The sequence below is a fragment of the Paenirhizobium cremeum genome (assembly GCF_047553425.1).
Taxonomy (GTDB): Bacteria; Pseudomonadota; Alphaproteobacteria; order Rhizobiales; family Rhizobiaceae; genus Allorhizobium; species Allorhizobium cremeum.
The window spans coordinates 676,720-785,060 of sequence record NZ_CP180217.1; the positions used below are offsets into that span (position 1 = coordinate 676,720).

A 108,341-nucleotide genomic window follows, 5' to 3' on the forward strand; every position below is an offset into this window, starting at 1 on the left:
AGCGGCGGCGGAAGTGACCGCTCAAGGCGCCGAGCAACGACCAGAACAGGAGACTGGTCAGCGTTGCCACCACGACGAAACGATGCGACATCGCTTCCGGCGCAAGCGCCTGCTCGCCTTCCGGCGGCACGGGTGCGCCGATGACATGCGGCAGCGCGATCAGCACGATCGCCAGAGCCGCGGCCCATGGCCTGCGCTGGAAGAACAAGAGGGCAAGGCCGGCCGCCGTCGATGCCGCGGTGCCGATCCACCAGACTTGACGCTCGAAGAGCGGTGCGGCCGGTGTGCCCGGAAGCTCCGGATGAAGGCCGAAACCCGGCGCCAGCATGAACGCGACGAAGCCGCAAAGACCCCAGATCAGGCCGCGCCGCCAGTCGCTTTCCGTGCCGGAAATCTGCATCAGGCCGTTCAGAACCAGGGCGAAGCCGATGGCCGTCAGCACATTGGCGACGAAGGTGTAGGCATTGCGCTCGAAGCCGTCGGCGGGTGCCCAGGCATCCGCGTCGTGATGATGGTCGTCCGCCTGCGTGGCCGCGGCTGCGGTGTTGCCGTGGTCATGGCCTTCCTCGGCCGCGCCGGCGGCGTGGCTGTGACCGTCTGCGGCGCCGCCGGTCTCGAAGACCTCTGCGGCCAGGATAAGCGGGGTCGTACCGAGAAACTGCGCAAGCGTCACGGCGGTCCCGACGATCAGCCCGACCAGCACCGAAGTGAAGACGAGCGAACGAAAAACTGACATGGAATCCCCCTCAAGGCATGTCGCGCAAAAGCGCGTCGCGGTTTTGCGGCGGTGACATGCGATAAAACAAAGACTGAAAGCGCGTGGAGCGAACCTAAAAGATCGCGATGCGGCTCAGTGGCAGGGGAAGGCGTTGGCGTGACGGGCATCATGCGCGGCATTGTGCACCACCTCCATCGGCGAGAAGCCGACGAAACCGACGATGAAGAGGCCGAAGAAGACGCTGAGAAGTGCCGGCGCGAAGCGGCTGACGCTGGACGAAGCGGATGAAGTGATGGTGGTCGCGGACATGTTTCCCTCCGAACGATGACGATGATGCCCGACGATCGAAGGGTGGAAAACGGGGCGAGGGTCGGTCGGAAAGATTGTCCGGAGACCATGCCCTGTCTTCCGGACACCCCGTCCGGCAGGCGACAACAGGCGATGGCAGGTCTCCTGGCTTGCGGGTCATGACCCCTGAACTGCCTTCCCGGATTGCTCCAGTGGCCTTGTCGTTCAGGCGTTCGCCGCTCACAGTTGCGGGGGCAGCCACGAATCGAGCCCCGTCAGGGTCGTCCCTATCGTGTTCCCTATTAATCCCCGAAGCGCCGCTTCTGGGGAACCATCGCCGCCAGTATCGGGGGCATGGGCTGCCGTGTCAATCGCGAGGCATGTTTCGCCCGTGAAAAAGGGTGGGACGGTCCCGTCGTCGTCAGTGCCGGAGCGGCGGATTCTCCGACCACTTCTGCAGCGTCGTCTTGATGAGGATGAGCGCCGCCCGATGGGCGTCGTCACGCTCCCGCGGATCGACGATCGCCGAGAGTCGCTTTTCGAATGCGGTCACGGTCTCGTTGACCCAGCGATGCAGGGCCGGATCGGGATAGCTGTCGAGCAGCGAGCGCAAAGCGCTTTCCATCCGCCGTCTTTCGATGCTCATGTTGCCTCCGATCATGTGACGCGGGTCACTCTGTCCGGCGAGGCTTGCGCGATGCTGGAGTTCGCGGTGGCATGGGCCCGCTGGTTTGTGCCCGGTCGCTCGAGCCGATGCGCAATGATCGAGTATGATCGGGCGCTCTACAGGCAGCGCAACCGCATCGAGCGCATGTTTGGTCGTCTCAAGATCGACCGGGCCATTGCCACCCGCAATGACCGGCTGGCCAACGGCTTCCTCGGCCGGTCCATCTCGCCACCGCCGGATACCGGCTCAAATGTGTCCCTCGCGCCTTAGCTTGCATCGTATCGGACACGAGCGTCCCGGATGTTCTCCAGATTGCTGCTCGCCCACCTTACGAGAGCCATCACCGGTGCAAGAAGCGTTCGTCCGACCTCTGTCAATTCATAGTCCACGCGCGGTGGGATAGTGGGAAACAATGTCCGCTTCACCAAGCCGTCACGTTCCAGTCCGCGCAAGTTGATCGTCAGCATGCGTTGCGAGATGCCGTCGATCCGACGCCGCAATTCATTGAACCGGACCGGTCCATCCTTGAGCGTTGCGATGATGTAAAGCGTCCACTTGTCGCCCACGAGATCGAGGATTTCTCGAACCATCCGACAGTCGTCACCTTGGGTGGGGGCAGGAAAATCAGTGATACTGAGTGTCATCGGAGTGCCTTCTTGCGCGAGCCTTAGTGGTCATCTTAATAGTGTTGGTAACAAGAATTTACCACCCTGTCCCCATCGGAGCAACCATGGCCAACATCCTCCTCGTTATCTCGAGCCCTCGTAGCCCCGAGAGCCTGTCCACCCGCTTCGCGGCTGAGATCGCCGAAGGCTTGAAGGTTCGCCTGGGCGGCACCCTTTTCACTCGCGATCTCGCGGCCAACCCACTGCCGCATATCGCGCAGGCCTATATTCAGGGCCGCGTCGCGGCCCCCGAGGCGCGCACGCCCGCGCAGGTTAAGGCGGTCGACCTTGCCCAAGAGCTCGTCGACGAGGTGAAGGTCGCTGACGTGATCGTCCTGGGTTCGGGCATGATTAATTTCGGTCTGTCGTCGCAGTTGAAGGCCTGGTTCGATCACGTCACTTGGCCGCGCGTGACCTTTGGTTATAACGAAGCCGGCAGGCCGCAGGGATTGCTGACCGGCAAGAAGGTCTATGTCGTCACGGCCGCAGGCGGCGTCTTCTCTGAAGGCGACTGGGCCCCCTTTGATTTCCAGACCGACTATCTGCGCCACCTCCTGGGCTTCATCGGTCTGACCGAAATCGAAATCGTCCGTGTGGAAGGCACTGTCTTCGGGCCCGAGGCGGCCAAGGCCGCCATCGCCGCCACCGAAGCCCAGGTTCGCGAGGTCTTGGAAAAGGCCGCCTGACGGTGGGTCGGACGACTGCTCAGGCTGTCAGCGCAAACATGCATGTCTACAGCCAGAGCAGTTGGCCCTCAGGTCAAAAAACACGAGGAAGATGAGATGAAGATTGCTCTCTTTGGAGGGACCGGACCAACCGGAAGACACATTATCGAAGAGGCGCTCCGGCAAGGATATGAGCTGTCCGTCTACACGCGGGACGCCGGAAAGCTCGCGGCCTTCGATGGCAAGATCGAAGTCGTCGTCGGCGACCTCAACAATCGCGAAGCGATCAAGGCATGCGTGACGGGCGCAGATGCAGTCATCAGCGCGCTCGGCCCCAACAGTCTGAAATCGCGTGACAAGCGGCCGATCATGCGCGGCGTTGGCACGATCATCTCTGTCATGGAAGAGCTGAACGTCCGTCGCCTCATTCAAATCTCGACCGCCGCCTATCGTGATCCGAAGGACGGTTTCGACGTCAGGTCGCAAGCATTCGTCATGCTGTTCAAGCTGATCGTTCGCAACGCCTATGACGACATCAAGGCGACCGCTGAACTGGTGAGCAACTCACGTCTCGATTGGACGCTGGTTCGGATTCCCAACCTCAAGGACGGGTCCGCAACAGGCAAAGTGGACGTCGGCTGGTACGGCAAGACGAAGCTCGGCATGAAGCTGTCCCGCGGGAACCTTGCGAAATTCCTGGTCGATCAGGTCACGGCCGGAGAGTTCGTGCGCGCTGCGCCGGGGATAGCCGACCGAGGCTGACGGCAGATAGCTCATCAGGCTTGTTTGACGGACACGCGCGTTGCGACTGCCGCCGGCGCAGCACTCGATCCGGCATGGCGCCCGTAACTTCCCAAACCCGCATCGAGAGAGAGGATAAATCTATGCCATCCGAGGGATTTACGACGGCCGATGTGCCGGACCAGTCAGGCAAGTGCTTCATCGTCACGGGAGCCAGTACGGGCATAGGTTTCGAAGTGGCGAGCGCGCTGGCGGCGCGACGTGCACGAGTGCTGCTCGCGTGCCGTGACGAAGCGAAGGCGAGAGCCGCGACACATTTCAAAGCAGGCCCATGCTCGATCAAATCCGTCCGCACGGCCTGGTCAATGCTTGCAGTGTCTGCGTGCTAGACGGGGCTCACTTCACCGCCGGTATCGCCTTCAGGTAGGTCGCGATCGCCTCGCGGTCGTCAGCCGAAATCTCGGTCATGTTCTTCTGCACCTCGACCATGGAGCCGCCGACGCTGTCGAAGTCAGGCGTGAAGCCGGTTTCCAGATAGCCGACGATGTCGCCCTCCGACCATGTGGCGATGCTTGGCGAGCCGGGGGTGATGTTGGGGATCTTGCCTTCGCCTTCCGGGTTCGGGCCGCCGGCCAGCCAAGCGCCGGCCTTGAAGCCGCCGAGAGCGTCGCGTGGCGTATGGCACTCGCCGCAATGGCCGGGCCCCTCGACCAGATACTGGCCGCGCCTCAGCCTGTCGTCGGGACCGGCAAAGGTGACCCGCGGCGCATCGCTGAAATAGAGGAATTTCCAGCCGCCCAGCACGAGGCGGACGTTGAACGGGAAAGGCAGCTCATGCGCCGGCGCGACCGCTTCGCTGGCCGGCAGGGTCTTCAGGAAGCCGAAGAGGTCGTTGACGTCCTTCGGCGTCATGCGGGCGTAGGAACCATAGGGAAAGGACGGGTAGAGATGCTCGCCGTTTCGGCCGACGCCGCGCGTCATCGCATCGCCGAATTCGGCGAGCGTCCAGCCGCCGATGCCCGCGGTGGCGCTGCTGGAGATATTGGGCGCGTGGAAGGTGCCGAACGGGCTCTTCAGCGGCGCGCCGCCGGAAAGAACGAGCCGCGCATCCCCTTCCGCCCCGGGTGCCGCGTGACAGCTCGTGCAGCCGCCGGCGAAGAAGATCTCGCGCCCGTTGGCAAGGTCCGGCTCGCCGAGATTGGTCCACCGCGCAGGGTCCTGCCGCTTGGGCGCGGTGATGTAGACGAAGGCGGCGGCTCCCGCCGCGCCGAGCGCAATCAGGATGCCCAGTCCCTTCAGCCATTTCGATGCCATAGCACCCTCCGCATTTCGCGGCCCGCCGTTGGTGGCGCGCCTGTCATGAATTGTCTCGAAAGGCGGGCAGAGGGCGCCGGCCCGCTGGCGCGGGGCCCGGACGCCGCCAACCCGCCAGACGCTTATTTCTTCAGGCGGTAGGTCTGATGACAGTCGCCGCAGGTGCCGCCAACGGCCTTCATCACGGCGCCCACTCCGGCCTGGTCGGTCGGCATGGCGGCGAGCTGGGCGTCGGCCGCCGTTGCGAGCGCTGCCGACTTGGCCTTGAAGTCATCCATGTTTTCCCAGATCTTCGGGCTGGCTTCGGTGTCGAGGCCGACTTCCGAACCGGCGGGGAAATGGTCGGGGAACGCCTTGGCCACTTCCGACATGGTGGTGAGCGAAGCCTTCACGACCTCCGCGTCGAACGGCTTTTCACCCTTGGCGATGGCGCCGATGGCGCCCATTGCGCCGCCGACCTTCTTCATCATCTCCTGCCGTACGACCTGCGGTTCGTCGGCGGCGATCGCAGCGCTCATTCCGAGCCCGGCGACGACGGCGGCGGCCATGACAAGTTTCAGCTTCATCGATTTCTCCATTGATATCGGGGCCGGACGCGCCGGCGGTTCTGGGGCGGGCGGATGATTGCAAAATTCGCAAGGCGGAATGAAGTCACATTCCGGTGATTCCGGGAAATATGTCAAAGATTTGATTTTTATCCAGAAATATCCCCGGAAACCTGTCGGTCCGACATCAGGCCGTGGGCCAGCGTGAATGCGGCGGCAACGATCAGCAAGGCTCCGGCGGCGCGTCCGATCCAGATCGTCATCGCCGGCTGTCCGGCCAGGGCGTGGCGGGCACGGTCGCCCGCCAGCGCCACCGCGCCGTAGACCAGGCCCTGCACCGCCATCGTCATCAGCCCCAGCACGAGCCCCTGCGCAAGGATCGGCCCATAGGTGGGTTTCAGGAATTGCGGATAGACGGCGATGACGAAGAGATAGGCCTTCGGGTTGAGCAGGCAGGTCGTCATCGCCCGCCGGAAGGTGGCGGCGAGCGTCGACCGCCCCGTTCCGTCGACCGTGCCGATGGTGATCGCGCTCTTTGCCAGAGAAAGGCCGATCCACATCATGTAGAGCGCGCCGGCGACGACGAGGGGCAGGAAGAGGCGCGGCGCATAGGCGACGAGAATGCCGGTGCCGAGCGTGCCGTAGAGCGTATGCACCGCGCCGCCCGTCATCATGCCGGCGGTCGCCGTGAGGCCCGCCTTGCGCCCTCCGGCGAGCGAACTTGCCAGAACGAAGATCATATCCATGCCCGGCACGATGATGATGCCGAAGATCAGCAGAAGAAAAAGCCAGAGTGCCTGTGCGTAGTCCATGTCAGTATCTCCAGGGAAGGGAACCTGCCGAAAACGGATTTTCCTCCGTTTCCAGACGCTTGGGGTTTCCTTAAGGAGAGCCAACTGACATCATTGTGTCAGTTGGCTTCGGCAAGGACTTCAGAAAAATGCGAAAGGCCTCGCGTCTCTTCGAGATCATCCAGATCCTGCGGCTCGCCCGGCATGCGGTCACGGCGGCAGAGATCGCCGAGCGGCTGGAGGTGACGCCGCGCTCGATCTACCGGGATATCGTCGCGCTGCAGGCCATGCGCGTGCCGATCGAGGGCGAACGCGGGCTGGGCTATATCCTGCGGCCTGGCTTCGATCTGCCGCCGCTGATGTTGACCGTCGAGGAAACGGAGGCGATCGTGCTTGGCCTGGCGCTTCTGGAGCGGACCGGCGATACCGGGCTGAAGACGGCGGCGCGCGCCGTCAACGACAAGATCGCCGCCGCCGTGCCGGAGCCGTTGCGGCGAAGCCTCCAGGCGCCGGTGCTCAGGGCCTGGGGCAGCGTTGCCGCCGAACCGCCGGCGCTCGATCTTGCCGAGGTTCGCGGCGCGATCCGGGACGAACGGTCGCTCGACATCGTCTATCGCGATGCCGAGGGCCGGCTGACGGAGCGCCGCGTGAGGCCGATCGCGCTCGTCTATTATTCTGACGTCGTCAATCTCGTCGGCTGGTGCGAACTGCGCGCGGCGATCCGCAATTTTCGGGCGGACCGCGTCGTCGGCTGCTCGCCGGCCGAGGCGTTCTTCCGGGGTGAGGGTGACGCGCTGAGGCGCCGCTGGAGCGAGGGATGGGCCGTGGCGGGATGACGTCTTTTTGAGTGCCGTTCGCCGGATTTCGTGCTTTCTTAACGGCGAGATCCTAACGTGACGCATCCAAACGGGGAGCTGGGCATGATGACGTCGGAGGCGCAGACGACGTGGCGGGAGGCAGGGCGGCACTGGCCGCTCGCGGCGGTGATTTCGCTTGCCGGGCTGGTGCTCCTCGCCCTGCTGCTGGGCATTGGCGTCGGTCTCGTCGATCCCTCTGCCGATGTCTTTGCCGGGCGCAACCATGCGAATATCTGGCTGGGGTCCTCGCTGCTCTTGTCCGGCGATGCGATGGAACTCTTTCGTGGGCAGGAGATCTATTCCTCCCATGTCCTTTCGGTGTTCGGGCTGGAAGCCGGCTGGCAGTACTGGAGCTATCTGCCCCATGCGCTGCCGATATTCGCGCCCTTTTCCCTGCTGCCCTATCTGCCTTCGGCGCTGGTCTTTCTCCTGTCGACACTCGCGCTTTACGGTCACGCCGTCAGCCTGCAGGACCGTGACTTTCCGGCATTTTCCGCCATCCTGCTGCTGCCCTTCCTGCTGGCCAACATCCTGGCGGCGGACAGCGGCTTTCTCACCGCTGCGCTGATGCTTTACGGCCTTGGCCTGCGCGGCAGCCATCCGGTGCTCGCGGGCATTGCCATCGGCGTCCTCACCATCAAGCCGCAGCTCGGCCTGCTCCTGCCGATCCTGCTGATCTTCGAGGGCAACTGGCGCACCTTCCTGGCCGCGCTGGCCATCGCGCTCGTTATGGTGGCGCTGTCGCTTGCGATCGTCGGGATCAACGGCTGGATCGGCTATGCCACCTTCAACGCGCCCTATCAGATCTATCTGATGAACAATCTCGGCGGCTTCTTTCCCAATCTGGTGCCCTCGGTCTTCGGCTCCATGCGCAGCCTGGGTTTTCCTGCGGATGTCGCCCGGCTGATCCATCTGCCGGTGGCGTTGGCCGCCATCGCCGCCTTCATCTGGAGCCTGATGCGGCTTGAAGCGCCGCTTGCCCGATCCCGCAGCCTTCTCTATGCCACCTTCCTGATTTCTCCCTACACGCAGAGCCATGACCTGGGAGCGCTTGCCGCCCTGGCCGCGCTCGCGGTTCGGCCGGAACCGTCGCTTCCCGGCGGTCTTGCCGTGCTGCGCGTCGTGTTCTCGGCGCTGGCGACCTTCGTGCCGCTGGTAACCCTGCTGCTCGGATTGAAGGGAATGCCGCTCGCGCCGCTGGTGCTGGTATTCGCCTATGGCGTGACGCTCGCCACGGACAGGATTGTCGAAAGCCGCGCCACCCGGCCTGAGCCGCAGATGAATTAGCCGATGGCAGCCTGAAGCCCCGCCACAGGCGATAGGGGCAGCAACCGGTTCTCCTCCCGGCCGAAGCCGTGGATTTCCAGCCGGTCGCCGAACAGTTCGACCACAGAGAACGCATTTTCGTCCGGCGTGTCGACCATGCCTTTCATGTTGACGAAATGCGTGCCGTTGAGGGCGCCGTAGTTGCCGGCATGATTGTGGCCGCAGAAATAGGCGGCAGCGGCGGGCGAGCCCGCAATCAGCCCCGCCACGTCTTCCGCTCCCCACAGATTGTGGTCGCTGGCGGGAAAGAGCGGATAGTGCCCCATCACGATGGCGGTTTCGCCGGCCGCTGCCGCAAGCTTCAACCGCTCGTCCAGCCAGGCGATCTGGTCGTTGCCCATGCCGGCATTCCATGTCTGGGCGTTCTTGGCCCCTGCCGCCTGCAGGGCGGCAAGCCGGGCTTCGGCCGCCTGCCGGCGCGGATCGCCCGGCGGTGGCGCAAACAGCGAAATCTCGTTGCCGTCGGTCAGGATCACGCGCACGCCCTTGCAGACGAAATCATGGTAGGGCGCGGGCATGCCGAGCTTGCCGTGAATCTCGGCAAGCCGCTCGGGCGCGACGGAGAAATCGTGATTCCCCGGCAGGAAAAACGCCCGGTGGCGAAGGCCGCCATAGACGTCCAGAGCCTTGTCGAAATTCTCGAAACCCCGGTCGATCACATCGCCGAGCGTGACCACGAAATCGAGGTCCTCGGCATTCAGTCGGGCGATTGCCGCCTCGAGTTTGTCGAGGCTTTTCGCGTAGTGGCGGTTGAGCGCCATGTTGGGCTCGATGGGCGCATATTGCGGATCGGCGATCAGGCCGAAGCGGAGACGGGGGAGGAGATTGTCGGAGGGCATATTCGGACACGTCATGAGAACCAGGGGCGGGCATAGGCCGCCGACGTGACAGTCGTGTGACATTGTCGCGCGCCATCGGTTCCCGCGTTTGCCCCCACGGTCTCTCGCCTGCCGTCGCTAACGCGCCTTCCTTGCCGGCAGTCCATATGATTTCCGGTGGACGATGGCGCAAAATTCCCTATGAAGGCACCAGACGCATTTCAGGCCCGGCTCGGCCTCGGGCAAAGAGGTTCATCGTCCATGATCGTCCGCGACCGTCCCGGCCTCGTCTCGCTCTTCTTCATCCTGCGCGGTTCGGTTCTGCCGATGATCTTCCCGCAGGTGCTGTTCGTTCTGGCGCTGTCGACGCTGGTGGTCCTGGCCCATCGTTTCATGCCGGAGCAGGTTCCCGGTTTCAACAGCGCGCCGTTGGCGCTGGTCGGCATCGCCCTGTCGGTGTTTCTCGGCTTCCGCAACAATGCCTGCTACGACCGCTGGTGGGAGGCGCGCAAGGACTGGGGGTTGCTGGTGATCGCCGCCCGAAGCCTCGCCCGGCAATCCCTGATCCTCGATGGCCGGGCGATCGACGGAGAGCCGGCTCCCCGTCGCCGCCTGCTCCAGCTCGCGATCGCCTTTTCCTATGCGCTGCTCATCCATTTGCGGCCGGGCGGAGATCACGGCCGCATTCTCCTGCGCCTGCCGAAGGAACGACATGTCGCCTTTCTCGAAAGCCGCAACCGGCCGGATTTTCTCCTGCGCGAGATGGGGGCGCTCACGGCGCGGCTGAAGGCCGCCGGCGCACTGAGCGACATCGAGTATTCGGTGCTGGAAGGCAGCATCCGCGACATGTCTTCGGTGCTTTCGGCCTGCGAGCGCATCCGTTTCACGCCGGTGCCCTTCGGCTATACGCTGCTTCTGCATCGCACGGCCTACATCTTCTGCTTCCTCCTGCCCTTCGGCTTCGCCGATGCGCTCGGTTGGCTGACGCCCTTCGCGACGGCGCTTGTCGCCTACACCTTCTTCGGCCTCGATGCCCTGGGCAACGAGCTGGAAGAGCCCTTCGGCGACCTTCCCAACGATCTGCCGATCGGTGCCATCGCCGAAACCATCGAGATCAATCTGCGCGAGGCGCTGGGCGAACGTGACCTGCCGCCGCTGCCGGAGCCGAAGAATTTCATCCTGATGTAATGCGGGTTTCGCCGTATTCGCTGTCGGACAGGCGTTTCTAGAAGTCCTGACGTTTATTGTTTTTCAACGGGTTGCTGCTAAACCGGATCGTGTCTGGAAGATCCGATGCGATCAATGCTGGCATGAAGGCTGGGCCGGACGTCTTGCGCCTTCAAACAAGCAGATCAAGCATTGGCCGACAGAAAAATGACAACATCGGACAACAGCCGGAACTCCCGTTACGCGAATTCCCGTTACGCGGATGACAGCGAAGGCAAAGCGGCTGCCCTTCCTGCGGCCTCGATGCGCGAGGAGATGGCGGCAGCCTTCCGCCCCATCATCCGCGGCTTCCTCATTCCCTCCGCCATCTATTACGGGCTCATCACGCTCTTCCATTTTATCGGGCAGGACAGCGAGCATTTCCGGGCGCTGGGCGTGCTTTCCTTCGTCACCAGCGTCATAAGCCTTTACTTTCATCAGAAATGGCTGGTGCGCGACGGCGGCTATCTGCGGCTCGAAATCACCAATCTGGTGATGAACCTGCTGATCTATCTCAACACCGTCTCGGCGCTGCTGATGGATTTCGTTCCCGCCAAGCTCGTCTATTTCGTGCTGGCGACCCTCCTCTTTGCGACATCCGGCATCAGCGTGCGGGTCATCCTCTTTTCGTCCGTCCTGTCCGTCGGAACCATGCTCTGGTTCGCCGGCCGCGGCGGGCCGGATGTGTTCTTGAGCTATGCCCTGATCGGTCTCGCCGGCACGTTTGCCGCCCTCGGCATGGCGCTCTTGATGCGCGACGCCATTCTCCGCTCGGTAAGGGCGAGGGTTGTCGCCGACCGGCTGAGGGAGCGCGCCGAGCAGCAGGCCGATTTCGACGCCCTGACCGGCCTGCCAAACCGGCGCCATTTCTTCTCTGTCCTCGAAAGCCATATGTCCGGTCCGGCGCATTCGGGAACCCCGGTCCATGTGGGAATCATCGATCTCGATGGCTTCAAACCGGTCAACGACCTGCACGGGCATGCGATCGGAGACGAATTGCTGTCGGAGGTCGGGCGGCGCATCCATCTCGCATGCCCGTCCGGCTATGTGGTCGCCCGCCTTGGCGGAGACGAGTTCGCGGTGGCTATCCCCAGGACGCTGACCCTTGACGGATTGCATTCGCTCGGCCGCGATATCTGCGATGCGCTGCGCAAGCCTTTCGTGATCTCCGGGATCGGCGTTTCCATCTCCGGCTCGATCGGTTTTGCCCATTATCCCACCAATGGCGAAACGGTTCGCCAGATCTACGAGCGTGCCGATCATGCGCTGGCTTGCGCCAAGCGCGACAATCGCGGCGGCGTGGTGATCTTCTCCGCCGATCATGAGGCGGAGATGAACGATCTCGGACGCATCGACCAGACATTGCGCGGCAGCGATCTTGTCCGCGAGCTCTTCGTGCTCTTTCAGCCGCAATACGACCTGATGCGCGAGCGGATCGTCGGTTTCGAGGCGCTCGCCCGGTGGGAGAGCGAAAAGCTCGGCAATGTCAGCCCCGGTCTGTTCATTGCCGCGGCCGAGCGTTCCGGCCTGATCGAGCGCATGACCAGCATCCTTTTGAAAAAGTCGCTCGATGCCGCCGTGCAATGGCCGGAGGCTCTCAGGCTTTCCTTCAATCTTTCCGCCGTCGATCTCGTTTCGCCACGCTCCATCGCCAATATTGCCCGCATCGTGCGGGAAAGCGGCATCGCGCCGGGAAGGCTGACTTTCGAGATTACCGAGACCTCGATGACGACGGATTTCGAGCGTGCGCGCGTTTCGCTCGGCGTTCTTGCCGGCATGGGCTGTCATATCGCTCTCGACGATTTCGGCTCCGGCTATTCGAGCTTTGCCTATATCCACCGCTTTCCCCTGCACCGGATCAAGATGGACCGCTGCTTCGTCGCCGGGCTGAAGGAAGATGAGGCCGTCAGCCGCAACATCATTCGCGCGATCGCCGATCTGGCCGCCAATCTCGGGGTCGAATGCCTGGCGGAGGGCGTGGAGACGGAAGCCGAACTGCGGGCCGTCCAGGCGGCCGGCATCCGCTACGTTCAGGGTTATTTCTACGGCCGCCCGATGGCGCAGGCCGACATCGCCGAGCGTCTGGCCGCACAGCAGAATGCCGGACCGTTGCAGGAGGCGGCGTCGTAAGCCGAGGTCGCGCTCTGCATTTTAGAGCCTCTCCGGCGAAAACGAGGTCGCCTTCAATGCTCTATCTCTTTGTTTCTATGTAATTCCAGACGCAAGACCGCTTCACATTTTTGCTGGAATGACTCCCGGTCGATCAGTCCTCGTCGAATGTGACGGCTTTCAGCTTGTCGATGCCGAGCACCTGCAGCGTCAGCTTTTCATAGAAGGGTTCGGCCTGTCCGCTCCTGATCTTGTGCAGGAAATACTTCTCGAAGCCCACCTTGGCGGCATGCACCCATTTCCCTTGCGAAGACCAGTTGACGTTGCGCGGCGGGATCTGTGGCTGCGCCACGAAAGCAATGCCGCCATCGCCGAAATCGGCCAGGCAGACGGCGTTCCATGTACCCTGGGCCTTCGGCTCTTCGCCGCGCACCAGCGCCGAGATGTTCTTGGCCGTCGCCGTCACCATGCTCTCGATCATGAAGCCGGTTTTCGGCACGCCGACCGGAACCGGCGTCTTGCCGGTGGGGGCGATCGCCACGCAGACGCCGATTGCGAAGATATTCGGATACCGGCCGTTCTGCTGGTGTTTGTCGACGAGGATGAAGCCGCGCGGATTGGTCAGTCCCTCGATGTCGCGCACGGCCTCGACGCCGCGGAATGCCGGCAGCATCATGGTGTAGGCAGAGGCAACGTCATGCGCCACCTTGACGGAGCCGTCGTCATTCATCTCCTCGACGGTCACCTTGTCGGAGCCGACTTCCTTCACCCGGGCATTGGTGATCCACTTGATGTGCTTGGAGCGCAGCGCGCTTTCGAGCAGGCCCTTGGTGTCGCCGACGCCGTCGAGGCCCAGATGGCCGATATAGGGCTCGGACGTGACGAAGGTCATCGGAACGCGGTCGCGGACCTTCGCATCGCGCAGCGCTTTTTCCAGAATGAAGGCGAATTCGTAGGCCGGTCCGAAGCATGAAGCGCCCTGGACCGCGCCGATCACCACCGGGCCGGGTTTCCTGAGCAGCTTCTCGAATGCTGCCTTGGCGTCGAGCGCGTGGTCGATATGGCAAACCGAATGACTGTTGGCGGCGGGGCCGAAGCCGGGGATCTCGTCGAAAGCAAGTTCCGGACCGGTGGCGATCACCAGATAGTCGTAATCGACGAAGGCGCCATCGGAAAGTTCGACGCGGTTTTCCGCCGCGTGCAGGCGTCTGGCGCCCTGCGGATAGAGCGTGATGTCGCGCTTGCGGCAGGCGGGCTCCAGATCGACCTCGATGCTGTCGCGGTCGCGCCAGCCGACAGCGACCCATGGATTGGACGGAACGAAGGAATATTTCGCTCCTTTGTTGATGATCGAAATCCTGTCGCTGCGTGACAGTGCCTCCCTCAGTTCATAGGCCATGATGGTGCCGCCCAGCCCGGCACCCAGAATGACGACATGCGCCATGAAGCAACCTCCCGTTTGCTTGATGTTCAAAAAATCATATATATGAATATTTGAAGATATTATTTGCGATTTATCAATTTTCGCAAAAAACTTCGCGGGTGTGGGAGGAGATTTCGGGCGGTCGCTCAGTCCGGAAGGTTCGGCTGGATCCGGTTTTGCGGCAGAAGCTCGCTGGCGACGGTGATGGCGATGAGCGAAAGCGGCACGGCGAGCATGGCTCCGATGGCGCCCCACAGCCAGGTCCAGAAGATGATGGCGACGAAGACGGCGAAGGAGTTTATCTCCAGCCGGCGCCCCATGACCGCTGGCGTCACCAGGTTCTCCATGACCATATGAACGGCAAAGAAGGCAGCGGCTGGGGCGAGCCCGACGACGAGGCTGTCATGGGCGATGACCCCGGCGATTGCGAGCGCCATCGTCATCGCGGTGACGCCGAGAAAGGGCACGAAGCTCGACAGGAAGGCGAAGAAGCCCCAGAGCACGGGCATGTCGAGGCCGCCCGCCCAGGCGATGATCGTCATGGAGACGCCGACGACGGCATAGAGCAGCGAGGCGGTGGCGAAATAGAAGCCGAGCGCCTGCTCGATGGCGTTGAAGGTACGGATGGCTGCAAGCCGCCGCGCGCGGTCGCGGAAGGCGATGATGAGGGTCTTGCGGATGGCATGCCTGCTGCCGAGAAAAAGCACCAGCGCCGCAAAGAAGATCAGCGTCTGCACGATGGCCGGCGTCACCCTGGTGGCGACGGTCGATAAAACGGTGCTGCTGTTTTCGATCAGCGCTTCCATGGACATCGATCCGGAACGGAAGCTGGCGCTGTTGATGTGCAGCCACTTTATGCGCTGGAGATAGGGCAGTATCCGTTCGATCGCCTGCTCGACCATGGCTGGCGCGTTTGCGGCGAGTTCGCCAAGCGGGCCGATCAGCGTGTTGGCGATGAAGAAGATCAGCGCCGCAAACCCTGTCGTCAGAATGAGCGCCGACAGCATCGGCGGGACGCCGAGCGCTCCCAGCCGGTCCGCCGCAAGCCCGAGGATCAGGCCGACCACCACCGCAAGGGTGATTGGGATCAGCACGCTCGCCGCGAGATGGATCGCGGTGACCGCAAGGATCACGAAGATGCCGATGACGGACCAGATCAGCGCCAGATCGAGGGCCGTCTTGCGCACCCGCACCCGGCGCACCGGCCGCCGCCTTGCCGCTCCGGCATGGGATGTCCTTGCCCCCATCGCCTCGTGGTTTCTGCCGGTTCCGTTCGGCCCCTCGTTCATGATTGAAAGCCCCCGAGTGATGCTGCCTGACAACGCGAAAACGGCAGGAGTGTTCCGCCAGCGGAAAGCCCTGCGGGAAAGCGGGTCCGCTGCCTTCGACGTCGCCCGGATGACGGCAGGGACAAACGCTTGCGAAGGGGCGATCTCGGACCGTTATTCATGACGTTTGAAGCGCCGTCCTGGTTGATCCCGGCGCTGGCCGGGCGCGAATTCCTGCACTATTCCAAAATGATGGGAGGATTTATGGCATTTTTGACGTTCGTCGGTCCAGTGCCGACATGATGGCGATCGCCGGGCCCCGTCCCTCAATAGGCTCGGGTAAAGCCGCCGTCATGCATGATGTTCACGCCGGTCATGTGATCCGAGAAGGAGGAAAGCAGGCCCGCGACCGCCACGGCCACTTCGGCGGGCTCGCCGTATTTGCCGAGCGGAATATTCGAGGTTTCCTCCGCCAGCCGTTCCGCAAGCGTCACGCCGGCGGCCTCGGCGCGCTTCTCCAGCCCCGCCTTGTACCATGGCGACAGCGTTCCCCCGAGCGAGAGCGTGTTGACGTGGATGCCGCGGCCTCCGAGCGCGAAGGCGAGCGTCTTGGCTTCGCCGAGCCAAGCGCAGCGCAGGACGTTGGAGGTGGCGTAATGCCCGAGAACCTGGGCGGAACTGATGCCGGAAATGAGGACAATCTTTGCCCGCCGTCCATTCGCAGGGTCGGGTGACATCCTGGCAATGGCCGCCTTCAGCAGTTCCAGCGGTCCGATAAAGCAGTTCTGGAAAAGCTCCGTCCAGGCGGAACTCGCCGGCATCGGATCGTTGGTGCTGTGGGCCTGCGGCGGCATCAAAACGACGCCGTCGAGCGTGATGCTCCGCCGGGCCATCTCGTCGGCGAAGGCGGTGATGGAGGCGATGTCGGTCATGTCGACCGCGATAGTCTGGTGAAGTCCGCGGTCGTAGCCGGCCAGTCCGGCGGCCAGCGCATCCAGCTTTTCAGTGTTCCTTGCGGTGAGCACAAGACCGTAACCGAGTTCCGCCAGATGGCGGGAAACCGCCGTTCCGATCCCGCCGCTCGCGCCGGTCACCAGTATCACCTTCCCCGTAACCGCCGGCATCCGTGCCTCCGTCGCTTGAGCCTTGAGGATCGGACAACATTAGCACTCACCGGCGGGTCGGATAATCAGGCGTTCGGGTGAGCCCCCGCACCCGTCGGAATAAGTATGCAGGTCATGCCGGCTCTCGGTCGGTGAGTGCCGGCCCGTCGTCTCAGGCCCCGGTGACCCGCCAGATCACGTCGCCCACATCGTCAGCCACCAGCAGCGAGCCGTCCGGGCCGATGGTGACGCCGACCGGGCGGCCATAGGAATATTTCTCGTCGGGCGCCAGGAAGTCGGTGAGGATGTCCCGTGGCGGGCCGGAGGGCTTGCCGTTTTCGAAGGGCACGAAGATCACCTTGTAGCCGGCGAGCGTCGACCGGTTCCAAGAGCCGTGCTGGCCGATCACCATGCCGTCGGGGAAGCCGGGCAGGGTGCCTGCCGGCAGCCAGCAGAGACCGAGCGAGGCTGTGTGTCCGCCCAGCGCATAGTCCGGCCGGATGGCGCTGGCGACCAGCCCCGGATTCTGCAGCACGCGGTCGTCGACCGTCTGGCCCCAGTAGCAATAGGGCCAGCCATAGAAACCGCCGTCCTTCACCGAGGTCAGGTAGTCGGGCGGCGTCTCGTCGCCCAGACCGTCGCGTTCGTTGACCACGGTCCAGAGATCGCCGGTGGTCGGCTCGAAGGCGAGACCGACCGGATTGCGAAGCCCTCCGGCGAAAATCCTGTTCCGTCCGGTCTCCAGATCCAGTTCGTAGATGCAGGCGCGGCCTTCCTCGGCCTCGAAACCGTTTTCCGCGATATTGCTGAGCGAGCCGACGCCGACATAGAGCTTCTTGCCGTCCTGGCTTGCAAGAATGCTGCGGGTCCAGTGCCCTGCCGGCTTGAAATCGGCGAGCCGGCGGCCCTGCGCGGCGATATGGGTCGTTCCCTCGCTATAGGGATAGGCGACCACGCCGTCGGTATTGCCGACATAGAAGGTGCCGTGCAGCATCGCCATGCCGAAGGGATGGTTGAGACCCTCCATGAAGGTGTGGCGTTCCTCGGCCACGCCGTCGCCGTCTGCATCGCGCAGCAGCGTGATGCGGTTGGGGCTTTTGCCGACGGCGGCCGCGCGCTTCATCGTCGAATACATGGCGTAATCGAAGGGCGTCCTGATCCTGCCGCCATCGACGCCGAGCGCCTCCGCCGTCAGCACATCGCCGTTCGGCAGCACGTGGAGCCAGCGCGGATGCTTCAGTCCCTTGGCGAAGGCATTGACCTTCAGGCCGGGGGCTGCCGTCGGCGTGTGGCCGTCGGTCCAGCCGCGCGCAGTCGGCATCTTCAGCGTCGGGATGCGCTGCGCCTTCGCCTCGGGAATGATCGGCGCGCCGCCGATGGCCGGTTTCTCCGGGCCCTGGCCGAAGCGCCGCATCAGGATCATCGCCGCGCCGATCATGGCGACGATGCGCGCGAAAATTGCCGACATGTCTTGGTCTCCCCCGTCTGATTTTCTCGACGCACCTTAAAGCATGTTGCGCGAAAGTATGCAGCGGTTTTGCGATAACAACATGCGACATGACAATGGGCTAAAGGCGGGAAGCGAATCTGAAAGATCGCCCCGCGCTTCAGACAAAGCTCTCCCGTATTGGAACTGACGATCGCCCATTTCAACGCAGTTCGTCGGCAAGCTCCGGATGTCGGTTACTATACGGGCTGGATGGATGGCTGCCGTCCCCGATAGACGAAGGCCGGAGGTTCTGCGAGGCCATCCTCCTCGGCTGCCGCCGCAAGGGCTGCGTGAAGCGGGGAATGCATGCAGACTGGGTCGGTTGCGCGCGCATCGCCGGCAAGCGCCATCGCCTGGCAGCGGCAGCCGCCGTGGTCGATGTGTTTGCGAGCGCAGCTTCGGCAGGGCTCCCGCATCCAGCCGTCGCCGCGAAAGGCGTTGAAGGCGGCCCCTTCGTACCAGATATCGGCAAGTCCACGCTCCCGTACATTGTCGAAGGCGAGCCCCTTGATGGTTTCCGCCGCATGGCAGGGGAGAACCCGGCCCGACGGCGTGACGTTCAGCCCGCTCGATCCCCAGCCGCCCATGCAGGCCTTCGGATAACTGGAATGATGGTCGGCCGGTACGTAATCGATCACCAGCACGCCTTCATGCCGGCGGCGGGCTTCCGCCACGAAGGCGTTTGCGGTTTCCACCTGTGCGCGGGTCGGCATAAGGGCCTGCCGGTTGCGTTCGGCCCAGCCGTGGAATTGCACTGTGGCGATTTCGATGCGGCGCGCGCCGAGTTCGATGGCAAGCGCCACCATGGGGTCGAGTTCGTGCATGTTCTGCTTGTGGCAGACGGCATTGACGGTGAGCGGAATGCCCACGCTTCGCGTCCAGCCGGCGACCGCAATCTTGCGCGCATAGCCGCCCGCGTAGCCGCCGACGATATCGGCCTTCTCCGGCGTTGCGCCCTGCAGCGAGAGCTGCAAATGGTCGAGACCGGCATCGGCAAGTTCTGTAATGCGCGCTTCGGTCAGCCCGATGCCTGAGGTGATGAGATTGGTGTAGAGGCCGAAGCCCGCTGCCGCACGCGTGAGATCGACGAGGTCGCGGCGCGAGGCGGGCTCTCCGCCGGAAAGATGCAGGTGCAGCACACCGAGATCGGCGGCCTGCCGGAAGACCTCGATCCACTCGGCGGTCGAAAGCTCCTCCGTGGCGCGAGTGAGTTCGAGCGGGTTGGAGCAGTAGGGACAGGCGAGCGGACAGCGATGGGTCAGTTCCGCCAGCATGGCGATTGGCGGTGCGGGCCTTTGCGCAACGAAGCGGGCTGGACTTGAGTGCTCGTTCATGACGCAAGCTCCAGCAGCCGCCGGTTGGAAAACTCCCGGATGAAAGCGATGATATCGGCGAGCACGGCCTCTTTCGGCGCATCGAACTGCCGGGAAAAATCCCCGGCGATGTCCTCGAGGCTGCGCTTGCCGTCGAGCGCCCTGACGATGGAAACCGCGATCTCGTCCAGGGCTAGCGCCCGTTCGGGGGCAAGCAGCACGGTCTGACCGCGAACGGGATCTTCCCGCAGCTTCACGCCGCGCGCGAGCTTCGCGACGGTGGCGCCATCGACGGTGACGGCCGGAGCGCTGGGGGCGTCGGTTCCGTTCATTCAGCCGCCCCCTGCAAGGGCCGGTCGTCGACTTCGCCGGTCACGCCCTCGCGCCCGTCCCAGCCGCCGGGCGGAATGCGCGCCGGCGCGACGTAAGCCGAATGCAGTGTGTCGAGTTGCGACCAGAGCACATCGGTCTTGAAGGTCAGCGCCGCCGCTGCTGCGTCCTGCTTCTCCAGGCTGTCGGCGTGGTCGAGCACATAGGCAAGCCCGAAGGCGACGTCCTGCGGCGCCTCGTTCAGCCGCTGGCGGAAGTAGGAGAGGGCGGCATCCCCGGCAAAGGCATAGTGTTTCAGCAGTCCGGCGATGCGGTTCTCGTGGATCGCGGGGGCGAAAAGTTCGGTGAGCGACGAGGCAACGGCCTCCAGCAACGTCTTTTCCCGGACGAAATGCACATAGGCATCGACGGCGAATCGTATGCCCGGCAGAACGCCGCGGGCAGAGGCGACATAGTCGGGATCGAGACCCACGGCTTCCGCCAGCCTCAGCCACCGCCGGATGCCGCCGCCCTCCGCCAAGCCTCCGTCATGATCCTCGATGCGGCTGCGCCAGATACGCCGGAGCCGGGGATTTTCGCAGCGCGAGAGGAGTGCCGCGTCCTTCATCGGGATGCGGCTCTGGTAGTAATAGCGGTTGATGACCCAGGCGCGCACTTGCGTCATCGAACACGCGCCGCCATGCAGCATCTGGTGAAAGGGGTGCTTGTCGTGATAGCGCGCCGTGCCGATGGCCCTGAGACGCGCCTCGAAGGCGGCTTTTTCAGGCGACGTCGATATCTGCGGGGATGTGGATGTCTGCAAGGCTCACCTCCATGCCGTCTTGGCCGATCTCGAAGCCTGCGGCTTCGACCTGCCGCCGCTCCGGTCCGGCCTGCCAGATCGGGTTGGTATTGTTGATGTGCACGTAGATTTTCCGCGCGATCGAAAGTGTGGAAAGGGCTGCAAGGCTGCCGCCGGGACCGCTGATCGGCATGTGTCCCATGCGCCGCCCGGTCTTGTGGCCGACGCCGGCTGAAATCATCTCGTCGTCGCTAAAGACGGTGCCGTCGAAGAAGACGAGGTCGGCTCCCATGAGGCGGGCGCCAAGCGCCGGCGTCATCGCCCCGCAGCCGGGAATGTAAAAGGCCCGCCGTTCGCCGATCAGGAACTCCACCCCAACCGTGTCCTCGCTCTCCTGCCCGAGCCTGAGGCCTTCTGCTTCGAGATAGAGCGGAGCCTTGCCGGGGACCGGAAACAGCCGTATCCGCATCCCCGGAAGGGGAGAAAAGACGGTGTCGAGCCCGATGGTCTTCCGCTCCACGAGGGCAGGGTCCAGAACCTCGAAGACCGGGTTTTGCCGCAGCGTTTCCATCAGCGTCGCTGTGGCAAACAGCGTGAACGGCTGCTTTTCCCGAAGCGTCAGGAGGCCGGTGACATGGTCGATATCGCCATTGGTGACGATGACGCTACGGATCGGGCTGCCGCGCAGGCCGCGCGGATGCAGGCAGGCGTTTTTCTCGATCTGTGCCCGGATGTCCGGCGAGGCGTTGAAAATCGCCCAGTTTTCGCCATCGGCGCTGACCGCCAGCGACGATTGGCTCTGCGGTGTCATGCCCGAGACCGGATCGCGCGCCGCCATGCAGTTGGGACAGCCGCAATTCCATTGCGGCAACCCGCCGCCGGCGGCCGCGCCGAGCACGAGGAAACGAAGCTTGCTCATCGCCCCGTGCCCGTCGCGCGATCAGAACAGGACGGGTTCGTCACCGTCCGCCGGGGCGTAGCGGTTGATTTCCATACCGCAGCTGACTTCGATGAATTTCGGCGCAGTCCATTTCATGGCAGTTCCTCCCGAAGTTGGTGGGTCTCTGCTTGCTGTCCTCCACCTTGTGTGGATGCCGCCTCCCGTGGGCGGGAAACGCGGACTGGACACTCCTCCAAGCAAGGTCGATCCTAGGAAGCGGAGGCGGTGGGCGGCAATACGGAGAAACGTATCGGTTTTGGTGAAGAACCGGTGCAGGCTGCAAACCTGTTGCAGCCAGCTTTTGGGCGCAGCGCCATCGAATGTGGAAGGCGAGACGGTGCGGCATTCCTAATCCTCCCCTTTGTGGGGAGGGTGCCCGGCAGGCGGGAGGGGTTTTGATGCGGAGTGCCCCTATGCCTTCCGATGTAAATGCCATGGCTTTCGGGGAGGGAGGCTTTCGATGGGGACGAGACTTTTGAAAACGCTGCTTGTCATGCTCGCCGGTCTGGTCGGCGGCTATCTGGCAGCACTCGGTGTGGGACTTGCGGCCTTCGATGTCTTCGAGGTGTCGCAGTTTGAGGGTGCCAACGCCATGGGACTGCTGTTCTTCATCTGCCCCGTGGCGGCGGTGGTCGGCGCTCTGGTGGCGGGCATCTGGTACTGGATCGTTTCCGGCAGACGCAATCCGCAAACGAGAGCCGCGCCGGGAACGAAGGCCGGTATCGCATGGTTGGCCGCAGCCGCGGTCGGCGGATGGCTTGCGGGTCTGATGCTGCAATGGTTGCTCGCCGGCCGCTCCTACGAAACCTATGTCGTGGCGCTCGCCGTCTCGCTTTCGCCTTGGCTTGGGGCCATGGGGCTTGCCGCCGCCGCATGGTGGATGCAGCGGCGGGATTGAGGCAGCGGAAGCCGGGGTAATCACGGCGAGGACGGAACCATAGCCAGCGCCTCGATCTCCACCAGCCATTCGGGCATGGCGAGGGTTTCCACCCCGACCCATGTGCTGGCGGTGACCGGCCAGCGCTCGGCGAACACCTCTCGCCCCACCTCGAATATGGGGCCGATCAGCTCCGGCCTGTGGCCCACGACATGGATGCGCATCTGCAGGATGTGCTCCGGTCCGGCGCCGATTGCAGCAAGCGCGTGCCGGATATTGGCGAAGCACTGGCGAGCCTGCCCGGCATGATCGCCGGGCGCGACGAGGTTTCCATTCTGATCGAGCGCCACCTGTCCGGAGATCGCCGCAAGCCTTGACGCGGGCGGCGCAATGGCGATCTGGGCGATGTGACCGACGAAGGATTGCGTGAGGCTCTGCGGGTCGAGCCTTTCGATCGGCATCATCTCACGCTGCCGCATAGAGGTACCCGTCGGGCCGGATCGTCATTGCCACCGGCTGGCCCATGGGGAGATCGGCGGGCGGGACGCTCTTCATCTTCGCGGAGATAGTCGTGACATTCTCCTCCCGCAGCCAACCCGGACGTGCGGCGCGAATGCCTGGCTGAAGGGAAAGATCGAGCCACCGGCCATCCTGCATCAGGCGATAGAGCGTGGTCTCCGAGCCGTCGTCGAGCACGAGTTCGACATCGCCAACCGATGTGCCAGCCTTCGAATGGTCGGTGCCGACGACGTCGGTATCCGTCCGGCCGTAGCGGACGCCGAAGCCGGAAAGCTCCGCCGCCAGCCGCTGATTGACCGCCGGGATTTGCAACAGCCCGTTCAGGGCATCTCTCAGCGCCAGTGTTGCCGGGTTGAATTCGGTCATCAGCGCGACCTGGGCAAGCGTGTTCTTGTACAGGCCTTCACCCACCGGGCGGCGTTCCTCGCCATAGCTGTCCAGCAGCGATGCGGGAGCCTGACCGCGCACCACCATGGCCAGCTTCCAGCCAAGGTTCATGGCGTCCTGAAGTCCGACATTCATGCCCTGACCACCTGCCGGCGCGTGAATATGCGCGGCATCGCCGGCAAGCAGGATGCGGCCGCGTCGGTAGCTGTCGGCAAGGCGCGTTTCGTCCGCGAAGCGCGACATCCAGATCGGATCGCGCGCCCCGAAATCGCTGCCGAGAATGCGCCGGGCGGATTGCGTCACTTCCTCAAGCGTCACCGGCTCGGTGCGGGCCACATGGCTGCGCAGGGGATCGACCAGAACGATGCGGTGATGCTGTCCGTCTCCAAGCGGCGCCACCATGGCGCATCCGTTTTCGTTGACGGTCGATAGGACCGACCGTGCCGGCGGAGCCGCCAGCACGACATCGGCAAGCATCATCGTGTGACGGGCGGGCGCGCCGGAAAACGGGATGCCCGCACTTTCCCGCACGATGCTTCTCGCGCCATCCGCGCCGACCAGATAGGCGCAGGCATGGACCGCCCGATCCATCGAAACGAGTACCTGCCCATCCTGCTCCTCGATCCCGGTAACGCTCTCGCCGCGTAGCACTCTGGCGCCAAGCTCGATGGCGCGTTCCTCAAGCTTTGCCTCCGTATCCGACTGCGGCAGGTAGAGCGTGAAGGGGAAGTGGCTGTCGAAGGTGGAAAAGTCGAGGCGGGTGTCGAGCACGCCGAAATGCCCGCTCGGGATCGGCCGGCCGGCGTCGAGGAAATGCTTTTCCAGGCCCCGAAGAGCGAAAAGCTCGATGCTGCGCCCGTGAATGGTCAGCGCGCGGGATTGCTGGCTGCGCTCCGTTCGCCGCTCGAGGACCAGGACATCGACGCCTGCAAGCCTGAGTTCGCAGGCAAGCCAGAGCCCGACTGGCCCGGCACCGACAATAATGACTTCATGAAAATTCCGCATGGCATATCTCCAATCTAACGTTGTTAGGTTGGTCTAACAATGTTAGGGAGTCAAGTGAGAAAGGAGAAAATCATGGCTGTCGTGAAGGAAGAGGTGATCGCCACTGCGCTGGGCCTGCTCGATGAGAGCGGTTTGGAGGGCCTGACGATGCGCAAGCTCGCGGAAACGCTGAAGATCCAGGCCCCGTCGCTTTATTGGCATTTCGCCAGCAAGGATGCCCTTCTCGACGGAATGGCCGAAGCGCTGCTGGTGCCGGTGGCGGTGGACATGCGGGCGGGCGAAGCGTGGGACGTGCGTCTCGCGGCAATCGCAAACGAGCTGCGCCGTGCGCTGCTGTCACGGCGCGATGCCGCGCGCGTCTTTGCCGGCACCTTTCCCGTCTCCGGAAACGTGCTGCGGGTCGGGTCTCAGGTGATGGAATGTCTGAAGGAGGCGGGCGGCGACGAACGCCTGGCCGCCTGGGGCACGTTCACGCTGCTCTATTACGTGCTCGGCTTTGCGATAGAGGAGCAGGCCTTCACGGAGAAGCAGGGCAAGCAGCAGGCGGCCCATCCGCCGGAATTGCTGGAAGCTTATCCTCTCGCCGTCTCCGCGATGGCGGAAATCACCGGCGACAGCAGCGACGAGCGCTTCGGTTTCGGCCTGCAGATGCAGATTGAAGGCTTCAGGCATGTCGCCGCCCGGCACAGGGCGGCGAAAGAAAGCGATGCCACCGGTAAGGGCGGCACCGCGCTCAGGAAGGGCTGACGGCTCAGGCCCGCTGCGGCAAAAGCGGATAGCCGACCATCACGGCGCGGCCGGCGAGGCCGGCGACGGCTGCCTTCAGCAGATCGCCCGGAATGAAGGCCATCGAGCCGAGGAAGGCCTTCTGAAATCCGAGGCCCGCGCCGAAGGCGAGATAGCCGATGCCGAAGAGATAGAGCACCACGACACCGCCGATGGCGGCCGCCGCGAAGAAGCCGAGCGTCTGCGGCAGCGCCGCCATGGTCGGCCGCGCGAAGCGCTCGGCGAACAGGCCGGTGACATAGGCGGCGGGAACCCAGCCGATCAGGAAGCCGACCGTCGGGCCGGCGAAGACGGCAAGGCCGCCGCGACCGCCCGAGAGCACCGGCAGGCCGATGGCGACCAAGAGGATGACGAGCAGCGGCGCCAGCGCCCCGCGCTTCGCCCCGAGCATGACGCCCGCCAGCATCACGCCGAGCGATTGCAGCGTGATCGGAACAGGAATGAAGCCGAGCGTGATCGGTGGGATAAGGCCGAGTGCCACGATGATCGCGGCAAACAGCGAAACGAGGACGAGGTCACGGGTGTTCATGGTGTCTCCCTTGGTGCATGTCCGCCTGCAATGACGGCGGCGCTTGCGAATTTCCCCCAGCCCTTGCTCATTGGCCGCGAATGCCGCGCGCGTCAATGGCGGCGGCAATGTTGTCGGCATCCTTCAGCGTCGAAATGATGAGCGGCCCGAGGATCGTGGTGATTTTCGGCCGGATGCCGCGCGCCCGGTGCGCCTCGCGGATCGCTTCGTAACGCGTCAGGATCTCCGGCACGAAACGGACCACCAGCCCGACCGAAAGCCCGATATCGGCGGCCTTGACCAGCCCCAACCGCTCCAGCGGCGAGGCGGCGCGGGTAATCGTGTCGATGAAGGCGGAGACCGTGGTGGAGGCCGTGACCGCCGCACCCAGCATCATCAGCGTGGAAAGCCTGAGCGTCGTCACCATGGCCTCTTCGGCGCTGGTCAGCAGCAGATGGAACAGGCCGACCAGCAGGATCGTCGCCAGCACGGGCCGGAGCGGCCTGATCGCCGCGGTGATCGGTTGACCGAGGCTGAAATAAAGCCCGCTCGATAAAACGAGCGCCGGCACCAGAAAGCGCGGATCGCGGGTGAGGAAGATAAGAACGGCAGCAAGCGCCAGTCCGGCGATCTTCGCCGTGGCGGGCAGGCGGTGCAGCGGGCTCTTGCCGGCAACATAGAGGCTCCTCATGACAGCGCAAGCTCCCTGTAGCGGGCAATCGCTGCCTGCGCCGCGCCATCGAAGACAAGCTGCCCCTGATGAAACACCAGCACGCGGCCATAGCCGGAAACGAGGTCGAGATCGTGGCTGATGACGATCGCCTGTTGTGGCAGCGCGTCGATTGCCGCCTGCACCATGGCGCGGTTCTTGAGGTCGAGCTGGTTGGTCGGCTCGTCGAAGATCACCAGTTCAGGCCCGGTGACGACCACGGCGGCAAGGGCCGCGAGCTGCAACTCGCCGCCGGAAAGCTCATGTGGCCGTCGGTCCGCCAGATGGGCGATGCCGAGTTGCGCCAGCACACCGTCGACCGCCCGGGAGAGCGCGTCGCCCTTCACGCCGCGGCTCTTCGGCCCGAAGGCGATATCGTCGCGGATGATCGGCAGGATGATCTGGTTGGCCGGGTTCTGGAAGATGAAACCGGTCTTCGAAAGCACCGCCTTCTCGTCCTTCACCGTGTCCAGCCCGTCGAGCGTCACCCGGCCGGCGAACGGTTTCACCAGCCCGTTGATGAGCCGCGCGAAGGTCGTCTTTCCCGAACCGTTGAGGCCGATCACACCGATGCGCTGTTCCCCAAGCACAAGATCGAGCGGCTGAAGCGCCACATAGGCGCCGTAACGCACCTCGGCCCGGTCGAACGTGATCTGCAAGCGGCTTCCCCCGACTTTCAAGTGCCCCAAATGCAAGTGGACGCCTCTATAGCTCCTGCGGTGGGGAAGGGGAATGGGCCTACGCCACCCTAGGTGACGTAACATGCGTGGGTGCAAGAGACGTTGTGCGGGAATGAGCGATTTGGTTTCGATTGAAGTGTATATTAAAACAGTAGCTTAATCAAAGGTGCCTCTTGGGCACCCAAGAGCGTTACTCCGCCGCTGCGGTAGAGAGCAAACCTATCAGGTCAACGCCCGAACGTGCCAAGATGACCGCGAGAATAATTAGTCCAAGTGTATAGAGGGCATTCGAAAATATCGATGTGCCGACATCCGGCCAGAATTTACCTTTAACAGCGTCGCGTAGAATTCTCGGCTCAGCTTCAGATATGACGTAGTCGGCATATTCAGCCAAGACCTGTTGCGCATTGTTTCTCGCATTTTGAATCTGCGAGGAGGTCCAAGTGGCGTGATAAGCCTTAAGCTCTTCTTCGCTGGGTGCCCTGCCATGGCGCGCTCTAATTTCGGAGGCCCATTCCCGTTTGGCATTTTTATAGATGCCGTAGGCCACAATACCAAGTAAATCTTGGTTGCCAGCTTCTCCGTCGCCGACAAATCTCTCGAAAATTGTATTGTAATCTTTACTTCCGTTTGGAGCGGAGGAAGCCACGACTTCAGCGGTTGTCATCCGTTTTGCTCTTCACGAACGAACCAGATACCTCTTTCAGCTTCCTGTCTGCCGAGGATAGAGCCTCCTCGAAAACACGCGGATTCATCACTTTCGTGGTTGCTCCGTTTTTTGCCATGCGCTCTATAAATACGCCTGTGCGGGCGTCTCGGCCGATTGTGAAATATGTTGACCTAGCGGTTTTCTTGCTCATCGCAATCCCCTGTACTGCCAAAAACGCTCAATGTATGTAGTGAACAAATCAGCAATATCCTATGGCCATATCAGCACGTTAATGTGAAACCTGCAATCGCGCCGTCGTACACAACGCAAATAGCGTTCGGTAATGCAAGCGAGGCCGTGCTGTTTCGGTTTGTTGGCATAACTATCATCACGCATTGAACATATCATGAACATTCGCTAGCTTCTGCTCATGGCGATTCCAATTTCCAATACGCAGGCGCGAAAAATCTTCATGGAGCGGCAGGGGCTTTCCCGGCCGCCGCATCTGGCGCTGGGCAAGGCGGGGCTCTTCGATCTCGTGCACGATCTCGGCTTCGTGCAGATCGACAGCATCGCGACGGTGGAGCGCGCCCATCACCAGATCCTCTTTTCGCGCAATCAGACCTACCGGCCGGAGCATCTGTCCGCCCTGATCGAGAAGGACCGGGCGCTGTTCGAGCACTGGACGCACGACGCCTCGATCATTCCTTCGGCCTTCTTTCCCTATTGGAAGCACCGGTTCAGGCGGCGCGAGGCAAAGATCCTCGAAAACTGGCGCAAATGGCAGGGCGAGGGCTTCGATCAGGCCTTCGAGGAAACCTACGCGCGCATCCGGGAAAACGGTCCGGTCATGGCGCGCGAGGTGAAGGCGGAGGAACACAAGTCCGGCGGCTGGTGGAACTGGCATCCTTCGAAGACGGCGCTCGAATATCTCTGGCACACCGGCAAGCTGGCGATTGCCGGACGGGAGAATTTCCAGAAGATCTACGATCTGTCCGAACGGGTCATCCCCAAGGAACATTTCGAGGCGGAGGTCGATCACGACGCCTTTGTCGACTGGGCCTGTCGAAGCGCCCTGACGCGGCTGGGCTTTGCCACCTCGGGCGAAATCGCCGCCTTCTTCGATCTCGTCAGCCCGCAGGAAGCCAGGCTCTGGGTGGAAAGCCATCGCGACGAACTGGAGGAAGTGGCGATCGAAACGGTCGATGGCGGCAGGCCGCGCGCATCCTTCGCTTTTGCCGAGGGGCTGGAAACGCTGCTCGACGCGCCGGAGCCGCCGGCCCGCATCCGCACGCTCAGCCCCTTCGATCCCCTGATCCGCGACCGTAACCGTACCGAGCGCCTGTTCGGCTTCTTCTACCGCATCGAGATCTTCGTGCCGGAACCGAAGCGGGAATACGGCTACTATGTCTTCCCGCTGCTCGAAGCCGACCGCCTGATCGGCCGCATCGACATGAAGGCCGACCGCAAGACCGGCGTGCTAGATGTGAAACGGCTCTGGCTGGAAAAGGGCGTCAAACCCTCAGCCGGCCGGCTGGAAAAGCTGCAGGCCGAGCTTGCCCGCATCGCCCGCTTCGCCGGGGTGGAAACCGTGGTGCTCAGGGACGGCTGGCTGGGATAAAATTTAAAAAGGGAGGGGACTTGTGTCCGACAATAGCGACTACCGCATCGAAGCCCGCGTGCCCGGCATCGAGGATTACCTGCGTTTGCGCCATGTCTCGGGCCTCAGCCCCTTTTCCCGCGAGGCGGCGGAGAGGGGCCTGCCGAATTCGATCTTCGGCGTCTGCCTGATGCGGGGCGGGGAGGTGGTCGGCATGGGCCGGATCATCGGTGACGGCGGCTGCTTCTTTCAGGTGACCGACATCGCCATCGACCCGGCGCATCAGGGCAGGGGGCTGGCAAAGTGGATCATGCAGGCGCTCTCCGATTTCATCGCGACGCTGCCGAAATCCGCCTATGTCAGCCTGATCGCCGACGTCCCGGCCAACCGCCTCTACGCCCAGTTTGGCTTCGAGGAGACCGCGCCCCGCTCCGTCGGCATGGCGCGCAAGGTGGCGTGAGCCGGGGTCATCTTCGTGCAACTATGCCGGTTGTCGGCGGCGTCGAACCGCATGCCCGGCTCGAAAAACGGCAAGCCGAACCCGCCCTCGTCGTCGGCGTGGAAAGGGCGGTGTTGCGGGACGGCTGTTCGGGGTGAGTGAGGGCCCTTGTGCTCAACCGTTTCGCGCCGAGACGAGACATTCGCGGACTGGATAGGCTAAATGTTGGTCTGTCGCCAACGATCACGGATGCCCTCATGCCGACCTTGGTTGAAATTGTTCCCTCCAACCCGAAATGGGCAAATGACTTTTTGGCGGCCGAAGTCGTTCTGAGAAAGGTCCTCGGTGGATGCGTCGTGGCAGTCGAGCACATCGGCAGCACTGCAGTACCCGGATTGGCCGCAAAGCCGATAATTGACGTGGATGTCATTGTTTCGGGACTCCGTGACATTCCTGATGCAAGCGCCGCTCTCATCGGCGCTGGCTTTCAGCCGCGTGGTAATCGGTATGATGACGATGTTTGGGCCTTCCTTTTGAATCGCTCTTCGCCCCGAATAAGGGTGTACCTCTGCCCGCCCTCTAACCAAACGCATGAAAGGCGAATGCTTTTCCGAAACTACCTTCGCCAACACGACGATGTGGCTTTGGCATACTCCGCCCTGAAACGCCGCCTTGCGGATCAGTTCCCGTATGATGGTGATCGTTATACCTCGGAGAAAAGTGCTTTCATTTCCGAGATAATCTGCGCGGCAGAGAAGGACATGGGATGACCGCTTCGGGCCGCAACCGGACCAGCGGCTTTCCAAAGCGCCATCCCGGCATGGCTGTCTCCCGACTCGAACGGCCATCGCCCCACCCGTCGCGTGCGACGAGGCGCGAACCTGAACCGGATCGGAACAGCATCCGGCTATCCCGATTGCAGACGCTCAAGCTCAGCCCGCGTGAAGCGCGGCGTGATGTGCTGCGGGCAGTTCCAGTCGTACGCCTCCACCGCGATGAGGACGAGGCGTTCCACGCGAGCGGGGTAATCCGGCACGGTCAGCGCCTTCGCCAGAACCGGATCGTCCGCGGCATCGATGATGTGCATGTGGCCGAAGATCTTCAGGCGTTGCTGGTGAGCATAGTCCATCAGGAACAGCGAGACGCGGTCATTCGCGCGCACATTGCCCGTCGTGATGTATTGCCGGTTGCCGCGAAAATCCGCAAAGCCCAGCATCGATGCGTCGACGGTGGCGAGAAAGCCCGGAGGCCCGCCACGGTACTGGACATAGGGCCATCCCGTCTCTGAGACACTGGCGATATAGAAGCCGTCGCGCGCCCGGATGAAGGCCGTTTCCGAAGGACCGAGGGGTTGCCTCGGCCCGGCATCGTCCGCGTGGCCGCGCGCGCCTATCCGTGCCCACTGCGCTGCGCTGCCATAGTGTTCCTGCGCGGCCGCGACGGAGGCCGTTGTGGCGATGCTGAGATATCTCGTGCCCATGCGTTTTTCCTTTCTCAACCGCGCCGGAACGGCCCTCAGTTCTGTAAGGCCCAGTCCGCCACCTGCCAGCGCAGCTGCCCGCGGTCGGCGACGACGCGGCCGAGCCCCGGAAAGGGCATGTGCGTGGCGGCAATCAGCGCGCCTTCCGAGGCGGCGCGAGGAAAGAAGCGGTCGCGCATCGCCTTGGCCGCGACGGGGTCCTGCTCGAACAGGAAGAATACATCGGTCGCTCCAGGATGCACGACCGGAAAGAGCATGTCCGAAACCATGATGAGGCTCTGCCCGCCATCTTCGACCCGCACGCCGATATGGCCGGGTGTATGGCCGGTCAGGTCGACGATGAAGACGCCCGGCACAATCTCGCGTTCGCCGTCGATCGCCTGGAGTTTCGGGTAGAGGCGCACGACCTCCTCCGCCATCTGGAAGCTGGTCTGCAGATAGTCGGCTGCGCCGCTGCGCTTGGCCGGATCGGTCCAATGCTTGACGTCGCGACGATCGATATAGAGTTCGGCCTCGGGGTAATTGTTCTTCCCTCCGAGAACCAGGCCGCCCATGTGGTCCTGATGCATATGTGTCACGATCACCGCGTCGATCTGATCGGGCTGCACGCCAAGCGTACCGAGCGCCTGCGGCAGTGCGCCGGTCTGTCCGATCGAGCCGGCCGCTCCGGCATCGATCAGGATACGGTGTGCGCCATCCTCGATGAGATACTGGTTGAAGAGGAAGCGCACGCCGCTCGGCCGGGCGGTGAACTGCGCAACGGCCGCCTGCTCGACTTCGGCCGCCGTGCGCCCCGGAAAATAGTCGTAGGGCATATCGGCATACCCGTCCGTAAGGGCGGTCACCGTGAAACGGCCAATGCGGATCTGCGCCAGCGGCGTAAAGGTGGCCGGCGTCTTCGCGACCTCGTGCGTTGCGGCAAGGGCGGGCGTGGAAGCGCCACCAATCAAGCCTCCCCCGAGGAGGCTCACCCCGCCGAGGCCCAGAGGAAGGGCGCCGACAAAGGCGCGACGTGAAAGCTGAGACATGACTTCTTCCTCCGGATCATTGGAAATGCGGGAAGCCGGCCGGCGTCCCCTCGACGGAGTGAAGGCTATGACATCCACAACGAACGGGGTATCCTGCCATTTATGGAGCTTTCCTCTCAAATTCCGGAAGGATTGAATGGATCGGTTTGATGCGATGTCGGTGCTGTTGGCGGCGGTGGATGCCGGCAGCCTCTCTGCGGGCGCGCGGCGCCTGAATGCACCGCTCGCCACGGTCAGCCGAAAGGTCGCCGATCTTGAAAACCATCTTGGTACACGATTGGTTCTGCGCACGCGCCGGGGCCTTGCCCTGACGGAGGAGGGGCGTGCCTTTGTTGCCGCGTCGCGTCGCATTCTGGAAGAGTTGAACGCGGCCGAACGGCAGGCCAGCGGCGATTATGGCGCTTTGCGCGGCGGGCTGCATGTGACCGCGCCGATTGTCTTCGGCGAGCGCTATCTGCTGCCGATTGTGCTGGAATTCCTGAAGGAGCAACCTGACATCAACCTGCGGCTGAGCCTGGTCGATCGGCAGGTAAGTTTCTCCGACGAGCATGTCGATGTGGCCCTGCGGATCGGGCATCTGGCAGACAGCGCGCTGATTGCCACGCGCATAGGCTCTGTCCGCCGGGTGATCTGCGCGAGCCCGGACTATCTCGCCCGCCGGGGAGTGCCGCTTCGGCCGGATGACCTCGCCCAGCATGACGGCATAAGCTTCCAGGGCTTCGCAACCGCGCCGGAATGGCGCTACCGCCGGGACGGTGCGGCCTTTGCCGTCGAACCGCGCTCCAAGCTCGCGGTGAACACGACGGAGGCTGCCATTCAGGCCGCACTGGCCGGCATCGGCATCATACGCGTGCTGTCTTACCAGATTTCCGATCAGTTGCGCTCCGGCGCGTTGCAGGAATTGCTGACGGAGTTCGCGCCGGAACCGCTTCCGGTGAACGTTATCCACCGACCCGCCGATCCTCTGCCGCTGAAGGTACGATGCTTCCTTGACTGGATAGGGCCCCGCCTGCGCGCGCGCATGTCCCAGTAGCCCCCCGTTATCCTGGCTGGCCTCGCTTGATGACCGTCAGACGCCGCTTTCGGTCCGCAACGGATCAACAGCAGATACCCCCGGCTTTCCCGCAACGAAATGCCAATTCCCTCGTCACCGTCGTTTCGCCGGCGCCGGAACAGCGGTGTTGCGGGTTGGATGGCTGGGGTGAGGTGAGGATGGCTTGGGGGTGATCGATTTGGGGCTATAGCCATCGGAATGCCGCTGCAGGTTGTTATGAAGCGGGATGGCTTCTATCGGCCAATCCCCTCGATTGTTTTGGCCCCAAGCTTTTTGGTCTCGTCGTTGATGATGCCATATCCGCCCTCTATCGATGCGATCTGCTGCGCAGTCGCGCCCGGCCCTAGGGCCGCGATTTCGCAAAACATCCCTTCGCAGCCTCCGGGCGTCACGATGCCGAGCATCCGCCCCATCCCTTGGCCAATATTGCGCCAGGCATGTTCGACGTTCGGCGGTAAAACCACGACCGAGCCGGGCGGCGCATCGAACACCTGATCGGCGCACCAGAATCGGTAGGTGCTTTGCAAGACCCTGAACATTTCGGTCTCACGGGTGTGCGTATGAGGTGCCGGACCTTCTCCGGGCGGAGTGAACGTTTCCCATACACCGAACGCACTGTCCGTTTCGCTCTTCAATGCATGTATGACCAGCCTGGCGCCAAACGGCGTCATCGCCACACGTTCGCTACCCGGAAGTGAGATTTGAGCGCTCGTGAAGTTCGAAACCATCGGTCTCTCCTTTGGCTGACGGTTTTCGCATCTTGCCCGCCAGGCCTCTTTGGGTCCCAAAGGAATTCCAAAAAATGTCAACCGCCGCCGCCGAATTCAGTCGGGAAGGCCTGCCAGCCTCATCGAATCCACGACCATCTGGAACCGGTCGGCGTAACGATGTCTCAGGCGAACGATATCCGACATCCGCATGGCCGGAGCTTTCGACATAAGGCGAGACAGGACATTTCTCGCTTGCTCGATGCGGCCCAGTTGGACATAGGCGGCAATGAGCATCCAATAGGCTCCAAGCCAGTCTCCGTTCTGTGCGATGCTGCGCAGCGACCAGGAAATCGAATCCTCGAATTCTCCCTGGAACAGGCGGGCAATAGCGACGCCCGCATTGAGCTCATAGTTGTCGAGTGCCCCCGGAGCGATTCTCAAGGCGCGAAGGAAGCCTTGGCGGCCGATTTCCACGTCGCCTGCCATCACGTTTGCAAAGGCACAAAGCGAAAGCACGGTCGAATTGTGGGGGCAGCGCCGTTCCGCCTCTGCCAACATCGCCAGACTTCGTTCCGACTCGCCTGATATGTTGAGGAAGACGAGCGCGCAAATGGCGTCGACCAATGGGTCGCCTGCGCTGTACCGTAGAGCCCGTTCGGCAAGCTGCAACGCTCTTGCGCGCTCCCTTTCCGACATGCCCGATCCGAATGTGTCAAGTCGCTCGTAAGCCCAGGCAGCATGTGCAAGCCCAATTGCAAAGCGGTCGTCGGACTCGGTCGCCTGTTCCAGGAGCCGTATGGCCTCGTTCCGGTCTTCCGCAGAGGTCCCGCGGAAGTAGGGCAATGCCTGAAGATAGAGATCGTAGGCACGGAGGACGGAGGGAGGACTGCGGCGCAGGCGTTCTATCTCCGCCTTTCTGATACCGGGTTCGACGACGCCAGCCACCGCCTCCGCTATCCTGTCTTGAAATTCGAACACTTGGCCGAGTTCACCATCAAATCGCTCGCTCCAGCGTTGCCTGGCTTTTTCTGTCTCGATCAACTGAACGGTAACTCTCAGTCGGTCGCCCTGACGCTGCAGGCTTCCGGAGAGCGCATAACGCACGCCCAACTTCCGGGCTGCGGATCGAAGATCGAGACGTTTTTCGACAAAAGCGTGGGTTGCGCTGCGCGAGAGTACGGAGAAGGTGGTGAACCTCGAAAGGGCGGTAACAATGTCTTCGACAACGCCATCAATGAAATACCGCTCCGATCCGTTGTCCGAGAGGTTTTCGAATGGCAGGACCATAAGCTGCGGGCCGCTGTCGTCGACAGGGGCGGCTGGTTCTTGGCGTCCGGAAAAACGGTAGCCGACGCGCGGTACAGTCTCTATCCACTCCCCGCCCGATGGCGCGCGGCCTAGCGCTTTGCGAAGCGCTGCGATCTGAACCGAAAGATTCGCCTCGCCGACGGTACGCTCTGGCCAGGCAATTTCAATCAACGCTTCCTTGGATACCACGGCGCCATCGGCTTCCAGCAGGGCGACCAGAAGGGCAAAGGCCTTGCTGCCGAGCGGTACGAGTCCGCCCGCACGCATCACCGTGCCGGCGGCGGGATCGACGGAAAAAGTGCCAAACGAGAAAGTCTCCTGGGCCATTTACCCAGGATAGCCGAGTTTGCATCGGCACACATCTCCGAGCCAGACGCCAGGTTCACTGTCGTGATAGCGAAGAGGCCTTCTGGCTTCGGACCGAAACCCCGCGGTGATGCGGAAGCCGCAGTTACGATTGCGGCAACCCGAGACCGTTCGGCAGCGAGATCCAGATGACGGTTTGCGCTTCTGTGGAATGGCGCGACAGATGACCCTTGCCATGCGTGTCTTCCACCAGCACAAAGCTGCCGGCTGGAACGTGGCGCACATCTCCATCGCTCGTTTCATATTCCACCGAGCCATCCAGCCTGACTGTCAGCACGGGCTCCGGCACCGTGTGCCATGAAACTTCGCGCATGCCGGCAGGAATGTGGGTGAGGCGGACACGGGATGCCGGATAACTGGCCGTAACGTCGAACGGCACGGCGTCGGGATGCACCGAAAGCGATGTGGTCGGCAGTTCGATTTCATCGAAGTGCGATTCACCATCCGGGCTTGCATGTATGCGCAGGCACTTCATCGCTGCTGTCTCCTTCGGCGTCGCGAACGGGGGCAAGGCATGCGTATCATGCGGATGCAGGCGACGCTACCGGTCCGGTGTGAAGTTCAGTGGAGCCGACGGGAACCGCGGCCGGCTCCCGGCAAGGGCGGTCATTGTAACGGTCGTGTTGCAAACCCGCGATAGCCTCCCGCGACGGGATCTCTATGTTACTGCCGAGGACCGAATGAGTGTGACATTCAAAGAGCTGAGCGAACGCATTGGTCAAGTGGGAGAGCTTTATGCGCGGGTGCATAACATCACGCGCAGTGCAGATTGGTATCTGCTCAAGCTGACGGAGGAACTTGGCGAGTTGACAGCCGAACATCTGCTGGTTGGCGGCGCAGCGAGACCAAACGCGGATGGTTCAGGAGGCACTCGCGAATCGCTCGAGAATGAAGCGGCCGATCTTTTCGGGCAACTGGTGCTCTATTTGCGGGCAAATGATATCGACATTGTCGCCGCGATCGAGCGGAAGTGGTTGCGGCATCTGGATCACTACGTTGAACTCGACAAGATAGCCTCCGCTTCTCCTTCGAAAGCGACCTGACGTCCTCCCATCACCCCCGCATCGCCCGCTCCAGCGCCGCAAACACCTTCGCATCGCCGGATTGCGCAACATTGAACCGCAGGAACCGCGTTGCCGTCTGCGAGACGCTGAAGGCGTTGCCCGGAGCGAGCACAACGTTGTCCATGAGCGCTCGGCGGGCGACGTCGGCGGCGTCGAGGCCTTCGGGGAGTTCTGACCAGAGAAACATGCCGCCGCGCGGTTCGATCCATGGCTTCAGGCCGAGCGCCTGGAGTTTCCGGCCGGTCTCTCCCATGGCGCGCGACAGGCGGTCGCGCAGCCCGTTCATGTATTTCCGGTAGGTGCCGTCCTTCATCAAGGCGAGCACCAGTTCGGCCGAAAGCGCATTGCCGCCGAAGGATGTGGCGATCTTCAGGTCGATCAGCCGCTCGATGAAGTCCCGCCTTGCGGCGATGAAGCCGCATCGGGCCGCAGCCGTCAGCGTCTTCGAGAAGCTGCCGATATGGATGACCCGCTCGAAGCCGTCGAAGGCCGCAAGCCGCGGCGCCGGCTCCAGCTCGAAATCGGCGAAGATGTCGTCCTCGATGATCGTCAGCCCGGCCTCATCGGCAAACTTCAGGATGCGATGCGCGCTGACTGGCGAAAGCGTCGCGCCGGTCGGGTTGTGAAGCGCCGAATTGGTGATGTAGAGGCGCGGCCGTTGCTCGGTGAGTGCCGCGGCGAAGAGCGCCATGTCGGGGCCACCAGGCGTATAGGGCACACCGACGACCTTGACCCGATGGGCTCTGAGCAGCGCCAGAAAATTGAAATAGCAGGGATCGTCGACCAGCACGGTGTCGCCCGGCTCGACGAGAAGCCGCAGCAACAGGTCGATCGCCTGCGTGCCCGATTCCGTCAGCATGATCTGGTCCGGCGGCACCTCCATGCCATGTTCCGCCATGCGGCGCGACAGGAGATGACGCAGCGGCAGCAGGCCGAGCGGCGTGCCGTAGTCGGTGAGCACCCTGTCGTCCGCCCGCGCGATGTGACGAAGCGAGCGGCGCAGTTCCGCCTGCGGCATCCACGAGGCTGGCAGCCAGCCGCAGCCCGGCTTCAGCACATCTTCGGTCGCCTCGAGCGATTGCCGCGACACCCAGAACGGATCGACCGCCCGGTCGAGCTTCGGACCGATTTCCGCGAGCGTCAGCGGCGGCAGGTGCCCGGCGACATAGAAGCCCGAGCCACGCCTGGACAGGATCAAACCCTCGGCCGCCAGCCGGTCATAGGCCTCGACCACGGTCGAGGTGGAAACCGCCATTGTCTTCGCAAGGCTGCGGATCGAGGGAAGCTTCGCCCCCGGCGAAAGCGTGCGCACGCCGATCCGCTGCCGGACGGTCGCCATGACCTGCCCGACCCGCGTCCGGGTATCCATCTCAATGATTTCAGGCATCCGTACTGCTCACTTGACCATTACAGTTTGTTAAAACTGTAATGCACTGTGCCTGAAAAATCCATCCGCCATCGCCTATCACCTGTCATTGCAGTGAAAGAAGGAAAGACATGATGGACAAGACAACGACGGGCTGGATCAACGGTTTTCTGGGTGTTCTGATCTTCAGCGGCTCGCTGCCGGCGACCCGTGCGGCGGTGGCGGATTTCGATCCGGTGTTTTTGACCGTCGCCCGCGCAGCCATCGCCGGCACGCTGGCGCTTGTTCTGCTTCTGGCTTTTGGCGAAAAGCGTCCGCGGGGCGGGGATCTCGTCTCCCTGGCGGTGGTGGCGCTCGGCGTTGTCGTCGGCTTTCCGCTCCTGACGGCGCTGGCGCTGAAACATGTCACTTCGGCCCATTCCATCGTCTTCATCGGGCTCCTGCCGCTCGCGACCGCGATCTTCGGCGTGCTGCGCGGCGGCGAAAGACCGAAGCCGGCCTTCTGGCTGTTTTCCTGCCTCGGCAGTGCGCTGGTTGCGGGCTTCGCGCTGATGCAGGGCGTTTCCGCCTCGCCGGTGGGGGATCTCCTGATGCTCGCGGCCATCGTCGTCTGCGGGCTCGGCTATGCGGAAGGCGCGAAGCTTTCCCGCGTGCTTGGCGGCTGGCAGGTCATTTCCTGGGCGCTGGTGCTGTCGCTGCCGGTCATGGCTTTGCTCGCCATTCTCACCATGCCGCAGTCCTTTGCCGATGCGGCCCGCCCCGCATGGCTCGGCCTTGCCTACGTCTCGGTCTTCAGCATGCTGGTGGGGTTCATATTCTGGTATCGCGGCCTTGCGCAGGGCGGCATCGCCGCCGTCGGCCAGCTGCAGCTTCTGCAGCCGTTCTTCGGCCTGGCGCTCGCCGCGACCCTGCTGGGCGAGGCGGTAAGCTGGTCCATGGTCACGGTTACCGGGGCCGTCATTCTCTGCGTCGCCGGCGCCAGGCGCTTCGCAAGATAATCCGGCGGGCTCCAGCGAGCTCCGCCGTCAGGCGAACGTTTCCGCCTCCGTGGTGCTGCCGGAGGCGGAAATCCCGTCGTGTCAGACGATCTCGGTTCCGCTGATGCGGATGCCGAAGCCTTCAAGGCCGACATAGTGGCGTTCGCGCGAGGAGAAGAGCCGGATGGACGTCACGCCGAGATCTTTCAGGATCTGCGCGCCGAGGCCGATTTCCAGCCATTCGCTGTCGCGCTGCTGCGCCTCGTTATGGGCCTCGCGGTCGTGCTTGCCGGCCCGCGCCGTAGTCGATACGCCGACGCCGACCGAGCCTTCGCGCAGATAGACGATGACGCCGCGGCCCTTTTCGGCGATCCGCTTCATGATGTCGTCGACCTGGCGGTTCTTGCCGAACACGTCCTTGCCGACATGTTCGAGCTGCAGGCGCACCGGAATGTCGACGCCGTCGCGGATATCGCCGAAGACAATGGCGAGATGCTGCATCGGGTCCCAGGGAAGCGAATAGGCATGCGCCTTGGCCGGCCCGTAGGGGGTCTCGACGACGAAGCTCGATTCGAGCTGGATCAGCGTTTCCTTGCGCTGGCGATAGGCGATGAGATCGGCGACGGAGACGCGCTTGAGGCCGTGTTCCTCGGCGAAGTCGAAGACTTCCGGCCCATGCTTGACGGTGCCGTTGTCGTTGACCAGTTCGCCGATCACGCCGACCGGCGGCAGCCCGGCGAGCCTGCAGAGGTCGACGGCGGCTTCCGTATGACCGGAGCGCATCAGCACGCCGCCTTCGCGGGCGACCAGCGGGAAGACGTGGCCGGGACGCACGAAATCCACCGGCCCGACATTCGGGTTGGCGAGGTTGCGCACGGTCAGCGTACGGTCCTCGGCGGAAATGCCCGTCGTCGTGCCGTGCTTGAAGTCGACGGTCACGGTGAAGGCGGTGGTGTGGGCGCTGTCGTTTTCGGCGACCATGGCCGTGAGGTTCAGCCGCTTGGCGTCTTCCTTGGTCATCGGCGCGCAGACGATGCCGGAGGTGTGGCGCACGATAAAGGCCATCTTCTCGGCGGTGCAGTGCACGGCGGCGACGATCAGGTCGCCTTCGTTCTCGCGGTCGTCGTCATCGGTCACGACGACGATCTCGCCGGCCTCGAAGGCGCGGATGGCGTCGACGACGCGGCTCTGGTCATAGCTCATGGGAATGCCTCACTTCAGGCGGCCGGTCTGGCCGCGGTCTCGCAGATAATGATCGACAATCGTGCAGGCGAGCATCGCCTCGCCGACGGGAACCGCCCGGATTCCGACGCAGGGATCGTGCCGGCCCTTGGTGCGCACCTCGACCTCGTGGCCGTCGGCGTCGATGGATCGGCGTTCGGTCAAGATCGAGGAGGTCGGCTTGATGGCGAAACGGGCGACGATCGGCTCGCCGGTGGAAATGCCGCCGAGAATGCCGCCCGCGTGATTGGAAAGGAACATCGGCCTGCCGTCCGGACCGATCCGCATTTCGTCCGCATTTTCCTCGCCGGTGATCTCGGCCGCGCCGAAGCCGTTGCCGATCTCCACGCCCTTGACGGCGTTGATCGACATGAGGTTCGCGGCGATCTCCTGGTCCAGTTTGCCATAGACAGGCGCACCGATGCCGGCCGGAACGCCTTCGGCAACCACTTCGACCACAGCGCCGACGGAAGAGCCCGCCTTGCGGATCTCGTCGAGATAGCTTTCCCATACGGGGACGATTTCCGGGTCGGGAGCGAAGAACGGGTTTTCGTTCACCTGCGCCCAGTCCCAGTTGGCGCGGTTGATCCTGTGCTTGCCGATCTGCACCAGCGCGCCACGGATCGTGACGCCGGGGATCACCTGCCGCGCAAGGGCGCCTGCCGCGACGCGGGCCGCCGTTTCGCGGGCCGATGAACGGCCGCCGCCGCGATAGTCGCGAATGCCGTATTTGACGTCATAGGTATAGTCGGCATGGCCGGGGCGGTAGCGCCGCGCGATCTCGCCGTAATCCTTGGAGCGCTGGTCGGTGTTCTCGATCATCAGCGACACCGGCGTGCCGGTGGTAATCATCGAGCCGTCCTCCTGCGGCATGACGCCGGAGAGCACCTTGACGATGTCGTCCTCCCGGCGCTGGGTCACGAAACGCGACTGGCCGGGCTTGCGCTTGTCGAGAAAGACCTGAAGGTCTTCCTGGGTGAAGCGGATGCCGGGCGGGCAGCCGTCGACCACGGCGCCGAGGGCGGGACCGTGGCTTTCGCCCCAGGTGGTGACGCGGAAGAGATGGCCGAAGGTGTTGTGCGACATGTCAGACGAACCGGTTTGCGGGAGGCTTGCGCCGTTTCCGGGTGCCTCGGCTTTCACTGCGGCACACTCATAGTGGAAAACCGGCGAAACCGACAAGCCTTTCTTGAAGACGCTGCGTCGCCTTTATGACGCCTTTCGCTGCGGCAGCGCCCGGGCAAAGCGGGTGAATTCGTCGAAGGGCAGAGGCTTGGCGAAGGCGTAGCCCTGGAGGAAGTCGCAGCCGAGCTGGCGCAGCAGCGCCGCATGTTCGTGGCTTTCCACGCCCTCCGCCACCGTCTCCACCCCGAGCGAGCGGGCGATCTCGATGATCGAGCGCACCAGCGCCCGTTCCTGGAGCGAGTTGACGATCGGCATCACCAGCTGCCTGTCGATCTTCAGGCGCTTGGGTTTCAGGCGCAGCAGGCTGACGATCGAGGTGTGGCCCGTGCCGAAATCGTCGATCTCGATATCGATGCCGAGCGCCTTGATCCTCTCGATATTCCTGGTCGCGACATCGTCGCTCTCGTCGAGGAAGATGGATTCCACCAGCTCGAAACAGATCGAGCCGGTCGCGATGGAAAGACCCTCGAGCTGTTCGACCAGCGCGTCGTCATGCAGCCGGCGCGACGAGACGTTGACCGAGATACGCGGCAGCCGGAGGCCGAGCGAGGTCCAGCGCATCTGGTCCTTGAGGGCGGTCTCCAGCACCAGCTGGTCGATGCGCGCCATCACGTTCAGCTCTTCGGCGACCTTCAGGAAGCGGTTCGTTGGCAGCACGCCCTGGTCGGGATGCCTCCATCGCACCAGCGCCTCGGCCCCGGTGAGTTCCATGGAGCCGGCCGCGAATTGCGGCTGGTACCAGACGGTGAATTCATCGTGTTCGAGGCCGGCGAGGATCTCGTCCGCCATGCGCTTGCGGGCGAAGATATTGGCCTGCAGGTCCGGGGTGAAGAATTCGTAGCGGTTCCGGCCCTTTTCCTTGGCCTGATAGAGCGCGATATCGGCGTTGATGAGCACCCGGCCGGCGTCGGGAAACAGGCCCGAGGACTGGGCGATGCCGATCGATACGCCGCAGCGGCAGGAAAACCCCTCGAAGTCGATCGGTTTGCTCATTTCCGCGATGATGGCCTCGCTGAGCTTCGAAAGTTCCTCGGCGGTCGTTTGCCGCTTGGCGAGGATGACGAATTCGTCGCCGCCGATGCGTGCGACGAGGTCGCCGCGCACGACATTGCGCTGGAGCACCCTGGAGGCGTGCACCAGCATGGCGTCGCCGGCCGCATGGCCGAGCGTGTCGTTGATTTCCTTGAAGCGGTCGAGGTCGAGGTGAAGGATCGTGAACCGGCTGCGCTGCCGGCCGGCGCTGCGCGTCAGTTCCTCCAGTTCCACATCGAGCTTGCGGCGGTTGGCGAGCGAGGTGAGCGGGTCGTGCAGCGCGTTGAACTCGATGCGGTTCTTGGCGAGCTCCAGCTCGATGTTGCGCGCGTCGGCCTCCGCCTTGGCGGCCCTCAGCTCTTCCGCGATCTTCGCGTCCGCCGTGACGTCGAAGGCGATGCCGATGATCTTCTTCCGCCCATCCTTGCCGATATGCACCTGCCCGACCGAGCGCACGTAGCGCAGCTCGTTGTTGGGCAAAAGAACCCTTTGAAGATTGTTGAGGGTGATGCCGGAGTTCAGCGCCCGGTTGGTGGCGAGCAATATCGGCTGCCGGTCGTCCTGATGCAGGGCCGAGAGCCATTCATGCTTCGTCACCGGCCGGTTTTTGTTCGGCAGATTGTAGAGCTGGTGCATCCGCTCGTCCCAGATCGCGGTGCCATTAACCGGATCGCCCTCCCAGATACCGCAATTGTAGGAAGCGAGCGCAAGATCGAGTTTCTGCGACAGCTCCGCCAGCTGGTGTTCGCGCGCCGACAGCTCGTCGAGCGCCAGTTCCAGCTCGGCATTCTTGATATCGCTGGTTTCCTTGGCGATCCTCAGCGTCTCGGTGAACATGGCGTCGGCGGTGATGTCGAAGACGATGCCGATCTGCCGGCCGGCGCCGTTCGCTCCGGCGCAATGGGCGCCGACCGAACGCAGGTGGCGGATGCTGCCGTCCGACAGCCCGACGCGGTACTGTATGTCCCAGCTCTGCTGACCGAGCGGCGACATGCTCGCAAAGATCCGCAGCTCGATGGTCTCCCGGTCATCGGCATGGATGACGCGATACCAGTCGTCCAGCCGGTCCTGCCGGGCGATCTCGCCTGCCGCGCAGCCATGCAGGGAGGCCGCCCTTTCGTCCCAGAAGAGCTGGCCTGTCTTCTCCTCCAGCTCCCATATGCCGATGTTCGAGGTGTCCATCGCCAGGTTGAGGCGCTGGGTCACTTCGAACAGGGCCTCCTCGCGGGCCTTCAGCCGGGCTATGTTGCGGTTGCGCTCGCGCAGCAGAAGCAGCGTGACGAGAACCGGCAGGATCATCGCGATCACCGCGGCGAAGATGCCGAGCCTCGCAGGCAACCGGCTTTGATGGGCTGTCTGCCAGCCGTCGCTCGGCGCAGCGAGGATTTCCCAGCTGCCGCCGGGCACGCTCATGCGCTCGCTCACAGGGTCTTTCAGGGAAAGTCCGGGGGAGCCGTAGAGGAATTTTCCGGGGCCATCCGCCGGTATCTCGCGGATGGCGACGTCGAGATGCTCCCCCGTGAGATGGGACGCCGCGGCCGCATCCTTGCCCTTCAGGAGGCCGCTGGCCTCGATCGTCCGACCTGCGTTCATCGACAGCACCACCGAACCGAGGCTGCGGTCGAAACCAAGGGCGGGCACCGGAACGTCGAGCAGGAGCGTTTGGGAATCCTGCAGTTTGATGACCGGCTCGCCGCGGCCTTCGCGCAGGCCGGGTTTGAACTCCACGCTTTCTATATGCGGGGTGCGGGCGGCAAGGTTCGCGGTCATCGCGTCGAACGATGCCTGCGAAATCGTCGGGTCGGCGGCAATCATGTCGGCGAGATGGTTCGCCGCCGCCGTGTCGGCCTCGATACGGGCCTCGATCGACGAATGCATCAGGCGCAGGTCTTCGGCGATATGCTGGCGCGCCGCATCGAGACTGGCGGCTGCCGACCATTTGTCGAGCATGACGCCGGCGCCGATGATGGCCATGCTGAGCAGGGCACCTCCCAGCAGCAGAAAATCCGCTCCGGATTGTTCTCCGTCGCTGCGCGCCATGATCATCTTACTGTAATTCAAGTCCCCGGAGCCCCCGCTGCACGTCGAACGATCCTAGGGGGCGGTAGTTAATTTAGCATTGCGTGGGAAATATTTGCAGCGGTCCGTTCAGGCACTTTCCACACGCTGTAGTTACTTGAAGCGATTGGAATTTCCAGCGTTCCTCGAAAAGTTGTCGGCGGTGCCGGGATAACGATTGCGGCGGCTTGATCGCCGCCTCAATTCCGGTCATCAATCACACCGAAAATGACATCTTTGCGGGCGACTTTTGCCACATTCTGGAGGCTTATTTTGAGACACATTCTGAATCGGTCATTTCTGGTGAAAGTCATTCGCATGCGGGTCATGATTGCAGTTCTTCTGGCGACGGCGAGTTTCCTGTCTCCGCTCAGCGTTCTGGCAGGCAGCTCGGACGTCGAAGCCACCATCAAGTCCGTGAATGTCGAGAACCTCAGCCTCGTTCTCGACGACGGCAAGACCTATTCCCTGCCGGAGGAGTTCAACTTCGACGGGCTGCAGAGCGGCGTGAAGGTGATCGTGTTCTACACCGAAGTGGACGGCAAGCGCGTCGTCGACGATCTGGAAGTGGTGCAGTAAGGCACGAACCCGGGCGAGCGGCGAGGCTTCTACAGCCAGCCGACGGATACGCCGTCCCGGTCGATCTTCAAAATACGATCCTGCGGCACGTTCATGTCGCAGGCCTCGTCCCGGCTCCATTGGCCGATCAGACGGAAAACGCTGCGCACGACGCCGCCATGGGTGACGCAGACTGTGGGGCGCTCCACGGAATTCAGCCAGGCGCCCACCCTCCAGGAGAGAATCTCGTAGCTTTCCGCGGCTTCGCCCGGCGGAATGAAATCCCATTTGTGCAGCCGCCGTTCCTTCACCCGGTCCGGCGTGCGCTGCTTGAGTTCTGCGATGGTCGAGCCTTCCCAGTCGCCGAAGGAAAGTTCCTTCAGCCGTTCGTCGAGACGATAGCCGTGGGGATCGAGGCCCATCGCCGAGCGGACCCGCTCCATGGTTTCCCGGGTGCGGCCGAGCGGCGAGGCGACATAGTCGAAATCGGCCGCCCGCGAGCCGAGTTCGGCCGAAAGCTGACGGCCGTTCTCGCTGGCCTGGGCGCGGCCGAAATCGTTGAGGCCGATATCCTTCTGCCCCTGCAGCCGTCCCTCGGCGTTCCAGTCGGTCTGGCCGTGACGGATCATGTAGATGAGCACGGCCGAAAAACCCCGGTAAGAGACGTCAGTCCTTGGCGACGGAAATGTCCGGTGCGTCGACGGCCTTCATCCCGACCGTGTGATAGCCGGAATCGACATGATGCACTTCACCGGTAACGCCCGTCGAAAGATCCGACAGGAGGTACATGCCGGATTTGCCGACCTCGTCGGTCGTGACGTTGCGCTTCAGCGGCGAGTTGTATTCGTTCCACTTCAGAATGTAGCGGAAGTCGCCGATGCCGGAGGCCGCGAGCGTCTTGATCGGGCCGGCGGAAATGGCGTTGACGCGGATGCCGCGACCGCCCATGTCGACGGCGAGATAGCGCACGGAGGCCTCGAGTGCGGCCTTGGCGACGCCCATGACGTTATAATGCGGCATGACCTTTTCGGCGCCGTAATAGGTCAGCGTCAGGATCGAGCCGCCGTCATTCATCACCTTTTCGGCGCGCGCGGCGACAGCCGTGAACGAGTAGACGGAGATGTCCATGGTCCGCTGGAAGTTGTCGCGGGTGGTCTCGATGTAGCGGCCGGTCAGTTCGTCCTTGTCGGAAAACGCGATGGCATGCACGACGAAATCGATCTTGCCCCACTTGTCCTCGAGCGTCTTGAAGACGGCATCGATACTGGCGAGATCGGTGACGTCGCAGTCGCCGGCCATGAACGCTTCCAATTCCTGGGCAAGCGGTTCGACGCGCTTCTTCAGCGCATCCCCTTGCCAGGTCAAGGCAATTTCGGCTCCCTGGTCGCGGCAGGCTTTCGCGATCCCCCATGCGATGGAACGATTGTTTGCGACGCCCATGATGACGCCGCGCTTGCCTGCCATAAGGCCGGAACCTTGAGCCATGTTTTGCTCCCTGATACTTTCGAGTGATCCTGCCTATGGCATAGCCCGATCCGTGGTTCAAGATTGGACGGGATCATCAACTGTTAGGGGCCGTAACAAAGGGTGTAATTGTTACAAAGGCTTCACAGAAACAGCCCTTCGCGCATGACACGCATCAGGTCCGTCACCTTATCGTCCGGTTTTTCCCAGAGTTTCACGCGCAGTTCGACCAGCAGGGCGCCGCGTCCGCCGGCGTCGTCATGGAGACCCTGGTCGTCGAGACGGATCACCTGATCGGAGTTCGACCAGGCCGGAATGGTGATGTCCACAGGCCCCGACGGGGTCTCCACCTGGGTCTCGCAGCCGAGCACGGCGTTTTCGAGCGTGATCGGCAGGACGGTCCTGATGTCGAAGCCGTCGACCGAGAACTTGTCGTTCTTCTGGACCCGGATGGTTGCGGCAACGTCGCCGCGCGCCATGTTCGGCAGCTTGTGTCCCTGGCCTTTGAGGCGGACGACATGGCCCTCGCTGACGCCGCCTTCCAGCGGCACCCGCAGCTCCCGGCCGTCGGCAACCGTCACCGGAACGGATTTCTGGGCGAGCAGGTCGTCGATGGTGACGCTGACCTCGATGGCGAGTTCCGGCGCCTTTTCCGGCGGCGGCTGCACCCCGCGGATGCGCCGAACGAGCGAGCTGATGAGCTCCACCGGAGCGAAGATCGAAGTCGGCTTCGGAGCGGCGGCTGTGGCCGCATCCGGGGTTTCGCCCTTTTCCGTCTTGTCGGTCTTCTCCGCCTTGCCTTCCGTCTCCCGCTTCAGGGTTTCCGCGGCCGCGGCCGCTTCTGGCGTGTCGCCGAAGATGCGCGATACCATGTCTTCCGGCGTTTCCCCTGCGGGACCGGCTTTGCCCTGCGCGGAGGTCTGTGCTCCGGCAGCGCCGGCCGTCTGGCCCGCCTTGGCCTGCTGTGCGGCCTGAGCTGCGGCCTGGGCCGCCTGCGCCGCAGCCTGCGCTGCCTGGGCGGTCGCCTGGGCCACCTTTTCGGTTCGTGCCTTTTCGGCCTCGGCCTTGGCGAGTTCGGCCATGATCCGCTCGGCATTGGCCTTGGCGACCTTCGCCCGTTCCGCCGCCTCGCGCGCCGCTTCGCGCTGCTGCATGATGGTCTTTTCGCGTTCCAGCGCCTCGACCTTGCTGCGCTGCTGGTCGTAGAGGTTGCGCTTCTTCGGGTCTTTCAGCACCTCGTAGGCGCGGCCGATCTCGGCGAAACGCTGGTTGGCGTTCGGGTCCTCGCGGTTCTGGTCGGGATGGACGGACTTGGCCTTCGTACGCCATGCCGCCTTGATTTCTTCGGCGCCTGCGTCTCGTTTCACGCCGAGTACAGAATACAGATCGCGCATCTAGGCCACCAGTAAACACAAACGGCCGAGCATCCGGTCATATGACGCGCCGGCAACAAAAAACGCACCGCCCCGCCCAACTCATGGCGGTTCCGGCATAATACAGGCGAGACTATCACAAGAAGATGCTAATCAGTGGTTACGCGGGTTTCCGGCAAGCGGTCCGGCCGGGAATATGGTTGCCGAATTATGAACGGCGGTCGAAGCGCATGAGCTGCCACTCGCCGGAGCCGGTGGTGCAGGTCTTGCCGGCGAAGTAGGCGATACCCTCGTAGGAATGGCGCGTGGTGGAAAAGTTGCGGCAGACGACGCCGTTATCCTTTTCCTCCTGGATCGCCGTGACCACGCCGGCGCTGCCGGTCGCGGCATTGGCCCAGGGCAGGGGATTGCCGGCATTCTTGCTGAGATCGGCCGAGGAGACGGCGTTCTGGACGGTGAGCTCGTCGGAATTGCCCGCCGGAGCCCGCTTCGAGGCGACCGTATTGGTGGAGATAGAGCGATCGACGCTGTCGGAACCGAAGAGATCCATGCTGCCGCCGAAACAACCGCAAAGGGGAAGCGTCACTGTCATTACGGCAAGCATTCGCTTCATTGCGATCCTGTTACCCTTTTGGCGCTCGTGGGACTTTGCTATGTCTCTCAATGGGCGTCCTGTCCAGTGATTTGACCCTGGGCCGAGATGATGTCGTTCAGGAGCATTTGAAGCAATATGTCAGAAATGGGGTTAACAACCGGTGACTTCACCGAGGAGTCGGAACCTTTTGCGCTGTTCGCGGCGTGGTTGAAGGACGCGGAAGCCTCGGAAATCAACGATCCCAATGCGGTAGCACTGGCAACCGTCGACGGGGACGGTCTTCCCAATGTCAGGATGGTGCTGCTCAAGGGGTTCGATAACCGGGGGTTTGTTTTCTACACGAATTTCGAGAGCCAGAAGGGACAGGAAATTCTCGGCCAGAAGAAGGCGGCGATGTGCTTTCACTGGAAGTCGCTGCGTCGTCAGGTGCGCCTGCGGGGCGAGGTGGAAGTGGTTTCCGACGAGGAGGCGGATGCCTATTACCGGTCCCGCCCTCTCGGCAGCCGGATCGGTGCCTGGGCTTCCAGGCAGTCCCGCCCGCTCGAAGGCCGTTTCGCGCTTGAAAAGGCGGTTGCGGAATATACCGCGAGGTTCGCCATCGGCGATGTGCCCCGCCCCCCCTACTGGTCCGGTTTCCGCATCAAGCCGCAATCGATCGAGTTCTGGCACGACCGCAAGTTTCGCCTGCATGACCGCATCGAATTCCGCCGCGAGACGCAGGACGCGCCGTGGACCAAGGTTCGCATGTATCCGTGACGCCGGAAGGCGGCCCTTTCGCTTGAGGGTGGTGAGAGGCCCCCGCCCGCCTTGTCCTCAGCCAAGGCCGAAGGGAATGCCGGAGGCCAGCGCCGCGACGTAGCGCGCCCTCTGGTAGAAGCCGTTGAGCGAAATGCGCGGCAATTGCATGGGCGTTTCGAGGCTGCTTTCCCTGAGCGTGCCCGGCCGCGTCGTGACCGCGAGCCGGAAACCGGCCTGCCTGACGGCGGCGGCGGTCCGCGCGTTCACGCTGCGGTGGTCGCCGTAAGGATAGGCGAAGCTCGCCGGCCGCCGGCCGGTGAGTTCTTCGACATAATCCGCGCTGGAAGCGAGTTCCGCGGCAAGCGACGCATCGTCCAGGAAGGCGAGCGCCCGGTGGCTGACGGTGTGCGCGCCGAGGCTGGCCAGCGGGTGGCGGGCGACCGCCTTCAATTCGTCCGGTGTCATGACCAGCCTGTCCGCGAGCGCCCGCGCATCGACACCGGCCGCAAGCGCCGCCGCATCGAGCCGGCTGATCGCCTGGCTTTCCTCCGGGCCGCCGATGGTCGCGCCGATCGTGTCGCAGGCCATGAGTTTCTCGATGCGGTTCGAAACCGTAAAGCTCGTCCGCCCGCCCGCGGCATCGGCAAGCGTGAAGCTTTCCGTGCGGTTGACCAGTTCGTCGAGCGTCTCCCACCACAGCGTATGGCTGCGCTCGGCAAAGCCCTTTGCCACGAAGATGGTGAAGGGAACCCCGTGCCGTTCGAAGACCGGCAGGGCATGTTCTGCATTGTCGCGGAAACCGTCGTCCAGCGTGAAGGCGGCGAAGGGGCGCCCGGCATCTTTCGCGGACAGAAGCGAAGGGATCTCCTCCAGTGCCACGAATCGGTAGCCGTCCGACTTCAGCCGCGCGATGCAGCGGTCGAGAAAATGCGGGCTGATCTCGAGATGGCGGTTCGCTTCGGCAAGGCGTGGCGCATGCGGGCGAACGTGGTGCAGGGTGAAGATCGCCCCCCGGCCTCTTGCCGCGGGCATGGCGCCAAGACGGGAAAGCGCATGCGAGGCTTCCAGCCCGGCCGTGATCGCCGTCTGCCGCAGCATGCTCTTCAGCAACGCCTTCATCGCATTTCCCCGTTTCGCATCGCAGCGAATGTAGGAGCGGGCCGTTAAGCCTTGCTGAACGGCCCGCTGCCTGTTCTCGCGTCCCGATTGTCAGGTTTCCGGCCAGCACCCGCCAGGAAGCATGGCCGGAGTGGCGACCGGGACGCAAGCAACCTCAGGAAGCCGGGCTTGCCGGGCCGGCGAGCCGGACGGCCCGGCGGGCGGCCAGCAGGGCGGGCACCGCCCAGATCAGTGCGAGAGCGAAAGTCAGCGTGAGGATCATGCGCATGGCCTCCGGCGTTTCGGCCGAGGCGAGCCCCGCGCCGTTCGCCCAGAGTCCGGCCATCGCGGCGCCGAGCGCATATCCGGCCGATTGCAGCGTGGGCAGCAGCGCCGAGGTCTTGTCGCGCTCCCGTTCCGGCGTCGTCTCCATCAGCATCTGGCTGAGATAGCCCCAGCTCAGGCCGAAGGCCGCGCCGATGGTGATCTGGGCTGCGGCAAGAAGCCCGGTGCTGCCGGCGGCGATGGCTGTCGCAAGGGCGGCAAAGCCGCAGACCAGCAGCAGAGGGCCGAGCCAGATGGTGGCCCGTCTTGCCCCTTCATGTCTGAGATTGGCGATCCCGATCGCCGTCAGGCTCCAGCTGATCGCCATCAGGGCGCCGAGCGCGCCGGCATGGGTCGGTCCGTAGCCGAAGAGATATTGCAGGCAATAGACGAGATAGACGCCGCTGGTTGCCTGCGAGAGCGGCATCAAAAGCACCACCCAGAGGCCGAGGCCGAGCGTGGACCGAAGTGAGAATGCACCCTTTGGCAGGATGGAATGATCGGCTCTGCGGTCGAAGCGGACGGCGGCGAGGATGAGGAGAAACGAGGCGGCGACGGCGGCCGTCGTGGCAAGCGCCGAGGGCGCAAGTCCCGCGATCAGCATGACGAGAAGGCCTGCCGAAAGCAGGGCGAGGCGCCGGATCGGGAAGCCGCGCGACGTTGCACCTGCCGCGCCGCGCCCGCCCGGCACCATGACCGCCGCGAGCAGCAGGAAAAGCCCGATGATCGGCGCATTGACGAGGAAGGCGACGCGCCAGGAAAAGCTCTCGGTGAGCGAACCGGCAAGCACAGGCCCGCCGAAGGCGGCGACCGCCCAGACGGTCGCCTCCGCGCCGAACACCTTCGGCACCAGCGCCGGCGGAAACATTTCGGGGATCAGGGCGTAGCAGATCGCCGCGATGATCCCCTCGCCAATGCCCTGGAAAACCCGCCCGACGAGGACCGTCTCCATGTTCGATGAAAGGGCCGCCGCAAGCGTGCCGGCAAGGAACACCAGGGCAGCGGCAAACAGCACCTTTCGCGCGCCGTATCTCTGTTTCAGCAGCGCAGCACTCGCGCCGGCGACGATCGAGGCGACGAGATAAAGCGTCAGCGACCACGGCAGCAGCGCCGCGCCGCCGATCTCGCGGACGGCGGTCGGCAGCACGGTGCTGACCAGAAAACCGTTGAAGGCGTAAAGCGCCACGCCGACGCACAGCATGGTGGTGGTGGCGAGATAGCGGGGTGCCAGCAGCTCCGCCCAGCGCCCGGTGATCGCCGGCGGCGTCGCGGCTCCTGCGTTTCGCTTTTCCATGCGGCTTGCCGTCTCCGTTCGTGCATCCATTCCCGGGCCTTTCCTCTCCATGGTGTTCTTCGAGGCGGGATGCTACAACCTCAACCAAAGTTGAGGTAAAGAGCCGGAGTGACAAAAAATGCAGGGCCTGACCGTCGGCGAAATCGCAAGGCGAAGCGGCGTGGCCGTGTCGGCCATTCATTTCTACGAGCGCAAGGGACTGATCGCCTCCCACCGCACGGAGGGCAATCAGCGTCGCTTCGACCGCGCCGTACTGCGCCGCATCGCCCTCATCAAGGTCGCGCAGCAGCTTGGTGTGCCGCTTTCGGAAGTGGCGGAACAGCTTGCCGTGCTCCCCAGGGACCGCGCGCCGAATCACGGCGACTGGCAAAAAATCGCCACGCGCTGGTCGGAGCAACTGAACCATCGCATCCGCATGCTGGAGGCGCTACGCGACAGCCTCGACGGCTGCATCGGCTGCGGCTGCCTCTCCATGACGAAATGCACGGTCATCAATCCCGGCGACCGCCTTGCCGAAGAAGGGCAAGGCGCCGTGGCACTCGCCGAGATGGCCGCGGAGGAGGAGGATTGATCGGAGGGGCGCTCCGGTCGGAGGCGAGATTTCAAGGCAGTTGATTTTCGTCTGCAAGCGGGCCGAGACGGCCTTCGTTCAGGTGTAGGCGCGAAGCCGCCCCACAAGTATCACGCCGGTCCACGCGAGCATTGACACGACTGCTGCCGCACGAGCAGCGACCGGCGTCACCGCGGCTTCGGTCCACTCGTCGACGTGACGGCAGACGCCACAGTGGAATATCGGGATATACCGGTATCAGCACGGCTCCCAGGGTAACCGCGAGCGAGATTCCGATTTTGGTACCAGACGCAAAGCCCGGACTGGCTTGGCGAGGCGTGCAGTCATGCTGTTCATTCTATTCGTCCTTTCGTGAAAACCATCATCGTCATCCGGGAACTGACCGACTGCTGCGTCGCGGCTGCCCTCTTGCTTCAGCCTTCGAATTGCTCCTGGGTGACGTGCTCCATCCAGTCCACGACCTTTCCGTCGAGATGTTCCTGGATAGCGATGTGGCTCATCGCCGTTGTCGGTCCCGCGCCGTGCCAATGTTTTTCGCCAGGCTCGAACCACACGACATCGCCGGGGCGGATTTCCTGTATCGGCCCACCTTCGCGTTGCACGCGTCCCAGACCGCTCAAGACGATAAGGGTCTGGCCAAGCGGATGGGTGTGCCAGGCCGTTCGCGCGCCGGGCTCGAATGTGACCGTTGCGGCGGTACCGCGCCTAGCTTCGTTGGCGGCGAAGAGCGGGTCGATTCTGACCGAACCCGTGAACCAGTCCGACGGACCTTTTCCGGAAGGTTGGCTGCCGAGTGAAATGATATCCATGGCAAATCTCCTTTGTGGGACCGAGCCGACCGCCCGAATGGCGGCCGGCTTAACGGGCATTATGCCGCAAGGTGCTGGTTGAAGAACTGGGCGAGCTTGTCGAAGGGAATGATGTCAGTCTTGTCGTAGAGGTCAACGTGGCTCGCGCCCGGGATCACCATCAGTTCCTTCGGCTCTGCCGCCGCTTCGAAGGCCGTCTTGGCGAAGTAGAGCGAGTGAGCCTTTTCGCCATGAACGAACAGAACCGGACGCGGCGAAATTTCCGCGATGTAGGACAGGATCGGCATGTTCATGAACGAGAGCGGGGTGGTCTGCGTCCAGGCGTTGCCGGAGTTGACGGCGCGCTTGTGGTATCCGCGCGGTGTGCCGTAGTAGTCGTGATAGTCGATCATGAACTGCGGCGAGTCTTCCGTAACGGCTACGTTGTAGGCCGGCTGATAGGCGGGGCTCCCTTTTTCCGCATCCGCCCAGCGCTGGCGGCTCATCTGTTCCAGCGCCTTTGTGCGCTGTTCCAGTGTGACGCTGTCGTTATAGCCTTTCGACATCACGCGGGTCATGTCGTACATCGTGCTGGCAACGACGGCCTTGACGCGCTTGTCGACCGCGACGGCGTTCAGAGCCATGCCGCCCCAGCCGCAGATGCCGATGACACCGATGCGCTCACGATCGACCTCGGGGCGCAGGCCAATGTAATCGACCGCTGCGCTGAAGTCTTCTGTGTTTATGTCCGGCGATGCGACATTGCGCGGCTCACCGCCGCTTTCGCCCGTGTAGGATGCATCGAAAGCGAGTGTGACGAAGCCGCGCTCTGCCATCGTCTGCGCGTAGAGGCCGGAGGACTGCTCCTTGACCGCGCCGAAGGGGCCACCCACGGCGATTGCGGGAAGGCGGAGGTCACCACGGTTCTTCGGTAGGTAGATGTCGCCGGACAAGGTGATGCCATAGCGGTTTTTGAACGTAATCTTCTCGTGGTCGACGGCTTCGCTCCTGGGAAAGGTCTTGTCCCAGTCCGCAGTGTCCTGGGCGATCGCCGGGCCTCCGACGGCGTTCGCGACACCCAGTGCGGCGACTCCGACTCCGGTTAGCTTGAGGAAGGTACGGCGAGCTTCATTATGATCTGACATGTGCTTCTCCTTGCTGATGGTTGCTTGCAGTGTGGTTCGATCCGGACACGAGGGCGCGGGTGCGGAAACGGGAGGTCTCCACATCGGCAATCCGGGTCTTGGGCGTAATCGGCAGCCAGCGGGCTCGAACCTCCGGCTGGCTACCGGAAGGCGCTAGAGGCGCAAGAGCGTCTTGATCGCGCGGCGGTCGTCCATCGCCTTGTAGCCTTCGGCGACGTCCTCCAACGGAAGCTCGAGGTCGAACACCTTGCCGGGATCGATCTTGCGGCTCAGGATCAGGTCGAAGAACTGCGGCAGGTAGCGGCGCACAGGGGCGGGACCGCCGAGCAGGTTCTTCTGGGCGAAGAACAACATCTGCCCGTCAAGCGATACGCCATGCGGAACGCCGACAAAGCCAATGGAGCCGCCCGGCCGAGCCGCGTTGAGCGCCTGCATCATCGATTCCTGCGTGCCGACGCATTCCAGAACCGAGTCAGCGCCGATGCCATCAGTCAGTTCCCGAATCTTGGCGGCACCTTCGTCGCCGCGCTCGGTGACGATGTGTGTCGCGCCATATTCCAGCGCCAATTCCTGCCGGGGCTTGTGTCGGCTCATTGCGATGATCCGCTCGGCACCCAACTGCTTGGCGGCGAGGACACCCATGAGACCGACCGCGCCGTCGCCGACGACAACGGCCGTGCAGCCCGGCTGGACGCGCGCGGCATCCGCGGCATACCAACCCGTGCCCAGCACATCTGAAGCGGCGAGCAGGCTGGGGATCAGGTCTTCGGGCGGCATCTCGGCGGTCGCCACCAGCGTGCCGTCGGCATTCGGGATGCGCGCGATCGGCGCTTGCCCTCCAGACATGAACTGACGATTGACGCAAGACGACGGCCAACCGCCAAGGCAATTGGGGCACTTGCCGCAAGACAGCACGAACGAGCCGACGACGAACTGGCCGGGCTTCACCGTCGACACGGCCGATCCGACCTCGACGACGACACCGCAATATTCGTGACCCATATGGGCGGGCTGGTTTACGGGCTGGAGTCCGCGATAAGGCCAAAGGTCGGAGCCGCAGATGCAGGACGCCGAAAGCTTGATGATCGCGTCCGTCGGCTCGATGATCCTGGGTTCTTCGACTTCGACGCAGCGGACATCGCCGGGGCTGTAGAGAATTGTTGCACGCATGATCGTGTCCTTCCTTTGATTATTCGGCGCGCTCGATGCGCAGGGGAAACTCGCCGCGGGTCAGCATCGGTTCGATCCCGCCGTCGACGCGCCCGAGGCGGATCAAACCGCTGGAATAGCGATACGATGCATAGAAAAGGATGATGTCACCCCAAGGCGCGTAATAGCAGACGTCGCCGGGCTGCTCGTTTCCGAACGGACCGCTGCCGTCCTCCGTCAATTTCCGCGGCAGGTAGGCAATCTTCTCGTTGTTGGAATAGTCCTCGATCTTGAGGTCGAGCGGCAGCATCGATGCGAAGTCCCGTGCGGAGGGATTGTCGTAGAGGGTCGCGTTGACGGTGTGCCTGTCGAAGCGGAAGCGGACTTTCATATCTGTGGGCTCCTGATTGGCGGGGTCGTGGCCCTGCTGGCCGAATGCCAACGGCGGCAACGTGATGGTGGCGAGGCTGCCGACCAACACCGTTCGGCGATGCAATTGAAGCGACGTCATACGGCGTTCCTCCGGGCGTTGCGCATGGCGGCAAGCGCGAGAATGGATGAAGCCGCCAAGATGAGGGTCGCAAGGGCGAACGGACCCCACCATCCGATGATGTCGAACAGATATCCACCGCCCGCGGCTCCAGCCGTGATGCCGAGTTGGATGACGGCGACGCTCAGCCCGCCGCCGGCTTCGGCGTCATCGGAGATGTGCCTGCTGACCCAGGTGCCCCAGCCCACGGGTGCTGCCGTGCCGAAGAACCCCCAGGCAACCAGCAATGCCGCGACGAGTGGAGACGCTGAGCTGAACGCGACCATGCCAATCGCGAGCAGCGCCATGATGGCGGGAATGCCGATCAGGAGGCTGAACAGACGTGTCCGCAGCGCTCTGCCGATGGCAACCGTGCCGAGCACGCCCGCGAGGCCCATCAGCAGAAGCACGAGGGAGATGGCCTTGATCGTGAAGCCTCCCGCGGTTTCGAGATAGGGTCGCAGATAGGTGAACAGTGCGAACTGGCCCATGAACAGGAACATCGTCGAAGCCATGCCGAGAAGGACCTGGCGGCGGGCAAGAAGCCGCAGGACGTTGCCGCCGGACTTCTGATCCTGCGGCGGCATTGGCGGCAGGCTTATCCATTGCCAGACAAGCGCCAGTATCGCGATCGGAACGACCAGGAAGAATGCGCTGCGCCAGCCGACATACGCACCCAGCAGACTGCCGAGCGGCGCGGAGATCGTGGCCGCCAGTGCGTTACCGCCGTTGATCCAGGCGAGCGCTTTCGGGACCTCGTTGTCCGAGACCAGGCGCATGACGATCGATGTCGACATCGACCAGAAGCCGCCGATTGCGATGCCGAGCAGGACCCGGCCAAGCATCAGAATCGGATAATTCGGCGCGAACGCCACGATCGTTCCCGACACGACGAGCAGCGATGTGAAGGCGCTGGCGACGAGGCGGCGGTCGATGCGGCGGGTAAGGTGCGCCATCACCAGACTGGTGAGCACGGCGAACACGCCGGAGACGGAGATCGCCTGTCCGGTTTGTCCCTCGGTAATTGCCAGATCGTGAGCCACGAGCGGAAGCAAGCTCACAGGCATGAACTCCGAGGCGATGAGGACAAACGCGGCCAGAGCCATCGAAAATACCGCACCCCAGGCTCCTGCTATGCGGACTGGCTGTCGATCGCAAGTCAATGCCATTGGTTCGCGCCTTCCTCATCATTGCTTCGTTACAACGGGAAGATACGCGGTGGCCATTCCAAGGATAAGGTGCCATAATCCGAAAGGACTTATCGATTGGCAATATGAATAGGAGCGGGCTGTTGGAGCGGCAGGACCTCAACGACATGTTGTCGTTCATCGCAGTGGCCGAGGAACGGAGCTTCACCAAGGCTGCCGCAAAGCTGGGGACATCACAGTCCACGCTGAGTCATACGATCAAACAGCTGGAAGCACGGTTGGGCGTCAGATTGCTGACGAGGACCACGCGGAGTGTTTCACCGACGGACGCTGGGGACCGATTGCTCAAGGCCTTCGTGCCGCGACTTCGTGAACTTGACGGCGAACTGGAAGACCTGATGTCAGCCCGCGACAAGCCTGCCGGGGCGGTCAGGATCACTCTTTCGGACCACGCACTGGAGACTGTCGTTTGGCCGAAGGTGCGGCCGCTTCTTCTTGATTATCCCGACATCAAGCTTGAGCTCAACATCGACAACGGGTTCCGGGACATTGTCGAAGAACGCTTTGATGCGGGCGTTCGTTTGGGCGAGAGCCTCGACAAGGACATGATTGCCGTGCGCATTGGTCCGGATTGGCGGCTCGTTGCAGTCGGCGCACCCTCCTATTTCGCGAACCGTCCCGTTCCCGAAGTTCCGCAAGACCTGGTGGAGCACGTCTGCATCAACACCCGGCAATCCCGATCGGGCGGTCTCTATGCATGGGAGTTCGAGAAGGACGGCCGCGAACTCCGTGTCCGTGTCGATGGCCAGATCATCCTGAACAGCTCGATCGCCCAAGTCGAGGCAGCCACGGCGGGCTACGGCATCGCCTACGTTCCGGAAAACCTCGTGGAACGTCAGATCGCCCATGGGGAGCTCATTCAGGTTCTCGACGATTGGTGCCCGTTGTTCACGGGCTACTACCTCTACTATCCCAGCCGACGCCAGAACTCGGCTGCGTTCCTGCTGATCATGAACGCTCTACGGTTTCCGGGCCGAGTGACATCGGTGCGAGAATGACATCTATTGGCGCAATCGCCGCCGGCTTGATCGGCCTTGCGTTGCCGGTCCTCCCTGCCGGAGTTGTACCCGTTGAGCCTCGGCGTTCGAGAGCCGCTCTCCCAATTTGTTGGACTCAGTCAAATAAATGCGCAAGGATGGCCACAGGTCGCAACGGGAGTTCACGCCGCATGTCACAGTCACGTCGCATGGAAGGAAAGGTTTGCCTTGTCACCGGCGGAGGGACGGGGATCGGAAGGGCGACGGCCTTGCAGATGGCGCGGGAAGGGGCCGCCGCCGTGGTCATCGCCGCGCGGCGCGAAACGGAGGGCGAAGCGGTCGCCGCCGCCTGCCGGGATCTCGGCGCCGAAGCCCGCTTCGTCAGGACGGACATAAGGAGCGAGTCGGAAGTCGGAAAGATGGTGGCCGATACGGTCTCACGCTTCGGTCGGCTGGACGTCGCCTTCAACAATGCCGGCTTTCAGGAGCGCCGTGCGCCGGTCGAAGAGCAGAGCGATGCGACCTATGCGGACGTCTTCGACACCAATGTGCGCGGAGTCTTTCATTGCCTGCGTCACCAGATTCCCGCCATGCTGAAGACCGGCGGCGGCGCGATCGTCGTCAATGCCTCGGTCAGCGGCATCCGCAACCCCAATCCCGGCTTCGCTCTCTATAATGCGTCCAAGGCGGCGGTGATCGCCATGATGCGCAGCGCCGCAATAGAGAATGCCGCCCGCGGCATCCGCATCAATGCGGTCGCGCCGGGGCGGGTGGTCACGGACATGATGCTGGCGGCCGGCGTCGGCGATGTGGCGGCGGTCGCGGCCGGTCTGCCGCTGAGGCGCATGGGGCAACCGGAGGAACTCGCCGAAGCCGTCGTCTGGCTCGCCTCGGCAGAAGCGTCCTACGTGGTCGGCCATGTGCTTGCCGCCGATGGCGGTTTTCTGGCGGCCTGATCCTTAGCCATTGCACAATCCAGCCTCGGACCATTTACGGCCTGTTAACTCACAACATGAAACTTTTGGTTAACTTTGGTGATAACGTGGCCGCACTGCACAATTGTCGCCTCAATTCTGCTTTAGTCAGGCCTCGCTTCGCGCAACACGAAGTGCTTCGCCGGTTGCCCGGTATTCTGTAAAATCAAGCCGCCTCGGAGGGTTCATGAACAAGCTGTTGATCGCGTTAACTTTTTTCGTTGCGATCGCATCCTCTTCGACCTCTGTACTCGCCGGCAGCGCGCAATTGTTGCTCGATGCCCGCACCGGTGAGATCCTCGCCTCGGAAAATCCGGACGCCCTCAACCACCCGGCATCTCTCACCAAGATGATGACGATCTATCTGACGTTCGATGCGATCCGGCGCGGCAAATTGTCGTGGGACAGCCCGGTTCCCTTCTCGAAATACGCCGCATCGCGCCCACCGACCAAGCTGCGCGTCAAGCCGGGCGACGAGATCACCGTCAAGGAAGCGGTGCTCGGCATGATCGTGCAGTCCGCCAACGACGCCGCCGCCGCCATGGCGGAAAAGCTCGGCGGCACCGAAGAGCGTTTCGCGGCGATGATGACGGCCAAGGCCCGCTCGCTCGGCATGTCGAAGACCGTTTTCGTCAATGCCTCCGGCCTGCCTGACGATCGCCAGATCACCACGGCCCGCGACATGTCCACCCTCGGCATTGCATTGATGCGCGACTTTCCGAAGGAATACGGTCTGTTTGCCACGAAGAGTTTTGCGTTCCGCGGACGCACCATCAATGGCCATAACAACCTGATGTATCGCTACAAGGGCATGGACGGCATCAAGACCGGCTACACCAATGCCTCGGGCTATAATCTTGTCAGCGCCGTCAGCGACGGCGACCGTCGCGTCGTCGGCGTCGTCATGGGCGGCCGCTCCGCTGCAAGCCGCGACCGCCTGATGGAAAAGCTGATTGCCGCCAATATCCGCAAGGCATCGGGCGGCTCGCAGCTTCTCGCCAGCCGCTCCGGCGGTTCCGGCTCCGCACCGGCGGCGACGGTCGAGGTCGCCCGCCTCGACAGCCAGGCCTCCGTTCCGGTCCCCGCACCCCGCGCCGGACAGGATGCGGTCGCTGCCGTGATCGGCATGGCCAATGGCGCAACCCCGGTTCCCGCAAGCCGCTACGGCAGCGCCTATGCCGAATCGACCGAGGTCGCAAGCGCGGCTCTCGCAAGCGATGTCCCGATGATAACGCCGAAGGCGCCCGTCTCGGCCTCGATGGTCCCGACGACGAAGTCGAAGGCCGGCTCCGGCAATGCCGCCGGGCAGGGACAGACGCAGGCACAGACCAAGCCCCTCGGCAAATGGCAGATCCAGATTGCCGCCGCCACCAGCGCCGAGGCCGCGATGGACCTGCTGAGCGATGCCAGGACCAAGGTCGGCGGCGTCCTGACGACGCTCGACACCTATACCGAAGCCGTCACCCGCAACGGCACGACCTTCTACCGCGCCCGCTTCACCGGTTTCGAAAGCAAGGACGAGGCCCGCACCGCCTGCGAAAAGCTGGTCAAGAACCGCTACGATTGCGTGTTGATGCCGGCGCGGGGATAAGCCTTCCGGCCGCGTCTTTCTCCCTTCCGGTTCCTTGACAGGCGACCCCTCCGGGGCTCGTTTGCGTTTGATCTGCTCGACAATCTCGGGGAAATGCATCACAAAGTCAAGAACAAATGGAGAACAAAATGATTCCCGACCTGATGGCGCAGTTCGAGACGGCATCGGCCACCTACGCCGCCGCCCACGGAATGAAGCGGGATGCCGACTGGTTTCTTCTGAAGCTGCTGGAGGAGGCCGGGGAACTGGCGCAGGTCGCCAACCGGCTGAGCGGCCGCAGCCGGGCCAAGGGCATGAGCGAGGCGGAACTGTATCGCCTGCTGGAGGACGAGACCGCCGATCTCCTCGGTCATATCCTGCTCTTCGCCCACCATCACGGCATCGCGCTCGACGATGCAATCGAGCGCAAGTGGCGGTTCCGGCCGAATGTTTGACGAGGTGCGGTGACGCTTGCGGGGTCAGCCGTTTCGTGACGTCTTGGGAGGACGTCCTCCCTTTGTGCCGTTGGCGCGGGCTGCAGCTGATTTTGCCGGGCTTACCGTTCGCCCCGCCCGGGCCGCCATGAAGGACGCCGTACCGAAAAGACCTGCCATCAGGCCGTCGAGTGCCAGGTCCGTGTCCAATCCTTCCCAGTGAAGCGCGGTTCCGCCGCCGAGGATCTCGACCCTGGAAATCTCCTGCTCGCAGGCATCGGCGAGACCCTGGGCAAGTCGCGCGGGGAAGGCGAACACGCAATCATTGGTCAGGTCCACGACAATCCGCCCGCTTTCGCGGTCATAACGTGCGCTGCGTGCACGAGGCGATGTGGCCCGCAAGGCTCGGCCGCGTTCCAGCGCGTCGTCGATTTCCTTGTCCGTGAGGTCAGCCATGAATTTCTTGCCACCGTTTCAGAAAATGGGATTGCTGCTCCGTAACGATCTTCATCGCGCGGCGAACGTCGTTGCGCTTTACGCCATCTGCCCAGATCAGTTCGACCCCGCCATTCGGTCCGGCAAGATTGATCTTCATCTCACCATCGCAGAACACATGAACATGTGCCGGTTCGTGGTCGTTCTGAAAAATAACGAAACGAAAGCCGTCCGAGCGGAAGATGGTGACCATAAATAACCTATCGCGATAGGTTTTTCAATGAGGTCTTCCTGCCGCCTTTCCCGTTCACGCCCGCGTGCCGCCCACGGTCACCTGGTCCATCCTCAGATGCGGCTGGCCGACGCCGACCGGTACCCATTGGCCGCCCTTGCCACAATTGCCGATGCCCTTGTCGAGCATCATGTCGTTGCCGACCATGGAAATGCGCTTCATCGCTTCCGGCCCGTTGCCGATCAGCATGGCGCCCTTGACCGGCGCGCCGATCTTGCCGTTCTCGATCAGATAGGCCTCGGTGCAGCCGAAGACGAACTTGCCGGAGGTGATGTCGACCTGACCGCCGCCGAAGGAGACGGCATAGATGCCGTTCTTGACGGAGGAGATGATCTCTTCCGGCGTCTTGTCGCCGGAAAGCATGTAGGTATTGGTCATGCGCGGCATCGGCTGGTGGGCATAGCCCTGCCGGCGGCCGTTGCCGGTCGCCTTCATGCCCATCAGCCGGGCGTTCTGCCGATCCTGCATGTAGCCGACGAGACGGCCGTTCTCGATCAGCACGTTATAGCCGGAAGGCGTGCCCTCGTCGTCGACGGTGATCGAGCCGCGGCGCGCGTCGATGGTGCCGTCGTCGACGACGGTGACGCCGGGGGCGGCCACCATTTCGCCCATCAGTCCGGCAAAGGCAGAGGTCTTCTTGCGGTTGAAGTCGCCTTCAAGGCCGTGGCCGACGGCCTCGTGCAGCATCACGCCCGGCCAGCCGGCGCCAAGCACCACGTCCATGGTGCCCGCGGGCGCCTCGATCGCCTCGAGATTGACGAGCGCCTGCCTCAGCGCCTCGTCCGCGCCGTGACGCCAGCTTTCCTCGGTCAGGAAATCGCCGAATGCCATGCGCCCGCCGGTGCCGAACGAGCCGGACTCCTGCCGGTCGCCCGAACCCGCCACCACGGAAATGTTGATCCGCGTCATCGGGCGGATGTCGCGCACCCGGTGACCATCGGCACGCAGGATCTCGACCACCTGCCAGCTTGCGGCGATCGAGGCGGTGACCTGCCGGACCTTGTCGTCCTTGGCGCGCAGATAGGCGTCGATCTCCGAGAGAAGCTTCACCTTTTCCTCGAAGGTCGGCGCGCCAATCGGATTGTCCTCGCCGTAGAGCTTGCGGTTGGTGCCCTGCGGCGCCGCAGCATAGGAACCGCCATAGCCCCGGGTAACGGCGCCGACGGCGTCTGCCGCGCGCTCCAGCGCCGAAAGAGAAAGTTCGCCCGCATGGGCGTAGCCGACAGCCTCGCCGGCCACCGCGCGCAGGCCAAAACCCTGGTCGGTGTTGAAGGAGCCGCCCTTCAGCCTGCCATTGTCGAAGGTCAGCGATTCCGCCTGGGCGTGTTCGACGAAGAGCTCGCCGTCGTCCGCCCCTTCGAGCGCCTTGGCGACGCTGCGGCGCAGCGTGTCCTCGTCGCAGTCGAAGAGGCTGAGAAGGTCCTGGGTCATCGTCATGTCTCCTTGGGGCGTCTTTCTCCCGATGTAGGCGCATCGGCGGCCAACGGCAAGGCGCAAGCGAAAGCCCGAGGGACCGGCGACTTCCAGTCCGGGATTGAAGCGATGCCGGCCGGATCAGGGCAGGGCGTCGTAACCTTCGGCAAAGCCGGTAAGCTCGATCGGAATGCCGACCCGATCCTGGTCCGCCGATTCGCGCAGCGCGAACACCGCATTCTTGCCGGCGCGCAGGATCTTCATCAGCTCGTCGTCGATTTCCACCTCGACATAGCAGCCCTCGGAGAAGCAGCGGGTGAAATAGGCACGGCCGATATTGTTGTGATCGACATAGAGTTCCATGCCGTCCTTCAGGAGCACGCCGAGCGGCGCCAGAATGCGCAGCACCTTCGCCTTGCGGTCGGCGGTCTTCAGCACCACGACGGAAAGGCCGACTTCCGGCCGGTCGTCGGCGATGACGTTCTGCATCAGCGCGCACTGCTCACCGGTCGCACCGGCGGGCGTATCGCAGATGACCGACCATGCGCCGTGATTGGAGCGGATCGTGCCGGGCGGCTGCTGCTGGCCATAAGCCGGCATCGAAAAGGCGGCGATCGCGATGGCGCTTGCGGTCAAACCCGACCGGAAAAGTCTCGGAAGACCCATGGGTACCTCTGGAAATCGAATCATCCCGGACATTCTTGTCGCCCGGGCGGGGAAAATGAAAGCCCCGACCCGTCTTTTCCAGCCGAGTGAGGCATAATTGGGACCGGAACCGCCGGCTGGCCCCGGCTTTTGCCCGGGATGACGGCGATCGGTGTCGCATTGCAGCGAGCGGGAGCGTTTTGGATTTGACGATGCGCAAAAATGCCGCGCCGACTATTGGTCGAACGTATTGCGATTGTGGCCGATCTGTGGTTTGAAACATTGAGGATAGCATAGATTTTGCGTTTTGATTTGATGTGGATCAAACGCTTCTGGGAGAGGTAATCGTGATGAAGAGAGCTTACGCAGCCCTGGCTGCGCTGGTCTGTCTGCTTTTTGCGTCCGGCAGTTTTGCCGATCAGCCGCAGCCCTGGCAGGCGACCCTGCAGCCCGCGGCAACGCCGATCATGGAGCAGATTCGCTGGTTCGAGCAATATACCCTCTGGTTCATCGTACCGATCACGCTTTTCGTTCTTCTCCTGCTGGTGATCGTGGTGGTGAAGTTCCGCGCCGGCGCCAATCCGGTGCCGTCCAAGACCAGTCACAACACGGTGATCGAGATCGTCTGGACCGTCGGGCCGGTTCTCGTGCTGCTGTTTTTCGCGATCCCCTCGTTCAATCTCCTGTCGGCCCAGCTGACCCAGCCGGAGAATCCGGATCTCACCGTCAAGGCGACCGCCACCCAGTGGCAGTGGAATTATGAATACCAGGGCGAAAAGGAAGTGGCCTTCGACAGCTATATGCTGAAGGAAGAAGACCGCGCCGCCGCCGGCAAGGAAGACAAGTCCGTCTATCCGCGCCTTCTGGCCGTCGACAACGAAATGGTGATCCCGGTCGGCAAGACCGTGCGCCTGCTCGTCACCGCCGCCCCGACGGATGTCATCCATTCCTTCGCAATGCCATCTTTCGGCGTGAAGATCGATGCCGTGCCGGGTCGTCTCAATGAAACCTGGTTCAGGGCCGATCGCGAAGGCCTGTTCTACGGCCAGTGTTCGGAACTCTGCGGCAAGGACCATGCGTTCATGCCGATCGCGATCCGCGTCGTCTCGGAAGAGAAGTACGCAGCCTGGCTCGATGCGGCCGGCTCGGATCTGGCTGGCGCCAACAAGGCGCTGATGGCCGCTGTCGACGGGCCGGCTAAGTCCGTCCAGCTCGCCGAAAACGTTTCGAACTAATTGGAGGAGTGAGGACAATGGCTGGAACTATTGCTCACGACGATCACGCCCATGATGCCCACGATCATCATGACCACAAGATGAGCTTCTTTGACCGCTGGGTGCGTTCGACCAACCACAAGGATATCGGTACGCTCTACCTGATCTTCGCGATCGTCGCCGGCATCATCGGCGGTGCGCTGTCGATCGCCATGCGCGCCGAACTGCAGGAGCCGGGCATCCAGATCTTCCACGGTCTGGCTTCCATGGTCTACGGCTTCGAGGGCGATGCTGCCATCGACGGCGGCAAGCACATGTTCAACGTCTTCACCACGGCGCACGCGCTCATCATGATCTTCTTCATGGTCATGCCGGCGCTGATCGGCGGCTTCGCCAACTGGATGATCCCGATCATGATCGGCGCTCCGGACATGGCTTTCCCGCGCCTCAACAACATTTCCTTCTGGCTGATCGTTCCGGCCTTCCTGCTGCTGCTGCTTTCGATGTTCGTCGAGGGACCGGCAGGCGCCTATGGCGTCGGCGGCGGCTGGACCATGTATCCGCCGCTTGCGACCTCCGGCCAGCCCGGCCCGGCGGTGGACCTTGCGATCTTTGCGCTCCACGTTTCCGGTGCGTCCTCGATCCTCGGCGCGATCAACTTCATCACCACCATTCTCAACATGCGCGCTCCGGGCATGACGCTGCACAAGATGCCGCTCTTCGCCTGGGCCGTTCTGGTCACCGCCTTCCTGCTGCTGCTGTCGCTCCCGGTTCTCGCCGGCGGCATCACCATGCTCCTCACCGACCGCAACTTCGGCACGACCTTCTTCGCCCCCGAAGGCGGTGGCGATCCGATCCTCTACCAGCACCTGTTCTGGTTCTTCGGCCATCCGGAAGTCTACATCCTGATCCTGCCCGGCTTCGGCATCATCAGCCACATCGTCTCGACCTTCTCGAAGAAGCCGGTCTTCGGCTATCTCGGCATGGCCTACGCCATGGTCGCGATCGGCGCCGTCGGCTTCGTCGTGTGGGCGCACCACATGTACACGGTCGGTCTGTCGCTCGCCGCGCAGCGCTACTTCCTCTTCGCCACCATGGTTATCGCGGTGCCGACCGGCATCAAGATCTTCTCCTGGGTTGCGACGATGTGGGGCGGCTCGCTCACCTTCCGCACCCCGATGGTCTGGGCGATCGGCTTCATCTTCCTGTTCACCGTGGGCGGCGTCACCGGCGTCCAGCTCGCCAATGCCGGCCTCGACCGCTCGCTGCACGACACCTATTACGTTGTGGCTCACTTCCACTACGTTCTGTCGCTCGGCGCCGTCTTCGCCATCTTTGCCGCCTGGTACTACTGGTTCCCGAAGATGAGCGGCTACATGTACAACGAGTTCCTCGGCAAGCTGCATTTCTGGGTCATGTTCATCGGCGTGAACATGGTGTTCTTCCCGCAGCACTTCCTCGGGCTCGCCGGCATGCCGCGTCGCTACATCGACTATCCGGATGCCTTTGCCGGCTGGAACTACGTTTCCTCGATCGGTTCCTACCTCTCGGGTGTCGGCGTTCTGATCTTCCTCTTCAGCGTCTTCGAGGCATTCGCCAAGAAGCGTGTTGCCGGTGACAATCCGTGGGGCGAGGGTGCCACCACGCTGGAATGGCAGCTCTCTTCGCCGCCGCCGTACCACCAGTGGGAACAGCTGCCGAAGATCAAGTAAGGCAGGCATCTGCCCTGACGAACAACGGGCGCCGCTCCCTCGTAGAGCGGCGCCCGGCAGGAAATGCCCGAAAGGGATCGAAAGACAGGACATGGGATAATGGCAGTCATCGACGATCGCGATACGCTCGGGTTCGAAGGCGAGGTTCGCCTTTCGGAGGCCGGTGCGCGCGATTTCTTCGCGCTCCTGAAGCCGCGCGTCATGTCCCTGGTAGTCTTCACGGCGTTTGCCGGCCTGGTGCTGGCGCCGGGCCATATCAATCCCGTTCTCGGCGTCATCGCCATTCTCTGCATCGCGGTCGGCGCCGGTGCCTCCGGTGCGCTGAACATGTGGTATGACGCCGATATCGACGCCGTCATGAGCCGCACCGCGACACGCCCCATTCCCGCCGGCCGCATCGCGCCGAACGAGGCGCTGGCCTTCGGCCTCGTGCTTTCCGTCTTTTCCGTGTCGATCCTCGGGCTCGCCGTGAACTGGTTCGCAGCCGGATTGCTCGCCTTCACCATTTTCTTCTATGCCGTCGTCTACACCATGTGGCTGAAGCGCTCGACGCCGCAGAACATCGTCATCGGCGGTGCCGCCGGCGCCTTCCCGCCCATGATCGGCTGGGCCTGCGTCACCGGCGGCGTTTCGCTCGACAGCATCGTGCTGTTCCTCATCATCTTCCTGTGGACTCCGGCGCATTTCTGGGCGCTGGCTCTCTTCAAGATGCGCGACTACGGCGCGGTCGGCGTGCCGATGCTGCCGAATGTCTCCGGCGAAACCGTCACCAAGCGCCAGATCGCCCTTTATGCGGTCCTGACCGCCGTCACCGGCGTCGTTCCGACCGTGACGGGCCTCTCCTCGTTCTGGTACGGCCTCTTCGCCGGCGTGCTCGGCGCGCTTCTGGTGCTCTGTTCCATCTCCGTCTGGCGCATGCCTGACGGGGACGAGAAGATGATGCCGGCCAAGAAACTCTTCGGTTTCTCCATCGTTTACCTGTTTGCGATCTTCTCGGGCCTGCTGGTCGACCACTACGTCGCATCGCTTGCCGCCATGTTCGGAGGTGCCGCCTGATGGAAACGGTCAAGCTCAACGAGGCGCAGAAGAAATCCCGCCGCGGGCGCAACATCGCGCTCGGGCTGGTGCTCGCGGCGCTGGTGGTGCTGTTCTACGTCGTGACGCTGGTCAAGATCGGCAACATGGGCCAGTGAAAGCGGAGGGGCGATCTTGACGATGACGACGAACGAGACGGGCAAGGGAAAGCGTGGCAACGGCACGATCCTCGTCGCGTGCCTCGTTTTCGTCGGCTGCATGGTCGGCGTGTCCTTTGCCTCGGTTCCGCTCTACCGGCTTTTCTGCCAGGTCACCGGCTATAACGGCACGACCAAGCGCGTCGAGCAGGTTTCCGATGTCATCCTCGACAAGAAGATCAAGGTCACCTTCGACGCCAATGTGTCGAATGGCCTGAACTGGGATTTCAAGCCGGTCGAGCGCTCGATCGATCCGCGGATCGGCGAGACCGTCCAGATCAGCTACACCGCGACCAATCGCTCGCCCTATGCGACCAAGGGGCAGGCGGTGTTCAACGTCACGCCGATGGAAGCCGCCGCATACTTCAACAAGGTCCAGTGCTTCTGCTTCACGGAAACGGAGCTGAAGCCGGGCGAGACGTTGGAAATGCCGGTCGTCTTCTTCGTCGATCCCGCCATTACCGAGGCGGTGGAGACGAAGGATATCGGCACGATCACGCTGTCCTACACCTTCTATCCGGACAAGGGGGAGAAGCCGGTGGCCCTGGCTCCGCAACAGGGTGGGGCAGAAAAGCCGAAATTATGAGAGGAGGGGTCCGGCCCGCCGGACCTTATGGAAATTTTGACATTCGGGGATTGCTGAAATGGCCGAAGCGCACCAGAAACATCACGACTACCACATCATTGCCCCAAGCTCCTGGCCTGCTCTGGCCTCGCTTGGCGCATTTCTCATGACCTTCGGTGGCGTGGGCTATATGCGCTACCTGAACGGCGGCTCGTTCAAGCTGTTCGGCCTCGAACTCGCCCAGCCCTGGCTGTTCTACATGGGCCTCGTCCTTGTTCTCTACACCATGATCGGCTGGTGGGCGGACACCATCAAGGAAGCGCATGAAGGTGCGCATACCCGTGTCGTTTCGCTGCATCTGCGCTACGGCATGATTATGTTCATCGCCTCCGAGGTGATGTTCTTCGTGGCCTGGTTCTGGGCGTTCTTCGATGCGAGCCTCTTCACCAACGAGGCGATCCAGGCGAGCCGCATGGAATATACCGGCGGCCAGTGGCCGCCCAAAGGTATCGAGGTTCTCGATCCCTGGCATCTGCCGATCTACAACACCGTCATCCTGCTGCTCTCCGGCACCTGCGTCACCTGGGCCCACCACGCCCTGCTGCATGGCGATCGCAAGGGCCTGATTAACGGCCTGGCGCTGACGGTCGCCCTTGGCCTGCTCTTCTCCTTCGTGCAGGGCTATGAATATGCCCATGCTCCGTTTGCCTTCAAGGATTCGATCTATGGCTCGACCTTCTTCATGGCGACCGGGTTCCACGGCTTCCACGTCATCGTCGGTACGATCTTCCTGACCGTCTGCCTGCTGCGTGCCGCCAAGGGCGATTTCACGCCGAAGCAGCATTTCGGCTTCGAGGCGGCCGCCTGGTACTGGCACTTCGTCGACGTGGTCTGGCTGTTCCTGTTCTTCGCGATCTACATCTGGGGCGGCTGGGGTGCGCCGATCGCCCACGGCTGATTGCGCTTCAGGAAATACGGAAAGACGACGGCGCCTGCGGGCGCCGTTTTTCATGAAGCGCGCTTCGGACCGGAACAGGGCGTGCATTTTGAGGTTTGGCGGCCAGGACGTATAACCGACCGGAGCGTGCGCCGCCAAATGGGGTGAGCCGCCATGCAGATGGAAGAGAGATCATGAGCGAGGATAATGCCCATTTCGCCCCCGTCGATCCCGTGAAGGCCGGCCTGAAGGCATGCTGCCCGCGCTGCGGTGAGGGGCGCCTGTTCGACGGTCTGACCAAGCTCAGGCCCCGCTGCAGCAATTGCGGCCTCGATTATTCCTTTGCCGATTCCGGCGACGGGCCGGCGATTTTCGTCATCCTGCTGGCCGATCTCATCGTGGTGGGCCTCGCGGTCTGGACCGAGATCAACTACCAGCCGCCGGTCTGGCTGCATTTCGTGCTGTTCGGCCCGCTGGCGATCTTCGTGTCGATCTGGCTGCTCCGGACCATCAAGGCGCTCCTGATCGCGCTGCAGTACAAGAACAATGCCGCGCCGGGAACGATCGACCGTGGCTGAGACCGGTGCCGTCACCCGGAGGCGAGGAGGCTGGCGTTTCGCCGTGAGCGCCGTTGCGGTGGCGGTCGCCATGGCCATTCTCCTTTCGCTCGGCACCTGGCAGGTTCGGAGGCTTCATTGGAAGGAAGCGCTGATCGCCGAAATCGAGGCGCGGCGTCATGCCGATCCGCTCGATGTCGCAGGCGTCGAGGGCGTGTTGCGCGACGGCGGCGATGTCGATTATCGCGCCGCCCGCGCAGTTGGCCGCTATCTCAACGACAAGGAGCGGCATTTCCTCGCCACCTTCGCGGGGCAGGCGGGCTTCTACGTCTATACCCCGCTCGCTCTGGCCGATGGACGCTATCTCTTCGTCAATCGCGGCTTCGTACCCTATGACCTGAAGGAACCCGCAACCCGGCCGCAAGGCGAGCTTGAGGGGGAGCAGAGTGTTTCGGGTCTGGCGCGCGCAAGGCTCCTGGCCAAGCCCGGTTTCATGGTGCCGGACAATGACGAGGCGAAGAACATCTTCTACTGGAAGGACCTCGACCGCATGGCCGCAAGCGTCGGCCTGCCGGCCGACAAGGTGCTGCCATTCTTCCTCGATGCGGATACGACCGCTGTTCCGGGCGGCCTGCCGCGGGGTGGTGTCACCCAGGTCGATCTGCCGAACAGCCATCTGCAATATGCGATCACCTGGTATGGGCTAGCCTTGGCATTGGCGCTAGTCGCCGCCTTCGCCTATGTTCGCCGCAGGAACTGAGCGGCCCGCTGTCGCCGGCCGAAGGGGGAGGGGAAATCATGACCACTATTGCAAATATTCTCGTCGCGCTCGTGGCGCTCGAACATGTCTATATTCTCGTGCTGGAGATGTTTTTCTGGACGAAGCCGGCGGGGCTGAAGGCCTTCGCGATGAAGCCGCAACAGGCGGAGGCGACGAAGGTTCTTGCCGCCAATCAGGGTCTCTATAACGGCTTTCTGGCGCTCGGCCTGTTCTGGTCGCTTGCCCATCCCTCACCGGAATTTGCGTTTCAGCTCAAGCTGTTTTTCCTTGGCTGTGTGTTCGTTGCTGGCCTATATGGAAGCGTGACGGCATCGCGGAAGATCCTCTACATCCAGGCGCTTCCAGCCGTGATTACCCTGATCCTCGTGCTTCTGGCAGGCCATTGATGAACGTGAATGTCTCCCGACCGCCCCTGACGATTAGGCTTTGCGGGCCCCGCGGCTTCTGCGCCGGCGTGGACCGCGCCATCCAGATCGTCGTGCTGGCGCTGAAGGGCTATGGTGCGCCGGTCTATGTGCGACACGAGATCGTGCACAACCGTTACGTGGTCGAGGGGCTGGAGGCCAAGGGCGCCGTCTTTGTCGAGGAACTGGACGAGATCCCGGAAGAGCATCGCGCCCAGCCGGTCGTCTTTTCCGCCCATGGCGTGCCGAAATCAGTCCCCGCCGATGCGGCCGCCCGAAACCTCTTTTATCTCGATGCCACCTGTCCGCTGGTGTCGAAGGTGCACAAGCAGGCCATGCGCCACCAGCGTCTCGGCCGCCATGTGATCCTGATCGGCCATGCCGGCCATCCGGAGGTGATCGGCACCATGGGCCAGTTGCCTGAAGGCACGGTTTCGCTGATCGAGACCGTCGAGGATGCCGATGCCTACCAGCCGGCCGATCCAGACAATCTCGGCTATGTCACCCAGACCACTCTTTCGGTGGACGATACGGTCGGCGTCATCGCCAGGCTGCGCGAACGCTTTCCCAATCTGAGCGACCCCTCCGCCGACAGCATCTGCTATGCCACGACCAACCGACAGGAGGCCGTCAAGCAGGCGGCCCCTGGCTGCGACCTTTTCCTGATCGTCGGTGCGCCGAATTCGTCCAACTCCAAGCGACTGGTCGAAGTGGCGCTGAAGGCCGGCGCGAAACAGTCGTTATTGGTGCAGCGCGCTTCCGAAATCGACTGGGATGCCGTCGGACCGATCCGCACAGTCGGTCTTTCGGCCGGCGCCTCCGCCCCCGAGGTCATCGTCAACGAGATCATCGAGGCCTTCAAGGCACGCTACGACACCACCGTCGAGCTTGCCGAATTTTCCATCGAGAACGAGCATTTCCTCGTCAATCGCGAACTGCGGTCGATCGAACTCACCCACCAGGACATGGCCTGGGTGAATGGGTGAGTTGCGACGGCGCAGCCGGAAAAACGATCCAGTGAATCGTTTTTAGCAACGAACGCCCTGAGCCTTAGCGAAGGGCCGGGCTACGTTTCCGCGTATTCCCATCCCGCGCAGCCGGAAAAACGATCCAGTGAATCGTTTTTAGCAACGAACGCCCTGAGCCTTAGCGAAGGGCCGGGCTACGTTTCCGCGTATTCCCATCCCGCGCAGCCGGAAAAACGATCCAGTGAATCGTTTTTAGCAACGAACGCCCGGAGCTTTAGCGAAGGGTTGGGATAGGCTTCCGCATGCCAGCCCCGAAGGGCTGCCACTTAACGGAAAGATCCGCCGGTACCCTGCCGGGCGACCTCCTCGTGAACCGGGAAATAGGCCGGCCTGTCGATGTCGGCGAGCAGGCCCGGCTGGGTCGGCTGCCATCCGAGAGCGTTCCGTGTCCACTCGCTGGAGACCCGGTTGTCGATCGCGGCGAAATGCCGGAACCAGCCGAAATGCTCTGCCGCTTCCTCCGCTGACTTGCCGACCACCGGTATATCGAGGCGGCGGCCGATCACCTCGGCGATGGAGCGGAAGGGTATGCCTTCCTCGCCGACGGCGTGATAGCGCGCGCCCATGGCGGCGTTTTCGAAAGCCAGCCGGAAGGCTCTCGCCGCGTCGAGCCGGTGCACCGCCGCCCAGTGGTTCGTGCCCTCGCCAATATAGGCGGAAACGCCGGTCTTGCGCGCCATGTCGATGAGAAGCGGCACGAAGCCGTGATCGCCGTCGCCATGCACGGAGGGCGGAAGCCGCACCACCGCCACGCGAACGCCTTTCGCCGCGACGGAATTCACCGCCTCCTCGGTTGCCACGCGCGGGATCGTGCCGGAGACGGGCATGTCGTCCTCGGTGATAAGGCGATCCCCCGAGAGCAAGCCCGTGCCCGACGTCACGATCAGCGGCCGCTCCGAACCGGCGAGCGCCGAACCCAGCGCCGTGATTGCCCAGCGGTCGTTCTCGCAGTTCTCCGCGAACTTTGAAAAGTCGTGGTTGAAGCCGGTATGGATGACGCCGTCCGCGAGCGCCGCAGCGCTTGCCAGGCTCTGCAGGTCCTCGATATTGCCGCGATGCACCTCCGCCCCTGCGGCAAGAAGCGATGCGGCGGCCGCATCGGAGCGGGCAAGCCCGGTCACCCTGTAGCCGGCGTCGATAAGTTCCCGCACGACGGCGGAGCCGACGAAGCCCGTGGCTCCAGTCACGAAAATACGCATGGTCTCTGTCCTTCCTGATGTCGCGGCTGCCAATTGCCGCGTTGAACAAAGAATAATGCATTGCTGGAGACGATCTATGCGCTATAATCCGCATTATCTTTCAGATCGTCCGAGATGTGTCCATGGACCCGCTGTCAAACGTGCTGTCGCTGCTGAAGCCGCACAACTATCTTTCCGCCGGTTTCGAGGCTGCGGCGCCGTGGGCGATCCAGTTCCCGGATCAGCGGCAAGGCATAAAATGCGTGGCGGTCACAGCCGGCGAGTGCTTGCTGTCGGTGGAGGGCGTGACGGAAGGGGCGTGGCTCGGCCCCGGTGATTTCGTGCTCCTGCCGAGTGGCCGGCCCTTCCTCATGGCAAGCCGCGGCGATGTGGCGCCCGTTCCCGCCACCTCGATCTTTTCGCCCGCGCAGCCGGGGCGTGTCACCCGCATCAACGACGGCGGAGATTTTTCCGCTGTCAGCAGCCGTTTCGGGCTCGAAAGCCAGCATGCCGGCATTCTCCTGAAGGCCCTGCCGCCCATCGTGCTCATCCGCGACGAACGGGGCGAGGCCGGGCTGCGCTGGTCGGTCGAGCGGATGATGCAGGAAATGCGCGAGCCACGGCCCGGCAGCTTTCTCGTGCTGCAGCATCTCGCCCACCTGCTTCTGGTGCAGGCGCTGCGGCTCTATCTGGCAGACGGAGCGAAATCCGTCGGCACGGGCTGGCTTTTCGCGCTGGCCGACAGACAGTTGAGCAGGGCGATGAACGCCATCCATGAAGAACCCGGCCATCGCTGGACGCTGGATGCGCTCGCCGCCCGCGCCGGCATGTCGCGGTCGAGTTTTGCCGAAAGGTTCAGGCAGGTGGTCGGCATCGCCCCGATAGACTATCTGGCCCGATGGCGCATGCTGCTCGCCTGCGACCGGCTGGAAAACACGGATGACACCGTATCGCTCATCGCGCCGGCGCTGGGTTATGAATCGGAAGCCGCCTTCAGCACTGCGTTCAAGCGGATCATGGGTTGCTCGCCGCGCAGCTATGTCCGCGACCGGGATCAGGGGTGGGCGAAGGAGACGGAAGATAAGGACGTATCGCTCTCGCTTGCCTTTTGACGTGGTCGGACGTTCTTTTCCGCCTCCGAAACCTGTGCCTCGTGTCGTTCCGGGACTGGCACTCGTCCATCCCCCTGTGTATGCCTTGCGCTATCATTGCCGGCAGCACGGAACGGATCGCGGGACATAAGAAGTGGCAGTCTATACCGATATCACCGAAACCGACCTCAAGGCGTTTCTCGCCGAATACGAAGCGGGCGAACTCCTGTCCTACAAGGGCATCGCCGAGGGCGTGGAGAATTCCAATTTCCTGCTGCACACCTCCACGGGACCGCTGATCCTGACGCTCTATGAAAAGCGGGTGGAGAAGAACGATCTGCCTTTCTTCCTCGGCCTGATGCAGCATCTGGCGGATCGCGGGCTTTCCTGCCCGCTGCCCCTGCCGCGCAAGGACGGCGCTCTTCTCGGGGAGCTTTCCGGCCGCCCGGCGGCGCTCATTTCCTTCCTCGAGGGCATGTGGCTGAGAAAACCGGAAGCGAAGCACTGCCGCGAGGTCGGCAAGGCGCTCGCCCAGATGCATGTCGCAGGCGAAGGCTTTGCGCTGAAGCGCCCCAACGCCCTGTCGCTCGAAGGCTGGAAGACGCTCTGGGCCAGGTCGAAGGACCGCGCCGACGAGGTGGAAAAAGGGCTGGAGGACGAGATCGGCGGCGAGATCGCCTTCCTTTCGCAGAACTGGCCGAAGAATCTGCCGGACGGCGTCATCCATGCCGATCTCTTTCCGGACAACGTCTTCTTCCTGAACGACGATCTGTCCGGCCTCATCGACTTCTATTTCGCCTGCAACGACTTCCTCGTCTACGACCTGTCGATCTGCATCAACGCCTGGTGCTTCGAGAAGGACGGCGCCTACAACATCACCAAGGGCATGGCGATGATCGAGGGCTACCAGTCAGTGCGGCCGCTCTCGCAAGCCGAGGCGGCGGCGCTGCCGATCCTGTCGCGCGGCTCGGCGCTGCGCTTCTTCCTGACGCGCCTCTATGACTGGCTGACCACGCCGGAAGGCGCGCTGGTGGTGAAGAAGGACCCGCTCGAATACCTGAAGAAGCTGCGCTTCCACCGGCAGGTCGCATCTGCCGCCGAATATGGACTTCGCGCATGAAGCACGTTGATATCTTCACCGATGGCGCATGCTCTGGAAATCCCGGCCCCGGCGGCTGGGGCGCGATCCTGCGCTATGGCGAGACCGAGAAGGAACTCTTCGGCGGCGAGGCCGAGACCACCAACAACCGCATGGAACTGATGGCCGCGATCTCCGCGCTGAACGCCCTGAAGAGCCCTTGCGAGGTCGATCTCTACACCGACAGCGCCTATGTGAAAGACGGCATCTCCAAGTGGATCTTCGGCTGGAAGAAGAACGGCTGGAAGACCGCCGACAAGAAGCCGGTGAAGAATGCCGAACTCTGGCAGCAGCTTGAGGAAGCCCGCAACAAGCACAAGGTGACGCTGCACTGGGTCAAGGGCCATGCCGGCCACCCGGAAAACGAACGCGCCGACGAACTCGCCCGAAAGGGCATGGAACCCTTCAAGAAACCCAATCTCGGCAAGGCGCTGTTGCAGGGCAAGTGAACGTCCGTCCGTGATCGGGCGAAAACACCGATCTTCGGCGTCCCCGCCGCGCACCCGCACTGGTCGTTGCCGCGAACGAACCCTCGCGTCGCATTCCCGCCTTGCCAACCGGACCATTCTCCCTATCCTTCGGCCAACGACAAGGAAGGGAGACATCCATGATTCAGCACAGCGTGTTCCTGCGTTTCAAGGCCGCCACGCAAGCCGCCGAAAAGCAGGCGATCTACGATGCCATCGTTGCGCTGAAGGAGGTCGTGCCCGGCATGGTCGACGTGAAATACGGGCCGAATGTCTCGCCGGAAGGGCTGAACGGCGGCTATCTCGACGGCTTCGTCGTCACCTTCGAGGACGAGACGGTGCGCGACTATTATCTCCGCCATCCCGACCACATCGCAGCCGGCGAACGGATCGTCCGCGCCACCGATGGCGGCCTGTCGGGCGTGCTCGTGTTCGACATGGTGGTGTAAGGTGAGGGGGAAGGCACCATCCCCTGAACCGAAAACGGTGGGCGGCTTTCGCGACCCGCCGCCGGATTGCTGACAAAGGTCTTTATTGAAAGACGATGCATCCTTTTCCGTCATGCCGGACCTGTTCCGGCATCCAGCGGTGCGATGTCGATCGCGCAAAAGACTCTTCTGCGATCAAGGACTTGATCGCGCTGGCCGGAATGACGACAGTGGGCGTGGCACTGTCGTCACAAAAAACAATCTGAAAGGGTGTTTGTCAGCAGTCTGACGGCGGCTAGCTTTCGCTACCCGTCGCAGATATCGAAAACCGGAAGTGATTACCCGTCCAGCCCGTCGAACAGGTCGCGGGCGGCCGCATTGGTGATGCGGCGCGTTTCCACTTCGTCGCGGCGGCTGGCGAGCAGTTCGGTCGCCATCAGCTGCTCGGCAAGATCGGCCGGCAGCGACAGGATGACCCGGCCATCATTGGCATTCAGCGCGCCGAGGTCGGAACGCTTCGCCGTCACCATGCCGCCGGCCACCGTATTGTTGGTGTCCGGATCGATCAGGATGAAGGCGCCGGTCGCCCGGTTCTGCTCGTAAGGATCGAAGATCGCGGTTTCGTCGAAGGCGAGATGCACCTTGCCGATGGCGTTCATCGGCAGTGTGTCGGCGTGGTTCCACTTGCCAGATTTCAGGTCGAGCTGGGAGACGGGCTGCACCACAACGCGCTGGCGGCGCGAACCGCTCTTCAGCCAGTAGCGCTTGCCCGGCTGGATGCCGTCCGGCTGCAGCGCCACGATCTGCGCGTCGAAGGCAAGGCCCGTCTGCGGCTGGCTGTCGAGCGAGACGATCATGTCGCCGCGCGAAACGTCGACCTGACGGTCGAGCACCAGCGTGATGGCGTCGCCCGCGACGGCGGCGTTGCGCACGAGGTCGAAGGTGACGATCTGCTTGACGTTGGCGATCTGGCCCGACGGCAGGATGGCGACGCCATCGCCCGGCTTCACCGCGCCGCCGGCAACCGTGCCCTGATAGCCGCGGAAGCTTTCGCCCGGACGGCTGACCCGCTGCACGGGAAGGCGGAACCCGGTGGTCTGGGCCGAACGCAGCGTGGCGAGTTCCAGCGCTTCGACCAGCGTCGGACCGTCATACCAGGGCATGACGGCATCGCCGGAATAGACGACGTTTTCGCCCTTCAGCGCCGACATCGGGATGGCGGTGACCTGGCGCACGCCGAGCGAAAGGGCGAGCGTGCGGAATTCGTTCGAGATCGCCTCGAAGCCGGCGCGGTCGTAATTGGTCAGGTCGATCTTGTTGACCGCCAGAACGAACTGCTTGATCCCCATCAGCGAGGCGATGGTGGCGTGGCGGCGGGTCTGCTCCAGAAGGCCGGCGCGCGCATCGACGAGCAGCACGGCGAGATCGGCGGTCGAGGCGCCGGTTGCCATGTTGCGGGTATACTGCTCATGGCCGGGCGTGTCGGCGACGATGAACGAGCGCTTCTCCGAGGAGAAATAGCGATAGGCGACATCGATGGTGATGCCCTGTTCGCGTTCGGCCTGCAGGCCATCGAGCAGCAGCGCGAAATCGGGCAGGCCGAGATCGTTCTGTTTGCCGGAGGATTCCCGGCGCAGCGTCGCGGCCTGGTCTTCCTTGACCGCCTTGGTGTCCCACAGGAGACGGCCGATCAGCGTCGACTTGCCGTCGTCCACCGAGCCGCAGGTGATGAGCCTCAGCGGCCGCGAATCGCGGGTGACGGGAGCCGGCTGTGCCTCGGGAAGCGCTGTGGCGAGTACGGTTACGCTTGCGGTCATCTCAGAAATATCCTTCGCGTTTCTTCTTCTCCATCGAACCCGACTGGTCGCGGTCGATGGCCCGGCCCTGGCGCTCGGACACGGTTGCGATTTCAAGCTCGGCGATCACGTCTTCCAGCGTCGTTGCGTGCGAGCGGATGGCGCCGGTAAGCGGGAAGCAGCCGAGTGTGCGGAAGCGGATCATGCCTTCCTGCTTCACTTCGCCGGGCAGGAGTTCGAGCCGCGGGTCCTCGGCGAGGATCATCATGCCGTCGCGTTCGACGAAGGGGCGCTTTGCGGCGTAGTAGAGCGGCACCAGCGGAATGTCTTCCGCCTGGATGTAGCGCCAGATATCGACCTCGGTCCAGTTGGACAGCGGGAAGGCGCGAACGCTCTCGCCCTTGCGGATCATGCCGTTATAGATGTTCCACAGTTCCGGGCGCTGGTTGCGCGGGTCCCAGCGGTGGTCGGGCGTGCGGAAGGAGTAGATGCGCTCCTTGGCGCGGCTTGCCTCCTCGTCGCGGCGAGCGCCGCCGAAGGCGGCATCGAACTGGCCGGCGTCGAGCGCCTGGCGCAGCGCCTCGGTCTTCATGATGTCGGTATAGAGCGCCGAACCGTGGGTGAAGGGCGTAATGTTCTCGGCTGCACCGCGTGGATTGGTGTGCACGATCAGGTCGAGATCGTAGCGCTCCACCATCTCGTCGCGAAACGCGATCATTTCCCTGAACTTCCAGCCTGTGTCGACATGCAGCAGCGGGAACGGCACCCGGCCCGGATAGAAGGCCTTGCGCGCCAGATGCAGCAGCACGGAGCTGTCCTTGCCGATGGAATAGAGCATGACCGGCTTGTCGAACTCGGCGGCCACCTCCCGGAAGATGTGGATGGCCTCGTTTTCCAGCGCCTTCAGATGCGGATCGAGCGGCGGCTTGGCCGGCGTGTCCTTGGAATGCGGATCGAACTCGGAATGGTGCATTGTACTGTCCTGTTGATCCGGGAGGCCGGATCCGTTCTCGGTTGCCTTGTGGCTTGTTTGCTCAGGCGATGGTGGAGGCTATCGGCGTTGCCGCCGCTTCGGGCACGTGCAGACCGCATTCGCGCTTTTCGTCGTTCTCCCACCACCAGCGCCCCGCGCGTTCCGGTTCGCCCGGCTTGATCGCCCGCGTGCAGGGCTCGCAGCCGATGGAGGGGTAACCGCGCTTGTGCAGCGGATTGGTCGGAACCGCCTGGGCCTCGACATAAGCGTCGATCTCTTCGATCGACCAGTCGGCCAGCGGGTTCACCTTGATGAGGTTGCGCTCCGCATCGTATTCGGCAAACGGCGTTGTGGCGCGGTTGCCCGATTGCGCGCGGCGCAGGCCAGTGACCCAGACGGCGGCGCCGGCCAGCGCCTTGCCGAGCGGCACCAGCTTGCGCACATGACAGCAGGCATGGCGGGCTTCGACGCTTTCATAGAAGCCGTTCAGGCCGTATTTTGCCGCATAGGCGTCGATGTCGTCCTGTTCGGGCCGAAACTTTGCGATGGTGATGCCGAAGCGTTCCTCGGTCTCGGCGATCAAATCGACCGTTTCCTTGAACAGCCGGCCGGTCTCCAGCGTCGCCACCTCGATCGGCAGGCCGGCAAGCCCTATGGCCGCGGTGATGACCTGATCCTCGATGCCGAGGCTGGTGGTGAAGACGGCGCGCCCGCCGAGCGCTGCAACAAGACGCAGCCGTTCCGTGAGGTCGGCCTTGGCAAGAGCGGTATCCAGGGATGCGATGGCTTCGGGGGAATTTTGAATGCTCATAATTCTCTTCCTGCTGATGGCTCGGATTATTCCGTATTTCGCGGGGCGCGAACAGGAATTGCCTTTCAAGCAGACGAAGATGAAGAGCAAATATCTCTCTTCACGCGAATAAAGACGGGAATTCGTCCCGGTTTTGTCGCGCGGCGGTTTTTCGTGCCGGACGTCGGGGGCCGGCGGAACCAAGTCATAAAGCAGTATCTCTACAAAATCAATAGACTTAATGTTGGGATAGGCAAACCCGTTCGGAACGGGGGCAGGAATTTGAAAAAACGTGCGAACTCCTTTATCCCGGCGGGATGTGGAGACGTGTCCGCGTCGAGTGGTGATACCAGATGATTTCCCAAAAGGCGAAATATGCGCTTCGGGCGCTGGCCTTGCTGGCCCGTGCGGAGGCCGGCGACCCCGTGCAGATTTCCGATATTGCCGACCGCCAGAAGATCCCGAAGAAGTTTCTCGAGCAGATCCTTCTCGATCTCAAGCGGGCAGGCTTTGTAGAAAGCCGTCGCGGAAAGCAGGGCGGTTACCTTTTGCTGCGTCCTGCGTCCGAGATTTCCTATGGCGAAGTGCTGCGCCTGATCGACGGACCGATTGCGCCCTTGCCCTGTCTTTCGCTCACTGCCTATCGCCGATGCGAGGATTGCGACGGCGAGAGCGACTGTGAAATCCGGCACGTCTTTGCCCGTGTCGCGGACGAAACCCGGGCCGTGCTGTTCTCCACCACATTCGCCGATGCGCTCGGTGAAGATGCCGGATCGCCGACCGTTCCCGAACCGACGAATTGATCGCTGAAATAACGCTGCAACGCAAAAAACTGTCGTCGAAGCGTGTTTGTGTGCAATTTTGCGAAAGCGGTTTTTCTGCGGAAGGCCGCTTTGGCGAACGATTTTCTCCGCCGAAGATGCGCATCTTGGGCCATCATTTTCCGGCCGACACAGCATGGAGGTACTGTTTTGCTATTTTTCCGGCCGCGTTGACTAACACGACCTGACCGGTAGAGTTAACGATAGGGATAACGAGGAAAGGAACGAGTGCCATGAACAGCTTTCTGAAGAACAGCTTTCTGAAACAGGTAAGCGGCCTTCTGGTCGGTCTCTCCCTGAGCGCAAGCGCCGCCACCATGGCTTACGCGGACACGACGCTCCTCAATGTGTCGTATGACCCGACGCGCGAGTTCTACAAGGAATACAACGCCGCCTTCGCCAAGCACTGGGAAGCGGAAACCGGCGAGACCGTTACCATCCAGCAATCCCATGGCGGTTCCGGCAAGCAGGCCCGTTCCGTCATCGACGGCCTTGATGCCGACGTGGTGACGCTCGCTCTCGAAGGCGACATCGACGCCATCGCCAAGGCGACGAACAAGATCCCGGCGGACTGGCGCAAACGCCTGCCCAACAATTCCTCTCCTTACACCTCCACCATCGTCTTCCTGGTCCGCAAGGGCAACCCGAAGGGCATCCACGACTGGGGCGATCTCGTGAAGGGCGACGTGCAGATCGTCACGCCGAACCCGAAGACCTCGGGCGGCGCCCGCTGGAACTATCTGGCCGCCTGGGCCTGGGCGAACAAGGAGTTCAACGGCGACGAGACCAAGATCAAGGAATATATCGCCGAGCTCTACAAGCGCGCTCCGGTCCTCGATACCGGCGCCCGCGGTTCGACGGTCACCTTTGCCCAGCGCGAAATCGGCGACGTGCTGATCGCCTGGGAAAACGAGGCCTATCTCGCCGGCGCCGAATTCGGCGAGGACAGCTTCGACATCGTCGTGCCGAAGCTCTCGATCCTGGCTGAGCCGCCGGTCACCGTCGTCGACGGCAATGCCGACGCCAAGGGCACCCGCAAGGTCGCCGACGCCTATCTCGAATATCTCTACTCGGCCGAAGGCCAGACGATCGCCGCCAAGCACTTCTACCGCCCGTCAAAGCCGGAACTCGTTCCCGCCGACCAGTTGAAGCTGCCGAAGCTGGAACTCGTCACCATCGACGATCCGATCTTTGGCGGTTGGGCCAAGGCGCAGCCGACCCACTTCGGCGACGGCGGCATCTTCGACCAGATCTACAAGCCCGCCAAATAAATCGACGATCCTCCCGAACGGCAGGCCCCGATCTTGAACGGTCGGGGCTTGTCGCATGAAGATTTGCAGGCATGATGAAAAGCGCGATGACGCGATGACGGGAACATTCATGAAAAACTGGCGACAGCCGAGCATTCTGCCGGGCTTCGGCCTGACGCTCGGTTATACCATCTTCTACCTCACGGTGATCATCCTGATCCCGCTTGCTGCCCTGATCTGGCGCTCCGCCGAACTGGGCTGGCAGGAATTCATTTCCATAGCTCTCGATGAACGGACGCTCCGGTCGCTGGAGGTCAGCTTCGGTTCGGCGCTGATTGCCGCCGGCATCAACGTGGTGTTCGGCGTCGTGACCGCCTGGGTGCTGGTGCGATACAGCTTCCCCGGCCGCCGCCTGCTCGATGCGGTGATCGATCTGCCCTTCGCGCTGCCGACCGCGGTCGCCGGTATTTCGCTTGCCGCGCTCTACGCGCCGAAAGGCTGGATCGGCCAGTTGTTCGCGCCGCTCGGCATCAAGATCGCGTTTACGCCCGCCGGCATCGTGGTCGCCCTGATCTTCGTCGGCCTTCCCTTCATCGTGCGCACCGTGCAGCCGGTGATGGAGGAGCTTGACCGCGAGGTCGAGGAAGCCGCCGCCACCCTCGGCGCCAACCGCTTCCAGACGCTGCTGCACGTCGTGCTGCCGGCGCTCGTCCCCGCGATCCTGACCGGCTTCGCGCTCGCCTTTGCTCGCGCCGTCGGGGAATACGGTTCGGTCATCTTCATCGCCGGCAACATTCCCTATGTCTCGGAGATCGCGCCGCTGCTGATCGTCATCCGGCTGGAGGAGTTCCATTATGCCGGCGCAACCTCCATCGCCTCGATCATGCTGGTGATTTCGTTCGCAATGCTGCTGCTGATTAATCTTCTGCAGATGTGGAGCCGCAGGAGGTACAGCAATGTCCGATAAGGCCCGCGCCTCCCGTCCCAGCTTCCATGAAGCCGCAACCGAAACGCCGGTCTGGCGCTGGGTGCTGACCGCAATCGCCGTCGCCTTCATGCTGCTCGTCGTCGTGCTGCCGCTGGTCGCTGTCTTCGTCGAGGCCTTTCGCAAGGGCGCCGAGGAGTTTTTCGTCTCGCTGGCCGAGCCGGACGCCGTCTCGGCCATCCGCCTGACGCTCACCGTCGCCGCGATTGCCGTGCCGCTCAATCTCGTCTTCGGCATCGCCGCCGCCTGGGCGATCGCCAAATTCGAATTCCGCGGCAAGACCTTCCTGATTACCCTGATCGACCTGCCGTTCTCGATTTCGCCAGTCATTTCCGGTCTGGTCTACGTGCTGCTCTTCGGCGCGCAGGGGCTTCTCGGTCCCTGGCTCAAAAGCTACGGCATCGAGATCATCTTCGCCGTGCCGGGCATCGTGCTTGCGACCGTCTTTGTGACCTTCCCCTTCATCGCCCGCGAACTGATCCCGCTGATGCAGGAACAGGGTTCGGGCGACGAGGAGGCGGCGATTTCGCTCGGCGCCACCGGCTGGCAGACCTTCTGGTATGTGACGCTGCCCAACATCAAATGGGGCCTGCTCTATGGCGTGCTTCTCTGCAACGCCCGCGCCATGGGCGAGTTCGGCGCCGTCTCCGTCGTCTCCGGCCATGTCCGCGGCCTGACGGAAACCATGCCGCTGCACATCGAGGTTCTCTACAACGAATATAACTTCGTCGCGGCCTTCGCGGTCTCGACGCTTCTGGCTCTCCTTGCCCTCGTCACGCTGGCGCTCAAGTCCATTCTCGAGCTGCACTACGGCGACGAAATCGCGGCAAGCCGCAAACACTGAAAGGTCTCTCCCCATGGATGTAACCATCAAGAATATCCGCAAGGAGTTTGGCCAGTTCCCGGCTTTGCACGACATTTCCCTGTCGATCCGCTCCGGCGAACTCATCGCGCTGCTCGGTCCATCGGGCTCGGGCAAGACGACGCTTCTGCGCCTGATCGCCGGTCTCGAACAGCCGACCGCCGGCCAGATCTTCTTCGGCGAGGAGGACGCCTCGGAAAAGACCGTGCAGGAGCGCCATATCGGCTTCGTCTTCCAGCACTATGCGCTCTTCCGCCACATGACCGTCGCCGACAACATCGCCTTCGGTCTCAAGGTGCGCCCGAAGGCGACACGACCGCCGGCGGGCGAAATCCGCAAGCGCGTGGCGGACTTGCTCGACATGGTGCACCTGACCGGCCTTGAGAAGCGCTATCCGGCCCAGCTTTCCGGCGGCCAGCGGCAGCGCGTGGCGCTTGCCCGCGCCATGGCGATCGAACCGACGGTGCTGCTGCTCGATGAGCCTTTCGGCGCGCTCGACGCCAAGGTGCGCAAGGAACTGCGCCGCTGGCTGAAGGAATTCCATGACCGCACCGGCCACACCACCTTCTTCGTCACCCATGACCAGGAAGAGGCCCTCGAACTTGCCGACCGCGTCGTCGTCATGAGCCAGGGCAAGGTGGAACAGGTGGGCTCTGCCGACGACGTCTACGACACGCCGAACTCGCCCTTCGTCTTCTCTTTCATCGGCGAATCCTCCCATATTCCGGTCACCGTCCGCGACAATACCGTGCTATTCCAGGGCGAGCCGATCAACATCTCCGAACAGGGGACTGACGGCGCAGGGGAGCTGTTCTTCCGCCCGCAGGACGTGGCAATCAGCGATGACAAGACGTCGCTCTACGGCAAGGTAACGGCCTGCCGCCGTCTCGCAGGCACGCGCATCGCGGAAATCGACATCGCCAATGAGGGCCACGAGCCATATCACCTGGAGGTCGAAGTGCCGCTCGACGCCCCGGTCGCCGTCGGCGCCGAAATCCGCTTCCGCCCGACGCGGTGGAAGCTGTTCCGGAAGTAAGGCGTACCTCTCTCAGCGTACCAAATAAGAAAGGCCGGTCTCGGACCGGCCCTTTACCAGAACATGGAGACCGGGCAGGCAAAGGTCATCAAGACCTCTGCTGCACCAGTTCCCGTTTCAATCGAAGTTTCGCATCAAGTCACCCAGACTGATCCAGATGTCACGCCGATTTGCGGCGGAGCACGACGAAGGACGCTGCCGCAGCGGCAATTCCGAAGATCGCCCATGTCAGCGGCAGGATGTCGGCTTTCTCGCTGCGGATAGGCAGGACGGTAACGGTGCCGGGTGAACTCTCGAAACCGACCTTCCCCTGTGCCTTGGCTTCGGCGATCTGCTCCGGCGAGACCACCCATTCGGCGTTCGTCATCTTGTCCTTCACCATGGCGCCGCCTGCAACGGCAAGACCGATCAGAAGGGAAATAAGGATACGCTTCGTCGTGTTCATTCGTTTTCTCTCTAACATTGACCTTTCGGTATCTGGACCAAACACCAAGGCTTTTCAATGCTATGGCGACGACCGTCCAACGCTTCTATCCGGGCCAGAACGCGTTTTATCAGCCTTTCCGCTGTAAGGCCGGCGCTGATGAGAGCTCACCCGCGGCTCAGGTCGCTTCATTATCCGCCTTGGCCAGTGCGCGCTTGAGGCGCACGCCTTCGGCGATCCAGGCGCGGGAGAGGCCATGATAGAGCGGTTCGCGCGAGATCATGCGCGAGGTCACGTAGCCGAGCATGGCCGCGGCCATCAGGCTGATGATGCCTTCGTGGCTGTCCGTCATTTCGAGGATGATGACGAATGCCGTCATCGGCGCCTGCACCACGCCGGCGAAGTAACCGGCCATGCCGAGCACGGCGGCAAGCCCGATGCTGACCCCGAGCAACTGGCCGATGCTACTGCCAAGCCCTGCGCCGACCGAGAGCGACGGCGCGAAGATGCCGCCCGGAATGCCCGAAACCATCGACAGGAAGGTTGCAGCGAGCTTGGCCGCGAAATAGCCGTAAGGTAGGGCATCGCCCTCGATGGCGCCGCGTGCCTGCTCATATCCTGTGCCGAAGGTGCTCCCGCCGGCCGCAACGCCGATGACGGCGACGAGTAGCCCGCAACCGGCGGCAACGGCCACGCTGCGCTTCAGCGGGGCCGTCTGCACCCATCGCTTGATCCGTTGCGACAGTCGAAGCGCGCCTGCCGAAAACATCGCGCCGAACGCGCCGCCGATGACGCCGCAGGCAATGACGGCGAACCATTCGCGCGCCGTTCCGACCGAAAGCGAGGTTGCGCCGAAATAGGTGTAGCTGCCGACAAGCCCGAGAGCCGAGATGCCGGAAAGGATCACGGCGGTCAGCACGAGGCTGTTTGCCCGCGACTGGTAGGTGCGGCCCATTTCCTCGATGGCGAAGACGATGCCGGCAAGCGGCGTGTTGAAGGCGGCGGCGATGCCGGCTGCCGAACCGGCGAGGATGAGGCCTTGAGCCTGCGCCATTCCGCCGATGCGGGCGGAGAGAAGCATGATGGAGGCACCGACCTGAACAGTCGGACCTTCGCGCCCGATCGATGCGCCAAAGAAGAGCCCGCTCACCGTCAGCAGGATCTTGCCGAGCACGAGCCTGAGCGAAAGCAGTCGTCTGCGTTCCTCATCGCCGCGCAGATGCCGCGCGGCGATAGCCTGTGGAATGCCGGAGCCCTGCGACGCCGGAAAAACCGTGACCGCCAGCCAGGAACAGAGAGCAAAACCGAGCGGCGTCAGGACAAGCGGCAGCAGGAACGACCATTGTCCCGCATTGAGCACGCCGTGGAACAGATGTTGCGCGCCATCGGCGAGCTTGGCGAAGGCAACCGAGATGATGCCGATCGCGAACGCCCCCGCCCAGAACACGGCGCGCGGCTTCCATACCCGCCAGGAACCCCACATCACGCGGGATCGCCGCAGCAGTTTCGATTTTTTGTAATTGTTCGGCATGGGCTTTGCATCTCGGCGGAGCGGAAATTGCGGCGCCGGGGCGCTGAAGCAATGAACCTACTCTCCGGCCGGGCACAGGCCCTAAGCCTTAAACCCCCAACTTGGCAGAAGACAAGTGCCGTCACCCGTCGATGACGGCTTTTGTCATTTCATCTGTCGCTGGTCTCCCAGCGCGGGTTGATCCACGGTTCCTGGTTGGAGCGGGGCAGGGGCTGCTTGCCGAGGATGTGGTCGGAGGCCTTTTCGCCGGTCATGATCGACGGGCCGTTGAGGTTGCCGTAGGTGATATCCGGGAAGATGGACGAATCCGCGACGCGAAGGCCTTCGACGCCGATGACACGGCATTCGGAATCGACCACCGCCATGGGATCGTCCTTCGAACCCATCTTGCAGGTACCGCAGGGGTGATAGGCGCTTTCCAGATGCTCGCGCAGGAATTCGTCGATCTGCTCGTCTGTCTGCACATGTTCGCCCGGCTGGATTTCCGAGCCGCGATAGGGATCGAAGGCTTTCTGGCCGAAGATCTCGCGGGTAAGCCGCACGCAGTGGCGGAACTTCACCCAGTCCTCCTCGGTGCTCATGTAGTTGAAGCGGATCACCGGATCGGCCATCGGATCGGACGACCGCAGCGTCACGCTGCCGCGCGACTTCGAGTGGTTGTAGCCGACATGTACCTGGAAACCATGGCTGTCGGCCGCCGCCTTGCCGTCATAGGAAATCGCGACAGGCAGGAAGTGATACTGGATGTCTGGCTGCTTGACGCCCGGCGCCGAGCGTACGAAGGCGCAAGATTCGAACTGGTTGGAGGCGCCGAGCCCGGTGCCGGAAAACAGCCATTGCGCACCGGCGACCCCCTGCCAGAACCACGGCAGCCAGGAATAGAGCGATACCGGCTTGGTCGCGACCTGCTGGAAATAGAACTCCATGTGGTCCATCAGATTGGCGCCGACGCCGGCACGGTCGAGCTTCACCTCGATGCCCATGTCCTTCAGATGTGCGGCCGGCCCGATGCCGGAGAGCAGCAGCAGCTTCGGCGAGTTGAACGACGATGCCGCGACGATCACCTCGCGGTTCGCCTTCACTACTTCGATCTTGCCATTACGCTCGATTTCCACGCCGACCGCACGGCCGTTCTCGATCACGATCCTGCGGGCGAAGCAGCGCACCAGTTGGACATTCGGACGCTTCAGCGCCGGTTTCAGATAGGCATTGGCGGCGGACCAGCGGCGCGACTTCCAGATGGTCTGCTCCATCAGGCCGAAGCCTTCCTGCTTCTCGCCGTTATAGTCCTCCGTGGTCTCAAAACCCGCCTGCTTGCCGGCCTCGACGAAGGCCTTGAACAGCGGGTTTTTCACCGGCCCGCGCTGGACGTGCAAGGGACCGTCGGTGCCGCGCCAGCCGTCCTGCCCGCCGTGCGAGTTCTCCATGCGTTTGAAGTAGGGCAGCACGTCGGCATAACCCCAACCCTTTGCGCCGGCCTCTTCCCAGCGGGTATAGTCTTCCGCGGACCCGCGCACATAGACCATGCCGTTGATCGAGGACGAACCGCCGATCACCTTGCCGCGCGGCGCGGTGATGCGCCGGTTGTTGAGGTTCGGCTCGGGCTCGGAGAGATAGCCCCAGTTATAGCGCTTCATACTCATCGGCCATGCGAGCGCCGCCGGCATCTGGATGAACGGCCCGGCATCCGACCCGCCATATTCGAGCACCATGACCGTATGCTTGCCGTCTTCGGACAGCCGGTAGGCCATGGCCGAACCCGCCGAGCCGGAACCGATGATGATGAAATCTGCGTTTAGCATGTCGTTCCCCAAAAACTGACCTTGCTGCCCCTCATCCGGCTGCCGCCACTTTCTCTCCGCAAGCGGGAGGGGCCAGGGTGAGGGGCAAATCCAAAAACTTGCCTATCCTTTCCCCCTCCCGTTTGCTCTCGCAAAACCGTTATGGGGTCGCGGGATCTTTGCCGCTTGCCGATCTCCCCCTTGAGGAGGAGATGCCCGGCAGGGCGGAGGGGCTAACCACGAGCGAGAGGCCGGACACCCCCCTCTGTCGGCTAGGCCGACATCTCCCCCTCAAGGGGGGAGATCAGCCGAAACCTTCTCAATACGGCGCCTCGCACTTGCCCATGCCGACATAGACGGTCTTGAGTTCGGAATAGTGCTCGATGGCCGCGAGCGAGTTTTCGCGGCCGAAGCCGGACTGCTTGGAGCCGCCGAACGGGATTTCGACCGGGCAGAGGTTGTAGGTGTTGATCCACAGCGTCCCGGCCTCGAGTTGGTCGACCACCCGGTGGGCGCGGGAAAGGTCGGCGGTGAACACGCCGCCGGCGAGGCCGAACTCGCTGGAATTGGCGCGTTCCAGCACTTCCGCTTCATCGGTGAAATCGAGCACGCACATCACCGGCCCGAAGATTTCCTCGCGTGCGATGGTCATGTCGTCGGTCACGTCGGCGAATACGGTCGGCTGGACGAAATAGCCCTCGCCGGAGACGTTGTTCGGAATGCCACCGCCGGTGATGAGCGTCGCGCCCTCGGCCTTGCCCTTCTCGATATAGCCGAGAACCTTCTCGCGCTGCGCCCAGGAAACCATCGGTCCCATCTGGGTCTCTTCCTTCTGCGGATCGCCGATCAGGATCGCCTCGGTGCGTTCCTTCAGGCGGGCGAGGAATTTTTCCTTGATAGCCTTCTGCACGAAGACGCGCGTGCCGTTCGAGCAGACCTGTCCGGTCGAATAGAAGTTGCCGAGCATGGCGCCGGAAATCGCGCTTTCGACATCGGCGTCGTCAAACACGATCAGCGGCGACTTGCCGCCGAGTTCCATCGTCACATGCTTCAGTCCGCCGGCAGCGGCCGCCGCCACCTTGCGGCCGGTCGGAACCGAACCGGTCAGCGACACCTTGGCGACATCGGGGTGATTGACGAGCAGCGGGCCGGTCTCCCGGTCGCCCTGGATGACGTTGTAGACGCCCTTCGGCAGGCCGGCCTCGATCAGGATTTCGGCGATCTTCAGCGCGCCGAGCGGCGTCGTTTCCGAAGGCTTGAACACCATGGCATTGCCGGCGACGAGGGCGGGCGCCCCCTTCCAGCAGGCGATCTGCTGCGGATAGTTCCATGCGCCGATGCCGACGCAGACGCCGAGCGGCACGCGCTTGGTATAGGCCCAGTCACCGCCGAGCGGAATGTGCGAGCCGTTCATCGCGGCCGGTGCGACCCCGCCGAAGAATTCGAAGGCGTCCGCGCCCGAGGTCGGGTCTGCGACGATGGTTTCCTGGATCGGCTTGCCGGTGTCGAGCGTTTCGAGCTCGGAAAGCTCGCGGTTGCGTTCACGGATGATCTCGGCGGCGCGCTTGAGCACGCGGCCGCGCGCCATCGGGCTCATCGCCGCCCAGTCCTTCTGCGCACGCTTGGCAGACGCAATCGCCTTCTCGACGATGGCGGGCGTTGCCGCATGCAGCTTGGCGATCACTTCGCCGGTTGCCGGATAGATGCTCTCGATGACGGCGCCGTCGGTGTCTTCGACATATTCGCCGTCGATGAAATGGGAGGCGGGGGGCTGGGCTTTCATTGTCATTCTCCGCGCGGATAGCGTTTGGATTCCTCGAGATTGTCGAGGTTCATGTGATTGCGCATGTAGCGCTCGGACGCCTTCTGCAAAGGCTGGTAATCCCAGGGGAAGTAGGCGCCGTTTCTGAGCGCCTCGTAGACCACCCAGCGCCGCGCCTGGCTCTCGCGCACGGCGGCGTCGAATTCGGCCATGTTCCAGCGCGCCTCGCGCCTGGCCCGGAAGCCGGCGAGAACTTCGGCATAGGCCGGATCGGCGGCGAGGTTATGAAGCTCCAGCGGATCGGCCTCCAGATCGAAGAGTTGTTCCGGGTCGAGTTCGCAATGGACGTATTTCCACTTGCCCTCGCGAATGCCGACGAGCGGCGCGTAGGAGGCCTCCGCCGCATATTCCATCAGCACGGGGGCGGTGCGCTCAATGCCGTCGATCATGCCCTTGAGGCTGATGCCATCGGTCCACGGCATGATCGCGTCGATGGAAATACCGGCGAGATCGCACAGCGTCGGCGTCACGTCGAGGTTCGAGGTCGGTGCGACATGCAGGCCGGGCGCCACGCCGGGGCCGGCGATCATCAGCGGCACGCGGGCGGACCCCTCGAAGAAGTTCATCTTGAACCACAGCCCCCGCTCGCCCAGCATGTCGCCATGGTCGGAGCAGAAGAAGATCAGCGTGTCGTCGAGCTGGCGCGTGCGGGCCAAAGTGTCGATCAGCTCGCCCACCTTGTCGTCGAGATAGCTGATATTGGCGAAATAGGCCCGCCGCGAGCGGCGCACGTTCTCGTCGGTGATGTCGAAGCTCGCATAGTCGCAGGATTTCAGGATGCGCTCGGAATGCGGGTCCTGTTTTGCCAGCATGCCGATTTCCGGCATCAGATATTCGCAGTCCTCATAGAGGTCCCAGTATTTGCGGCGGGCGACATAGGGGTCGTGCGGATGGGTGAAGGAAACGGTGAGACACCAGGGGCGGCGGTCGCTGTCGTCGTTTTCGCGGGAAAGCTGGTAGATCTTCTGGTTCGCGAGGAAGGCGACCTCGTCGTCATATTCCATCTGGTTGGTGATCTCGGCCACACCGGCGCCCGTCACCGATCCCATGTTGTGATACCACCAGTCGATGCGCTCGCCGGGCTTGCGGTAATCCGGGGTCCAGCCGAAATCGGCCGGATAGATGTCGGTGGTCAACCGGTCCTCGAAACCGTGCAACTGGTCAGGCCCGACGAAGTGCATCTTGCCCGATAGTGCCGTGTAATAGCCGGCGCGGCGCAGGTGATGGGCAAAGGTCGGGATCGACGAGACATATTCCGCGGCGTTGTCATAGACCCGCGTGCGTGACGGCAGCTGTCCCGCCATGAAGGAGGCGCGGGCAGGGGCGCAGAGCGGCGAGGACGTATAGTTGTTGCGGAACCGCGCGGAACGGGCGGCCAGCGCCTTGAGATGCGGCGCATGCAGGAAGTCCGCCGGCCCGTCGGGAAAGAACTTTCCGTTGAGCTGGTCGACCATGATGATGAGAATGTTCGGCTTTTGCGTCACTGGCTTCGTTCCCCGGTATTCTTGTTGCGTGCCGTCTGGTGACACCCCTCGCACAGATCGACCCGGCGATGCATTTTCATGCTTTTCCGCCTCCCGATACTCTGAGTTGCCCCTCGATATAGTCCTCGACCAGCGCCACCGACGCCTCGATGCTTGAAGGTGCCGACCTCAGACTTTGCCGGATGTAGAGCCCGTCGATCATCGCGGCTGCGCCCTCCGCGATGCGGCCTGCGTCATCGGCTGGCGCAAGCGGTCTCAGCGCCGAAAGCAGATTGGAGTTGAGCCGGCGCGCATAGATTTCCAGGAGCCGGCGGACCTCTTCCGAACGCTGTGCCTCGACGTAGAAGGCAAGCCAGGCCGCCACCGTCTCGTCGGCGAACTGGTCGGCGTGGAAGCTCACCCGGATGACGGACGAAAGCCGCTCGCGCGGTGTCCGTGCCTGGCGGAGCAGGGTGACGGCATCCGCCCGCAACTGTCGCAGCAGCGCCCGCACGGTTTCGATCAGCAATTGTTCCTTGGAGCCGAAATAGTGATGCGCCAGCGCCGGCGACACGCCCGCCTGCCGGGCGATCTCCGACATGGTGACGGAAAGCGAGCCGTGATGGCCGATGGCGCGCAGCGCAGCATCGACCAGCGCCTTGCGGCGCACCGGTTCCATCCCGATTTTCGGCATGCAGGGTCCTTCCCGGTTTCCCGTCGCGATGCCGGCAGTTTATTTTTGATTGACTCATCAATCAATAAAAAATGCGCCACTCTTCGACCTGTCCCCGTCGCTTTCGGGCGCTATTTAAAGTCTTCTATTGTCACGAGAGTTTGAAAGCGCGATGGTAGGCAATTAGGTCAATTGATTAAAAAAACGAGGTGCCGCGATGTTTGACGAAACCAGGCCTGTCCGTTTTTCCGAATTGCGCGCCAAGTGGGGATGGCTGGTGGCGCTGGGCGCCCTCACGCTGATCCTCGGCGGCATCGCGCTCGCCAATCTCTTTCTCGCCACCGTCGCCTCGGTCTATTACATCGGCGCCCTGATGCTGGTCGGCGGGGTTCTGCATCTCGCCCACGCCTTTCAGGTGCGCGGCTGGGAAAGCGTTTTGTTCTGGGCCCTGAGCGGGGTGCTCTACCTGCTGGCCGGCTTCATGACCTTTTCCAATCCGCTGCTTGCCTCGGCCATCCTGACGCTGCTGATCGGCGCCGCCCTGATCGTTGCCGGTCTTGTCCGCCTGTGGGTGGGCTTCGGGCTGAAGGGCGCCGGCGGATGGGGCTGGATCGTGCTGAGCGGCGTGGTCACCGCCCTTGCCGGTGTCATCATCGCGATTGGCTGGCCGGTCAACAGCCTCTGGATACTCGGCCTGTTCCTTGCGATCGATCTCATCGTCCAGGGCTGGTCGATGGTTGCTCTCGGCCTTGCCCTCAGGCGTTGATGCCTCTCTCCGTCACCGGAGCGGTGACGTGACTTGTGTCACAAAAGTTTCATACAGCATTCACGTTCGGGAAAGGTTTTCTTGACGAAGTGCGGACCAGACTGACCCCTATAAAAACAAACAGGTTTGGAGAAGAAATAAATGGTCCCGGGCGCTGTGGTGGAAGCGGGTGTTTTGCGTCGCTTCGCCAATGACCAGCTGCTGGCGCTTGCCAAGCTCGTCATCGAAAATGCCTTTCAACCCATTGTCGAAGTCGGTACCGGCGCCGTTTTCGGATACGAGTCCCTGATGCGCGGTCATGAGCGGATCGGTTTCGAAACCCCGCTCGATATCCTCGACCAGGCGGCCGCCAGCCACCAGCTGCTGCCGCTGGAGCAGATGGTCGCCAGTCGGGCGCTGGCGAAGTTCGCCACCCTTCCGGATTTTTCCGACACCACGCTCTTTCTCAATCTCGATGTCCGCCTGATCCCCGAGGGCGACCATCTCGTCGACAGCATTCTCGAACATCTGAGAAAGGCGAACATCCCGCCGTCCTCGGTCTGCTTCGAGCTGTCCGAGCGTTTCGACAACACCTCCGTGCCGGAATTCTCCGGTCTGGTGGCGCGGCTCAGGAAATCCGGCTTCAAGCTGGCGATCGACGATTTCGGCGTCGGCCACGGCGAGATGAAGCTGCTTTGCGATTTCCCCGTCGACTATGTGAAGATCGACCGGCATTTCGTCGCCGACATGGATAGCAATCCGCGCAAGCGGCATCTGGTCAAGAACATCGTCAACTTCTGCCACGTGCTCGGCGTCCGGGTGATCGCCGAGGGCATCGAGACGGAAGCGGAATTCATCGCCTGCCGGGAATTCGGCGTCGATCTGGTGCAGGGCTGGTTCATCGCCCGCCCCACCACGCTGCTCAACGAGCTGAAGCCCGCCTTTCCCCATCTGCAGGACATCGGCAAGGTTCGCCGCTCGACCCAGTCGCTCGACGAGGTGCTGATCCGCAAGCAGATCGAGCGTCTGCCGACCGTCTTCGAACACGAGAGCATCGACAGCGTCTTCGATCTCTTTCGCCGCAATCCGCGCCAGTCCTTCTTCCCGGTGCTCAATGCCAACGGCGAGCCGCGCGGCATCATCAACGAATTCCATCTGAAGGAATATATCTACCAGCCCTTCGGTCGCGACCTCTTGAAGAACAAGGTCTACGAGCGCTCCATCTCGCATTTCGTCGACCGCGCTCCGATTGTCGGTCTCGACGCCGATGCCGAGCGCCTGATGACGATCTTCGCCAACATGGACGGCAACGACTGCGTCATCCTGACGGAAAACATGCGTTATGCCGGTGTCGTCTCCGCCGCCTCGCTGATCCGCGTCATCAACGAGAAACAGCTGAAGACGGCGCAGGACCAGAACCCGCTGACGAGCCTGCCGGGCAACCGCGCCATTCGCGATTTCATGCAGGACAGCGGTCGCGACGGCGACGACGACCGGCATCTCTGCTATTGCGACTTCGACAACTTCAAGCCGTTCAACGACCATTACGGCTTCCAGATGGGCGATCATGCCATCAGCCTGTTCGCAGCGCTGCTGCGCCGCTATTTCTTCTCCGAGGGTGATTTCCTCGGCCATGTCGGCGGCGACGATTTCTTCATCGGCGTGCGCGACTGGAGCCGCGAGGAACTGACCGAAATCCTCGACCGGCTGCTTTCGGACTTCCACGACGACGTGGTCGAGCTCTATTCCGAAGACGACCGCGGTGCCGGTCGCATTCGCGGTTACGATCGCCATGGCCGCGAGCGGGATTTCCCGCTGATGCGCTGCTCGATCGGCGTTCTCGAACTGCCGAAGGGGTTCGTGATCGACGACATCCACCGGCTCGGCGCCGAAATCGCCGAACTCAAGAAGAGAGCCAAGGAAAGCGAAACGGGCCTGGTGATTAGGGCCTTCGGTTCTCTGGAGGAGTAAGGTATTTTTCCTGCGGTGCATCGCACCAAATTGCTGAATTCTAATATATCCTTAAGAGTGTATTTTGCCTTGATATGATACGTTGGAGCGAGTATCGCTGAAACGGGTCATATTTGGTGGGGTATATTGATGTTGAAACGATTTTTGCCCCTTCTCGGGCTGCTTTTGCTTGCCGGCTGCCAGAGCAGCGCTCCGCAATCCGTCGCCGATTCCCAGGTGCCTCCGTCTCCGGCGCTGCGCAGGGCCGTTATCAAGGCGTTCGAAGCCGGGGCTTTCAGTGCCCGCAACATCTACGATCCGAAGATCTCGAGTGTGGTGCTTCTCGATCCGCCGACGAAGACCTATGCCTTCTGCCTTCGTGGGAGCTCCCAGCGAGGGATTGAAATTCCGACAATACTCGGTGTCTCCTTCCGGGACGGCCGCATTCTGGGCGCGAGCAAGACCGACTTCCGCTGCCGCGACAAGCGGCTTCGCTATTATCCCTTCCCCGAGCTCTACGCCTTCAATTCTCAAGGCTGAGCAGTCCGCAGCGTAAAAAGCAGGCGGGCCGCCCTTCCGCCGGGTTGCATTCGCGGCCCGGTCGCGCCCGCTTGCGACGGCGGCTTTGCTCCCGGTCTGCGCGATTGTCATGCTCGCCGCAGCGCGATTTGTCGCGCGCGGCAATGAGCCTCCTTTTCAGACGCTTCGGCGTGTCCTATGTCCTGTCATCCTGCGCGAGAACCTAGGAGACCCGTTGATGTCGCTTCCTGCAAACATGCGTTACGTCGATCTTCCCTTTTTCGGCGCTCCCGAGGCGATGACCTTCGCGACCGGCCCGCTGCCGATACCCCGCGCCGGCGAAATCCTCGTCAGGGTCGAAGCGGCCGGCGTCAATCGCCCCGATGTCGCGCAGCGGCAGGGCACCTACCCGCCGCCGAAGGATGCAAGCCCCATCCTCGGGCTGGAAGTCGCCGGCGAGGTCGTGGCGCTCGGCGAGGGCGTCGATGAATTCTCTGTCGGTGACAGGGTCTGCGCGCTGGCGAATGGCGGCGGCTATGCCGAATATTGCGCGGTTCCGGCCGGTCAGGCGCTGCCCTTTCCCAAGGGTTATGATGCGGTGAAGGCCGCGGCCCTTCCCGAAACCTTCTTCACCGTTTGGGCGAACCTCTTCCAGATGGCGGGGCTGACGGAAGGCGAGACCGTCCTCATCCATGGCGGCACGTCAGGCATTGGCACGACCGCGATCCAGCTTGCGAAGGCCTTTGGAGCAGAAGTCTTCGCCACGGCCGGCTCGGCGGAAAAGTGTCAGGCCTGCCTCGACCTCGGGGCGAAACGCGCCATCAACTATCGCGAGGAGGATTTCGTCGAGGTCATCAAGGAGGAAACCAGCCGGCGCGGGGTCGACGCCATCCTCGACATGATCGGCGCCGCTTATTTCCAGAAGAACCTCTCCAGCCTCGCCAAGGACGGCTGCCTCTCGATCATCGCCTTTCTTGGCGGCTCGCTGGCGGAAAAGGTCGATCTCACCCCGATCATGGTCAAGCGGCTCACAGTGACCGGCTCCACCATGCGCCCCCGCACGGCGGAGGAAAAGCGCGGCATTCGCGACGAACTCGTGGCCGAGGTCTGGCCGCTGATCGAGGCCGGCGAGGTCGCCCCCGTCATCCATTCGGTATTGCCCTTCGATCAGGTGGTCGAATCCCATCGCCTGATGGAAAGCTCGAAACACATCGGCAAGATCGTCCTGAAACTGGCGTAACGGCGAGGGAAGGGAGTGGCGGTGACCGCTTCTGGCCCGACGCGATTTTGTCAGGCCTGCGCATGATAAGGCCTCGCCGCCCGTTTGCAACTCACTTATGCCCGGCCCGCGTTACACAACGTGCCTTGCGGATCGGCCTCGACGCACCTACCTTTTGACTATGGTCAACGTAGAGAAAGGAAGGTGATCCAATGTCTAGTGAGATTTCGGTCTTTGTTGCTGACATGGGAAAGGTGTCGGTTTTGACGGGGCAGCCCTCGGCCTGACCAACCTTCCTTCGGATCGTGTTTCATGATCCGGGTCCGCAGCGGACTAAACCTCATGGAGAGCCGCCTCGCGCGGCTCTTTTTGTTTTTGCGCCTCCCTCTGTTCTTGCCGCCGCGCCTTCGTCCTGCTTCCTGTGCAAGCTCCGGCATCGCACGATACCCGAGGCAACGATGCTCCTGGCCATCCCCCTCTGGTCTGTCGTCGCGCACCGCGACCGTATTGCCCGACCGCACTTCCGCTTCCTTTCTACCCGCATATCGTTGTCGCAAAATCGCTGCGCACTTTTGCGCGACATGCTGTAAGAAGCTGCAAAAGTGCAAATCAGGGAGCCACGCCATGCACCACCCCGTCACCGTTGAAGTCACCCGCGGCAAGCTGGTCGAGAGCCGCCATCGCGGTCTCGCCGTGGTGGTGGATGGCGACGGCAAGGTCGTCTATTCCGCCGGCGCGATCGAGACGCCGACCTTTCCCCGTTCGTCCTGCAAGGCCATGCAGGCGCTGCCGCTGGTCGAAAGCGGTGCCGCCGATGCCTATGGCTTCGGTCAGAAGGAACTGGCGCTGGCCTGCTCCTCCCATTCCGGCGAAGACGAGCATGCGGCACTTGCCGCCTCCATGCTGAAGCGAGCCGGGCGGGATGAAAGCGTGCTCGAATGCGGAGCCCATTGGTCGTTCGAACAGAAGGTGCTGATCCATCAGGCCCGCACGCTCGACAAGCCGAGCGCGCTTCACAATAACTGCTCCGGCAAGCATGCCGGGTTCATCTGCGCCTGCTGCCATGCCGGCGACGATCCGCGCGGCTATGCCGGTTATGAGCATCCGCTGCAGGTGGAAATTCGCGCCGTGATGGCCGACCTGACCGGAACGCCGCTCTCGCGCGACAATTGCGGCACCGACGGCTGCTCGATCCCGACCTATGCCGTGCCGCTGGTCGGCCTCGCCCGCGGCTTTGCCAAGATGGCGACCGGCAAGGGCATCGGGCCGCAGCGCGCCGCCGCCGCGAAACGCCTGATCGAGGCCTGCATGGCCGAACCCTTCTATGTCGCCGGCACCGGCCGTTTCTGCACCCGGCTGATGCAGGTCGCGCCCGGCAGGATCTTCGCCAAGACCGGCGCGGAAGGCGTGTTCTGCGCCATCCTGCCGGAAAAGGGCCTCTCCCTTGCCGTCAAGTGCGAGGATGGCTCGAGCCGCGCAGCCGAAAGCATGATCGCCGCCCTTCTCGCCCGCTATTTCGACAAGCACAGCGCCGAATACGCCGCCCTGATGGGCATGGCCAACCACGCCATGCACAATTGGATCGGCCTGCATGTCGGCGACGTGCGGGTTACCAACGTGCTCTTCGACTGAGGTTTTGTTTCTCGGCTCCTCGCTGGCCAGCCTGTCATCCGGCTGCCGCTACCTTCTCCCCGTGAACGGGAAGAAGGAATATGCTGCGACGGTTCCATTCTCTCTTCCCGCTTGCGGGAGGTCGAAGGACGGGTCGAGACACGCGGCTCGACCCCGGTCGGCCGGGGTGGGCAAAGCCAGCGGCAGATTAGCCCCTTTTCGTTCCGGCGCTGACTTCCCCCTATCCGGCCAGCGCAACAGCATCGGCGCCCGCAGGGAGGCGCATGGGCGACGACGGATCGGTCGCGGCGCGCCAGATGGCCTGAGCCACGTCAACGGCATGGGTGATTTCCGCGTCTGCCTGTTCCTCCCATTTGGCGAAGACGGACTGGACCACGGAGCCATAGGCTGCCGGGAAGCCGCCTTCCGCCTGAATTCTGGATCGAGCCGTGTCGCCGAAGCTCGTTGCCGGCGCCCGGCCCGGCAGGACGATCTTCATGCGCACGTTGAAAGGTTCGAGTTCCAGCGCGGCACTCTCCGTGAAGGCATTCACGGCGGCCTTGCTGGCGGTGTAGACCGACAGCAGCGGCAGGGGCATCAGCGTCACGCTCGACGTCACGTTGATGACGACCCCTTGTCTGCGCTCCCGGAACTGCGACAGGACCGCCTGCGTCATCGCGATGGTGCCGAAGGTATTCGTCTCGAAGAGATCGCGCACGATGTCCATCGACGTTCCCTCTACGGCATTCAGCCAGCCGATGCCGGCATTGTTCACCAGAACGTCGATCGGGCCGGCTGCCTCGACCGCCTTGCGGATGCTCTCGGCGTCCGTGACGTCGAGTGCGAGGATATCGAGGTTTTCCGAAGGAGGCAGGATGTCGGCGCGCGGTGTGCGCATGGTCGCCACGACCCTCCAGTCATTGTCGATAAAGAGTTTCGCGGCCTCCAGCCCGAACCCGGAGGATGTCCCGGTGATGAGAACGGTCTTCATGCTTGTCTTCCTTTTCAGTCTCGGATGAAAGAAGGCTAGACCGTATGGAGGATGCGATACATAATGCATCGTCCCTCATACGTTATCAGGAGTGTCGTTTGAGCGATCCGCTTGCCGAGATGGTCACGTTGCTGCAGCCGAGTGCCGGGCTTTCGAAAGCGGTCAGCGGCGGCGGCGTCTGGAGCGTCACCCGCGACGGGCCGGGAAACCCGTTCTATTGCGTGGTGATCGAGGGCGCGTCCCGCCTTGCGGTGGAAGGCGAGGCCCCGGTCGATCTGCGCGCGGGCGATTTCGTGCTGGTTCCCGGCATGTGCAACTTCACCATGTCGGGCAGCGGGGAGACGCTGGACGGGACGGTGGACCCGCGCACGATCACCCGGCTTCCGGGCGAGATCCGGCACGGCGATCCCCATGCGCCCGCCAATGCGCGGCTGCTGGTCGGCCATTTCTCCTTCGGCTCGCCGGATGCGAAACTGCTCCTCTCGCTGTTGCCGAGGTTCTTTCATATCCGCGGAGACGAAAGGCTGTCGGCCCTCGTCGGCCTCGTGACCGACGAAGCCCGAAACGAAAGGCCGGCGCGCGAGATGATCCTCGCCCGCCTGCTGGAAGTGCTGCTCCTTGAGACCCTACGCTCGACTTCGGGCGAGGCGGCACCCCACGGCATCCTGCGCGGTCTCGGCGATGAGCGCCTCGCCCCCGTCATCCGCCTGCTTCACGAAGATCCGACCCGGGAATGGACGATGGAGCAACTGGCAAGCGAAGCCGCGCTCTCCCGGTCCGCATTCTTCAAGCGCTTCCGCCGCGCCATGGGGATCGCTCCCATGGAGTACCTGATTTCCTGGCGGATGACGCTGGCGAGAAACCTTCTCATGAAGGGCGATATCGGCGTTCAGGAAATCGCCGAACGGGTCGGCTACCGCTCCGCCAGCGCCTTCAGCACCGCCTTCACCCGCTTCGTCGGACGTCCGCCATCGAGATATGCTCTGACCGGCACGGGGGATTGAGGTTCTTGCGGTCTCACCCCTCGATCACCTCCGCGCCCGCCTCGCGATAGGGGGCGAGTCGTTCCGAGTCCATGCCTGCCGGCACGATCAGGCCGGCGATCTTCGAGAGCGGCGCGATCAGGCAGGGTGAGAGCGCGCCGATCTTCTCTTCGGTCACCGGCACGTAGGTTTCGGCGCTTGCCATCAGGATATGCCGCTTGATCGCGGCTTCCTCGAAATCGCCGGTGGAGAGACCGTGCGAGGGATGCACGGCGGTAACCCCGAGGAAGAAGATGTCGGGGCGGATCTCGTCGATGGCCGCCATCGCCGCTGCACCGACCGCCACCATGGAATGCTTGTAGAGCCGCCCGCCGATCAGGATCACCTCGATCTGCCGGTGGTGTTCGAATTCGGCGGCAATCGTCGGCGAATGGGTGGCGACGGTCAGCGGCATGTCCTTCGGCAATCGCCGGGCGATTTCCGCCGTCGTCGTGCCGCCGTCGAGGAAGATCATCTGCCCCGGCTTTACCAGGGCTGCCGCGCGCGCGCCGAGCGAGGCCTTCTCCTCCGTGGAGACGCTTTGCCGGGCTGAAAAATCCGGCAGGTCGGGGGAAACAGGCAGCGCCCCGCCATGCACCCGCCGCAGCAATCCCGCCATCGCCATGTCGCGCAAGTCCCGCCGGATCGTATCCTCGGAGACGGAGAGTTCGCGGGCGAGTTCGCTTGCCAGCGCGCGACCTGTCAGCCGCAGGGTTTCGAGGATATGGGCACGGCGTTGATCGGTAAGCATGCGGCTTTCTGCGTGTTTGTCCGTGAATATGCACGATAATACGCAAAATGAGTCGACATTCCAGAAAATTCGTGCAGATTCGCGCATGTTTCAGCAATGCGACATGAAAGGAGCACGAAATGCTGATCTTGATTGCAGGTCCCTACCGGTCGGGAACGGGGGATGATCCCGCGAAGATGGCCGAGAACCTGAAGCGTCTTGAGGCGCCGTCCCATGCCCTGTTCAGGGCCGGTCACGTGCCGATGATCGGGGAGTGGGTGGCGCTGCCGGTCTGGCATGCGGCGGGTGGAAAGAGCGTTGGCGACGATCTCTACGAGGAGATATTCCATCCGGTCGCGGGCCGTCTGCTTCAACTTTGCGAGGGCGTGCTGCGCCTGCCGGGCGCTTCCAAGGGGGCGGATAACGACGTGCGGATCGCGACCGAACGCGGCATTCCGGTCTGGTACCGGCTGGAGGACGTGCCGGGCTGCGCCTGAGTGTTACCGTCTGCCTGTGGAAGGCGAGGTAAGGCCTTGGTCGGATAAAAGGCGAGGGAGGACCAAAGGCCTCCCTCAGCTTGCTGACAAAGTCTCGTATTGATCGTCGAGGCTCCCTTCTCCGTCATGCCGGACTTGTTCCGGCATTGAGCAGCGCGATGTCCATCGCGCAAAAGACTCTTTTGCGATCAAGGACTTGATCGCGCAGGTTTCCGGCCCTAGGCCGGAATGACGACCTTGGGGGAGCGTCGGCGGACACAAGGATATGTTCGAAAAGGCGCTCGCCAGCGCTCCGAAGCAGGCCGGAAGACCTCCTCTTTCCGGTTTGGAAGGAGGGAGGCCCTTATTCCTGTTCGTCGGCGCGGGTCTGCCACATGGCCTTGAAGGCCGGGCGATCCTGGCAGCGCTTCAGCCATGCGGTAACATGCGGGTGCTCTTCCATCAGCGGCTGATAGGGCTGGGCGTAGCGGACGATTTCCGCAACGTTCAGGTCCGCGACGGTGAAGCGGCCGCCGACGAGATAGTCTTGGGCGGCAAGCTGCTGTTCCAGCACGCCGAAGGAGCGCTTCAACAGGCGGCTGACGGCATCGGCCTCCGCCTTGCCGGCATCGGTGCCGAGGCGTCCTTCGGCATTGGCCGTCGAGATCTTCAGCGCGTTCAGCTCGATCTCGGTCGCCGCGAAGAACGACCATTGGGTCATCAGCGCGTCCTCGGTGAGATCCTTCGGCGCAAGCGGACCGCCATGCTTCTTGGCGAGGTAGAGGTTGATCGCGAGGCTTTCATGGAGCTTCAGCCCGTCATCGTCGATGGAGGGAATGGCCCCCATGGGATTGACCGCCAGGAATTCCGGCGAACGGGTGTTCAGCCTTGCGCCCGGCGCCAGCGGATCGGCAAGCTTGCGGGCCTGGATCACCGGCACGTGCTCGAAGGCGAGGTCGAGTTCGCCCGCGAGCCAGAATGTGCGCGTCGCGCGCGATTTGTAGACGCCGTAGATTCTCAGCATGATCTCTTCCCCTGTTCGGTTTGGGCCGGAGGCTATCCGGTGGGATGGGGGATGAAAAGCCGTGTCGGATTGATCCGCGCATGAATTCTGATGATGGAAATGCCGCGCTCGTTGACTTCGAGGGACGGGGAATTTATGAAGCTCGCCAAGGGTCAGCAGTTCACCCAGGCGTCACCGCCCCGCAAGGGGAGCTAAACCTGAATTCTCGATTTCGACGACAGCCACTTTTCCCGTGCCCAGTCGGAAGACGGTGACCACCGGCCATCCTGGTTCTCCCGGCCTGGTTTTTGGGCACGATATCGAGGAAAAGACGATGTCGCGTATCATTCATGCCTATGAGGCGCCCGATCTTTCGGCCCTTGCCCGCACGATCAAGCGGGAGCTCGACGCCCGCGCGGAAAAGCCCGGCCATGTCGAGATCCTGAACATCCTGTCGCGCGCGGCGGGCTATCGCAATTACCAGCACCTCAAGGCGGCAAGAGCCGCCGAAGGCCGCATGGCCGAGCCGGTCGCGGAAGCGCCGGCGGTCGATTTCCAGAAGGTCGAGGTCGCCGCCCGCTGCTTCGATGCCGCGGGCGTGCTCGCCCGCTGGCCGGCCAAGACCAGCCTGCAGCAGCTCTGCCTCTGGCGGCTGTGGTCGGCGTTTCCGGCCGGCGAGGAAATGGACGAGCGGCAGGTCAACGACCTCCTGAAACGCCGCCACGCCTTCGGCGACCATGCGCTGCTGCGCCGCGAAATGGTCAACCAGCGGCTTCTTTCCCGTTCCACCGATTGCCGGGTCTACCGCCGGGTCGAACGCCAGCCGCCACCGGATGCGCTGGCGCTCATCCGCCTTGCACCTTCGCCTGTTTCGGGAGCACGCTGATGGCCCGAGCTCCGCTTTCGGCCCTGCCGGTCAAGGCAAGGCTTGATGCCGCACGCCCGCATTTTGCCGATCTGCCGGCGGGTCGGCTGGAATATGCCGATGTCGGCGGCGGCCCGCCGCTGCTTGCCCTGCATGGCGCGCTCGGCGGTTTCGATCAGGCCCTGTTGCTGGCCATGGCCGCTTTCGGCGACTGGCCGGCGCGCCGCATTCTCGCTCCGTCGCGTCCCGGCTATCTCGGCACCCGCCTTGAAACGGGGCGCTCGCCGGAGGAGCAGGCGGATCTTTATGCCGCTCTCCTCGATTATCTCGGCATCGATGCGGTCGATGTCGTCGCCGTCTCCGGCGGCGGTCCCTCGGCGATCCTTTTCGCAGCCCGCCATCCGGCGCGTTGCCGGTCGCTCGTGCTCATCTCGGCCTGCATGGAGCGGCTGGTCATTCCGCAGGAATACCAAGGCCGGTTCGAAACCATGCTGCGGATGACCCGTCATGCGCCGGTGCGCTGGCTGATGGCGCTGACGGGACGCTTTGCGCCGGAGGGGGGCATTCGCCGCTCCATTGCCGATGAGGCCCTTTGCCGGCGCACGCTGGCGGACCCCGAAGCGGGACCGCTGATCCGCGCGCTGCAGTTCACCGTGATGAGCCGGCTTACCCTCAGGATGCCGGGCCTCGTCAACGATACGGCCTGCTGCGCGGCGCTCGAAGACTTGCCGCTGGAGAGCGTTCAGGCCCCGGCCCTGGTCGTTCACGGAACCGGGGATCGAGCCGTTCCCTTCGCCCATGCCGCCAATGCGATGAAACGGCTGCCGCAGGCGCGGCTCCTGGCCATCGAAGGCGGGGAGCATGTCTGCCTGTTCACTCATATCGAACGGGTGCGCGCGGCGGTCGCCCGGCTCTCGGGCGAAGGATGAGCCTGCCTGCCGTTGTCAGCCCGTCGCGCCGAGACGCGACAGGTCGCAGGCGGGCGCGGTCTCGACGATGCCGCGGTCCTTCAGCAAGGTGGCGATGGCGGTGCGGTCGACGGCCCGGGAGAAAAGGAAGCCCTGGCCGTCGGTGCAGCCGAGTTCCTGGAGGGAGCCGGCCTGTTCCGCCGTCTCGACCCCTTCCGCCGTCACCCTGATCCCGAGCCCGTTGGCGATGTCGATGAGGCCCTTGATGATGACGGCGCCGGCGCGGTCGCCGATCATGCGCTGCACGAAGGACTTGTCGATCTTGATGATGTCGATGGGAACCGTCAGAAGGTGGGTGAGCGACGCAAACCCGGTGCCGAAATCGTCGAGCGCGACCGCTATGCCGGCGGCGCGCAGCGCCCGGATCTGTTCGGCGACGATCTGGTCGCGCTGGTCGAGATAGACCGATTCCGTCACTTCCACGATCACCCTGTCGAGCGGTACGCCCTTTGCGCGAAAAGCGGCCGCCACCCGCTCTGCAAGGCCGCTGCGGTAGAAATCGGCTGCCGCAACATTGATGCCGACGCGCCCGAAGGCAAGCCCTTCGTCCATCCACTGCCGGGCGTCGGCAGCGACCTTGGCGAGCATGCGGTCGGTCAGTTCGAAGGCGACGCCGGCGTCCTTGGTCGCCTCGTGGAAATAGCCGGCCGCAACGACTTCGCCGCCGCGCGTCGTCAGCCGGCAGAGCGCCTCCAGGCTGACGATCCGGCCTGTCGCCAGTTCTACGACCGGCTGGTAATAGGCGTCGATGCGTTCCTCGCGCAGCGCTTCCGTCACGTCCTGAATGGCGCGGAAGCGCTTGGCGATGGCGGTGCCAAGCCCCGGCACGAATTCGATGTAATTGCCCCGCGCCCGCTCCTTGGCGTGGTAGAGCGCATAGTCGGCGTTCTGCCGGACCCTCTCGGCGCTTTCGCCCTCGAGGGCCACGGCTCCTCCCACGGTCACCGAGGGATAGACCACCCGGTCGGCGCAGGCGCAGGGCAGCCTGACGGCTTTGAGCAGGCGCTCGGCAATGGTGCCCGGATCGATGCCCGCGTCGGCCGGAACGATGACGGCGAACTCGTCGCCGCCAAGACGGAAGGCGGAGCCTGGCAGGCAGGCTTCGGCGATACGCATTCCGACCGTGCGGATCAGATCGTCGCCGGCCAGATGGCCGAAGGTGTCATTGACCAGCTTGAGGTTGTCGACATCGGCGAGCAGGATGCCCCAGGGCCTGCCGATCTTGTCCTGCTCCGCCACCTGCTCGTTGAAGCGGCTGCGATTGGGAAGCTGGGTGAGGGCGTCGGTCTCCGCGATCCTCCGGCGTTCCGCGGCGCGCTGGTCGCGCTCGATCGCGATGGCGCACAGATGCACGCATGCGGCGACGATCTTGTGCTCAAGCCGGGAGGGGCAGCGCGTCGTGTGAAAGTAGAAAGCGAAGGTGCCGAGAACCTTGCCCGACGCGATGATCGGGGTCGACCAGCAGGCCCTCAGCCCGAGCGGCAGGGCGAGATGCTTGTAGGGCGCCCAATAGGGGTGGGTTTCGATGTCGGTCACGATCACGGGTTCGCCCGTAAAGGCCGCCGTTCCGCAGGAACCCACGCCGGGACCGATGAGCGTGCCGTCGATGGCAGCGGCATATTCCGGCGCCAGCGAGGGGCCTGCCAGATGCCGAAGACGTTTTCCCGCGTCGACCGTCAGCACCGAGCACACGATATCGGGAATGGTCGCCTCGACATTGCGGCACAGGAAATCGACCGTCTCCCGAAGCGGAGTGCCGGTCGCGATCATTTCAAGGATGGTATTCTGCAGCTTGGTGAACATGGGTCGTCGGGATGTGTTGCGCGCATCGCATACAACCACATCTGCCTTAAGCAGTTCTTACGGTTATTCTAAAACTATAAAATAAAGCGGCGATTTCCCTGGAGGTCTCTTTCGAATAGGGCGCTCCAGCCGCATGTATTCTTCAATCCGGTGTGCCGTTTGAACTGCAACGTTTTCGTTTCGTCGTGGGCGCGGCGTTACCTCATGAACGCCGGTTGCCCTCGATGGTGAGGTGCGGGAAGCTTTCCGCCCCGTCGATCAGTTCGCCCGTCGCCTTGTCGTTCCAGCGATAGCCGAGGATCGCGCCTTCGGGCGCCTCGGAGATGACGTTGCCGGAAATGACGACGTCGCCGGACCCCTCGACCACCGACACGGCGATACCGGCCTGGCCGGCCTTGCGGATCACGTTGCCCGAGGCGACAATGTTGCGCAGATAAGGCCCCCAGCCGAGCATCAGCCCCCATTTCGGTGCGTTTTCGATGGCGTTGCCGGAGACGACCGTATCCGCCTCGACGGCGATGCCGAAGCCGAAGCCCGCTCCATCATGCACATAGGGGCCTGTCTCGGAGAGATTGCGGACGATGTTGCCGGTGACCGTCGCGAGCCGTCCGCCCTGATCGAGATTGACCACCAGAATGCCGCTCGCCGCCCCGTCGACCAGGTTGTCGGCGATCAGCGCGCCCTCGAAGGAGAATTCCGCATAGATGGCGGTCTCGCCCGAACGGAAGCACTGGTTGCCGCTGATCGTGGCGTTGGAGGCGGAATTCGCCCGGATCGCGGAAAAGGCGCAGTCGGAGACGTGATTGCCGCTGACCATCACGTTGTCGGCGCGAAACAGGTTGATGCCGTTGCCGTTCTGCCCGGTGCCGCCGTCGCGCGCGCCGATCCGGACCACGCGATTGCCGGTGACCATGGCGCCGTCCTCGCCCTTCGTCCAGCGATGCACCAGGATGCCGCCATTGCCGCAGTCGGAAACCTCGTTGCCGGCAATCGTCATCGCCCTGGTTTCGATTGCCATGATGCCGGCATTGCCGGCGCCGGTGATGCGGCTTGCCTCCAGCCGCCCGCCGCAGCGTTCGAATTGCAGGCCGTGCTTGCGGCTGCCGGAGACGGCGCAATCGCTGATCCTGACATCGCCGACCCCGCGAAAGGCGACGAGCGCTTCGGTATAGTCGCCGAGCCAGCGGTTCGCGCCGTCGAGCGAGATCCCCGTTAACGAAACATGCTTCACGTCGCGGGCGGAAAGGAGATGCCCTTCGCCGCCATAGGAAAGCAGGGTGAGGCCCGGCACACCCGCAAGCCGCGTTCCCTCCCGGAGTTCGATGTTGGACACCCGGTAGGTGCCGGCCGGCAGGAAGATCGGCTGGCCGCTGGCCGCCGCGGCATCGATCAGCGCCTGCAGCTTGCGGCTCTGGTTGTCTGTGGCGCCGGGCAGTATGCCCGCCTCGCCGGCGTCGATTGCGCCGCGGAGATCGGCCTGCGCCAGGGTCTGCGCTGCCGCCCGCCGAAAAGACGCCGGTCCGAGCGCCGTCAAGGCGGCCGAAAGCCCCGTCAATACCGT

At 63.2% G+C, this 108,341-nt stretch carries 114 protein-coding genes, 1 pseudogene and 1 riboswitch (2 of these 116 only partly in view); of the genes and pseudogenes, 52 read left to right on the forward strand and 63 right to left on the reverse strand.

All coding sequences use genetic code 11. The features are described from left to right. The 3 genes from ACLBKR_RS03200 to ACLBKR_RS03210 form a co-directional block, all read right to left on the reverse strand. On the reverse strand, positions 1-736 hold the 5' portion of the coding sequence (locus ACLBKR_RS03200; RefSeq protein ID WP_113457024.1) for a CbtA family protein. The gene continues 11 nt to the left of window position 1, outside the view; 736 of the gene's 747 nt are visible here — the first part of the coding sequence; the start codon lies at positions 734-736; its stop codon lies off the left edge, out of view. A gap of 114 nt (positions 737-850) precedes the next feature. After that, positions 851-1,027: a CbtB domain-containing protein gene (locus tag ACLBKR_RS03205; protein ID WP_112829116.1), complete on the reverse strand. Its 177-nt coding sequence runs from the start codon at positions 1,025-1,027 to the stop codon at positions 851-853. A gap of 116 nt (positions 1,028-1,143) precedes the next feature. Next, positions 1,144-1,357, reverse strand: a riboswitch (cobalamin riboswitch). Between the two features lie 70 nt (positions 1,358-1,427). Further along, the gene (locus ACLBKR_RS03210; protein ID WP_112829151.1) at positions 1,428-1,652 is read right to left on the reverse strand and encodes a hypothetical protein; all 225 of its coding nucleotides are present in this window, start codon (positions 1,650-1,652) and stop codon (positions 1,428-1,430) included. A 114-nt stretch (positions 1,653-1,766) separates the two neighbouring features. On the opposite strand from ACLBKR_RS03210, the gene ACLBKR_RS03215 reads away from it, so the two are divergent. Continuing rightward, the gene (locus ACLBKR_RS03215) at positions 1,767-1,943 is read left to right on the forward strand and encodes a transposase (RefSeq protein WP_162708245.1); all 177 of its coding nucleotides are present in this window, start codon (positions 1,767-1,769) and stop codon (positions 1,941-1,943) included. Here ACLBKR_RS03215 and ACLBKR_RS03220 read toward each other — a convergent pair. After that, on the reverse strand, positions 1,940-2,317 hold the full coding sequence (locus ACLBKR_RS03220) for a winged helix-turn-helix transcriptional regulator (RefSeq protein ID WP_414900613.1): 378 nt from the start codon (positions 2,315-2,317) through the stop codon (positions 1,940-1,942). The two genes, ACLBKR_RS03215 and ACLBKR_RS03220, sit on opposite strands and share 4 nt — an antisense overlap. Before the next feature lie 86 nt (positions 2,318-2,403). Between ACLBKR_RS03220 and ACLBKR_RS03225 the strand changes: the two genes are divergently transcribed. The 3 genes and pseudogenes from ACLBKR_RS03225 to ACLBKR_RS03235 all read left to right on the forward strand — a co-directional run. Continuing rightward, positions 2,404-3,024 (forward strand): NAD(P)H-dependent oxidoreductase, encoded by a 621-nt coding sequence (locus tag ACLBKR_RS03225; protein ID WP_113457023.1) that lies wholly within the window; start codon positions 2,404-2,406, stop codon positions 3,022-3,024. A 96-nt stretch (positions 3,025-3,120) separates the two neighbouring features. Further along, a complete protein-coding gene (locus tag ACLBKR_RS03230) occupies positions 3,121-3,765 on the forward strand; it encodes an SDR family oxidoreductase (RefSeq protein ID WP_113426155.1) in 645 nt (214 codons plus the stop codon). 122 nt (positions 3,766-3,887) lie between these two features. Then, positions 3,888-4,055 (forward strand): annotated as a pseudogene (locus tag ACLBKR_RS03235) (SDR family NAD(P)-dependent oxidoreductase); the annotation flags it as partial. Between the two features lie 85 nt (positions 4,056-4,140). Here the strand turns inward: ACLBKR_RS03235 and ACLBKR_RS03240 are convergent. The 3 genes from ACLBKR_RS03240 to ACLBKR_RS03250 all read right to left on the reverse strand — a co-directional run bounded on the left by ACLBKR_RS03240 (position 4,141) and on the right by ACLBKR_RS03250 (position 6,415). Further along, positions 4,141-5,058 (reverse strand): cytochrome c, encoded by a 918-nt coding sequence (locus ACLBKR_RS03240; protein ID WP_113457022.1) that lies wholly within the window; start codon positions 5,056-5,058, stop codon positions 4,141-4,143. A gap of 122 nt (positions 5,059-5,180) precedes the next feature. Next, the gene (locus ACLBKR_RS03245; RefSeq protein ID WP_112829121.1) at positions 5,181-5,624 is read right to left on the reverse strand and encodes a c-type cytochrome; all 444 of its coding nucleotides are present in this window, start codon (positions 5,622-5,624) and stop codon (positions 5,181-5,183) included. A gap of 128 nt (positions 5,625-5,752) precedes the next feature. Next, positions 5,753-6,415, reverse strand: coding sequence for a LysE family translocator (locus tag ACLBKR_RS03250; protein ID WP_113439450.1), 663 nt, complete (start codon positions 6,413-6,415; stop codon positions 5,753-5,755). A 128-nt stretch (positions 6,416-6,543) separates the two neighbouring features. On the opposite strand from ACLBKR_RS03250, the gene ACLBKR_RS03255 reads away from it, so the two are divergent. Further along, positions 6,544-7,230: a helix-turn-helix transcriptional regulator gene (locus tag ACLBKR_RS03255; RefSeq protein WP_112829153.1), complete on the forward strand. Its 687-nt coding sequence runs from the start codon at positions 6,544-6,546 to the stop codon at positions 7,228-7,230. An 84-nt stretch (positions 7,231-7,314) separates the two neighbouring features. Then, on the forward strand, positions 7,315-8,538 hold the full coding sequence (locus ACLBKR_RS03260; RefSeq protein ID WP_113439451.1) for a glycosyltransferase family 87 protein: 1,224 nt from the start codon (positions 7,315-7,317) through the stop codon (positions 8,536-8,538). Here ACLBKR_RS03260 and ACLBKR_RS03265 read toward each other — a convergent pair. Beyond that, positions 8,535-9,416 (reverse strand): metallophosphoesterase, encoded by an 882-nt coding sequence (locus ACLBKR_RS03265; protein ID WP_113340356.1) that lies wholly within the window; start codon positions 9,414-9,416, stop codon positions 8,535-8,537. The genes ACLBKR_RS03260 and ACLBKR_RS03265 overlap by 4 nt on opposite strands. A 240-nt stretch (positions 9,417-9,656) precedes the next feature. On the opposite strand from ACLBKR_RS03265, the gene ACLBKR_RS03270 reads away from it, so the two are divergent. Together ACLBKR_RS03270 and ACLBKR_RS03275 are read left to right on the forward strand one after the other, a co-directional pair. Next, on the forward strand, positions 9,657-10,583 hold the full coding sequence (locus ACLBKR_RS03270) for a bestrophin family protein (protein WP_112829154.1): 927 nt from the start codon (positions 9,657-9,659) through the stop codon (positions 10,581-10,583). Positions 10,584-10,769: 186 nt separating this feature from the next. Continuing rightward, the gene (locus ACLBKR_RS03275) at positions 10,770-12,731 is read left to right on the forward strand and encodes an EAL domain-containing protein (RefSeq protein ID WP_113439452.1); all 1,962 of its coding nucleotides are present in this window, start codon (positions 10,770-10,772) and stop codon (positions 12,729-12,731) included. A 133-nt stretch (positions 12,732-12,864) separates the two neighbouring features. Here the strand turns inward: ACLBKR_RS03275 and ACLBKR_RS03280 are convergent, their stop codons facing one another. Beyond that, complete coding sequence (locus ACLBKR_RS03280; protein WP_414900620.1) at positions 12,865-14,154, reverse strand: NAD(P)/FAD-dependent oxidoreductase; 1,290 nt, start codon at positions 14,152-14,154, stop codon at positions 12,865-12,867. Positions 14,155-14,279: 125 nt separating this feature from the next. Then, positions 14,280-15,422: an AI-2E family transporter gene (locus ACLBKR_RS03285; RefSeq protein WP_414900622.1), complete on the reverse strand. Its 1,143-nt coding sequence runs from the start codon at positions 15,420-15,422 to the stop codon at positions 14,280-14,282. A gap of 159 nt (positions 15,423-15,581) precedes the next feature. Here ACLBKR_RS03285 and ACLBKR_RS03290 point away from each other — a divergent pair, with 159 nt between their 5' ends. Further along, positions 15,582-15,704 carry a hypothetical protein gene (locus tag ACLBKR_RS03290; RefSeq protein ID WP_414900624.1) on the forward strand — a complete coding sequence of 41 codons (123 nt, stop codon included), beginning with the start codon at positions 15,582-15,584 and terminating at the stop codon, positions 15,702-15,704. Between the two features lie 23 nt (positions 15,705-15,727). Here ACLBKR_RS03290 and ACLBKR_RS03295 read toward each other — a convergent pair whose 3' ends face one another. The 7 genes from ACLBKR_RS03295 to pqqA all read right to left on the reverse strand — a co-directional run bounded on the left by ACLBKR_RS03295 (position 15,728) and on the right by pqqA (position 21,453). Continuing rightward, complete coding sequence (locus ACLBKR_RS03295; protein WP_414900626.1) at positions 15,728-16,525, reverse strand: SDR family oxidoreductase; 798 nt, start codon at positions 16,523-16,525, stop codon at positions 15,728-15,730. 151 nt (positions 16,526-16,676) lie between these two features. Continuing rightward, positions 16,677-17,972 carry a PQQ-dependent sugar dehydrogenase gene (locus ACLBKR_RS03300; RefSeq protein ID WP_112829129.1) on the reverse strand — a complete coding sequence of 432 codons (1,296 nt, stop codon included), beginning with the start codon at positions 17,970-17,972 and terminating at the stop codon, positions 16,677-16,679. A gap of 218 nt (positions 17,973-18,190) precedes the next feature. Further along, positions 18,191-19,327, reverse strand: coding sequence for a pyrroloquinoline quinone biosynthesis protein PqqE (pqqE, locus tag ACLBKR_RS03305; RefSeq protein ID WP_113447876.1), 1,137 nt, complete (start codon positions 19,325-19,327; stop codon positions 18,191-18,193). Continuing rightward, the gene (gene pqqD, locus ACLBKR_RS03310; protein ID WP_112829131.1) at positions 19,324-19,638 is read right to left on the reverse strand and encodes a pyrroloquinoline quinone biosynthesis peptide chaperone PqqD; all 315 of its coding nucleotides are present in this window, start codon (positions 19,636-19,638) and stop codon (positions 19,324-19,326) included. The genes pqqE and pqqD overlap by 4 nt, the downstream gene beginning before the upstream one ends. Then, on the reverse strand, positions 19,635-20,438 hold the full coding sequence (gene pqqC / locus ACLBKR_RS03315) for a pyrroloquinoline-quinone synthase PqqC (RefSeq protein ID WP_280520022.1): 804 nt from the start codon (positions 20,436-20,438) through the stop codon (positions 19,635-19,637). Before pqqC ends, pqqD begins: the two co-directional genes overlap by 4 nt. Then, complete coding sequence (gene pqqB / locus ACLBKR_RS03320; protein ID WP_113447875.1) at positions 20,398-21,336, reverse strand: pyrroloquinoline quinone biosynthesis protein PqqB; 939 nt, start codon at positions 21,334-21,336, stop codon at positions 20,398-20,400. Before pqqB ends, pqqC begins: the two co-directional genes overlap by 41 nt. A gap of 21 nt (positions 21,337-21,357) precedes the next feature. Beyond that, positions 21,358-21,453: a pyrroloquinoline quinone precursor peptide PqqA gene (gene pqqA, locus ACLBKR_RS03325; protein ID WP_099056987.1), complete on the reverse strand. Its 96-nt coding sequence runs from the start codon at positions 21,451-21,453 to the stop codon at positions 21,358-21,360. Between the two features lie 364 nt (positions 21,454-21,817). Between pqqA and ACLBKR_RS03330 the strand changes: the two genes are divergently transcribed. Beyond that, on the forward strand, positions 21,818-22,255 hold the full coding sequence (locus ACLBKR_RS03330) for a hypothetical protein (protein ID WP_113447874.1): 438 nt from the start codon (positions 21,818-21,820) through the stop codon (positions 22,253-22,255). Positions 22,256-22,275: 20 nt separating this feature from the next. On the opposite strand, the gene ACLBKR_RS03335 is transcribed toward ACLBKR_RS03330, so the two are convergent. Then, on the reverse strand, positions 22,276-22,698 hold the full coding sequence (locus ACLBKR_RS03335) for a RidA family protein (protein WP_414900631.1): 423 nt from the start codon (positions 22,696-22,698) through the stop codon (positions 22,276-22,278). 1 nt (position 22,699) lies between these two features. Next, positions 22,700-24,145, reverse strand: a complete 1,446-nt coding sequence (locus ACLBKR_RS03340) for an FAD-dependent monooxygenase (RefSeq protein WP_113447873.1) — start codon at positions 24,143-24,145, stop codon at positions 22,700-22,702. A 72-nt stretch (positions 24,146-24,217) separates the two neighbouring features. On the opposite strand from ACLBKR_RS03340, the gene ACLBKR_RS03345 reads away from it, so the two are divergent. Beyond that, entirely contained in the window at positions 24,218-24,892 is a 675-nt protein-coding gene (locus tag ACLBKR_RS03345) for a TetR/AcrR family transcriptional regulator C-terminal domain-containing protein (RefSeq protein ID WP_113447872.1), read from the forward strand. A gap of 4 nt (positions 24,893-24,896) precedes the next feature. On the opposite strand, the gene ACLBKR_RS03350 is transcribed toward ACLBKR_RS03345, so the two are convergent. The 5 genes from ACLBKR_RS03350 to ACLBKR_RS03370 all read right to left on the reverse strand — a co-directional run bounded on the left by ACLBKR_RS03350 (position 24,897) and on the right by ACLBKR_RS03370 (position 27,688). Beyond that, positions 24,897-25,460 (reverse strand): biotin transporter BioY, encoded by a 564-nt coding sequence (locus ACLBKR_RS03350; RefSeq protein WP_113447871.1) that lies wholly within the window; start codon positions 25,458-25,460, stop codon positions 24,897-24,899. A gap of 67 nt (positions 25,461-25,527) precedes the next feature. Further along, on the reverse strand, positions 25,528-26,130 hold the full coding sequence (locus ACLBKR_RS03355; protein WP_113447870.1) for an energy-coupling factor transporter transmembrane component T family protein: 603 nt from the start codon (positions 26,128-26,130) through the stop codon (positions 25,528-25,530). Next, complete coding sequence (locus ACLBKR_RS03360; protein WP_113447869.1) at positions 26,127-26,807, reverse strand: ABC transporter ATP-binding protein; 681 nt, start codon at positions 26,805-26,807, stop codon at positions 26,127-26,129. The genes ACLBKR_RS03355 and ACLBKR_RS03360 overlap by 4 nt, the downstream gene beginning before the upstream one ends. A gap of 211 nt (positions 26,808-27,018) precedes the next feature. Then, entirely contained in the window at positions 27,019-27,495 is a 477-nt protein-coding gene (locus ACLBKR_RS03365) for a hypothetical protein (RefSeq protein ID WP_113447868.1), read from the reverse strand. Beyond that, positions 27,482-27,688: a hypothetical protein gene (locus ACLBKR_RS03370; RefSeq protein ID WP_162757854.1), complete on the reverse strand. Its 207-nt coding sequence runs from the start codon at positions 27,686-27,688 to the stop codon at positions 27,482-27,484. The genes ACLBKR_RS03365 and ACLBKR_RS03370 overlap by 14 nt, the downstream gene beginning before the upstream one ends. A 219-nt stretch (positions 27,689-27,907) precedes the next feature. On the opposite strand from ACLBKR_RS03370, the gene ACLBKR_RS03375 reads away from it, so the two are divergent. The 3 genes from ACLBKR_RS03375 (at position 27,908) to ACLBKR_RS03385 (ending at position 30,286) form a co-directional block, all read left to right on the forward strand. Beyond that, positions 27,908-29,098 carry a winged helix-turn-helix domain-containing protein gene (locus tag ACLBKR_RS03375; RefSeq protein WP_113447867.1) on the forward strand — a complete coding sequence of 397 codons (1,191 nt, stop codon included), beginning with the start codon at positions 27,908-27,910 and terminating at the stop codon, positions 29,096-29,098. A gap of 22 nt (positions 29,099-29,120) precedes the next feature. Further along, a complete protein-coding gene (locus ACLBKR_RS03380) occupies positions 29,121-29,537 on the forward strand; it encodes a GNAT family N-acetyltransferase (protein WP_113447866.1) in 417 nt (138 codons plus the stop codon). A 236-nt stretch (positions 29,538-29,773) separates the two neighbouring features. Continuing rightward, positions 29,774-30,286: a GrpB family protein gene (locus tag ACLBKR_RS03385; RefSeq protein WP_113447989.1), complete on the forward strand. Its 513-nt coding sequence runs from the start codon at positions 29,774-29,776 to the stop codon at positions 30,284-30,286. Positions 30,287-30,423: 137 nt separating this feature from the next. On the opposite strand, the gene ACLBKR_RS03390 is transcribed toward ACLBKR_RS03385, so the two are convergent. Then, a complete protein-coding gene (locus ACLBKR_RS03390; RefSeq protein WP_113447865.1) occupies positions 30,424-30,996 on the reverse strand; it encodes a pyridoxamine 5'-phosphate oxidase family protein in 573 nt (190 codons plus the stop codon). Between the two features lie 35 nt (positions 30,997-31,031). Further along, a complete protein-coding gene (locus ACLBKR_RS03395) occupies positions 31,032-32,024 on the reverse strand; it encodes an MBL fold metallo-hydrolase (protein WP_414900637.1) in 993 nt (330 codons plus the stop codon). 136 nt (positions 32,025-32,160) lie between these two features. Between ACLBKR_RS03395 and ACLBKR_RS03400 the strand changes: the two genes are divergently transcribed. Next, the gene (locus ACLBKR_RS03400; RefSeq protein WP_113443267.1) at positions 32,161-33,057 is read left to right on the forward strand and encodes a LysR family transcriptional regulator; all 897 of its coding nucleotides are present in this window, start codon (positions 32,161-32,163) and stop codon (positions 33,055-33,057) included. A 254-nt stretch (positions 33,058-33,311) separates the two neighbouring features. Here ACLBKR_RS03400 and ACLBKR_RS03405 read toward each other — a convergent pair whose 3' ends face one another. The 3 genes from ACLBKR_RS03405 to ACLBKR_RS03415 all read right to left on the reverse strand — a co-directional run bounded on the left by ACLBKR_RS03405 (position 33,312) and on the right by ACLBKR_RS03415 (position 35,937). Then, positions 33,312-33,806 (reverse strand): cupin domain-containing protein, encoded by a 495-nt coding sequence (locus tag ACLBKR_RS03405; protein ID WP_414900640.1) that lies wholly within the window; start codon positions 33,804-33,806, stop codon positions 33,312-33,314. A gap of 96 nt (positions 33,807-33,902) precedes the next feature. Further along, on the reverse strand, positions 33,903-35,423 hold the full coding sequence (locus tag ACLBKR_RS03410; protein WP_414900642.1) for a winged helix-turn-helix domain-containing protein: 1,521 nt from the start codon (positions 35,421-35,423) through the stop codon (positions 33,903-33,905). 124 nt (positions 35,424-35,547) lie between these two features. After that, the gene (locus ACLBKR_RS03415) at positions 35,548-35,937 is read right to left on the reverse strand and encodes a hypothetical protein (RefSeq protein WP_113340375.1); all 390 of its coding nucleotides are present in this window, start codon (positions 35,935-35,937) and stop codon (positions 35,548-35,550) included. Positions 35,938-36,142: 205 nt separating this feature from the next. On the opposite strand from ACLBKR_RS03415, the gene ACLBKR_RS03420 reads away from it, so the two are divergent. Next, positions 36,143-36,505: a hypothetical protein gene (locus tag ACLBKR_RS03420; protein WP_414900644.1), complete on the forward strand. Its 363-nt coding sequence runs from the start codon at positions 36,143-36,145 to the stop codon at positions 36,503-36,505. A gap of 10 nt (positions 36,506-36,515) precedes the next feature. On the opposite strand, the gene ACLBKR_RS03425 is transcribed toward ACLBKR_RS03420, so the two are convergent. After that, entirely contained in the window at positions 36,516-37,913 is a 1,398-nt protein-coding gene (locus tag ACLBKR_RS03425; protein WP_414900646.1) for a PLP-dependent aminotransferase family protein, read from the reverse strand. A 113-nt stretch (positions 37,914-38,026) separates the two neighbouring features. Between ACLBKR_RS03425 and ACLBKR_RS03430 the strand changes: the two genes are divergently transcribed. Next, positions 38,027-38,890: a DMT family transporter gene (locus ACLBKR_RS03430; protein ID WP_414901715.1), complete on the forward strand. Its 864-nt coding sequence runs from the start codon at positions 38,027-38,029 to the stop codon at positions 38,888-38,890. Between the two features lie 81 nt (positions 38,891-38,971). Here the strand turns inward: ACLBKR_RS03430 and ribB are convergent, their stop codons facing one another. The 3 genes from ribB to ACLBKR_RS03445 form a co-directional block, all read right to left on the reverse strand. After that, a complete protein-coding gene (gene ribB, locus ACLBKR_RS03435; protein WP_113426138.1) occupies positions 38,972-40,072 on the reverse strand; it encodes a 3,4-dihydroxy-2-butanone-4-phosphate synthase in 1,101 nt (366 codons plus the stop codon). Positions 40,073-40,081: 9 nt separating this feature from the next. After that, positions 40,082-41,176: a chorismate synthase gene (aroC, locus tag ACLBKR_RS03440; RefSeq protein WP_113447859.1), complete on the reverse strand. Its 1,095-nt coding sequence runs from the start codon at positions 41,174-41,176 to the stop codon at positions 40,082-40,084. A 123-nt stretch (positions 41,177-41,299) separates the two neighbouring features. Beyond that, positions 41,300-44,347, reverse strand: coding sequence for a putative bifunctional diguanylate cyclase/phosphodiesterase (locus ACLBKR_RS03445; protein WP_414900649.1), 3,048 nt, complete (start codon positions 44,345-44,347; stop codon positions 41,300-41,302). Positions 44,348-44,683: 336 nt separating this feature from the next. Between ACLBKR_RS03445 and ACLBKR_RS03450 the strand changes: the two genes are divergently transcribed. Beyond that, positions 44,684-44,944, forward strand: a complete 261-nt coding sequence (locus ACLBKR_RS03450; RefSeq protein ID WP_099056998.1) for a DUF1344 domain-containing protein — start codon at positions 44,684-44,686, stop codon at positions 44,942-44,944. A gap of 29 nt (positions 44,945-44,973) precedes the next feature. On the opposite strand, the gene ACLBKR_RS03455 is transcribed toward ACLBKR_RS03450, so the two are convergent. The 4 genes from ACLBKR_RS03455 to ACLBKR_RS03470 all read right to left on the reverse strand — a co-directional run bounded on the left by ACLBKR_RS03455 (position 44,974) and on the right by ACLBKR_RS03470 (position 48,424). Further along, complete coding sequence (locus tag ACLBKR_RS03455) at positions 44,974-45,564, reverse strand: histidine phosphatase family protein (protein ID WP_112829667.1); 591 nt, start codon at positions 45,562-45,564, stop codon at positions 44,974-44,976. 25 nt (positions 45,565-45,589) lie between these two features. Further along, on the reverse strand, positions 45,590-46,408 hold the full coding sequence (gene fabI / locus ACLBKR_RS03460) for an enoyl-ACP reductase FabI (protein ID WP_112829666.1): 819 nt from the start codon (positions 46,406-46,408) through the stop codon (positions 45,590-45,592). A 122-nt stretch (positions 46,409-46,530) separates the two neighbouring features. After that, positions 46,531-47,781, reverse strand: coding sequence for a DnaJ C-terminal domain-containing protein (locus ACLBKR_RS03465; RefSeq protein ID WP_244712072.1), 1,251 nt, complete (start codon positions 47,779-47,781; stop codon positions 46,531-46,533). 187 nt (positions 47,782-47,968) lie between these two features. Next, the gene (locus ACLBKR_RS03470; protein ID WP_414900652.1) at positions 47,969-48,424 is read right to left on the reverse strand and encodes an RT0821/Lpp0805 family surface protein; all 456 of its coding nucleotides are present in this window, start codon (positions 48,422-48,424) and stop codon (positions 47,969-47,971) included. A gap of 66 nt (positions 48,425-48,490) precedes the next feature. Between ACLBKR_RS03470 and pdxH the strand changes: the two genes are divergently transcribed. Continuing rightward, positions 48,491-49,111 carry a pyridoxamine 5'-phosphate oxidase gene (gene pdxH / locus ACLBKR_RS03475; protein ID WP_112829663.1) on the forward strand — a complete coding sequence of 207 codons (621 nt, stop codon included), beginning with the start codon at positions 48,491-48,493 and terminating at the stop codon, positions 49,109-49,111. A 57-nt stretch (positions 49,112-49,168) separates the two neighbouring features. Here the strand turns inward: pdxH and ACLBKR_RS03480 are convergent, their stop codons facing one another. Together ACLBKR_RS03480 and ACLBKR_RS03485 are read right to left on the reverse strand one after the other, a co-directional pair. Then, on the reverse strand, positions 49,169-50,212 hold the full coding sequence (locus ACLBKR_RS03480; RefSeq protein WP_414900654.1) for a polysaccharide deacetylase family protein: 1,044 nt from the start codon (positions 50,210-50,212) through the stop codon (positions 49,169-49,171). 154 nt (positions 50,213-50,366) lie between these two features. After that, entirely contained in the window at positions 50,367-51,809 is a 1,443-nt protein-coding gene (locus tag ACLBKR_RS03485; RefSeq protein ID WP_414901717.1) for an MFS transporter, read from the reverse strand. 118 nt (positions 51,810-51,927) lie between these two features. On the opposite strand from ACLBKR_RS03485, the gene soxR reads away from it, so the two are divergent. Then, positions 51,928-52,380, forward strand: a complete 453-nt coding sequence (gene soxR, locus ACLBKR_RS03490; protein ID WP_414900657.1) for a redox-sensitive transcriptional activator SoxR — start codon at positions 51,928-51,930, stop codon at positions 52,378-52,380. Between the two features lie 413 nt (positions 52,381-52,793). Here the strand turns inward: soxR and ACLBKR_RS03495 are convergent, their stop codons facing one another. The 5 genes from ACLBKR_RS03495 to ACLBKR_RS03515 all read right to left on the reverse strand — a co-directional run bounded on the left by ACLBKR_RS03495 (position 52,794) and on the right by ACLBKR_RS03515 (position 57,160). Continuing rightward, positions 52,794-53,189 carry a cupin domain-containing protein gene (locus ACLBKR_RS03495; protein WP_113447854.1) on the reverse strand — a complete coding sequence of 132 codons (396 nt, stop codon included), beginning with the start codon at positions 53,187-53,189 and terminating at the stop codon, positions 52,794-52,796. 59 nt (positions 53,190-53,248) lie between these two features. Continuing rightward, positions 53,249-54,313 carry an alpha/beta fold hydrolase gene (locus ACLBKR_RS03500; protein ID WP_113439461.1) on the reverse strand — a complete coding sequence of 355 codons (1,065 nt, stop codon included), beginning with the start codon at positions 54,311-54,313 and terminating at the stop codon, positions 53,249-53,251. A gap of 153 nt (positions 54,314-54,466) precedes the next feature. Next, a complete protein-coding gene (locus ACLBKR_RS03505; protein ID WP_113486536.1) occupies positions 54,467-55,483 on the reverse strand; it encodes a zinc-dependent alcohol dehydrogenase family protein in 1,017 nt (338 codons plus the stop codon). A 19-nt stretch (positions 55,484-55,502) separates the two neighbouring features. Beyond that, complete coding sequence (locus ACLBKR_RS03510) at positions 55,503-55,973, reverse strand: cyclophilin-like fold protein (protein ID WP_113486538.1); 471 nt, start codon at positions 55,971-55,973, stop codon at positions 55,503-55,505. Beyond that, a complete protein-coding gene (locus tag ACLBKR_RS03515; RefSeq protein WP_113486540.1) occupies positions 55,970-57,160 on the reverse strand; it encodes an MFS transporter in 1,191 nt (396 codons plus the stop codon). The genes ACLBKR_RS03510 and ACLBKR_RS03515 overlap by 4 nt, the downstream gene beginning before the upstream one ends. Before the next feature lie 122 nt (positions 57,161-57,282). Here ACLBKR_RS03515 and ACLBKR_RS03520 point away from each other — a divergent pair, with 122 nt between their 5' ends. From ACLBKR_RS03520 to ACLBKR_RS03535, 4 genes are all read left to right on the forward strand, one after another. Further along, positions 57,283-58,197 (forward strand): LysR family transcriptional regulator, encoded by a 915-nt coding sequence (locus ACLBKR_RS03520; RefSeq protein WP_113340383.1) that lies wholly within the window; start codon positions 57,283-57,285, stop codon positions 58,195-58,197. 170 nt (positions 58,198-58,367) lie between these two features. Further along, positions 58,368-59,132, forward strand: a complete 765-nt coding sequence (locus ACLBKR_RS03525) for an SDR family NAD(P)-dependent oxidoreductase (RefSeq protein WP_414900662.1) — start codon at positions 58,368-58,370, stop codon at positions 59,130-59,132. A gap of 205 nt (positions 59,133-59,337) precedes the next feature. Further along, a complete protein-coding gene (locus ACLBKR_RS03530) occupies positions 59,338-60,741 on the forward strand; it encodes a D-alanyl-D-alanine carboxypeptidase (protein WP_113443274.1) in 1,404 nt (467 codons plus the stop codon). Between the two features lie 128 nt (positions 60,742-60,869). Beyond that, positions 60,870-61,175, forward strand: coding sequence for a MazG nucleotide pyrophosphohydrolase domain-containing protein (locus tag ACLBKR_RS03535; protein WP_112829680.1), 306 nt, complete (start codon positions 60,870-60,872; stop codon positions 61,173-61,175). Positions 61,176-61,199: 24 nt separating this feature from the next. Here the strand turns inward: ACLBKR_RS03535 and ACLBKR_RS03540 are convergent, their stop codons facing one another. The 4 genes from ACLBKR_RS03540 to ACLBKR_RS03555 form a co-directional block, all read right to left on the reverse strand. Further along, the gene (locus ACLBKR_RS03540) at positions 61,200-61,610 is read right to left on the reverse strand and encodes a DUF2442 domain-containing protein (protein ID WP_113486542.1); all 411 of its coding nucleotides are present in this window, start codon (positions 61,608-61,610) and stop codon (positions 61,200-61,202) included. Continuing rightward, the gene (locus ACLBKR_RS03545; RefSeq protein ID WP_113486544.1) at positions 61,603-61,842 is read right to left on the reverse strand and encodes a DUF4160 domain-containing protein; all 240 of its coding nucleotides are present in this window, start codon (positions 61,840-61,842) and stop codon (positions 61,603-61,605) included. Before ACLBKR_RS03545 ends, ACLBKR_RS03540 begins: the two co-directional genes overlap by 8 nt. 54 nt (positions 61,843-61,896) lie before the next feature. Beyond that, a complete protein-coding gene (gene tldD, locus ACLBKR_RS03550; RefSeq protein WP_112829679.1) occupies positions 61,897-63,312 on the reverse strand; it encodes a metalloprotease TldD in 1,416 nt (471 codons plus the stop codon). Positions 63,313-63,435: 123 nt separating this feature from the next. Then, positions 63,436-63,960, reverse strand: coding sequence for an invasion associated locus B family protein (locus ACLBKR_RS03555; RefSeq protein ID WP_414900666.1), 525 nt, complete (start codon positions 63,958-63,960; stop codon positions 63,436-63,438). A 329-nt stretch (positions 63,961-64,289) separates the two neighbouring features. On the opposite strand from ACLBKR_RS03555, the gene coxB reads away from it, so the two are divergent. The 10 genes from coxB to ispH all read left to right on the forward strand — a co-directional run bounded on the left by coxB (position 64,290) and on the right by ispH (position 72,327). Then, on the forward strand, positions 64,290-65,174 hold the full coding sequence (coxB, locus tag ACLBKR_RS03560; RefSeq protein WP_112829649.1) for a cytochrome c oxidase subunit II: 885 nt from the start codon (positions 64,290-64,292) through the stop codon (positions 65,172-65,174). A 17-nt stretch (positions 65,175-65,191) separates the two neighbouring features. Then, a complete protein-coding gene (ctaD, locus tag ACLBKR_RS03565; RefSeq protein WP_113340389.1) occupies positions 65,192-66,865 on the forward strand; it encodes a cytochrome c oxidase subunit I in 1,674 nt (557 codons plus the stop codon). A 99-nt stretch (positions 66,866-66,964) separates the two neighbouring features. Continuing rightward, positions 66,965-67,921, forward strand: a complete 957-nt coding sequence (locus ACLBKR_RS03570; protein WP_113340390.1) for a heme o synthase — start codon at positions 66,965-66,967, stop codon at positions 67,919-67,921. After that, the gene (locus ACLBKR_RS03575; RefSeq protein WP_112829646.1) at positions 67,921-68,058 is read left to right on the forward strand and encodes a hypothetical protein; all 138 of its coding nucleotides are present in this window, start codon (positions 67,921-67,923) and stop codon (positions 68,056-68,058) included. The genes ACLBKR_RS03570 and ACLBKR_RS03575 overlap by 1 nt, the downstream gene beginning before the upstream one ends. A 22-nt stretch (positions 68,059-68,080) precedes the next feature. Continuing rightward, complete coding sequence (locus ACLBKR_RS03580; protein WP_113340391.1) at positions 68,081-68,683, forward strand: cytochrome c oxidase assembly protein; 603 nt, start codon at positions 68,081-68,083, stop codon at positions 68,681-68,683. Positions 68,684-68,741: 58 nt separating this feature from the next. Then, the gene (locus ACLBKR_RS03585; RefSeq protein ID WP_112829644.1) at positions 68,742-69,620 is read left to right on the forward strand and encodes a cytochrome c oxidase subunit 3; all 879 of its coding nucleotides are present in this window, start codon (positions 68,742-68,744) and stop codon (positions 69,618-69,620) included. Positions 69,621-69,793: 173 nt separating this feature from the next. Continuing rightward, positions 69,794-70,177 (forward strand): DUF983 domain-containing protein, encoded by a 384-nt coding sequence (locus tag ACLBKR_RS03590; protein WP_112829643.1) that lies wholly within the window; start codon positions 69,794-69,796, stop codon positions 70,175-70,177. 70 nt (positions 70,178-70,247) lie between these two features. Beyond that, positions 70,248-70,916, forward strand: coding sequence for an SURF1 family protein (locus tag ACLBKR_RS03595; RefSeq protein ID WP_244712171.1), 669 nt, complete (start codon positions 70,248-70,250; stop codon positions 70,914-70,916). A gap of 38 nt (positions 70,917-70,954) precedes the next feature. After that, positions 70,955-71,323: a DUF1304 domain-containing protein gene (locus ACLBKR_RS03600; RefSeq protein WP_414900670.1), complete on the forward strand. Its 369-nt coding sequence runs from the start codon at positions 70,955-70,957 to the stop codon at positions 71,321-71,323. Then, positions 71,323-72,327, forward strand: a complete 1,005-nt coding sequence (gene ispH, locus ACLBKR_RS03605; RefSeq protein WP_112829640.1) for a 4-hydroxy-3-methylbut-2-enyl diphosphate reductase — start codon at positions 71,323-71,325, stop codon at positions 72,325-72,327. Before ACLBKR_RS03600 ends, ispH begins: the two co-directional genes overlap by 1 nt. Before the next feature lie 308 nt (positions 72,328-72,635). Here the strand turns inward: ispH and ACLBKR_RS03610 are convergent, their stop codons facing one another. Beyond that, entirely contained in the window at positions 72,636-73,568 is a 933-nt protein-coding gene (locus tag ACLBKR_RS03610) for an SDR family oxidoreductase (RefSeq protein WP_113338962.1), read from the reverse strand. A gap of 122 nt (positions 73,569-73,690) precedes the next feature. Here ACLBKR_RS03610 and ACLBKR_RS03615 point away from each other — a divergent pair, with 122 nt between their 5' ends. The 4 genes from ACLBKR_RS03615 (at position 73,691) to ACLBKR_RS03630 (ending at position 76,692) form a co-directional block, all read left to right on the forward strand. Continuing rightward, complete coding sequence (locus tag ACLBKR_RS03615) at positions 73,691-74,659, forward strand: AraC family transcriptional regulator (RefSeq protein ID WP_113338961.1); 969 nt, start codon at positions 73,691-73,693, stop codon at positions 74,657-74,659. Positions 74,660-74,792: 133 nt separating this feature from the next. Then, positions 74,793-75,758 carry a homoserine kinase gene (locus ACLBKR_RS03620; protein WP_112831163.1) on the forward strand — a complete coding sequence of 322 codons (966 nt, stop codon included), beginning with the start codon at positions 74,793-74,795 and terminating at the stop codon, positions 75,756-75,758. Continuing rightward, the gene (rnhA, locus tag ACLBKR_RS03625; RefSeq protein WP_113338960.1) at positions 75,755-76,225 is read left to right on the forward strand and encodes a ribonuclease HI; all 471 of its coding nucleotides are present in this window, start codon (positions 75,755-75,757) and stop codon (positions 76,223-76,225) included. Before ACLBKR_RS03620 ends, rnhA begins: the two co-directional genes overlap by 4 nt. A gap of 158 nt (positions 76,226-76,383) precedes the next feature. Further along, entirely contained in the window at positions 76,384-76,692 is a 309-nt protein-coding gene (locus ACLBKR_RS03630; RefSeq protein ID WP_112831165.1) for a Dabb family protein, read from the forward strand. Positions 76,693-77,009: 317 nt separating this feature from the next. Here ACLBKR_RS03630 and cysN read toward each other — a convergent pair whose 3' ends face one another. From cysN to ACLBKR_RS03645, 3 genes are all read right to left on the reverse strand, one after another. Then, the gene (cysN, locus tag ACLBKR_RS03635) at positions 77,010-78,488 is read right to left on the reverse strand and encodes a sulfate adenylyltransferase subunit CysN (RefSeq protein ID WP_113338959.1); all 1,479 of its coding nucleotides are present in this window, start codon (positions 78,486-78,488) and stop codon (positions 77,010-77,012) included. A gap of 1 nt (position 78,489) precedes the next feature. After that, the gene (gene cysD / locus ACLBKR_RS03640) at positions 78,490-79,440 is read right to left on the reverse strand and encodes a sulfate adenylyltransferase subunit CysD (RefSeq protein ID WP_112831168.1); all 951 of its coding nucleotides are present in this window, start codon (positions 79,438-79,440) and stop codon (positions 78,490-78,492) included. 61 nt (positions 79,441-79,501) lie between these two features. Continuing rightward, positions 79,502-80,251, reverse strand: coding sequence for a phosphoadenylyl-sulfate reductase (locus tag ACLBKR_RS03645; protein WP_113338957.1), 750 nt, complete (start codon positions 80,249-80,251; stop codon positions 79,502-79,504). 332 nt (positions 80,252-80,583) lie between these two features. Between ACLBKR_RS03645 and ACLBKR_RS03650 the strand changes: the two genes are divergently transcribed. The 5 genes from ACLBKR_RS03650 to ACLBKR_RS03670 all read left to right on the forward strand — a co-directional run bounded on the left by ACLBKR_RS03650 (position 80,584) and on the right by ACLBKR_RS03670 (position 85,184). After that, positions 80,584-81,033: an RrF2 family transcriptional regulator gene (locus ACLBKR_RS03650; protein ID WP_113338956.1), complete on the forward strand. Its 450-nt coding sequence runs from the start codon at positions 80,584-80,586 to the stop codon at positions 81,031-81,033. A 251-nt stretch (positions 81,034-81,284) separates the two neighbouring features. After that, positions 81,285-82,322 (forward strand): sulfate ABC transporter substrate-binding protein, encoded by a 1,038-nt coding sequence (locus ACLBKR_RS03655; protein ID WP_113338955.1) that lies wholly within the window; start codon positions 81,285-81,287, stop codon positions 82,320-82,322. 109 nt (positions 82,323-82,431) lie between these two features. After that, positions 82,432-83,268 carry a sulfate ABC transporter permease subunit CysT gene (cysT, locus tag ACLBKR_RS03660; RefSeq protein WP_112831178.1) on the forward strand — a complete coding sequence of 279 codons (837 nt, stop codon included), beginning with the start codon at positions 82,432-82,434 and terminating at the stop codon, positions 83,266-83,268. Beyond that, the gene (gene cysW / locus ACLBKR_RS03665) at positions 83,258-84,130 is read left to right on the forward strand and encodes a sulfate ABC transporter permease subunit CysW (RefSeq protein WP_112831172.1); all 873 of its coding nucleotides are present in this window, start codon (positions 83,258-83,260) and stop codon (positions 84,128-84,130) included. Before cysT ends, cysW begins: the two co-directional genes overlap by 11 nt. Positions 84,131-84,143: 13 nt before the next feature. Further along, positions 84,144-85,184 carry a sulfate/molybdate ABC transporter ATP-binding protein gene (locus ACLBKR_RS03670; protein ID WP_113338954.1) on the forward strand — a complete coding sequence of 347 codons (1,041 nt, stop codon included), beginning with the start codon at positions 84,144-84,146 and terminating at the stop codon, positions 85,182-85,184. Positions 85,185-85,344: 160 nt separating this feature from the next. On the opposite strand, the gene ACLBKR_RS03675 is transcribed toward ACLBKR_RS03670, so the two are convergent. From ACLBKR_RS03675 to betI, 6 genes are all read right to left on the reverse strand, one after another. Beyond that, positions 85,345-85,629 carry a hypothetical protein gene (locus ACLBKR_RS03675; protein ID WP_113338953.1) on the reverse strand — a complete coding sequence of 95 codons (285 nt, stop codon included), beginning with the start codon at positions 85,627-85,629 and terminating at the stop codon, positions 85,345-85,347. Positions 85,630-85,786: 157 nt separating this feature from the next. Then, positions 85,787-87,139: a chloride channel protein gene (locus tag ACLBKR_RS03680; protein ID WP_113447157.1), complete on the reverse strand. Its 1,353-nt coding sequence runs from the start codon at positions 87,137-87,139 to the stop codon at positions 85,787-85,789. A 149-nt stretch (positions 87,140-87,288) separates the two neighbouring features. Then, positions 87,289-88,941, reverse strand: coding sequence for a choline dehydrogenase (gene betA, locus ACLBKR_RS03685; protein ID WP_414900679.1), 1,653 nt, complete (start codon positions 88,939-88,941; stop codon positions 87,289-87,291). A 298-nt stretch (positions 88,942-89,239) separates the two neighbouring features. Continuing rightward, positions 89,240-90,703 carry a betaine-aldehyde dehydrogenase gene (betB, locus tag ACLBKR_RS03690; protein WP_414900681.1) on the reverse strand — a complete coding sequence of 488 codons (1,464 nt, stop codon included), beginning with the start codon at positions 90,701-90,703 and terminating at the stop codon, positions 89,240-89,242. A gap of 2 nt (positions 90,704-90,705) precedes the next feature. After that, on the reverse strand, positions 90,706-92,196 hold the full coding sequence (betC, locus tag ACLBKR_RS03695) for a choline-sulfatase (RefSeq protein WP_414901721.1): 1,491 nt from the start codon (positions 92,194-92,196) through the stop codon (positions 90,706-90,708). Between the two features lie 106 nt (positions 92,197-92,302). Continuing rightward, positions 92,303-92,899: a transcriptional regulator BetI gene (betI, locus tag ACLBKR_RS03700; RefSeq protein ID WP_113439763.1), complete on the reverse strand. Its 597-nt coding sequence runs from the start codon at positions 92,897-92,899 to the stop codon at positions 92,303-92,305. 196 nt (positions 92,900-93,095) lie between these two features. Between betI and ACLBKR_RS03705 the strand changes: the two genes are divergently transcribed. The 5 genes from ACLBKR_RS03705 (at position 93,096) to ACLBKR_RS03725 (ending at position 98,943) form a co-directional block, all read left to right on the forward strand. Continuing rightward, positions 93,096-93,644 (forward strand): HdeD family acid-resistance protein, encoded by a 549-nt coding sequence (locus tag ACLBKR_RS03705; protein WP_113439762.1) that lies wholly within the window; start codon positions 93,096-93,098, stop codon positions 93,642-93,644. 141 nt (positions 93,645-93,785) lie between these two features. Further along, entirely contained in the window at positions 93,786-95,594 is a 1,809-nt protein-coding gene (locus ACLBKR_RS03710) for a bifunctional diguanylate cyclase/phosphodiesterase (RefSeq protein WP_414900684.1), read from the forward strand. Between the two features lie 129 nt (positions 95,595-95,723). After that, positions 95,724-96,113, forward strand: coding sequence for a hypothetical protein (locus ACLBKR_RS03715; RefSeq protein WP_113447150.1), 390 nt, complete (start codon positions 95,724-95,726; stop codon positions 96,111-96,113). A gap of 217 nt (positions 96,114-96,330) precedes the next feature. After that, a complete protein-coding gene (locus tag ACLBKR_RS03720) occupies positions 96,331-97,332 on the forward strand; it encodes an NAD(P)H-quinone oxidoreductase (RefSeq protein ID WP_162757857.1) in 1,002 nt (333 codons plus the stop codon). Positions 97,333-97,935: 603 nt separating this feature from the next. Then, a complete protein-coding gene (locus ACLBKR_RS03725; protein ID WP_112831482.1) occupies positions 97,936-98,943 on the forward strand; it encodes an asparaginase in 1,008 nt (335 codons plus the stop codon). A gap of 220 nt (positions 98,944-99,163) precedes the next feature. Here the strand turns inward: ACLBKR_RS03725 and ACLBKR_RS03730 are convergent, their stop codons facing one another. After that, positions 99,164-99,913 (reverse strand): SDR family oxidoreductase, encoded by a 750-nt coding sequence (locus ACLBKR_RS03730; protein WP_414900687.1) that lies wholly within the window; start codon positions 99,911-99,913, stop codon positions 99,164-99,166. Positions 99,914-100,011: 98 nt separating this feature from the next. Between ACLBKR_RS03730 and ACLBKR_RS03735 the strand changes: the two genes are divergently transcribed. Beyond that, positions 100,012-100,917, forward strand: a complete 906-nt coding sequence (locus ACLBKR_RS03735; protein ID WP_113447148.1) for an AraC family transcriptional regulator — start codon at positions 100,012-100,014, stop codon at positions 100,915-100,917. Positions 100,918-100,930: 13 nt separating this feature from the next. Here ACLBKR_RS03735 and ACLBKR_RS03740 read toward each other — a convergent pair whose 3' ends face one another. Then, positions 100,931-101,686: a DeoR/GlpR family DNA-binding transcription regulator gene (locus ACLBKR_RS03740; protein ID WP_113466899.1), complete on the reverse strand. Its 756-nt coding sequence runs from the start codon at positions 101,684-101,686 to the stop codon at positions 100,931-100,933. Between the two features lie 119 nt (positions 101,687-101,805). Between ACLBKR_RS03740 and ACLBKR_RS03745 the strand changes: the two genes are divergently transcribed. Next, a complete protein-coding gene (locus ACLBKR_RS03745) occupies positions 101,806-102,162 on the forward strand; it encodes a DUF4406 domain-containing protein (RefSeq protein ID WP_113338939.1) in 357 nt (118 codons plus the stop codon). A 343-nt stretch (positions 102,163-102,505) separates the two neighbouring features. Here ACLBKR_RS03745 and ACLBKR_RS03750 read toward each other — a convergent pair whose 3' ends face one another. Next, positions 102,506-103,165, reverse strand: coding sequence for a glutathione S-transferase family protein (locus ACLBKR_RS03750; protein WP_113338938.1), 660 nt, complete (start codon positions 103,163-103,165; stop codon positions 102,506-102,508). A 313-nt stretch (positions 103,166-103,478) separates the two neighbouring features. Between ACLBKR_RS03750 and ACLBKR_RS03755 the strand changes: the two genes are divergently transcribed. Both ACLBKR_RS03755 and ACLBKR_RS03760 read left to right on the forward strand, forming a co-directional pair. Then, positions 103,479-104,030, forward strand: coding sequence for a DUF2087 domain-containing protein (locus ACLBKR_RS03755; protein WP_113338985.1), 552 nt, complete (start codon positions 103,479-103,481; stop codon positions 104,028-104,030). After that, on the forward strand, positions 104,030-104,938 hold the full coding sequence (locus tag ACLBKR_RS03760) for an alpha/beta fold hydrolase (RefSeq protein ID WP_113338937.1): 909 nt from the start codon (positions 104,030-104,032) through the stop codon (positions 104,936-104,938). The genes ACLBKR_RS03755 and ACLBKR_RS03760 overlap by 1 nt, the downstream gene beginning before the upstream one ends. 15 nt (positions 104,939-104,953) lie before the next feature. Here ACLBKR_RS03760 and ACLBKR_RS03765 read toward each other — a convergent pair whose 3' ends face one another. Together ACLBKR_RS03765 and ACLBKR_RS03770 are read right to left on the reverse strand one after the other, a co-directional pair. After that, positions 104,954-106,780: an EAL domain-containing protein gene (locus ACLBKR_RS03765; RefSeq protein WP_113338936.1), complete on the reverse strand. Its 1,827-nt coding sequence runs from the start codon at positions 106,778-106,780 to the stop codon at positions 104,954-104,956. A 202-nt stretch (positions 106,781-106,982) separates the two neighbouring features. Next, positions 106,983-108,341: the 3' portion of a TIGR03808 family TAT-translocated repetitive protein gene (locus ACLBKR_RS03770; protein ID WP_414900692.1), read on the reverse strand. It continues 15 nt past the right edge of the window; only the last 1,359 of its 1,374 coding nucleotides appear in the window; the start codon falls outside the window, past its right edge; the stop codon is at positions 106,983-106,985.

Bases quoted from the DNA above. Each gene is read 5' to 3' on its own strand.
- ACLBKR_RS03205 (WP_112829116.1), bottom strand. From the start codon at position 1,027: ATGTCCGCGACCACCATCACTTCATCCGCTTCGTCCAGCGTCAGCCGC.
- ACLBKR_RS03210 (WP_112829151.1), bottom strand. From the start codon at position 1,652: ATGAGCATCGAAAGACGGCGGATGGAAAGCGCTTTGCGCTCGCTGCTC.
- ACLBKR_RS03215 (WP_162708245.1), top strand. From the start codon at position 1,767: ATGATCGAGTATGATCGGGCGCTCTACAGGCAGCGCAACCGCATCGAG.
- ACLBKR_RS03220 (WP_414900613.1), bottom strand. From the start codon at position 2,317: ATGACACTCAGTATCACTGATTTTCCTGCCCCCACCCAAGGTGACGAC.
- ACLBKR_RS03225 (WP_113457023.1), top strand. From the start codon at position 2,404: ATGGCCAACATCCTCCTCGTTATCTCGAGCCCTCGTAGCCCCGAGAGC.
- ACLBKR_RS03230 (WP_113426155.1), top strand. From the start codon at position 3,121: ATGAAGATTGCTCTCTTTGGAGGGACCGGACCAACCGGAAGACACATT.
- ACLBKR_RS03240 (WP_113457022.1), bottom strand. From the start codon at position 5,058: ATGGCATCGAAATGGCTGAAGGGACTGGGCATCCTGATTGCGCTCGGC.
- ACLBKR_RS03245 (WP_112829121.1), bottom strand. From the start codon at position 5,624: ATGAAGCTGAAACTTGTCATGGCCGCCGCCGTCGTCGCCGGGCTCGGA.
- ACLBKR_RS03250 (WP_113439450.1), bottom strand. From the start codon at position 6,415: ATGGACTACGCACAGGCACTCTGGCTTTTTCTTCTGCTGATCTTCGGC.
- ACLBKR_RS03255 (WP_112829153.1), top strand. From the start codon at position 6,544: ATGCGAAAGGCCTCGCGTCTCTTCGAGATCATCCAGATCCTGCGGCTC.
- ACLBKR_RS03260 (WP_113439451.1), top strand. From the start codon at position 7,315: ATGATGACGTCGGAGGCGCAGACGACGTGGCGGGAGGCAGGGCGGCAC.
- ACLBKR_RS03265 (WP_113340356.1), bottom strand. From the start codon at position 9,416: ATGCCCTCCGACAATCTCCTCCCCCGTCTCCGCTTCGGCCTGATCGCC.
- ACLBKR_RS03270 (WP_112829154.1), top strand. From the start codon at position 9,657: ATGATCGTCCGCGACCGTCCCGGCCTCGTCTCGCTCTTCTTCATCCTG.
- ACLBKR_RS03275 (WP_113439452.1), top strand. From the start codon at position 10,770: ATGACAACATCGGACAACAGCCGGAACTCCCGTTACGCGAATTCCCGT.
- ACLBKR_RS03280 (WP_414900620.1), bottom strand. From the start codon at position 14,154: ATGGCGCATGTCGTCATTCTGGGTGCCGGGCTGGGCGGCACCATCATG.
- ACLBKR_RS03285 (WP_414900622.1), bottom strand. From the start codon at position 15,422: ATGAACGAGGGGCCGAACGGAACCGGCAGAAACCACGAGGCGATGGGG.
- ACLBKR_RS03290 (WP_414900624.1), top strand. From the start codon at position 15,582: ATGACGTTTGAAGCGCCGTCCTGGTTGATCCCGGCGCTGGCCGGGCGC.
- ACLBKR_RS03295 (WP_414900626.1), bottom strand. From the start codon at position 16,525: ATGCCGGCGGTTACGGGGAAGGTGATACTGGTGACCGGCGCGAGCGGC.
- ACLBKR_RS03300 (WP_112829129.1), bottom strand. From the start codon at position 17,972: ATGTCGGCAATTTTCGCGCGCATCGTCGCCATGATCGGCGCGGCGATG.
- pqqE (WP_113447876.1), bottom strand. From the start codon at position 19,327: ATGAACGAGCACTCAAGTCCAGCCCGCTTCGTTGCGCAAAGGCCCGCA.
- pqqD (WP_112829131.1), bottom strand. From the start codon at position 19,638: ATGAACGGAACCGACGCCCCCAGCGCTCCGGCCGTCACCGTCGATGGC.
- pqqB (WP_113447875.1), bottom strand. From the start codon at position 21,336: ATGAGCAAGCTTCGTTTCCTCGTGCTCGGCGCGGCCGCCGGCGGCGGG.
- pqqA (WP_099056987.1), bottom strand. From the start codon at position 21,453: ATGAAATGGACTGCGCCGAAATTCATCGAAGTCAGCTGCGGTATGGAA.
- ACLBKR_RS03330 (WP_113447874.1), top strand. From the start codon at position 21,818: ATGGGGACGAGACTTTTGAAAACGCTGCTTGTCATGCTCGCCGGTCTG.
- ACLBKR_RS03335 (WP_414900631.1), bottom strand. From the start codon at position 22,698: ATGATGCCGATCGAAAGGCTCGACCCGCAGAGCCTCACGCAATCCTTC.
- ACLBKR_RS03340 (WP_113447873.1), bottom strand. From the start codon at position 24,145: ATGCGGAATTTTCATGAAGTCATTATTGTCGGTGCCGGGCCAGTCGGG.
- ACLBKR_RS03345 (WP_113447872.1), top strand. From the start codon at position 24,218: ATGGCTGTCGTGAAGGAAGAGGTGATCGCCACTGCGCTGGGCCTGCTC.
- ACLBKR_RS03350 (WP_113447871.1), bottom strand. From the start codon at position 25,460: ATGAACACCCGTGACCTCGTCCTCGTTTCGCTGTTTGCCGCGATCATC.
- ACLBKR_RS03355 (WP_113447870.1), bottom strand. From the start codon at position 26,130: ATGAGGAGCCTCTATGTTGCCGGCAAGAGCCCGCTGCACCGCCTGCCC.
- ACLBKR_RS03365 (WP_113447868.1), bottom strand. From the start codon at position 27,495: ATGACAACCGCTGAAGTCGTGGCTTCCTCCGCTCCAAACGGAAGTAAA.
- ACLBKR_RS03370 (WP_162757854.1), bottom strand. From the start codon at position 27,688: ATGAGCAAGAAAACCGCTAGGTCAACATATTTCACAATCGGCCGAGAC.
- ACLBKR_RS03375 (WP_113447867.1), top strand. From the start codon at position 27,908: ATGGCGATTCCAATTTCCAATACGCAGGCGCGAAAAATCTTCATGGAG.
- ACLBKR_RS03385 (WP_113447989.1), top strand. From the start codon at position 29,774: ATGCCGACCTTGGTTGAAATTGTTCCCTCCAACCCGAAATGGGCAAAT.
- ACLBKR_RS03390 (WP_113447865.1), bottom strand. From the start codon at position 30,996: ATGGGCACGAGATATCTCAGCATCGCCACAACGGCCTCCGTCGCGGCC.
- ACLBKR_RS03395 (WP_414900637.1), bottom strand. From the start codon at position 32,024: ATGTCTCAGCTTTCACGTCGCGCCTTTGTCGGCGCCCTTCCTCTGGGC.
- ACLBKR_RS03400 (WP_113443267.1), top strand. From the start codon at position 32,161: ATGGATCGGTTTGATGCGATGTCGGTGCTGTTGGCGGCGGTGGATGCC.
- ACLBKR_RS03405 (WP_414900640.1), bottom strand. From the start codon at position 33,806: ATGGTTTCGAACTTCACGAGCGCTCAAATCTCACTTCCGGGTAGCGAA.
- ACLBKR_RS03410 (WP_414900642.1), bottom strand. From the start codon at position 35,423: ATGGCCCAGGAGACTTTCTCGTTTGGCACTTTTTCCGTCGATCCCGCC.
- ACLBKR_RS03415 (WP_113340375.1), bottom strand. From the start codon at position 35,937: ATGAAGTGCCTGCGCATACATGCAAGCCCGGATGGTGAATCGCACTTC.
- ACLBKR_RS03420 (WP_414900644.1), top strand. From the start codon at position 36,143: ATGAGTGTGACATTCAAAGAGCTGAGCGAACGCATTGGTCAAGTGGGA.
- ACLBKR_RS03425 (WP_414900646.1), bottom strand. From the start codon at position 37,913: ATGCCTGAAATCATTGAGATGGATACCCGGACGCGGGTCGGGCAGGTC.
- ACLBKR_RS03430 (WP_414901715.1), top strand. From the start codon at position 38,027: ATGGACAAGACAACGACGGGCTGGATCAACGGTTTTCTGGGTGTTCTG.
- ribB (WP_113426138.1), bottom strand. From the start codon at position 40,072: ATGAGCTATGACCAGAGCCGCGTCGTCGACGCCATCCGCGCCTTCGAG.
- aroC (WP_113447859.1), bottom strand. From the start codon at position 41,176: ATGTCGCACAACACCTTCGGCCATCTCTTCCGCGTCACCACCTGGGGC.
- ACLBKR_RS03445 (WP_414900649.1), bottom strand. From the start codon at position 44,347: ATGGCGCGCAGCGACGGAGAACAATCCGGAGCGGATTTTCTGCTGCTG.
- ACLBKR_RS03450 (WP_099056998.1), top strand. From the start codon at position 44,684: ATGCGGGTCATGATTGCAGTTCTTCTGGCGACGGCGAGTTTCCTGTCT.
- fabI (WP_112829666.1), bottom strand. From the start codon at position 46,408: ATGGCTCAAGGTTCCGGCCTTATGGCAGGCAAGCGCGGCGTCATCATG.
- ACLBKR_RS03465 (WP_244712072.1), bottom strand. From the start codon at position 47,781: ATGCGCGATCTGTATTCTGTACTCGGCGTGAAACGAGACGCAGGCGCC.
- pdxH (WP_112829663.1), top strand. From the start codon at position 48,491: ATGTCAGAAATGGGGTTAACAACCGGTGACTTCACCGAGGAGTCGGAA.
- ACLBKR_RS03480 (WP_414900654.1), bottom strand. From the start codon at position 50,212: ATGAAGGCGTTGCTGAAGAGCATGCTGCGGCAGACGGCGATCACGGCC.
- ACLBKR_RS03485 (WP_414901717.1), bottom strand. From the start codon at position 51,809: ATGGAAAAGCGAAACGCAGGAGCCGCGACGCCGCCGGCGATCACCGGG.
- soxR (WP_414900657.1), top strand. From the start codon at position 51,928: ATGCAGGGCCTGACCGTCGGCGAAATCGCAAGGCGAAGCGGCGTGGCC.
- ACLBKR_RS03495 (WP_113447854.1), bottom strand. From the start codon at position 53,189: ATGGATATCATTTCACTCGGCAGCCAACCTTCCGGAAAAGGTCCGTCG.
- ACLBKR_RS03500 (WP_113439461.1), bottom strand. From the start codon at position 54,313: ATGTCAGATCATAATGAAGCTCGCCGTACCTTCCTCAAGCTAACCGGA.
- ACLBKR_RS03505 (WP_113486536.1), bottom strand. From the start codon at position 55,483: ATGCGTGCAACAATTCTCTACAGCCCCGGCGATGTCCGCTGCGTCGAA.
- ACLBKR_RS03510 (WP_113486538.1), bottom strand. From the start codon at position 55,973: ATGACGTCGCTTCAATTGCATCGCCGAACGGTGTTGGTCGGCAGCCTC.
- ACLBKR_RS03515 (WP_113486540.1), bottom strand. From the start codon at position 57,160: ATGGCATTGACTTGCGATCGACAGCCAGTCCGCATAGCAGGAGCCTGG.
- ACLBKR_RS03525 (WP_414900662.1), top strand. From the start codon at position 58,368: ATGTCACAGTCACGTCGCATGGAAGGAAAGGTTTGCCTTGTCACCGGC.
- ACLBKR_RS03530 (WP_113443274.1), top strand. From the start codon at position 59,338: ATGAACAAGCTGTTGATCGCGTTAACTTTTTTCGTTGCGATCGCATCC.
- ACLBKR_RS03535 (WP_112829680.1), top strand. From the start codon at position 60,870: ATGATTCCCGACCTGATGGCGCAGTTCGAGACGGCATCGGCCACCTAC.
- ACLBKR_RS03540 (WP_113486542.1), bottom strand. From the start codon at position 61,610: ATGGCTGACCTCACGGACAAGGAAATCGACGACGCGCTGGAACGCGGC.
- ACLBKR_RS03545 (WP_113486544.1), bottom strand. From the start codon at position 61,842: ATGGTCACCATCTTCCGCTCGGACGGCTTTCGTTTCGTTATTTTTCAG.
- tldD (WP_112829679.1), bottom strand. From the start codon at position 63,312: ATGACCCAGGACCTTCTCAGCCTCTTCGACTGCGACGAGGACACGCTG.
- ACLBKR_RS03555 (WP_414900666.1), bottom strand. From the start codon at position 63,960: ATGGGTCTTCCGAGACTTTTCCGGTCGGGTTTGACCGCAAGCGCCATC.
- coxB (WP_112829649.1), top strand. From the start codon at position 64,290: ATGAAGAGAGCTTACGCAGCCCTGGCTGCGCTGGTCTGTCTGCTTTTT.
- ctaD (WP_113340389.1), top strand. From the start codon at position 65,192: ATGGCTGGAACTATTGCTCACGACGATCACGCCCATGATGCCCACGAT.
- ACLBKR_RS03570 (WP_113340390.1), top strand. From the start codon at position 66,965: ATGGCAGTCATCGACGATCGCGATACGCTCGGGTTCGAAGGCGAGGTT.
- ACLBKR_RS03575 (WP_112829646.1), top strand. From the start codon at position 67,921: ATGGAAACGGTCAAGCTCAACGAGGCGCAGAAGAAATCCCGCCGCGGG.
- ACLBKR_RS03580 (WP_113340391.1), top strand. From the start codon at position 68,081: ATGACGACGAACGAGACGGGCAAGGGAAAGCGTGGCAACGGCACGATC.
- ACLBKR_RS03585 (WP_112829644.1), top strand. From the start codon at position 68,742: ATGGCCGAAGCGCACCAGAAACATCACGACTACCACATCATTGCCCCA.
- ACLBKR_RS03590 (WP_112829643.1), top strand. From the start codon at position 69,794: ATGAGCGAGGATAATGCCCATTTCGCCCCCGTCGATCCCGTGAAGGCC.
- ACLBKR_RS03595 (WP_244712171.1), top strand. From the start codon at position 70,248: ATGGCCATTCTCCTTTCGCTCGGCACCTGGCAGGTTCGGAGGCTTCAT.
- ACLBKR_RS03600 (WP_414900670.1), top strand. From the start codon at position 70,955: ATGACCACTATTGCAAATATTCTCGTCGCGCTCGTGGCGCTCGAACAT.
- ispH (WP_112829640.1), top strand. From the start codon at position 71,323: ATGAACGTGAATGTCTCCCGACCGCCCCTGACGATTAGGCTTTGCGGG.
- ACLBKR_RS03610 (WP_113338962.1), bottom strand. From the start codon at position 73,568: ATGCGTATTTTCGTGACTGGAGCCACGGGCTTCGTCGGCTCCGCCGTC.
- ACLBKR_RS03615 (WP_113338961.1), top strand. From the start codon at position 73,691: ATGGACCCGCTGTCAAACGTGCTGTCGCTGCTGAAGCCGCACAACTAT.
- rnhA (WP_113338960.1), top strand. From the start codon at position 75,755: ATGAAGCACGTTGATATCTTCACCGATGGCGCATGCTCTGGAAATCCC.
- ACLBKR_RS03630 (WP_112831165.1), top strand. From the start codon at position 76,384: ATGATTCAGCACAGCGTGTTCCTGCGTTTCAAGGCCGCCACGCAAGCC.
- cysN (WP_113338959.1), bottom strand. From the start codon at position 78,488: ATGACCGCAAGCGTAACCGTACTCGCCACAGCGCTTCCCGAGGCACAG.
- cysD (WP_112831168.1), bottom strand. From the start codon at position 79,440: ATGCACCATTCCGAGTTCGATCCGCATTCCAAGGACACGCCGGCCAAG.
- ACLBKR_RS03645 (WP_113338957.1), bottom strand. From the start codon at position 80,251: ATGAGCATTCAAAATTCCCCCGAAGCCATCGCATCCCTGGATACCGCT.
- ACLBKR_RS03650 (WP_113338956.1), top strand. From the start codon at position 80,584: ATGATTTCCCAAAAGGCGAAATATGCGCTTCGGGCGCTGGCCTTGCTG.
- ACLBKR_RS03655 (WP_113338955.1), top strand. From the start codon at position 81,285: ATGAACAGCTTTCTGAAGAACAGCTTTCTGAAACAGGTAAGCGGCCTT.
- cysT (WP_112831178.1), top strand. From the start codon at position 82,432: ATGAAAAACTGGCGACAGCCGAGCATTCTGCCGGGCTTCGGCCTGACG.
- cysW (WP_112831172.1), top strand. From the start codon at position 83,258: ATGTCCGATAAGGCCCGCGCCTCCCGTCCCAGCTTCCATGAAGCCGCA.
- ACLBKR_RS03670 (WP_113338954.1), top strand. From the start codon at position 84,144: ATGGATGTAACCATCAAGAATATCCGCAAGGAGTTTGGCCAGTTCCCG.
- ACLBKR_RS03675 (WP_113338953.1), bottom strand. From the start codon at position 85,629: ATGAACACGACGAAGCGTATCCTTATTTCCCTTCTGATCGGTCTTGCC.
- ACLBKR_RS03680 (WP_113447157.1), bottom strand. From the start codon at position 87,139: ATGCCGAACAATTACAAAAAATCGAAACTGCTGCGGCGATCCCGCGTG.
- betA (WP_414900679.1), bottom strand. From the start codon at position 88,941: ATGCTAAACGCAGATTTCATCATCATCGGTTCCGGCTCGGCGGGTTCG.
- betB (WP_414900681.1), bottom strand. From the start codon at position 90,703: ATGAAAGCCCAGCCCCCCGCCTCCCATTTCATCGACGGCGAATATGTC.
- betC (WP_414901721.1), bottom strand. From the start codon at position 92,196: ATGGTCGACCAGCTCAACGGAAAGTTCTTTCCCGACGGGCCGGCGGAC.
- betI (WP_113439763.1), bottom strand. From the start codon at position 92,899: ATGCCGAAAATCGGGATGGAACCGGTGCGCCGCAAGGCGCTGGTCGAT.
- ACLBKR_RS03705 (WP_113439762.1), top strand. From the start codon at position 93,096: ATGTTTGACGAAACCAGGCCTGTCCGTTTTTCCGAATTGCGCGCCAAG.
- ACLBKR_RS03710 (WP_414900684.1), top strand. From the start codon at position 93,786: ATGGTCCCGGGCGCTGTGGTGGAAGCGGGTGTTTTGCGTCGCTTCGCC.
- ACLBKR_RS03715 (WP_113447150.1), top strand. From the start codon at position 95,724: ATGTTGAAACGATTTTTGCCCCTTCTCGGGCTGCTTTTGCTTGCCGGC.
- ACLBKR_RS03720 (WP_162757857.1), top strand. From the start codon at position 96,331: ATGTCGCTTCCTGCAAACATGCGTTACGTCGATCTTCCCTTTTTCGGC.
- ACLBKR_RS03725 (WP_112831482.1), top strand. From the start codon at position 97,936: ATGCACCACCCCGTCACCGTTGAAGTCACCCGCGGCAAGCTGGTCGAG.
- ACLBKR_RS03730 (WP_414900687.1), bottom strand. From the start codon at position 99,913: ATGAAGACCGTTCTCATCACCGGGACATCCTCCGGGTTCGGGCTGGAG.
- ACLBKR_RS03740 (WP_113466899.1), bottom strand. From the start codon at position 101,686: ATGCTTACCGATCAACGCCGTGCCCATATCCTCGAAACCCTGCGGCTG.
- ACLBKR_RS03745 (WP_113338939.1), top strand. From the start codon at position 101,806: ATGCTGATCTTGATTGCAGGTCCCTACCGGTCGGGAACGGGGGATGAT.
- ACLBKR_RS03750 (WP_113338938.1), bottom strand. From the start codon at position 103,165: ATGCTGAGAATCTACGGCGTCTACAAATCGCGCGCGACGCGCACATTC.
- ACLBKR_RS03755 (WP_113338985.1), top strand. From the start codon at position 103,479: ATGTCGCGTATCATTCATGCCTATGAGGCGCCCGATCTTTCGGCCCTT.
- ACLBKR_RS03760 (WP_113338937.1), top strand. From the start codon at position 104,030: ATGGCCCGAGCTCCGCTTTCGGCCCTGCCGGTCAAGGCAAGGCTTGAT.
- ACLBKR_RS03765 (WP_113338936.1), bottom strand. From the start codon at position 106,780: ATGTTCACCAAGCTGCAGAATACCATCCTTGAAATGATCGCGACCGGC.